Origin of the sequence: Sabulicella glaciei, from assembly GCF_026183895.1 — a bacterium.
Taxonomy (GTDB): domain Bacteria; phylum Pseudomonadota; class Alphaproteobacteria; order Acetobacterales; family Acetobacteraceae; genus Roseococcus; species Roseococcus glaciei.
Genome location: NZ_JAPFQI010000013.1, coordinates 1 through 111434 on the forward strand (window position 1 = coordinate 1; position 111434 = coordinate 111434).

Annotated in this window: 100 protein-coding genes (1 of these 100 running past the window's edge); 42 read left to right on the plus strand and 58 right to left on the minus strand. The window is 72.8% G+C overall.

Going from position 1 to position 111434, the window contains the following annotated elements:
* From OF850_RS15275 to OF850_RS15285, 3 genes are all read right to left on the minus strand, one after another.
* On the minus strand, nt 1–2343 hold a 2343-nt coding region (locus OF850_RS15275), incomplete at its 3' end, for an AAA family ATPase (RefSeq protein WP_301591141.1).
* Nucleotides 2340–2939: a DsbA family protein gene (locus OF850_RS15280; protein ID WP_301591142.1), complete on the minus strand. Its 600-nt coding sequence runs from the start codon at nt 2937–2939 to the stop codon at nt 2340–2342. The genes OF850_RS15280 and OF850_RS15275, both read right to left, overlap by 4 nt.
* 56 nt (nt 2940–2995) lie before the next feature.
* Nucleotides 2996–3550: a DUF721 domain-containing protein gene (locus OF850_RS15285; RefSeq protein ID WP_301591143.1), complete on the minus strand. Its 555-nt coding sequence runs from the start codon at nt 3548–3550 to the stop codon at nt 2996–2998.
* Between OF850_RS15285 and OF850_RS15290 the strand changes: the two genes are divergently transcribed.
* Nucleotides 3549–4568: an A/G-specific adenine glycosylase gene (locus tag OF850_RS15290; RefSeq protein ID WP_301591144.1), complete on the plus strand. Its 1020-nt coding sequence runs from the start codon at nt 3549–3551 to the stop codon at nt 4566–4568. The genes OF850_RS15285 and OF850_RS15290 overlap by 2 nt on opposite strands.
* Before the next feature lie 3 nt (nt 4569–4571).
* Here OF850_RS15290 and OF850_RS15295 read toward each other — a convergent pair whose 3' ends face one another.
* On the minus strand, nt 4572–4946 hold the full coding sequence (locus tag OF850_RS15295) for a hypothetical protein (RefSeq protein ID WP_301591146.1): 375 nt from the start codon (nt 4944–4946) through the stop codon (nt 4572–4574).
* 24 nt (nt 4947–4970) lie between these two features.
* The gene (locus OF850_RS15300) at nt 4971–5501 is read right to left on the minus strand and encodes a gamma-glutamylcyclotransferase (protein ID WP_301591147.1); all 531 of its coding nucleotides are present in this window, start codon (nt 5499–5501) and stop codon (nt 4971–4973) included.
* Nucleotides 5502–5544: 43 nt separating this feature from the next.
* Between OF850_RS15300 and OF850_RS15305 the strand changes: the two genes are divergently transcribed.
* The 5 genes from OF850_RS15305 (at nt 5545) to OF850_RS15325 (ending at nt 13600) form a co-directional block, all read left to right on the plus strand.
* Nucleotides 5545–6456, plus strand: coding sequence for a DUF2125 domain-containing protein (locus OF850_RS15305; RefSeq protein WP_301591148.1), 912 nt, complete (start codon nt 5545–5547; stop codon nt 6454–6456).
* 97 nt (nt 6457–6553) lie between these two features.
* On the plus strand, nt 6554–7504 hold the full coding sequence (locus tag OF850_RS15310; protein ID WP_301591149.1) for a tripartite tricarboxylate transporter substrate binding protein: 951 nt from the start codon (nt 6554–6556) through the stop codon (nt 7502–7504).
* The gene (locus OF850_RS15315) at nt 7504–8301 is read left to right on the plus strand and encodes an SDR family NAD(P)-dependent oxidoreductase (RefSeq protein WP_301591150.1); all 798 of its coding nucleotides are present in this window, start codon (nt 7504–7506) and stop codon (nt 8299–8301) included. The genes OF850_RS15310 and OF850_RS15315 overlap by 1 nt, the downstream gene beginning before the upstream one ends.
* A 31-nt stretch (nt 8302–8332) precedes the next feature.
* Nucleotides 8333–10885, plus strand: a complete 2553-nt coding sequence (locus OF850_RS23725) for a glycosyltransferase family 4 protein (RefSeq protein WP_301591151.1) — start codon at nt 8333–8335, stop codon at nt 10883–10885.
* A 3-nt stretch (nt 10886–10888) separates the two neighbouring features.
* The gene (locus tag OF850_RS15325) at nt 10889–13600 is read left to right on the plus strand and encodes a glycosyltransferase (RefSeq protein ID WP_301591152.1); all 2712 of its coding nucleotides are present in this window, start codon (nt 10889–10891) and stop codon (nt 13598–13600) included.
* Here OF850_RS15325 and OF850_RS15330 read toward each other — a convergent pair.
* Nucleotides 13575–18614, minus strand: a complete 5040-nt coding sequence (locus OF850_RS15330) for an alpha-2-macroglobulin family protein (protein ID WP_301591153.1) — start codon at nt 18612–18614, stop codon at nt 13575–13577. The two genes, OF850_RS15325 and OF850_RS15330, sit on opposite strands and share 26 nt — an antisense overlap.
* Before the next feature lie 199 nt (nt 18615–18813).
* Here OF850_RS15330 and OF850_RS15335 point away from each other — a divergent pair, with 199 nt between their 5' ends.
* Both OF850_RS15335 and OF850_RS15340 read left to right on the plus strand, forming a co-directional pair.
* A complete protein-coding gene (locus OF850_RS15335; protein ID WP_301591154.1) occupies nt 18814–19926 on the plus strand; it encodes an efflux RND transporter periplasmic adaptor subunit in 1113 nt (370 codons plus the stop codon).
* 4 nt (nt 19927–19930) lie between these two features.
* Entirely contained in the window at nt 19931–23032 is a 3102-nt protein-coding gene (locus tag OF850_RS15340) for an efflux RND transporter permease subunit (RefSeq protein ID WP_301591155.1), read from the plus strand.
* A 4-nt stretch (nt 23033–23036) separates the two neighbouring features.
* Here the strand turns inward: OF850_RS15340 and OF850_RS15345 are convergent, their stop codons facing one another.
* Nucleotides 23037–24422, minus strand: coding sequence for an MDR family MFS transporter (locus OF850_RS15345; RefSeq protein WP_301591156.1), 1386 nt, complete (start codon nt 24420–24422; stop codon nt 23037–23039).
* A gap of 56 nt (nt 24423–24478) precedes the next feature.
* Between OF850_RS15345 and OF850_RS15350 the strand changes: the two genes are divergently transcribed.
* The 6 genes from OF850_RS15350 to OF850_RS15375 all read left to right on the plus strand — a co-directional run bounded on the left by OF850_RS15350 (nt 24479) and on the right by OF850_RS15375 (nt 30380).
* On the plus strand, nt 24479–25582 hold the full coding sequence (locus OF850_RS15350) for a 2-aminoethylphosphonate--pyruvate transaminase (protein WP_301591157.1): 1104 nt from the start codon (nt 24479–24481) through the stop codon (nt 25580–25582).
* 74 nt (nt 25583–25656) lie between these two features.
* Nucleotides 25657–27285 (plus strand): long-chain-fatty-acid--CoA ligase, encoded by a 1629-nt coding sequence (locus OF850_RS15355; protein ID WP_301591158.1) that lies wholly within the window; start codon nt 25657–25659, stop codon nt 27283–27285.
* A 68-nt stretch (nt 27286–27353) separates the two neighbouring features.
* Nucleotides 27354–28955, plus strand: coding sequence for an ABC transporter substrate-binding protein (locus tag OF850_RS15360; RefSeq protein ID WP_301591159.1), 1602 nt, complete (start codon nt 27354–27356; stop codon nt 28953–28955).
* Nucleotides 28956–28996: 41 nt separating this feature from the next.
* Entirely contained in the window at nt 28997–29329 is a 333-nt protein-coding gene (locus tag OF850_RS15365; protein ID WP_301591160.1) for an NIPSNAP family protein, read from the plus strand.
* Nucleotides 29326–29664 (plus strand): CidA/LrgA family protein, encoded by a 339-nt coding sequence (locus OF850_RS15370; protein ID WP_301591161.1) that lies wholly within the window; start codon nt 29326–29328, stop codon nt 29662–29664. The genes OF850_RS15365 and OF850_RS15370 overlap by 4 nt, the downstream gene beginning before the upstream one ends.
* Complete coding sequence (locus OF850_RS15375) at nt 29661–30380, plus strand: LrgB family protein (RefSeq protein WP_301591162.1); 720 nt, start codon at nt 29661–29663, stop codon at nt 30378–30380. Before OF850_RS15370 ends, OF850_RS15375 begins: the two co-directional genes overlap by 4 nt.
* On the opposite strand, the gene OF850_RS15380 is transcribed toward OF850_RS15375, so the two are convergent.
* A complete protein-coding gene (locus OF850_RS15380) occupies nt 30322–30693 on the minus strand; it encodes a DUF6525 family protein (protein ID WP_301591163.1) in 372 nt (123 codons plus the stop codon). The genes OF850_RS15375 and OF850_RS15380 overlap by 59 nt on opposite strands.
* A 74-nt stretch (nt 30694–30767) precedes the next feature.
* A complete protein-coding gene (locus tag OF850_RS15385) occupies nt 30768–31529 on the minus strand; it encodes a superoxide dismutase (protein ID WP_301591164.1) in 762 nt (253 codons plus the stop codon).
* 93 nt (nt 31530–31622) lie between these two features.
* Between OF850_RS15385 and OF850_RS15390 the strand changes: the two genes are divergently transcribed.
* A complete protein-coding gene (locus tag OF850_RS15390; RefSeq protein ID WP_301591165.1) occupies nt 31623–32633 on the plus strand; it encodes an enoyl-CoA hydratase/isomerase family protein in 1011 nt (336 codons plus the stop codon).
* Here OF850_RS15390 and OF850_RS23730 read toward each other — a convergent pair.
* From OF850_RS23730 to OF850_RS15405, 3 genes are read right to left on the minus strand one after another with little or no spacing between them, the layout of a single operon-like run.
* A complete protein-coding gene (locus OF850_RS23730) occupies nt 32630–33967 on the minus strand; it encodes a sensor histidine kinase (RefSeq protein WP_301591166.1) in 1338 nt (445 codons plus the stop codon). The genes OF850_RS15390 and OF850_RS23730 overlap by 4 nt on opposite strands.
* Nucleotides 33964–34629 carry a response regulator transcription factor gene (locus OF850_RS15400; RefSeq protein ID WP_301591167.1) on the minus strand — a complete coding sequence of 222 codons (666 nt, stop codon included), beginning with the start codon at nt 34627–34629 and terminating at the stop codon, nt 33964–33966. Before OF850_RS15400 ends, OF850_RS23730 begins: the two co-directional genes overlap by 4 nt.
* Nucleotides 34629–34919 (minus strand): PepSY domain-containing protein, encoded by a 291-nt coding sequence (locus tag OF850_RS15405; protein ID WP_301591168.1) that lies wholly within the window; start codon nt 34917–34919, stop codon nt 34629–34631. The genes OF850_RS15400 and OF850_RS15405 overlap by 1 nt, the downstream gene beginning before the upstream one ends.
* A 124-nt stretch (nt 34920–35043) precedes the next feature.
* Between OF850_RS15405 and OF850_RS15410 the strand changes: the two genes are divergently transcribed.
* The gene (locus OF850_RS15410) at nt 35044–35367 is read left to right on the plus strand and encodes a PepSY domain-containing protein (protein ID WP_301591169.1); all 324 of its coding nucleotides are present in this window, start codon (nt 35044–35046) and stop codon (nt 35365–35367) included.
* Nucleotides 35368–35507: 140 nt separating this feature from the next.
* On the opposite strand, the gene OF850_RS15415 is transcribed toward OF850_RS15410, so the two are convergent.
* The 5 genes from OF850_RS15415 to metZ form a co-directional block, all read right to left on the minus strand.
* Nucleotides 35508–36422 carry an EamA family transporter gene (locus tag OF850_RS15415; protein WP_301591170.1) on the minus strand — a complete coding sequence of 305 codons (915 nt, stop codon included), beginning with the start codon at nt 36420–36422 and terminating at the stop codon, nt 35508–35510.
* Nucleotides 36423–36489: 67 nt separating this feature from the next.
* Nucleotides 36490–37470 carry a Bug family tripartite tricarboxylate transporter substrate binding protein gene (locus tag OF850_RS15420; RefSeq protein WP_301591171.1) on the minus strand — a complete coding sequence of 327 codons (981 nt, stop codon included), beginning with the start codon at nt 37468–37470 and terminating at the stop codon, nt 36490–36492.
* 55 nt (nt 37471–37525) lie between these two features.
* Nucleotides 37526–37930 carry a Co2+/Mg2+ efflux protein ApaG gene (gene apaG, locus OF850_RS15425; RefSeq protein WP_301591172.1) on the minus strand — a complete coding sequence of 135 codons (405 nt, stop codon included), beginning with the start codon at nt 37928–37930 and terminating at the stop codon, nt 37526–37528.
* On the minus strand, nt 37927–38076 hold the full coding sequence (locus OF850_RS15430) for a hypothetical protein (protein WP_301591173.1): 150 nt from the start codon (nt 38074–38076) through the stop codon (nt 37927–37929). Before OF850_RS15430 ends, apaG begins: the two co-directional genes overlap by 4 nt.
* A 20-nt stretch (nt 38077–38096) precedes the next feature.
* Complete coding sequence (gene metZ, locus OF850_RS15435) at nt 38097–39308, minus strand: O-succinylhomoserine sulfhydrylase (protein ID WP_301591174.1); 1212 nt, start codon at nt 39306–39308, stop codon at nt 38097–38099.
* A gap of 296 nt (nt 39309–39604) precedes the next feature.
* On the opposite strand from metZ, the gene ahcY reads away from it, so the two are divergent.
* A complete protein-coding gene (ahcY, locus tag OF850_RS15440) occupies nt 39605–41008 on the plus strand; it encodes an adenosylhomocysteinase (protein ID WP_301591175.1) in 1404 nt (467 codons plus the stop codon).
* On the opposite strand, the gene OF850_RS15445 is transcribed toward ahcY, so the two are convergent.
* On the minus strand, nt 41002–41664 hold the full coding sequence (locus OF850_RS15445) for a glycosyltransferase (protein ID WP_301591176.1): 663 nt from the start codon (nt 41662–41664) through the stop codon (nt 41002–41004). The two genes, ahcY and OF850_RS15445, sit on opposite strands and share 7 nt — an antisense overlap.
* Before the next feature lie 65 nt (nt 41665–41729).
* Here OF850_RS15445 and OF850_RS15450 point away from each other — a divergent pair, with 65 nt between their 5' ends.
* Genes OF850_RS15450 through OF850_RS15460 form a run of 3 tightly spaced genes read left to right on the plus strand, consistent with a single transcriptional unit; the run spans nt 41730 to nt 44566 of the window.
* Complete coding sequence (locus tag OF850_RS15450) at nt 41730–42827, plus strand: PA0069 family radical SAM protein (RefSeq protein WP_301591177.1); 1098 nt, start codon at nt 41730–41732, stop codon at nt 42825–42827.
* A 9-nt stretch (nt 42828–42836) separates the two neighbouring features.
* On the plus strand, nt 42837–43469 hold the full coding sequence (locus tag OF850_RS15455) for a ribonuclease HII (protein WP_301591178.1): 633 nt from the start codon (nt 42837–42839) through the stop codon (nt 43467–43469).
* Nucleotides 43470–43480: 11 nt separating this feature from the next.
* The gene (locus OF850_RS15460) at nt 43481–44566 is read left to right on the plus strand and encodes a site-specific DNA-methyltransferase (RefSeq protein ID WP_301591179.1); all 1086 of its coding nucleotides are present in this window, start codon (nt 43481–43483) and stop codon (nt 44564–44566) included.
* 55 nt (nt 44567–44621) lie between these two features.
* On the opposite strand, the gene OF850_RS15465 is transcribed toward OF850_RS15460, so the two are convergent.
* Genes OF850_RS15465 through dapB form a run of 3 tightly spaced genes read right to left on the minus strand, consistent with a single transcriptional unit; the run spans nt 44622 to nt 46383 of the window.
* Entirely contained in the window at nt 44622–45062 is a 441-nt protein-coding gene (locus tag OF850_RS15465) for a GNAT family N-acetyltransferase (protein ID WP_301591180.1), read from the minus strand.
* On the minus strand, nt 45059–45652 hold the full coding sequence (locus tag OF850_RS15470; protein WP_301591181.1) for a DUF7002 family protein: 594 nt from the start codon (nt 45650–45652) through the stop codon (nt 45059–45061). Before OF850_RS15470 ends, OF850_RS15465 begins: the two co-directional genes overlap by 4 nt.
* Nucleotides 45649–46383 (minus strand): 4-hydroxy-tetrahydrodipicolinate reductase, encoded by a 735-nt coding sequence (gene dapB, locus OF850_RS15475; protein ID WP_301591182.1) that lies wholly within the window; start codon nt 46381–46383, stop codon nt 45649–45651. The genes OF850_RS15470 and dapB overlap by 4 nt, the downstream gene beginning before the upstream one ends.
* A gap of 75 nt (nt 46384–46458) precedes the next feature.
* On the opposite strand from dapB, the gene OF850_RS15480 reads away from it, so the two are divergent.
* Complete coding sequence (locus tag OF850_RS15480) at nt 46459–46833, plus strand: PRC-barrel domain-containing protein (RefSeq protein WP_301591183.1); 375 nt, start codon at nt 46459–46461, stop codon at nt 46831–46833.
* A 7-nt stretch (nt 46834–46840) separates the two neighbouring features.
* On the opposite strand, the gene dnaJ is transcribed toward OF850_RS15480, so the two are convergent.
* Nucleotides 46841–47986: a molecular chaperone DnaJ gene (gene dnaJ, locus OF850_RS15485; RefSeq protein ID WP_301591184.1), complete on the minus strand. Its 1146-nt coding sequence runs from the start codon at nt 47984–47986 to the stop codon at nt 46841–46843.
* Between the two features lie 110 nt (nt 47987–48096).
* On the minus strand, nt 48097–50019 hold the full coding sequence (gene dnaK / locus OF850_RS15490) for a molecular chaperone DnaK (protein WP_301591185.1): 1923 nt from the start codon (nt 50017–50019) through the stop codon (nt 48097–48099).
* A gap of 320 nt (nt 50020–50339) precedes the next feature.
* Between dnaK and OF850_RS15495 the strand changes: the two genes are divergently transcribed.
* On the plus strand, nt 50340–51365 hold the full coding sequence (locus OF850_RS15495) for a class I SAM-dependent methyltransferase (RefSeq protein ID WP_301591186.1): 1026 nt from the start codon (nt 50340–50342) through the stop codon (nt 51363–51365).
* A 41-nt stretch (nt 51366–51406) separates the two neighbouring features.
* On the opposite strand, the gene OF850_RS15500 is transcribed toward OF850_RS15495, so the two are convergent.
* Both OF850_RS15500 and OF850_RS15505 read right to left on the minus strand, forming a co-directional pair.
* On the minus strand, nt 51407–52387 hold the full coding sequence (locus OF850_RS15500; RefSeq protein ID WP_301591187.1) for a tripartite tricarboxylate transporter substrate-binding protein: 981 nt from the start codon (nt 52385–52387) through the stop codon (nt 51407–51409).
* A gap of 66 nt (nt 52388–52453) precedes the next feature.
* On the minus strand, nt 52454–53407 hold the full coding sequence (locus tag OF850_RS15505) for a Bug family tripartite tricarboxylate transporter substrate binding protein (protein ID WP_301591188.1): 954 nt from the start codon (nt 53405–53407) through the stop codon (nt 52454–52456).
* Between the two features lie 137 nt (nt 53408–53544).
* On the opposite strand from OF850_RS15505, the gene OF850_RS15510 reads away from it, so the two are divergent.
* Nucleotides 53545–56217 carry a PAS domain-containing sensor histidine kinase gene (locus tag OF850_RS15510; protein ID WP_301591189.1) on the plus strand — a complete coding sequence of 891 codons (2673 nt, stop codon included), beginning with the start codon at nt 53545–53547 and terminating at the stop codon, nt 56215–56217.
* 6 nt (nt 56218–56223) lie between these two features.
* Here the strand turns inward: OF850_RS15510 and OF850_RS15515 are convergent, their stop codons facing one another.
* Genes OF850_RS15515 through OF850_RS15530 form a run of 4 tightly spaced genes read right to left on the minus strand, consistent with a single transcriptional unit; the run spans nt 56224 to nt 58788 of the window.
* Entirely contained in the window at nt 56224–56703 is a 480-nt protein-coding gene (locus OF850_RS15515; protein ID WP_301591190.1) for a hypothetical protein, read from the minus strand.
* Nucleotides 56700–57224 (minus strand): NUDIX hydrolase, encoded by a 525-nt coding sequence (locus tag OF850_RS15520; RefSeq protein WP_301591191.1) that lies wholly within the window; start codon nt 57222–57224, stop codon nt 56700–56702. The genes OF850_RS15515 and OF850_RS15520 overlap by 4 nt, the downstream gene beginning before the upstream one ends.
* A gap of 58 nt (nt 57225–57282) precedes the next feature.
* A complete protein-coding gene (locus tag OF850_RS15525) occupies nt 57283–57471 on the minus strand; it encodes a twin transmembrane helix small protein (RefSeq protein WP_301591192.1) in 189 nt (62 codons plus the stop codon).
* Between the two features lie 39 nt (nt 57472–57510).
* Entirely contained in the window at nt 57511–58788 is a 1278-nt protein-coding gene (locus OF850_RS15530) for an MFS transporter (protein WP_301591193.1), read from the minus strand.
* Here OF850_RS15530 and OF850_RS15535 point away from each other — a divergent pair.
* Nucleotides 58787–61102, plus strand: coding sequence for a mechanosensitive ion channel domain-containing protein (locus OF850_RS15535; RefSeq protein ID WP_301591194.1), 2316 nt, complete (start codon nt 58787–58789; stop codon nt 61100–61102). The genes OF850_RS15530 and OF850_RS15535 overlap by 2 nt on opposite strands.
* Here OF850_RS15535 and OF850_RS15540 read toward each other — a convergent pair.
* Genes OF850_RS15540 through OF850_RS15555 form a run of 4 tightly spaced genes read right to left on the minus strand, consistent with a single transcriptional unit; the run spans nt 61011 to nt 63018 of the window.
* Nucleotides 61011–61313 (minus strand): AzlD family protein, encoded by a 303-nt coding sequence (locus tag OF850_RS15540; RefSeq protein WP_301591195.1) that lies wholly within the window; start codon nt 61311–61313, stop codon nt 61011–61013. The two genes, OF850_RS15535 and OF850_RS15540, sit on opposite strands and share 92 nt — an antisense overlap.
* On the minus strand, nt 61310–62011 hold the full coding sequence (locus tag OF850_RS15545) for an AzlC family ABC transporter permease (RefSeq protein ID WP_301591196.1): 702 nt from the start codon (nt 62009–62011) through the stop codon (nt 61310–61312). Before OF850_RS15545 ends, OF850_RS15540 begins: the two co-directional genes overlap by 4 nt.
* Nucleotides 62008–62562 (minus strand): RecX family transcriptional regulator, encoded by a 555-nt coding sequence (locus tag OF850_RS15550; RefSeq protein WP_301591197.1) that lies wholly within the window; start codon nt 62560–62562, stop codon nt 62008–62010. The genes OF850_RS15545 and OF850_RS15550 overlap by 4 nt, the downstream gene beginning before the upstream one ends.
* Nucleotides 62563–62571: 9 nt before the next feature.
* The gene (locus tag OF850_RS15555) at nt 62572–63018 is read right to left on the minus strand and encodes an RrF2 family transcriptional regulator (protein WP_301591198.1); all 447 of its coding nucleotides are present in this window, start codon (nt 63016–63018) and stop codon (nt 62572–62574) included.
* 91 nt (nt 63019–63109) lie between these two features.
* Between OF850_RS15555 and cysK the strand changes: the two genes are divergently transcribed.
* Together cysK and OF850_RS15565 are read left to right on the plus strand one after the other, a co-directional pair.
* Nucleotides 63110–64063, plus strand: a complete 954-nt coding sequence (gene cysK, locus OF850_RS15560; protein WP_301591199.1) for a cysteine synthase A — start codon at nt 63110–63112, stop codon at nt 64061–64063.
* A 94-nt stretch (nt 64064–64157) separates the two neighbouring features.
* Complete coding sequence (locus OF850_RS15565; protein WP_408906476.1) at nt 64158–66566, plus strand: FtsK/SpoIIIE family DNA translocase; 2409 nt, start codon at nt 64158–64160, stop codon at nt 66564–66566.
* A 118-nt stretch (nt 66567–66684) separates the two neighbouring features.
* Here OF850_RS15565 and OF850_RS15570 read toward each other — a convergent pair whose 3' ends face one another.
* The 11 genes from OF850_RS15570 to OF850_RS15620 form a co-directional block, all read right to left on the minus strand.
* Entirely contained in the window at nt 66685–67851 is a 1167-nt protein-coding gene (locus tag OF850_RS15570) for a benzoate/H(+) symporter BenE family transporter (protein ID WP_301591201.1), read from the minus strand.
* Nucleotides 67852–67939: 88 nt separating this feature from the next.
* Nucleotides 67940–71578 carry a translocation/assembly module TamB domain-containing protein gene (locus OF850_RS15575; protein ID WP_301591202.1) on the minus strand — a complete coding sequence of 1213 codons (3639 nt, stop codon included), beginning with the start codon at nt 71576–71578 and terminating at the stop codon, nt 67940–67942.
* Nucleotides 71578–73422: an autotransporter assembly complex protein TamA gene (locus tag OF850_RS15580; protein ID WP_301591203.1), complete on the minus strand. Its 1845-nt coding sequence runs from the start codon at nt 73420–73422 to the stop codon at nt 71578–71580. The genes OF850_RS15575 and OF850_RS15580 overlap by 1 nt, the downstream gene beginning before the upstream one ends.
* Before the next feature lie 91 nt (nt 73423–73513).
* Nucleotides 73514–73981, minus strand: a complete 468-nt coding sequence (locus tag OF850_RS15585) for a GlcG/HbpS family heme-binding protein (protein WP_301591204.1) — start codon at nt 73979–73981, stop codon at nt 73514–73516.
* A 49-nt stretch (nt 73982–74030) separates the two neighbouring features.
* Nucleotides 74031–74825 (minus strand): c-type cytochrome biogenesis protein CcmI, encoded by a 795-nt coding sequence (gene ccmI, locus OF850_RS15590; protein WP_301591205.1) that lies wholly within the window; start codon nt 74823–74825, stop codon nt 74031–74033.
* Complete coding sequence (locus OF850_RS15595; RefSeq protein WP_301591206.1) at nt 74822–75289, minus strand: cytochrome c-type biogenesis protein; 468 nt, start codon at nt 75287–75289, stop codon at nt 74822–74824. Before OF850_RS15595 ends, ccmI begins: the two co-directional genes overlap by 4 nt.
* Nucleotides 75286–75846: a DsbE family thiol:disulfide interchange protein gene (locus OF850_RS15600; protein WP_301591207.1), complete on the minus strand. Its 561-nt coding sequence runs from the start codon at nt 75844–75846 to the stop codon at nt 75286–75288. The genes OF850_RS15595 and OF850_RS15600 overlap by 4 nt, the downstream gene beginning before the upstream one ends.
* Nucleotides 75843–77825, minus strand: a complete 1983-nt coding sequence (locus tag OF850_RS15605) for a heme lyase CcmF/NrfE family subunit (RefSeq protein ID WP_301591208.1) — start codon at nt 77823–77825, stop codon at nt 75843–75845. The genes OF850_RS15600 and OF850_RS15605 overlap by 4 nt, the downstream gene beginning before the upstream one ends.
* Entirely contained in the window at nt 77822–78319 is a 498-nt protein-coding gene (gene ccmE / locus OF850_RS15610; protein ID WP_301591209.1) for a cytochrome c maturation protein CcmE, read from the minus strand. The genes OF850_RS15605 and ccmE overlap by 4 nt, the downstream gene beginning before the upstream one ends.
* Nucleotides 78316–78450 (minus strand): hypothetical protein, encoded by a 135-nt coding sequence (locus OF850_RS15615; protein WP_301591210.1) that lies wholly within the window; start codon nt 78448–78450, stop codon nt 78316–78318. Before OF850_RS15615 ends, ccmE begins: the two co-directional genes overlap by 4 nt.
* Nucleotides 78447–79235, minus strand: a complete 789-nt coding sequence (locus OF850_RS15620) for a heme ABC transporter permease (RefSeq protein WP_301591211.1) — start codon at nt 79233–79235, stop codon at nt 78447–78449. The genes OF850_RS15615 and OF850_RS15620 overlap by 4 nt, the downstream gene beginning before the upstream one ends.
* Before the next feature lie 120 nt (nt 79236–79355).
* On the opposite strand from OF850_RS15620, the gene OF850_RS15625 reads away from it, so the two are divergent.
* Both OF850_RS15625 and OF850_RS15630 read left to right on the plus strand, forming a co-directional pair.
* Complete coding sequence (locus OF850_RS15625; RefSeq protein WP_301591212.1) at nt 79356–79784, plus strand: EVE domain-containing protein; 429 nt, start codon at nt 79356–79358, stop codon at nt 79782–79784.
* Nucleotides 79781–80119, plus strand: coding sequence for a Rieske (2Fe-2S) protein (locus OF850_RS15630; RefSeq protein WP_301591213.1), 339 nt, complete (start codon nt 79781–79783; stop codon nt 80117–80119). The genes OF850_RS15625 and OF850_RS15630 overlap by 4 nt, the downstream gene beginning before the upstream one ends.
* Before the next feature lie 15 nt (nt 80120–80134).
* Here OF850_RS15630 and OF850_RS15635 read toward each other — a convergent pair whose 3' ends face one another.
* Complete coding sequence (locus tag OF850_RS15635; RefSeq protein ID WP_301591214.1) at nt 80135–81220, minus strand: TRAP transporter substrate-binding protein; 1086 nt, start codon at nt 81218–81220, stop codon at nt 80135–80137.
* A 166-nt stretch (nt 81221–81386) separates the two neighbouring features.
* Nucleotides 81387–82505 carry a PQQ-dependent sugar dehydrogenase gene (locus tag OF850_RS15640; protein ID WP_301591215.1) on the minus strand — a complete coding sequence of 373 codons (1119 nt, stop codon included), beginning with the start codon at nt 82503–82505 and terminating at the stop codon, nt 81387–81389.
* Nucleotides 82506–82596: 91 nt separating this feature from the next.
* Between OF850_RS15640 and OF850_RS23735 the strand changes: the two genes are divergently transcribed.
* The 4 genes from OF850_RS23735 (at nt 82597) to OF850_RS15660 (ending at nt 87761) form a co-directional block, all read left to right on the plus strand.
* A complete protein-coding gene (locus tag OF850_RS23735) occupies nt 82597–83829 on the plus strand; it encodes a TonB family protein (RefSeq protein WP_301591216.1) in 1233 nt (410 codons plus the stop codon).
* A gap of 57 nt (nt 83830–83886) precedes the next feature.
* Nucleotides 83887–85425 (plus strand): UxaA family hydrolase, encoded by a 1539-nt coding sequence (locus OF850_RS15650; protein ID WP_301591217.1) that lies wholly within the window; start codon nt 83887–83889, stop codon nt 85423–85425.
* An 86-nt stretch (nt 85426–85511) separates the two neighbouring features.
* Nucleotides 85512–86747 (plus strand): MFS transporter, encoded by a 1236-nt coding sequence (locus OF850_RS15655; RefSeq protein WP_301591218.1) that lies wholly within the window; start codon nt 85512–85514, stop codon nt 86745–86747.
* Between the two features lie 9 nt (nt 86748–86756).
* Nucleotides 86757–87761, plus strand: coding sequence for a C-terminal binding protein (locus OF850_RS15660; protein ID WP_301591219.1), 1005 nt, complete (start codon nt 86757–86759; stop codon nt 87759–87761).
* On the opposite strand, the gene OF850_RS15665 is transcribed toward OF850_RS15660, so the two are convergent.
* Nucleotides 87739–88458 carry an aspartate/glutamate racemase family protein gene (locus OF850_RS15665; protein ID WP_301591220.1) on the minus strand — a complete coding sequence of 240 codons (720 nt, stop codon included), beginning with the start codon at nt 88456–88458 and terminating at the stop codon, nt 87739–87741. The two genes, OF850_RS15660 and OF850_RS15665, sit on opposite strands and share 23 nt — an antisense overlap.
* A 127-nt stretch (nt 88459–88585) precedes the next feature.
* Here OF850_RS15665 and OF850_RS15670 point away from each other — a divergent pair, with 127 nt between their 5' ends.
* The 5 genes from OF850_RS15670 to OF850_RS15690 all read left to right on the plus strand — a co-directional run bounded on the left by OF850_RS15670 (nt 88586) and on the right by OF850_RS15690 (nt 93509).
* Nucleotides 88586–90199: an ABC transporter substrate-binding protein gene (locus tag OF850_RS15670; RefSeq protein WP_301591221.1), complete on the plus strand. Its 1614-nt coding sequence runs from the start codon at nt 88586–88588 to the stop codon at nt 90197–90199.
* Between the two features lie 171 nt (nt 90200–90370).
* Complete coding sequence (locus OF850_RS15675) at nt 90371–91324, plus strand: ABC transporter permease (protein WP_301591222.1); 954 nt, start codon at nt 90371–90373, stop codon at nt 91322–91324.
* Nucleotides 91321–92223 carry an ABC transporter permease gene (locus OF850_RS15680; protein ID WP_301591223.1) on the plus strand — a complete coding sequence of 301 codons (903 nt, stop codon included), beginning with the start codon at nt 91321–91323 and terminating at the stop codon, nt 92221–92223. The genes OF850_RS15675 and OF850_RS15680 overlap by 4 nt, the downstream gene beginning before the upstream one ends.
* Before the next feature lie 123 nt (nt 92224–92346).
* Nucleotides 92347–92850, plus strand: a complete 504-nt coding sequence (locus OF850_RS15685; RefSeq protein WP_301591224.1) for a lipid-binding SYLF domain-containing protein — start codon at nt 92347–92349, stop codon at nt 92848–92850.
* A gap of 89 nt (nt 92851–92939) precedes the next feature.
* The gene (locus tag OF850_RS15690; RefSeq protein WP_301591225.1) at nt 92940–93509 is read left to right on the plus strand and encodes a lipid-binding SYLF domain-containing protein; all 570 of its coding nucleotides are present in this window, start codon (nt 92940–92942) and stop codon (nt 93507–93509) included.
* A 16-nt stretch (nt 93510–93525) separates the two neighbouring features.
* On the opposite strand, the gene OF850_RS15695 is transcribed toward OF850_RS15690, so the two are convergent.
* Together OF850_RS15695 and OF850_RS15700 are read right to left on the minus strand one after the other, a co-directional pair.
* A complete protein-coding gene (locus OF850_RS15695; RefSeq protein ID WP_301591226.1) occupies nt 93526–94164 on the minus strand; it encodes a glutathione S-transferase family protein in 639 nt (212 codons plus the stop codon).
* On the minus strand, nt 94161–95561 hold the full coding sequence (locus OF850_RS15700; protein WP_301591227.1) for a helix-turn-helix domain-containing protein: 1401 nt from the start codon (nt 95559–95561) through the stop codon (nt 94161–94163). Before OF850_RS15700 ends, OF850_RS15695 begins: the two co-directional genes overlap by 4 nt.
* A 156-nt stretch (nt 95562–95717) precedes the next feature.
* Between OF850_RS15700 and aceA the strand changes: the two genes are divergently transcribed.
* A complete protein-coding gene (gene aceA / locus OF850_RS15705; RefSeq protein ID WP_301591228.1) occupies nt 95718–97049 on the plus strand; it encodes an isocitrate lyase in 1332 nt (443 codons plus the stop codon).
* Nucleotides 97050–97101: 52 nt separating this feature from the next.
* Nucleotides 97102–97293, plus strand: coding sequence for a hypothetical protein (locus OF850_RS15710; protein WP_301591229.1), 192 nt, complete (start codon nt 97102–97104; stop codon nt 97291–97293).
* Between the two features lie 8 nt (nt 97294–97301).
* On the opposite strand, the gene OF850_RS15715 is transcribed toward OF850_RS15710, so the two are convergent.
* From OF850_RS15715 to OF850_RS15755, 9 genes are all read right to left on the minus strand, one after another.
* Nucleotides 97302–98219: an ADP-ribosylglycohydrolase family protein gene (locus OF850_RS15715; RefSeq protein WP_301591230.1), complete on the minus strand. Its 918-nt coding sequence runs from the start codon at nt 98217–98219 to the stop codon at nt 97302–97304.
* Between the two features lie 178 nt (nt 98220–98397).
* Nucleotides 98398–101433, minus strand: coding sequence for a double-strand break repair protein AddB (addB, locus tag OF850_RS15720; RefSeq protein ID WP_301591231.1), 3036 nt, complete (start codon nt 101431–101433; stop codon nt 98398–98400).
* A gap of 48 nt (nt 101434–101481) precedes the next feature.
* Nucleotides 101482–102366 carry a hemolysin family protein gene (locus OF850_RS15725; RefSeq protein ID WP_301591232.1) on the minus strand — a complete coding sequence of 295 codons (885 nt, stop codon included), beginning with the start codon at nt 102364–102366 and terminating at the stop codon, nt 101482–101484.
* Complete coding sequence (gene ybeY / locus OF850_RS15730) at nt 102366–102797, minus strand: rRNA maturation RNase YbeY (RefSeq protein ID WP_301591233.1); 432 nt, start codon at nt 102795–102797, stop codon at nt 102366–102368. The genes OF850_RS15725 and ybeY overlap by 1 nt, the downstream gene beginning before the upstream one ends.
* Before the next feature lie 43 nt (nt 102798–102840).
* The gene (locus OF850_RS15735; RefSeq protein ID WP_301591234.1) at nt 102841–103869 is read right to left on the minus strand and encodes a PhoH family protein; all 1029 of its coding nucleotides are present in this window, start codon (nt 103867–103869) and stop codon (nt 102841–102843) included.
* Nucleotides 103866–105200 (minus strand): tRNA (N6-isopentenyl adenosine(37)-C2)-methylthiotransferase MiaB, encoded by a 1335-nt coding sequence (gene miaB / locus OF850_RS15740; protein WP_301591235.1) that lies wholly within the window; start codon nt 105198–105200, stop codon nt 103866–103868. Before miaB ends, OF850_RS15735 begins: the two co-directional genes overlap by 4 nt.
* 137 nt (nt 105201–105337) lie before the next feature.
* A complete protein-coding gene (locus OF850_RS15745; protein ID WP_301591237.1) occupies nt 105338–106261 on the minus strand; it encodes a lysophospholipid acyltransferase family protein in 924 nt (307 codons plus the stop codon).
* 206 nt (nt 106262–106467) lie between these two features.
* Nucleotides 106468–107070: a DedA family protein gene (locus tag OF850_RS15750; RefSeq protein WP_301591238.1), complete on the minus strand. Its 603-nt coding sequence runs from the start codon at nt 107068–107070 to the stop codon at nt 106468–106470.
* A gap of 9 nt (nt 107071–107079) precedes the next feature.
* Nucleotides 107080–108750, minus strand: a complete 1671-nt coding sequence (locus OF850_RS15755; RefSeq protein WP_301591239.1) for an ArnT family glycosyltransferase — start codon at nt 108748–108750, stop codon at nt 107080–107082.
* A 51-nt stretch (nt 108751–108801) separates the two neighbouring features.
* Between OF850_RS15755 and OF850_RS15760 the strand changes: the two genes are divergently transcribed.
* The 3 genes in view from OF850_RS15760 to OF850_RS15770 are tightly spaced (at most 38 nt apart) and all read left to right on the plus strand, a layout consistent with a single transcriptional unit that may run on beyond the window.
* Nucleotides 108802–110001 carry an RsmB/NOP family class I SAM-dependent RNA methyltransferase gene (locus OF850_RS15760; RefSeq protein WP_301591240.1) on the plus strand — a complete coding sequence of 400 codons (1200 nt, stop codon included), beginning with the start codon at nt 108802–108804 and terminating at the stop codon, nt 109999–110001.
* Nucleotides 109998–111002 (plus strand): hypothetical protein, encoded by a 1005-nt coding sequence (locus OF850_RS15765; RefSeq protein ID WP_301591242.1) that lies wholly within the window; start codon nt 109998–110000, stop codon nt 111000–111002. Before OF850_RS15760 ends, OF850_RS15765 begins: the two co-directional genes overlap by 4 nt.
* A 38-nt stretch (nt 111003–111040) precedes the next feature.
* Nucleotides 111041–111434: the beginning of an alpha/beta fold hydrolase gene (locus tag OF850_RS15770; RefSeq protein WP_301591243.1), read on the plus strand. It continues 488 nt past the right edge of the window; only the first 394 of its 882 coding nucleotides appear in the window; it begins with the start codon at nt 111041–111043; the stop codon falls past the right edge of the window.

The following is a 111434-nucleotide window of genomic DNA, read 5'->3' on the forward strand; positions in this document are numbered from 1 at the left end:
ATCGGCCTCGCGCAGCGCCTCGGCCTCGCGGGACGCCGCCTCAGCGCGGCGGGATTCGGCCCCCTCAGCCTCGGGCGCGGCGGCCGCGCGGCGGGCTTCGGCCTGGCGCAGACGGGTCAGGGCCTGGAGCCGCGCGGCGCCGGAGGCCGCGGCGCCCGGCGCCAACACGAACCCGTCCCAGCGCCACAGCGCCCCGTCGCGCGACACTAGTGCCTGTCCCGGGCGCAGCGCGGCCTGCGTGGCGGCCCCGTCCTCCACCAGTCCGATCTGGCCCAGGGCGCGCGACAATTCCGGCGGGGCTTCCACCAGCGCCGCCAAGGGCTGTGCGCCCGGCGGCAAGGGCGGCGCGTCCTCCAGCGGCGGCAGGGCGCGCCAGAAGCGGTTGCCCTGACCCCGCCCGCCTTCCAGCCCCTCGCCCAGCGCCGCGCCCAGGGCAGCTTCCAGCCCCGCAGGGACCGAAAGGGTGCGGGCGATCGGCTCGGCCTCGCTGCCGCCCTGCGTGGCGGCGCGCAGCCCCTCGCACTCGGCGGCGAGGCGCGACAGGACGGCGCGGGCGGCCTCCGCCGCTTCCCGCGCCGCGCGCGATTCCCTGGCCGCCGCATCCCTTGCCGCCTCGGCGGCGGCGAGGCGGGCTTCCGCTTCCGCCCTCGCCTCGGCCGCCAGCGCGGCGTCGCGCTCGGCGGGTTCGGGCGGCTCGGCGACGGGCAGGCGCGCAGCCTCGGCCTCCAGAGCGCGGGCACGGGCTTCCAGGGCGGAGCGGCGCTGCGTGGCGGCTGCACGGGCACGCTCGGCGGCGCCGCGCTCCGTCTCGGCGGCGCGGGCAAGGCGAAGGGCCTCGGCGGCGCGTTCCCCGGCCTCGGCGCGGCGGCGCTCCGCGGCTTCCAGCGCGGCGCGGCAGCGGGCGAGGGTTTCCTCTGCGGTGGCGGTGGCGGTGCTGGCCTCCTCCAGCGCCGCCTCGGGCACCGCATCGGCCTCGGCGCGCGACAGCGCAGCCTCGGCCTCCGCGCGGCGGGTCCGGGCGCGGGCGGCGCGGCTTTCGGCCAGACCCAGCTCTGCCGCGAGCGCATTGGCCTGGGCCGCGAGGGCGGCGGCGGCTTCCGTGCGTTCGTGCAGCCGCCCTTCGGCGGTGGCACTCGCCTCGGCGAGGCGCGCGGCCTCCGCTTCGGCCGCTTCCAGCCGCGCCGGCAGGGTGGCGAGGGCGCCGGCCAGTCCGGCCTCCTCGCGCTGCGCCCGCGTTCCGGCGGCGGCGGCATCCTGCTCCAGACGCGTCGCGTCGGCGGCATCCTCGCGCAGCGCGAGGAGGGCAACTTCCGCCTCCTCCAGCGCAAGGCGCGCGCGTTCCGCCTCGGCAGCCAAGCCCTCCGCCTCGACGCGGCGGCGTTCCAGCAGGGCGCGGGCCAAGCCTTCCTCCGCGCGCGGGTCGTGCAGCGCCGCCTCGGCCCGTTCGGCGGCGACGATGGCGGCGGCGGCTTCGATTTCCGCGCGGCGCAGGGTCGCTTCCCGCTCCGCCAGCGTAGTGCGGGCGGATTCCAGTGCCGCCTCGGCGCGTGCGACCAGCAGGGCGAACCACTCCGCTTCCGCGTTGCGGACCAAGTCGTTCAGGTTGCGGTAGCGCGCGGCCTGCCGCGCCTGCTTGCGCAGCGAATCCCCCTGCTGCGCCAGCTGCGCCAGCAGGTCCTCCGAACGGCCCAGATTCGCCTCGGCCTGGCGCAGCTTCAGCTCCGCCTCGTGGCGGCGGGCGCGCAGCCCGGCGATGCCGGCCGCTTCCTCCAGCACGCTGCGCCGCTCCTCGGGCTTGGCGCCGATCAGCGCCGCGACGCGGCCCTGCGACACCATGCCGGAGGAGCGGGGACCGGAGGCGAGATCCGCGAACATGGTCAGGACATCACGCGCCCGCACCTCCCGCCCATTGACCCGGTAGGCGGAGCCGGAGCCGCGCTCGATGCGGCGGATCACCTCCAGCTGCGGCGCCTTGTCGTGCGGGGCCGGGCCGACGCCCTCCGCATCCTCCAGGCTCAGCGTCACCTCGGCGAGGTTGCGCGCCGGGCGGGTGGCGGTGCCGGCGAAGATGACGTCGTCCATCTCGCCGCCGCGGAGCGACCGGGCGCTGCTCTCGCCCATGGCCCAGCGCAGCGCCTCGACCACGTTGCTCTTGCCGCAGCCATTGGGACCGACCACCCCCGTCAGCCCCGGCAGCACCGGCACCTGCACAGGCTCCGCGAAGGACTTGAAGCCGGCGATGCGCAGTCCGGTGAGGGTGGCGGAAAGACGGCGGCGCTCGGCCTCCGCCTCCGTTTCGCCCTCCTCCGGAACCGGCGCGGGGTGGACCGTTCCTTCGGTCACGCGCGCGGGGCGTCCTGCACGGCCTGCTGGAAGCGGGCGAAGTCGAGCCCACCGGTATGTAGGCGCGAGTTGAACAGGAAGGACGGCGTGGCGGTGATGTTGTGGCGGCGCACCGCCTCCTGCCGCCCCTCGAACACCGCGCGGCGCAGCGCCTCGTCCCCCACGGCCTTGTCGAAATCGGGGCGCGACATCCCGGCCATGGCGGCGAGGCGCGCCAGTTCCTCCAGCTGCCGCCCCTCGGCATAGGCCCAGCGGTTCTGGATCTGGAACAGGATAGTGATGAAGCCCTCGTAGCGCTCCGCCGGCAGGGAACGGGCGACGCAGGCGGCGGCGAGGGCGACGCCGTCCAGCGGGAAGTCGCGCCAGACGAGGCGCACGCGGCCCGTCTCGACCAGCTTGCTCTTCACCTCGGGCCAGACGGTGTTGTGGAAGGTCGCGCAGTGGCCGCAGGTCAAGGAGAAGAATTCCTGCACCACCACGGGGGCATCGGCGCGCCCCGCCTCACGGACGGCGAGGCGCGGGTCCCCCTGGGCGAAAGCGGGGGCGGCCGGGACGGCAAGGGCCAGGGCGGCAAGGGAACGGCGGGTGAGGGTCATCGGGGGCCTCCAATTCGGCGGAACATCTGGCGCAGGGGGCAGGGGCTGTCCAGCGATCAGGGGCGGCGGGCCAGGACGCCGCGCGCCAAGCGGGCCAGCGCCGCCTGGAGATCGCCTTCCGGAAGGTCGCGCACCGCCTGCGGAACCGGCCCGGGCTCGGGCCGCGCCGGTCGGGCGGGCGGGACGAGGCGCGGGGCGCGCTGCACGAAGGCCAGCTTGCGGATGGCGGAGCGGCCGAGGGCGGCGTTCAGCCGCTCCACGAGGACCGGGGCCATCAGCCCGATCTCCATTGCCGCCGGGCCGGTGCAAGCCAGGGTGAGCGTGCCGGCGGAAAGCCGCACCGGCTCGGCCATCGCGGCCAGGGCGGGGCCAGCCAGCTTCGGCCAGTCGGCTAGGATCTGCGCGGATTCCGGGGAGCGCTTGCGGAAGCTGGGCCGGGTGAGGCGCGGGATCAGCGCGCCCAGCTCTAGCGTGCGGAAGCTCCGCTCGGGAATGGGCGGCGCGAGGGGGATGCTGGCCCGCGCCGGGCGCACCGGCGCGCCGAGCGGCTTGAGGTCCTTGCTGAACACCCCCCTGGACGGGGCCGCGTCTTCCGTGTTGTCCCCAGCCATGGCGCGCGCCGAATCCCTCCTTCACTGGTATGACCGGCATCGCCGACGCCTGCCCTGGCGCGACGCGCCCGCCCCCGATCCATACCGCATATGGGTCAGCGAGGTCATGCTTCAGCAGACCACGGTGGCAGCGGTGGGGCCACGCTACGCCCGCTTCCTGGCGCGCTTCCCCGATGTGGGGAGGCTCGCGGCCGCAGATTGGGCCGAACTGGCGGAGGAATGGGCCGGGCTTGGCTACTATGCGCGGGCGCGCAACCTCCACGCCGCCGCCAAGGAGGTCGCCGCGAAGGGCTGGCCGGGCGACGCCGCCGGGTGGCGCGCCTTGCCGGGGGTGGGCGCCTACACCGCCGCCGCCGTTGCCGCCATCGCCCTGAATGAGGCGGTGGTGCCGGTAGATGGCAACGTGGAGCGGGTGCTGTCCCGCGTCTTCGCCATCGAGACCCCCCTGCCCCGCTCGCGGCCCGAGATCGGCCGGCACGCCGCGTCCTTCATGGAACAGGAGGCGGCGCGGGCGCGACCGGGCGACTTCGCCCAGGCGCTGTTCGACCTGGGCGCGACGATCTGCACCCCGCGCCGCCCCGCCTGCGCCCTGTGCCCCTGGCGGGAGGAGTGCGAGGCGTTCCGCCGGGGCATCCAGGACACGCTGCCGGTGAAGCCGCCCAAGGCGGCGCGCGGCGCGATCTTCGGCGTGCATTTCGCCCTTTTTGACCGCGAAGGGCGGGTCGGCCTGCTGCGGCGCCCCGAGGGCGGGCTGCTTGGCGGGATGCCCGCCCTGCCCGGCACGCCCTGGCGCGCCGAACCGTGGGAGGATGCGGAGGCTCTGCCCCACGCCCCCGCCCCGGCGCCCTGGCGCCCCTGCCCGGGCGAGGCGCGGCACGGCTTCACCCATCGCGACCTGTCCATGCGCCTGTTCCGCGCCGAGGCCGACTCGATGCCCGAGGGGCTGGAAGCGGTCTCGCTCGACCGCGCGGGGGCCATCCTGCCGGGGGCGATGCGGAAGCTGCTCGACCTGCTGTGACGGTCAGCCCGCCACGCGCCGCTCCACCCGGCGCAGCACGGCGCAAAGGCGGGAGAAGCCGAGCCAGAACGGGCCGTGTCCCGGCACCTGGTCGGCGTCGCGTCCCGCCAGAAGCGGCTCGCCCCGCCGCAGCAGGGTGAGGCGCGCTTCCATCCGGCCGCGCATGTTCTCCAGAAAGGCGTCGGAGGCGGAGAGATACTGCTGCAGCAGCTCGGCCACCGTTTCCGTCTCGGCGGAGGAACGGCCGGCGGCGGTGAAGCGCTTCAATCCGCGCGCCTCCGCGGCCATGGCGAGATGCAGCCGGTGCAGCTCGCCGAGGAGGCGGGCGCAGCGGGCGCGCGCCTCGCGGATTTCCTCGGGGTTCGGGGCGGCGTCCATGCCGCGAGGATGCGCCCCGCTATGTTAACCGGGACTTGCCGCCAGCCTTCTCGCGATGCCCTCCAGCCCCGCGTCGCGCAGCCCGAGGGCGCGCAGCTGTTCCAGCGTGTTCAGCAGGTAGTCGCGGTTGGAGCCGGCCTGCCCCATCCCGGCGCCGATCACCCGCGCCGCCGTGTCGGGGCAGGGGCGTGCATAGGCGGGGTGGGCGCGGTCGGCCACGTAGGTCACGGCGCGCAGCGTCGCGCCGGAGGCGAGGCGCACGGGCAGGAGGCGGCGGTGATACACCGTCTCGCCATGGGGGTTCTCCCGCTCGTCGAGATAGGCGAGCGTCGCGTCCGCGTGCTCCGGGGCGACGCGGAACACGACGCCGTGGCAGGAGCCGCCGCGGTCGAGCCCAAGCACGAGGCCCGGCCGTTCCGGCGTGCCGCGATACAGGCGCGACCACAGGCAGAAGCGGCGATGGAAGCCGCGCAGCAGCCCTGGCTCGCGCGAAACGAAGGGAAAGCCGGGCCGCCAGATCAGCGAGCCATAGGCGAAGACGTGCAATGGGGACATGCGGCGCTTTGCGAGGAAACCACGACGGTCTAACCCCAACCCCATGTCGAGAAAATGGCCGTTCCTGCTCCTCCTGTTCATCCTCCTGGGGGGCGGTGGGGCCTTTGCCTGGCAGGCGATGCTGGGCCGGATGGAGCGCGCGCTGGAAGCGTGGGCCGAGGCGCGCCGCGCCGAGGGCTGGCGCGTCGTCCATGATGCGCCGCGTCGCGGCCCCCTGCCCTGGCGGCCGGAAGTGACCCTGCCGGATTTCGAGGCCGCCTCGCCGCTCGGGCTGGGCGTTCGCGCCGAGCGGCTTTCCATTGCCGTGCTGCCCTGGGAGCCGCGGACCGCGCTGCTTTCGCCCGGCGGCGATGTGGCGCTTCGCGCGGGGGGCGACTGGTTCCCGCTGCGCACCGCCGATCTGGAAGGCCGCGCCGCGCTGGACGGCTCCGACCTGCTTTGGCTGGGGGAGGACGTGGCGCTGGGCACGGTGGAGGCGCGGCGCATCGCCCTGCGCTGGCGTGACCGCCACCTCACCGCGACCGCGGAGGGGGCGCGGAGCGGGCCGGTCCAGCTTGACCTCGTTTCCGCGCTGCTGCGCTCCGACGCGCCGCTTTCCTCGCCCGAGGCGTTTCGCGCCGCTGGCGGCCAGGTGCAGATCGTCCGGCTGGAAGCGCGGCGCGCCGAGGCCGCGCTCGAGGCGACGGGGAGCATCGCGCTGGACGCGGCCTTGCAGCCCGAAGGACGTGGCGGCCTCGTCCTGCTGAACCCGGCGGACGGCGTGCGCGTGCTGCGCGATGCCGGGATGCTGCCGCCGGCCGCCGCCGCCTCGCTCGCCATCGTGGCGCAGATCGGCGCGCGGGTGCCGGAGGGCGGCGGGGCGCCGCGCCTCGACCTGCCCTGGGAATTGCGCGGCGGGCGGCTTTCGGCGGCGCGCTTTCCTGTCGCCAGCGTCCCGCCGGTTTCCTGGCGCTGACACCCACCCCATGACAGGCGCCGCGCACGGTGCCTAAGCTGCCCTCCCAAAGGCGCCGGGTCGTGAAGCGCCGGCATCGCACAGGGAGGATCCATCCATGACAACCACGCGACGCGCCCTGCTGGCCCTGCCGCTCCTCGCGGCCCCGGCCCTCGCCCAGGGCTGGCGGCCCGAACGCCCGATCGAGATCGTGGTGGGCTTCGTCGCGGGCGGCGCGACCGACCTCGACGCCCGCCTCCTGGCGCGCTTCCTGGAGCCGCGGCTGGGCGTGCCCGTGGTGGTGCAGAACCGCCCCGGCGCGGGCGGCGAGGTGGCGCTGGCCGCCGTCGCGCGGGCGCGCCCGGACGGGCACGTCATCGGCACCACCAACATGCCCGGCCTGCTCACCATCCCGATCGAGCGGCAGGCGCAGTTCAAGCTGGACGATTTCGCGCCGGTGGCGAACGTGATCACCGACCCCTCCGCCGTGTCCGTCCCGACCGCGAGCCCGGTGCGCGACTTCGCCGGGCTTCTGGAACGGGCGCGGCGGGAGCCTGAATCCGTGTCCTTCGGCACGCCCGGCATCGGCACGGACGACCACCTGCTGATGTTCCTGCTGCAACGCGCGGCGGGGCTGCGCTTCAACCACGTGGGCTTCGCGGGCGACCCGCAGATCCGCACCGCGATGATGGCGGGGCAGATCCAGGCCTCGGGCCTCAACCTCGGCTACCTGCTGGCCAATCCTGAGGGGGTGCGGCTTCTCGCCCAGGCCGGGCCGCGCCGGTCCCGCTTCGCGCCTGACCTGCCGACCCTGCGCGAGCAGGGCCTGGCGGTCGAGATGGCGAGCGAGCGCGGCCTCGTCATGCCCGCCGCCACCCCGGCCCCGGCCCTGGCCCGCATCCGTGACGCGGTGGCCGAAACCATGGCCGATCCCGAATTCGCCCGCGCCGTCGAGCAGCGCTTCTGCGAGGTGAAGAACGAGGTGGGCGAGCCCTGGTTCGCGCGGCTGCGCGAGGAGGAGCGCGGCTGGCGGCGCTTCTGGTCCGAGACGCCGTGGAGGCAGGGCTGATGGGGCGTCTCGCGGGCAAGCGCGTCCTCATCCTCGGCGCCGGATCGGTGGGCGAGGGGATCGGCAACGGGCGCGCCATGGCGCTGCTCTTCGCGCGCGAAGGGGCGCAATGCGCCTGCGTGGACCTGCGCATCGAGGCGGCGGAGGAAACCACCGCGCTGATCGCGAAGGAGGGCGGGCAGGCCTTGGCGCTGTCCGCCGACGTCACGAAGGAGGAGGAGGTGCAGCGCGTCGTGGACGCGACGGTCGCCGCCTTCGGGCGCATCGACATCCTGGTGAACAACGTGGGCGGCTCCGTCCCCGGCGGGCCGGAGGAACTGACGCCCGAGGCGTGGCACGCGCAGTTCCACCACAACCTCCACTACGTCCACCTCTCGACGCGCGCCGTGCTGCCGCTGATGCGCGCGCAGGGCGGCGGCGCGATCGTGAACCTGTCCTCCGTCGCGGCGCTGCGGCACATCGGCACCGACCTGATGGCCTATGCCGCGTCCAAGTCCGGCGTGATGGCGCTGTCGCGCATGATCGCGGTGCGCTACGCGCCGCACGGAATCCGCTGCAACGTGGTGGTGCCAGGGCTGATGCACACGCCGCTGGTGGAGGCGCGCCTCGCCGGTCAGCGCACGGGCGGCGACGTGGCCGCCATCGTGGCGAAGCGCAACGCCCAGCCCGCCATGGGCCGCATGGGCGATGCGTGGGACGTGGCCTACGCCGCGCTGTTCCTCGCCTCCGACGAGGCGAAATACGTGACGGGAGCGGAGATCGTGGTGGATGGCGGGCTGACGCTGATGACGCGTTGAGACGGGGCGCCACCCGGCCTAGAACGGGCCGGTGATCCGCCTCCTCCAGAAACTCCTTGCCCCCCGGCGTGCGGCGCCAGCCGAGGCCCCATCGCCGGAGGAGACGCCCCAGACTCCTCCGCGCGACCTGGGCGACGCGGCGCGCGACCGGCGCGACTGGGCGGAGGCGGCGCGGCATTACCACGCGCATCTGGAGCGGGAGCCGAAGGATGCCGGCATCCTGGTCCAGCTCGGCCACATGCTGAAGGAAGACGGCGACCTGCTGGGCGCGGAATCCGTCTATCGCCGCGCCATGGCGATGCGCCCCGAGGACCACGACATCCCGCTGCAGCTCGGCCACGCGCTGAAGCTGCAGGGCCGGCTCGACGAGGCGCGCGAGGCCTATGGGCTGTCGGACGCGCTGGCTCCGGTGAACCATGCGGCGGTGGAACTGGAACGGATGGGCGAGCGCCCCGCCCGCCCCGTGCGGCGCGCCGGCCCGCGTCCCCTGCCTGGCCCAGACCTCGCGGCGCTGGAGGCGGAGTTCGCCGGCTCGCCGACCCGCCGCCGCTGGCACAGGCTGTGCGAGGCCGGGCGCATCGCCGAGGCGGAGGGCGAGCCCGGCCCGCCGCACCTGCTCGACGTGACGGACCTCCTGAACATGCTGCGCGCCACGGGCCGCGCGACGGGCATCCAGCGCGTGCAGATCGGCATCTGCGCCCACCTCCTGGCGGAGGAGCCGGAACGCTGGCGCTTCGTGGCGCTGGAGGCCCCGCTCGGCCCGATCTGGACCCTGGCGCCGGACGACCTCCGCGCCCTGCTGCGCTACGCGACCGCCGAGCCGCACGATCCCGGCCGCGCCCGCGCCCTGGTGGAAGCGGCGCTGGATGGCGGGCGCGCGACGCATCTCGCCTCCGCGCGCTCCTTCCTGACGCTGGGCGCCTTCTGGTTCCTCGCCGGGGCGACCGCGCTGCTGGACGGGCTGCGCACGCGCGGGCTGCGGCTCGGCATGATGGCCTATGACCTGATCCCGCTTTCCCATCCCGAGCACACGGATGCAGGGACGGTGGCCGGGTTCCGCCAGGCGCTGGACGAAGGCGCGCCGCGCTGGGATTTCGCGCTGGCGATTTCGGAGCATACGGCGGCGGGGATGCGCCGGGCCCTGGCCGAGCGCGGCGTGCCCGACGTGCCGGTCCGCGCCGTCCCGCTCGCGCATCGCTTCAGCGACGCGGCGGCGGAAGGCTGGCCCGCCGCCCTGGCCGATCTGCGCGAGAAGCCCTTCGTGCTCTGCGTGGGCACGATCGAAAGCCGCAAGAACCACCTGGCCCTGTTCCAGGCCTGGAAGCTCCTTCTGGAGGAAGGGATGGAACCGCCGCCCCTGGTTTGCGTCGGCCGTCCCGGCTGGCGCGTGGGCGACCTTCTGGCGCAGCTGGAGGCGACGGGGTTCCTCGGCGGGCGCATCCGGCTGCTGCACGGCATTTCCGATCCGGAACTGGCTTCGCTGTACCGCTCGGCCGCCTTTTCCGTTTTTCCTTCCTTCACCGAGGGCTGGGGCCTGCCGGTGGGCGAGTCGCTGGCACTGGGCACGCCCTGCCTCGCCAGCCACGAGGGCGCGACACCCGAGGCCGCTTCCGGCTTCGCCCCGCCGCTCGACCCCTACTCGCCGCGCGCCATCGCGGCTGCCGTGCGGTGCTGGACCGAAGACCCGGAGGAGCTGGCGCGGGAGCGGACGCGCATCGCCGAAGGCTTCCGCCCGCGCGACTGGGACGATGTGGGGCGCGACTTCCGCCGCGCCTTCGAGGAATGCTTGAACGAGGCTCCGCCCGGCACCCCGGCCGCTGCGCCCGCGCTGGCGGAAGGGGCTGATCTCGGCTTTCCCGCCCTGGCCGCCCTGCTCGGCCCCGGCTTCGAGCCGCCCTCCGGCGACGTGGCCTGGGTGGCGGGGCGCGCGGCGGCGCTGCGGATCTCGGCCCCGCCAGGACGCCTGGTGCTGAGCCTCGCGGCGCGGCCCTGGGCAGGGGACAACCGCGTGGCGCTGGACGACGCTCCTTCCCTGCCGCTTTCCGACGGGATGGCGCTGTCGCTCGACTGGCCGGGCGGCGAAGGCACCGTGCGGCTGCGCCTGTCCGGCCCGCTGGATGCCGCGCCCGACTCCGAAGATGCGCGTCCGGTCCGGATGGGGCTGCGCCGCCTCGCCCTGCTGCCGGAAGGGGCGCCGCGCCTCGCGCGCGGCCGGGCGGTGGCCCCGGGCGACGCGACGCTCTGGGCGGCCCTAGCGCCGGGGCGCGACACGCTGACCTTCCGTCCCGAGGCGCCGGTGGGCGAGCGCATCCACCTCCTGCTCGGCGTGGCGGGGGAGGAGGCGCCGCGCCGCCATTTCCTCCTGCCCGGGGAGGACGGGGTGGTGCGCCTGCCGCTCGATGGCGCGCGGCCCGTCTTCCTGGCCTGGGCGGCGGAATCCGACCTCGCCGGGCGCCTCGCGCTGCTGGAGGCGCATCCCGCCGCCCTGCCCCTCGCCGAGCGCATTGCCGCGCTGGAAGGGGCGGAGGACGCGCCCCTGCCGCCGGGCGAGGCCGGGCGCTGGGCACGCCGCCTCGCGGGCTGAGCGATGCGGTTGCTTCTTGATCTGCAAGGGGCGCAGGGCGCCTCGCGCCATGCCGGGCTGGGGCGCTACTCGCTGGAGCTGGCGCGGGCGATGGTTCGCGCCCCGCGCGGGCATGAGGTGCGCCTGCTGCTGAACACCGCCCTCGCCGAAAGCGCCGCCGCCCTGGCCGAGGAATTCGCCCCCACCCTGGGGCCGGGCAACATCCTGCGCTGGCGCGCGCCACGCGGCGCGGCGGCGGGACGTGACCCGCACCACCCGCTGCGTCGCGCCGCCGAGGCGCTGCGGGCCGAGGCCGTCCTCGGCGCGCGATGCGAGGTGCTGCATATCTCCTCCATCTTCGAGGGCTGGGACCGCGACGCGGTTTCGACTTGGCCAGCGGAATGGGAGCGTCCCGCAACCGCCGCCACGCTCTTTGACCTGATCCCGCTTTCCTTGCGCCCCCTCTACCTGGATGGCGCGTGGCGCGAGGCCGGTCTGCGCCCCTGGTACGCGCGCTGCGTGCAGGAAGCGTCGCGCTGCGACCGGCTGCTCTGCATCAGCGAGGCGACGCGCGAGGAGGCGCGGCGCTTCCTGCCGCAGGCGCCCGAGGCGCTGCCGGTGATCGGCGGCGGCGTTTCCCCCGGCTTCCGCCCGCCGGAGCGCCACGACCCTGGCCTGCCCGCGCGCTTCGGGCTGCGCCCCGGCTTCCTGCTGTTCATGGGCGCGGGGGACCTGCGCAAGAATGAACGCCTGCTGATCGGGGCCTATGCCGCCCTGCCCGAGGCGCTGCGGGCGCGCCACATGCTGGCGATCGGCCACACCAACCATGCGCATCTGCGCGCCCTCTTTGCCGAGGCGAGGCTGGGCGCGGGCGAGGCCGTCGCCCTGCCCTTCGTGCCGGACGAGGACCTGCCCGGCCTCTACGCCGCCTGCGCGCTTCTGGTCTTTCCCTCTCTCGCCGAGGGGTTCGGCCTGCCGGTGCTGGAGGCGATGGCCTGCGGCGCGCCCGTCATCGCCAGCCGCGCCGGCGCGCTGCCGGAGGTGATCACCCGCGCCGACGCGCTGTTCGACCCGCATGACGCAGCCGCGCTCACGGAAAGGCTACGCTTCTGGCTGGAGGACGATGCGACGCGCGCCGACCTCGCTTCTTATGGGCGCCGGCGCGCGGCCGAGTTTTCCTGGCACGGCGTGGCCGAACGCGCCTGGGACGCGCTGGAGGGGGTGGCGGCGCGCCCCGCGCCGAAGCGCCGCCGCTCCCTCGCACTGGTCTCGCCCTTCCCGCCCGCCGCCTCCGGCGTCGCGGACCACGCCGCCGAACTGGCCGAGGCGCTCTCCGCCCACTACGCCGTGACGCTGGTGGGCGCAGAGCCGCCGGACGACGCGCTGGAAGGCCGCTTCCCATTCGTGCCCGAAGCACGCCTGGCCGAGGAGACGCGGCGCTTCGACCGGGTGCTGGTGCAGATGGGCAACAACCCGCTCCACGCCGGGGCGCTGCTGCACGTGCTGCCGCGCGTGCCGGCGGTGGTGACGCTGCACGATCCCGCGCTACCGGACCTCCAGGCCTGGATCGGCGGCACGGCGCGGCGCGTGGAGGCGGAAGGCTACCCCGCCCTGTTCGAGGAAGGCACCGGCGCGCTACCGGTGCTAGAACAGGCGCTGCGCGTCGTCGTCCATTCCGATCACGCCGCCCGGCTGCTGCGCGCCGCGCACGGCCGCGCGGCCACCTCCACCTTGCGGCGCATCCCACATCTGCGCGCGCGCTTCGACCCACCGGGGCGCGAGGCGGCGCGGGCGGCGCTGGGCCTCCCCGGATCGGACACGCTGGTGGTGAGCTTCGGCCTGGTGACGCGGCGCAAGCTTCCCGGGCTGCTGACCGAGGCGGTGTCGGGCATCCCTGGCGCGCGCCTCGTCTTCGCAGGCGAGGCGCTGCCCGGCGAGGCGCCTCCCGGCGCGGAGGTGACGGGCCGCCTGAGCCGCGAAGCATACCTGCTTTGGCTCGGCGCTGCCGACGTGGCGGTGCAGCTGCGCGGCGACAGCCGGGGGGAAACCTCCGGCGCGGCGATGGATGCGCTGATGGCCGGGCTGCCGCTTGTGGTGAACAGCGTCGGCTCCTTTGCCGAGTTGCCGCCCGAGGTGGCACTGATCCTGCCCGACCCGCCGGAGGCGGAGGTGCTGCGCGAGGCGATCCTACGCGCGCAAAGGGAGCCCGAACGGGGCCAGCGCGGGCGCGAATGGGCGCTGGAGGAACTCGCCCCCGCGCGCATCGCCGCGCTCTACGAGGCGGTGATCGAGGAGGCCTATGCCCGGCCCGGTCCGGAGGCGGCGCTGCGCCACATCCCGCTGCCGCGTCGCGTCGCCGGGGCGGCGGGCGAGGCGCTGGCCCTCGCCGCGCTGCGCACCGCCCCCGCCCCGCCGCGCCAGCCGCGGCTCTGGCTCGACATCGCCTTGCAGCCACGCGGCGAGTTGCTGGAGGCTTTGCGGCGCGGCGCGCCCGGCCGCCTGCCCGAGCCGTGCCGGCTGGAAGGTGGGCGCATCGTGTCCGCCCATCGCTGGGCCTTCGAAGCGCTGGGAATCGACGCGCCGCCGCCGGAGGAGGCCGAGGCCGTCCTCGGCCCCGGCGATGCGCTGATGAGCGCCGACCCCGCCCTGCGCCGCCTCGCCCTGGCGGAGGGCGTGGCGACGCCGGACTGGCCGGGAAGCGCCGCCCAACTCAGGGCGATGGCGCCCCCACCGTGATCCGCCCCACCGCCCCGCGCGCGAAGATCGCCGGGCGGTACATGTCGAACACCTCCGCCCCCGGCAGCTCGAAGCGCCCCGCCGTCGTCGCGCGCATCCGCACGGCCATGCGGAACTCGCGGCGATCGGGGGTGAAGGTGAAGGCGGCGGCGGCGCGGTCGTCCAGCGCGGGGACCGCGTCGGGTTCGGGCAGGTCGCCCAGGCTGGGAACGGGGCCCGGGCCCAGCCGCGCCACGATCTCCCACCCCGCCGGCAGCCCCTGCTGCAGCAGCGCGAGGTGGCGCTGCCCCGTCTCCGCCCGCGCCTCCAGCACCAGGAGAAAATCCTGGCCGCGCCGCAGCGTGTCCAGGTTCAGGGTCGTCGTGCCGTCGAGCGCGAGGAAGCGCCGCCGCACCGTGAAGCCGGCCCGTCCCGCCGGCAGCGGGTCGGCCGGGATGCCGCCCGTGGAGACCAGCACCGGCAGGGGCGCCTCGCCTGCGTTGCGAAGCTCGGCGGGGCCGGCCAGTTCCACGCGCCGCCCGGCCGGGGCGCCGTCCAGCGTCGCGCGGATCGGGCGCGCGTCGCGGCCCAGCGCGGCGGCCGCCAGCACCGCCCAGGCCGCTTCCTGGGTGGAGGCGAGCTCGGGCGTCAGTTCCGGACCCGGCAGCCGGTCCCGCGCGGCCGGCAGGTCCATCCCCGCCTCGCGCACCAGCACCAGCACAGCCAGGGCATCGCGCGCGGCGGAGCCGTAATCGTAGAGCCAGTCGCGCCGCGCGGGGGCGGCCAGGGCGGCGGCGAAGGCGCGTTCTGCCCGCTCGCGGTCCCCGGCGCGGGCGAAGGCGGCGCCCAGCTGCGCGCGGGCGATCGGCGTGGGCAGCCGGTCCAGCGCCTCCATCAGCCGCCGCGCCGCACCAAGGCGCGGCCGCCCGGCGAGGGACAGGGCGTGGAGCCGCGCCGCCTGCGCCGCGAACTCCTCCGGCGAGTCGGCGCTGGTTTCCTCCAGCAGGGTGGAGAGCGCATCCAGCGCCCCGTTCAGCGCCGCCTCGGGCACCGCCGCCCCGGCGGCGCGGGCGCGCAGCAGCGCTTCCGTCGCATAGGCGCCGGTCCAGTATTCCGGCTCGCCCTGGGCCGACCAGAGGCCGAAACTCCCGTCATAGCGCTGGCGCGACAGCACTGCCTCAACCGCGCCCTGCAAGGCAGGCTGCGGCGCCCCTTCCTGCGTCGCCGCCGCAAGGGCGAGGGCGCGCGAGGCCGATTGCTCCAGGCAGGCGAGAGGATAGGTGCTGAGGAAGCGCAGCATCCCCGCTGCGTCGAAGCGCACCGGCGTGCCGAGGAGCGCCCCGGCGCGCCAGGAGCCGGGAACGAAGCGCGCCACGGCTGGGGCGATGCGTCGCGTCTCGCCGGGCGCGACCTCCAGCGCGGCGACTTCCGTCACCGCGGCACGGGAGGAGCGCAGGGTGATCCGCGCCTCGCGCTCCGCCTGGAATCCGCCCGGCCCGCTGACGGCGAGGCGCAACACACCTTCCCCCGCCCCGGTGGCGCGCAGCGTGACGCCCGGCAGGGCACGCGCGCCCACGGCGAGGCGCGCCGAAAGCCGCGTGTCTCCGGCAAGGGCGAGCGGCCCTTCCGTTGTCACCTCCGCCACCACCTCGCCCTCCGGGCCTTCCAGGTTGTGCAGCAGCACCGGCACGGTCGCTTCGTCGCCCGGGGCCAGGAAGCGCGGCAGCACCGCCTCGGCCAGGATCGGGTCGCGCACGGTCATGGCGCGGCTGTCGGCGCCCAGCTTCGGGCCGGCCCAGGCCACGGCCATCAGCCGCAACTCCCCGGCGAAATCGGGCAGGTCGAGCGGGATGCGAACGACGCCGTCTGGTCCCGCCTCCACCACGCCGGAAAACAGCGCCACGGTGCGCTGCGGCACCTGGAGCGCACCGGGCGGGCCGAACTCGTCGCCGCCCTGGCGCAGCGCCGCCGCCTCGCCCTCCGGGGGCGCGATCAGCCGGCCGTAATCGTCGCGGATGTCGGTGCCCAGGGCCCGGCGCGCGGTGAAATGCGCCAGCGGGTCGGGCGAGCGGAAGCGCGTCAGCCGCAGGATGCCCTCATCCACGGCCGCGAGGGTAAGGCGCACCGGCCCCTCCGCGCCGGAAACGCGCACCGGAACCTCGATGCGCGTGCGCGGCCGGGCGCGCTCCGGCGCTTCCACCGCCACCTCCAGCCGCCGCGCTGCCGGGTCCAGCTGCAGCCATGCCAGGCCCAGGGCACGGGCGGGCGCGCCATTCGCGGCCGTGCCGGGGCGGAACACCGTCACCGCCACATGCGCCCCGGCGCCCCAGGCGGCGTCCACGGGGATCTCCACCTCCGCGCCGCCCGCCGTCACCTCCACCTCGCGCACGGAGACGAGGCGGTCGGTCAGCACGGCGACGGAGGCGATGCCGGCGAAGGGCGCCTCCAGGCGCAGCCGCGCCGTCGCGCCGGGCGCGTAGGCGGGGCGGTCGGCGGAAACATCCACCTTGTCCGGGACCTCGGCGCTTTCGCTCGCCACCCAGCCGGCGCGGAAGCGGAAGGAGGCGATGGCGAGGCCGCCACGGTCCCGCGCCTCCAGCCGGTAGCGGCCGAAGGGGAGGCGCCGGCTGAAGCGCGCCGGCTCCGCGGTCGAGACGCGCAGCGTGGCGGAATCCACGGCCTCGTCGGTCCAGACCGTCTCGTAGCGGGGCGTGCCGCCGCGCAGCACGATGCGCCAATCCGGGCGTTCCCGCACCAGCCGGACGGCCAGCTCGCCCGCGACCGGCGTGCCGGCGGCATCGGTGAGGAGGAGGGAGAAGCCCGCCTCTGCATCCGCGTCCACCGCGCGCGGCCCCGCAATGCCGACGAGGCGCGCGGGCGCCGCCACCGGGATTTCCAGCGGCGCGGCCTGGCTGGCGCGGCCGCCCGGTTCCTCGAGCAGCACGGACAGGGTGGCGGAAAGCGGGCGGGTGGTGTCGGGCGCGCGGGGCAACGCGATCCCCACCGTCGCGCGGCCCTCCGCATCCGTCTCGCCGAGCTCCGGGGTCACGAGGTCGGGGGCGAATTCCTCCTCTTCCAGCCCGAAGGCGAAGCCCGGATGCCGGGCGAGGTCGCGCCGGGTCTGGAGGCGCAGCTCGGCCGAGCCCGGCAGGCCGGAGCCGGGCGCGCCATACAGGAAGCGCGCGGAAAGCGGCACGGCGAGCACCTGGCCGGGCACGAGCGGGCCGGGCGCCGGCCCCACTTCCACCGCCAGCCGCTCGGGCACGAAGGCATCCACGCGGAACGACACTTCGCCGACCGGTGGTAGGGCGGGGTCCGTCAGCGCCTCCAGCCGCCACTGGCCGGCGGGAGCGGCGTTGGGGATGGGGATGTCCCAGGCGGCGCCGTCCTGGACCACCTGCTCCGCCGCCACCTGCCCGTTGGGTCGGCGCAGCCGGAGGCGCAGCGGCAGGGCGGCGGGGGCGCCGGAGGCCTCGCGCAGCAGCGCCACGGCATGGACCGTTTCGCCGGGCCGGTAGATGCCGCGATCGGTGTAAAGGAAGGCGTCCAGCGGGCCGGGATGCGGCCGCCCCTCCGCGCCGCGGTCGGACAGGTCGAAGGCGGCGGCCGACAGGTCCAGCGGGACGAGTTCCTCCGCCGTTTCGGCATGAAGGGCCACGGGTGCCGTCCCGCCCTCGCCACGCAGCAACGGCGCGGCAAAGCGCGCGACGCCTTCCGCATCGGTGCGCGCCTCGGCCAGCACCTCGTTGGAACGCGCGAGCAGGGCGATGCGCACCCCCGGCTCGGCCCGCGCGCTGGACAGGCGCCGCGCCTGAACGGCCAGCCCCCCGGCGCCGCGCCACGCCGTCAGGCCGAGATCGGTGACGATCACCGCCTGCGCCGCCGTCACCGGCCGCGTGCCATCCGCCGAACGGGCCAGCAGGATGTAGAGGCCGGGCGCGTCCATGCCCTGGGGGAGCGGCAGGGCCAGGCGCTGCAGCTGGTTGGCCGGGCCGCGCGGGATCTCCACCGCGCCGGACCAGATCTCGCGGCCCCAATTCTCGGCCACGTTCTCGGCGGTCCAGGATTGCAGCTCCTGGCCCAGCTGCCAGTCGCGGCCCAGCGGCACCAGGGAGCGCTCGGTGACGCGCAGCACCTGCAGCCGCGCGGCGGAGACATTCATCACGCCCAGCGGCACCCGCGCCGCCTGCCCGCGCGGGAGCAGGAAGGCGCGGCTGTCAAAGGCGAGGCGCGGCAGGCGGTCCGGCATGCGGATCGTCACCGGCGTGTCGCGCAGGAGGCGCAGATCGTCCTCCCCCGGCAGGCCGGCGCGCAGGACGAGGCGGGTGGCCTGACCATGCGGCAGCCCGACGGCGCAGATCTGGTCTCCCTCGCGCGTCACGGCGAGGCCGGGCAGTGGCGGCTCGGCCCGCACCCAGTCGGCAGGGTTCCAGTCGGCACGGCGCGCGGGCGGGACGGTGAAGCCCAGGCAGGCTCGCGCCGGCTCGGCCTCCGGCTCCGTGTTCAGCCGGGTGACGAGGAGGCCAGCGGCGCGGCGCGCCTCGCGCAGCGCCTCGGCGTATTGGGGCATGCCGGGGGCGCGCTGCACGACGGCCTCCAGTGTTGCGATTCGCTGGATGTGGCGGTCCAGCCGCCCCAGCGCCTCGGCGATGACGAGCAGGGAGGGAATCTCCGCCTCCCCGGTCGGCACGGCGTGGAAGTTCTGCCAGGCAGCCAAAAGGGCACGCTCCGCCTCGGGCGGGCTGCGGCGAAGCTGGGCCCGTGCCAGGGCGAGCCATTGCGCGGGGGTCGCCTCGCCCAGCGCCACGCGCTCCTCCAGGACCGTGGCCAGGGCGGCGGGGTCGTTGCGGCGCTCGGCGGCGGCGATGCGCGACTCGGCCGCAGCGCGGGCCTGGGGCGTCCCCCCGGCGGGAAAGCGCCGTTCCAGCCCGCTGCGATAGGCCGCGCTGTCGCGGAACAGGCCCGGCAGGTCGAAGGCTCCGGCCGCGAGCGGCCAGAACAGGAGCAGCGCCAGCCACCACCGGAACAACCGCATCGCCTTTGTCCTCCCGCCCAATGGACAGAGCCTAGACTGGCGCGAGGCGGCGCGGGAGCATGTCTCGACGGCCGTGACGAAGAGTAACGTGGACGCCTTGTCATTTGGCAGGGCGGTGCTCAGAGTCTGGTATGCTCCCAGATGGGAGATGGCGTGCGAAGCCGCGCGCGCCCTTGGCTAGACCCATGCCGGAGAAACAATGCGCCGCCTTCTCATCGCTCTCGCGCTGCTGCTGAACCTGCCCGTGAGTCTGCCCGCCTGGGCACAGCAGGCGATCCCCGTGACCACCGAGCCCGCTCGCGTGGGCAACATGCCGGTGGAGGTGCTGGCGAACGGGTTGGTCGTTCCGGAATCGGTGGTGACGATCCGCACGCGCGTGGACGGCCAGATCACCGAGGTCCATGTCAGCGAAGGGCAGATGGTGCAGCGCGGCCAGCCGCTCTTCACCCTCGACAGCCGCTTCTATCGCGCGCAGCTCCAGCAGCAGGAAGCCCAGCTCACGGCGCTGCGGGCCCAGGCGGCGCGCACCCAGGCCGACGCGGTGCGCTACCAGTCGCTGCGCGGCGAGGGCTTCGCGGCGGTGCAGCGCTTCGAGCTGGCCCAGGCGGAGGCGGCGGCGGCGGCGGCCAACGCCCGCGCCACCGAGGCGCTGATGCAGCAGACCCGGCTCAACATCGAATACGCGCAGATTGTGGCCGAGGCCGATGGCAAGCTGGGCGCCCTGCCCACGCGCGTCGGCAATTTCGTCCGCCAGGCGGAAAGCACCGCCCTCGGCACCATTACGCAGATGGATCCTATCCTGGTGCAGTTCGCGGTGCCGGAGCGCTGGCTGCCGCAGATCCGCGCCGCCCTGGCCCAGCCCGAGGGCATTCCCGTCCAGGCACGCCCGGCGGCGGAGGGGCAGGACCCCTCGACCGGGCGCCTCGTCTTCGTGGACAGCGCGGTGGACACCCAGACCGGCACGATCCAGCTGCGCGCCCGGTTCAGCAACGCCGACGGCGCGCTCTGGCCCGGCCAGTATGTCCGCGTCAGCCTGACTCCGGCCGAGGATGAGGGTGCGGTGAGCGTCCCCTCCGCCGCAGTGCAGACCGGCCAGCAGGGGCGCTTCGTCTTCGTGCTGACGCCCGAGGGCGTCGCGCGACGCCGCCCGGTGGAGCTGATCCGCAGCCAGCGCGACCGCGCCATCGTGCGCGGCGAGATCGCGGATGGCGAGAAGGTGATCGTGGACGGGGCGCAGCGCGTCACGGACGGCGCCCGCGCCAACGAGCGCAACCCCCAGCCGACGCCGCAGCGCGTCTCACAGGCGGGCTGACCCCATGCACATCTCCGAGCTTTGCATCCGCCGCCCGGTCATGACGCTGCTGCTGTCGCTGGCGGCGATCGTCGCCGGCGCGGTGGCCTATACGCGCCTGCCCGTGGCCGCGGTGCCGCGCGTGGACTTCCCGGTGATCTCCGTCTTCGCGAGCTTCCCCGGAGCCAGCCCGGAGACCATGGCCACCTCCGTCGCGCTGCCGCTGGAGCGCGAATTCTCCACCATCGCCGGGCTGGAGAGCATGAACTCCACCTCCGGCCAGGACACGCTGAACCTCACGCTGCAGTTCCAGCTGGGCCGCAACATCGACAGCGCGGCGCAGGACGTGCAGGCCGCGCTGACGCGCGCGCAGCGGCGCCTGCCCATCGAGATGACCATCCCGCCCTCCTACCGGAAGGTGAACCCGGCCGACGCGCCGGTGCTGCTGCTCACCCTCTCGGGCGGCGACGTGCCGATGTACCGGCTGAACGACGTCGCCTCGACCATCATCGCCCCCGCCCTGTCGCGCGTGCAGGGCGTGGCGCAGGTCGTCACCTATGGCGAGCAGCTCTTTTCCGTGCGCGTGCGGCTCGACGCCGACCGCGTGGCGGCGATGGGCATGGCCTTCGACACGGTGCAGCAGGCGATCCAGCAGGCCAACAGCAACGCGCCCGTGGGGCTGCTGACCGGCGAGCGGCAGCAATTGACGCTGCGCGCCAACGACCAGCCGCAGAACGCGGAGCAGTTCTCCCACCTCGTCGTTTCCGGCCGCGCCAGCGCCCCCGTGCGACTGGGCGAGATCGCGGAGGTGGTGGACGGGGTACAGAACCAGCGCGTCGCCTCCTGGCGCGATGGGCAGCGGGCCCTCGTCCTCGCGGTGCAGCGCCAGCCCGACGCCAATACGGTGGAGGTGGTGGACGGGGTGCTGAAGAGCGTCGAGGCCCTGCAGTCCGCCCTCCCCCCCGGCGCGCGGCTCGGCGTCATGCTCGACCGGTCGAAATCCATCCGCGCCGCGGTCCATGACGTGCAGCATCACCTGATGATTGCCATCGGGCTGGTGACGCTGGTCTGCTTCCTGTTCCTGCGCCGCGTCTCGGCGACGCTGATCCCCTCGGTCGCCGTGCCGATCTCGCTCTGCGTCACCTTCGCGCTGATGTACGCGCTGGGCTACGGCATCGACAACGTGACGCTGCTGGGCCTGACCATCGCCGTCGGCCTCGTGGTGGACGACGCGATCGTGGTGCTGGAAGCGATCATGCGCCACATCGAGGAAGGGATGCGCCCGCTGGAGGCCGCGATCCGCGGCGCGAAGGAGGTTGCCTTCACCGTCCTGTCCATCACCCTGTCGCTGATGGCCGTCTTCCTGCCCATCCTGCTGATGGGCGGCGTGGTGGGTCGCGTCTTCAACGCCTTCGCCGCCACCGTCTCGCTGGCGGTCATCGCCTCGCTCGTCGTCTCGCTCACCCTCACCCCACTCATGGCCTCGCGCCTGCCGGCGCAGCATGGCAAGCCGGGCTGGCTGGACCGGACGCTGGAACGCGGCTTCGTGGCGGTCGAGGGCGCGTATGCCTGGCTGCTCGACCTGTCGCTGCGCTTCCGCCTCGTGGTCTGGGCCATCTTCCTGGGCTCGGTCCTGGCGGCGGGCTGGATGGCGGTGAAGATGCCCAAGGGCTTCTTCCCCATCGAGGACACGGGGCTGCTCACCGTCAACACGGAAGGCCCGCGCGGCGCCTCCATCGAGGCGATGGCCGAGATGCAGGCCCGCATCGCCACCGTGTTCGAGGGCAGCCCGTACGTGACCAGCGTCGTTTCCTCCGTGGGCGCGGTGGGCGGCTCAGCCTCCATCAACCAGGGGCGCCTCTTCGTTGAGCTGAAGGACCGCTCGCAGCGCCCCGAGGTGGGCACGGTGATCCAGGATCTGCGCCGGCAGGCCTCGGGCATCCCAGGGCTGCGCGTCTTCATCCAGCCGATCCAGAACATCTCCTTCGGCGCGCGCCAGTCCCGCACCCTCTACATCTACACCATGCAGGGGCTGCGGCTGGACGAGCTGTATGACTGGGCGCCGCGGCTGGAGCAGGTCCTCGGGCGGCTGCCGCAGCTTCAGGACGTGAACACCGACCTCCAGCTCGACAGCCCGGTCGTGATGGTGAACGTGGACCGCGACCGCGCCACTGCGATGGGCGTCTCCATCGATCAGGTGCGGCAGGCGCTCTACTCCGCCTTCGGCTCGCGCCAGATCACCACCATCTACGGCCAGGCCAATGCCTATCCCGTGATCCTGGAGGCGCTGCCGGAGGACCAGCGGGACGAGAGCGGCCTCGCCAAGCTCTACCTGCGGTCCAATACGGGGCGGCTGGTGCCGCTCTCGGCGCTGGCGACGATCGAGCGGCGCTCCGGCCCGCTGACGGTCGGCCACCAGGGCCAGCTTCCCGCCGTGACCATCGGCTTCAACACCGCGCCCGGCGTGGCGCTGGGCAACGCGGTGGAGGCGATCCGCGCGGCGGAGCGGGAGCTGGGCCTGCCGCCCACCGTCGTCACCGGCTTCTCCGGCTCGGCGCAGGTCTTCCAGCAGGCGCTGGCAGGCCAGGGCTGGCTGGTGCTGGCGGCGGTGCTGATCATGTACGTGGTGCTGGGCGTGCTCTACGAAAGCTTCATCCACCCGCTCACCATCCTGTCCGGACTGCCGGCGGCGGCGCTGGGCGCCTTCGCGACGCTGTGGTGGTTCGACCTGGACCTGTCGGTGATCGCGGTGATCGGCGTGCTGCTGCTGATCGGCCTGGTGAAGAAGAACGCCATCATGGTGGTGGACGTGGCACTGCAGCGGCAGCGCGACGGGGAGTCGGCGCTGGAGGCGGTGCGCCAGGCCTCCATCCTGCGCTTCCGTCCCATCCTGATGACGACGCTGGCCGCCGCGGCCGGCGCCGTGCCCATCGCGGCCGGCTGGGGCGCTGCGGCGGAGCTTCGCCAGCCGCTCGGCCTCGCCGTGGTGGGCGGGCTGGCCGTCTCGCAGGCGCTGACGCTCTTCGTGACGCCGGTGCTCTACCTGGGCTTCGACAGCCTGGCGCGGAAGCTGTCGCGCGGGCGCGGTCGCCCGGTGCCGCACGTGCCGGGCGCCCCGGCGGAGTGACAGGTCACGGGCGGTGGCCGGAAACGGCCGCCCCCGTGTCGCGTGGCAACATCCAGAAGCCCGGCAGGGCGCTCAGCACCACCGCCGCCGCGATGACGAAGGCGGCGGTGAAGTCGGCGGGGACCAGCGCCTCGCCCCCGCGCAGGTGGCGCGCCACCTCCAGGCTCGCCGTCGCCATCACCACGCCGATCGCGCCCGGAAGCTGCTGCGCCGTGCCGTAGAAGCCGGTTCCGGCCGACAGCTTCTCGCGCGGGAGGTCGGCGAAGGCGAGGGTGTTGAGCGAGGTGAAGTGGAGCGAGCGGAACAGCCCGCCCAGCGCCAGCACCGCGAACATGGCCGCGACCGGCCAGGCATCGCTGAACAGCGCCCCCGCCCCCACCCCCAGCGCCGCCAGGGCGGTGTTGGCCACCAGCACGGTGCGGAACCCCCAGCGCCGCAGGATCGGGCGCGCCAGCGGCTTCATGGCGAAGGCGCCGAGCGCGGTGGCGAAGGCAATGAACCCCGCTTCCGTCGCGCCCCAGCCGAAGCCGATCTGCAGCAGCATGGGCACCAGGAAGGGCACCGCCCCCGCTCCGGTGCGGAACAGCGACCCCGCGAGCGTCGCGGCGCGAAAGGACGGGAAGCGCAGCAGCGACAGGTCGAGGGCCGGGCGCTCCACCCGCCGGCAATGCCGCAGCGCCACCCAGCCGATGAGAAGTCCCGCGACAAGCAACGCCTCGGGCAGGAGGCCGGGCAGCACGCCGCGCCCCACCGTTTCCAGCCCCGCCATGGTCCCCGCCAGCGCGGCGCCGACCAGCACCAGCCCCAGCACATCGGGCCGGCCGGACGGGCGGATCTCCGAGCGCGGGATCTTCCAGGCGACCAGGGCGAGGCCCAGCGCCGCGACCGGCAGGTTGATCCAGAAGACCGACCGCCAGCCGAACAGGTCGGTGAGCAGCCCGCCCAGTGGCGGGCCGGAAATCGGGCCCAGCATGGCGGGCATGGTCAGCCAGGTCATCGCGGTCAGCATCTCCTCCTTGCGGATGGAGGAAAGCAGGAGGAGTCGCCCCACCGGCACCATCATTGCGCCGCCCAAGCCCTGCACCACCCGCCACAGCACGAGCTCGCCGAGTGAGTTGGCGAGGCCGCAGGCGGCGGAGGACAGGCCAAACAGCGCGATGGCCAGCAGGAAGACCCGCTTCGCCCCGAAGCGGTCGGCGATGGTGCCGGAAACCGGGATGAACACGGTCAGCGCGACGAGGTAGGCGGTGACGGCCACGCCCAGCCGTGCCGGATCCTCGCCCAGGTCGCGCGCCATGGAGGGCAGCGCCGTCGCCACCGCCGAGGAGTCCAGGTTCTGCATGAACAGGGCCGAGGCCACGATGGCGGCGGTGACGCGCGTGTCGGCCATGGGAGGCGGGGATTCCACGAGTTGCCTGCCCCGAAGTTTCGAGGCATGGGCCGCCGATGATCCTGCTGACTCCCGGCCCCGTCCAGACCCACCCCACCGTGCGCGCCGCGATGAACGAGGATGTCGCGCCCTGGAACGCGGCTTTCCGCCCGGTCTACGAGGAGGTGCGCCACCGGCTGCGTGCCCTGGCCGGCGGGGTCGAAGGCGTCCACGCCACCCTGCCCCTGCAGGGGGCGGGACACATGCTGATGGAAGCCGCGATCCGCAGCTTCGTGGCGCCGGGCGCGGCGCTGCTGGTCCCGATGAACGGCGAGTACGCCCGTCGCATGGCCCGGCTGGCGCGCGAGGCGGGACGGGTGGTGATCGAGCTTCCCCTGCCCGACACGCGCGGCGCCCGCGCCGAGGAGGTGGCCGAGGCCCTGTCCCGCCATCCCGAGGCCACCCACGTCGCGGTGGTGCAGAGCGAGACGGGCAGCGGCATCGTCAACGACCCGGCCGCGATCGGCGCGGCGGTGCGCACGGCGGGGCGGCGCATGATCCTCGATGCCGTCTCGGCCTTCGGCGCGCTGCCGCTCGACCTCGCTTCGCAGCCGGAGGTCGATGCGGCCTGCTTCACCTCCAACAAGTGCCTGGAAGGCGTGCCCGGCTTCGGCTTCGCCGTGGCGCGGGTGGACCGGGTGGAGGAATGCGCCGGCCAAGCCGGGTCCTGGTCGCTGGACCTCGCCGACGTGTGGAAGAACACGCAGGTGAATGGCTGGGGCTCCATGCGCTTCACCGGCCCGGTGCAGGCCATCCTCGCCATGCGCGTCGCCCTCGACCGACTGGACGCGGAAGGCGGGCGGGAAGTGCGGCTGGCGCGCTACCGCGCCAATGCCCGCGCCCTGCACGAGGGCTTCGCGGCGCTTGGCCTGCGCCCCTACCTGTCTGTGGAGAACCAGGGTCCGATCGTCGTGACGGTGCACCAGCCGGAAGGGCTGGACTTCCCGCGCTTCATCGCGGCGCTGGAGCGCAATGGTGTCACGATCAGCGCCTATTTCACCACGGAGGCGCCGAGCTTCCGCGTCGGCGCCATCGGCGACGTGGGCCTGCTGGAGATGCGCCGCGCGGTGGAGGCGGTGCGCGACTCCCTGGCCGAATTGGGCCTTCCGCGCGCCGCCTGATCGCGTAACCTCCCCGTCAAAGCACCGGGCGCACCATGGCCCGGCCGACGCGACCACAGGGAGGTCCAACGACGATGCTGCGCGGCCTGATGCAGGAGCATCCGCTCCTTGTTTCCTCCATCCTGACGCATGCGGCGAAGCATCATCGCGGCGCCCGGCTGGTCGGTGTGGACCCCGAGGGAGGTCGGCACCGTTCCTCCTGGCCGGATCTGGAGCTTCAGGCGAAGCGCATCGCCGCCGCGCTGCGCCGCCGAGGCGTCCAGCAGGGCGAGCGCATCGCCACCCTCGGCTGGAACGGGTTGGAACACCTGGCGGTGTACTACGCCGCCTCCGGCATGGGGGCGGTGCTGCACACGGTGAATCCCCGCCTCTTCGCCGACCAGATCGCCTTTATCCTGGAGGATGCGGGCGACACGCATCTCTTCCTCGACCCCACGGTCGCGCCGGCGCTGACCGCCATCGCCGACCGCCTGCCGAAGGCGCTCCGCACCGTCATCCTGCTGCGCGACGCCCCGCACCCCGACCTGCCCTGCGAGGTGGTGACGCTGGAGGAGTTCATCTCCGCCGAGACAGGCGACTACGAATGGCCGCAGCTGGATGAGCGCGCGGCTTCCTCGCTCTGCTACACCTCCGGCACCACGGGCATGCCGAAGGGCGTGCTGTATTCTCACCGCTCCACCGTGCTGCACGCCATGGCGGCGGTGCAGCCCGATGTCTTCGCGCTGTCCGCGATGGACGTGGCGATGCCGGTGGTGCCGATGTTCCACGTCAATGGCTGGGGCATCCCCTATGCCGCGCCCATGGTCGGCGCCTCCATGGTGCTGCCGGGGCCGCGCCTCGACCCCGCCTCGCTCTTCTCGCTCTTCGAGGAGGAGCGCGTCTCCTTCTCCGCCGGCGTGCCGACCATCTGGACGCTCCTGCTGCAATGGCTGCGGCAGGATCCGTCGCGCCGCTTCGCGAAGCCGCCGCGCCTCGTCGTCGGGGGCACGGCGCTGCCGGTGGCGATCACCGAGGGATTCTTGAAGGAATACGACGTGCCCATCCTGCATGCCTGGGGCATGACGGAAATCTCGCCCCTCGGCTCGGTCAATGCGCGCAAGGCGGAGAACGCGGATTGGGACGAGGCGCGCTTCCTCGACTATTCGCGCAAGCAGGGGCGGCCCGAGTTCGGCGTGGATTTCCGCGTGCTGGGCGCGGATGGCAACCCCATCCCGCAGGACGAGACCGCCTTCGGCGAGCTGGAGGTGCGGGGCCACTGGACCGCCAACGGCTACTTCAACCGGGACAAGGACCCGGCGGTGACGGAGGATGGCTGGTTCCGCACCGGCGACGTCGTCACCCTCGACGCGCTGGGCGAGATCGAGATCGTGGATCGCGCCAAGGACGTCATCAAGTCGGGCGGCGAATGGATCTCCTCCATCACGCTGGAGAATCTGGCGCTCGCGCATCCCGACGTGCAGATGGCCGCGGCCATCCCGGTGGCCCATCCGAAATGGGACGAGCGCCCGTTGCTGCTGGTCGTGCCGAAGCCCGGCACCTCGCCCACGCCGGAAAGCGTGCTGGCGGTGCTGGAGGGCAAGGTGGCGAAGTGGTGGATGCCCGACCGCGTGGAGTTCGTGGAGACCTTGCCGCTCACCGCCACCGGCAAGCTGTGGAAGGCGGAGTTGAAACGGCAGTGGAAGGATTTCTCCCTGCCCGGCTGAGGCGACGATTCCACCTTGCGCGTCGCCACGGGCTTTGGTCGCATCACGTGTCCATCGGGAGAGGCTTCATGCGGATACGGATTCTGGCCCTCGGCCTGGCAGCGGCGATGGCAGCCGCGCCAGCCATCGCGCAGCAAGCGCGGGAGAAGGTGCTGCGCATCGCGATGACGGCGGCGGATGTGCCCACCACCAGCGGCCTGCCGAACAACGGCTTCGAGGGGATGCGCTTCCTCGGCTACCCGGCCTTCGAGGGGCTGGTGCTGTGGGACCTGTCGGCCACCGACCGGCCGGCGGGGCTGCGCCCGGGCCTCGCGGAGTCCTGGCGGCAGGCGGAGGGCGACCCGCAGGAATGGATCTTCACCCTGCGCGAGGGGGTGCGCTTCCATGACGGTACGCCCTTCAATGCCGATGCGGTGATCTGGAATCTGGACCGCTTCTTCAACAACCAGTCGCCGCAATTCGACCCCCAGGGCGGCGCCATCACCCGCGCCCGCGTCACCATCCTGGAAAGCTACCGCAAGGTGGACGACCGCACGGTGGCGCTGCGCACCAACCGCCCCGCCTCCTACTTCCCCTACATGGCGGTCTATATCCTGTTCACCTCGCCGCAGAGCTTCGAGGCGGGCGGGCGCGACTGGGCGCGCGTCGCGGCTCTGCCGCCGGCGGGAACCGGCCCCTTCCGCCTGTCGCGCTTCGTCCCGCGCCAGTCGGCCGAGCTGACCAAGAACGCGGAATACTGGGACCGCGCCCGCGTGCCGTTGCTGGACCGCATCGTGCTGCTGCCCATGCCGGAGGCGACGACGCGCCTCGCCGCGCTGCGTTCGGGCCAAGTGGACTGGATCGAGGTGCCGCCGCCCGATGCCATCCCGGCGCTGCGCAGCGCGGGCTTTACCATCTCCACCGGCTCCTATCCGCATGTCTGGCCTTGGTTCTTCCAGACGGCGCAGCCGCCCTTCAACGACGTGCGCGTGCGACAGGCGCTGAACTACTGCGTGGACCGGGATTCGCTGGTCCAGTTCCTGAACGGCACGGCGGAGCCTTCCGTCGGCTGGCTGAAGCCCAACGACCCCAATTTCGGCCAGCCCGAGCACCGCTACCGCTTCGACGCGGCGCGCGGCCGGCGGATGCTGGAGGAGGCAGGCTACAACGCGCAGCGCCCGCTTTCCTTCAAGGTGATGATCTCCACCTCCGGCTCCGGCCAGATGCAGCCGATGCCGATGAACGAGTTCCTGCAGCAGAACCTGCGCGAGGCCTGCGGCGTGAACGTCACCTTCGAGGTGACGGAGTGGAACACGCTGCTCCAGGCCACGCGCTCTGCGCCCGGCGCTCCGGTGCTGGCCGGGTCGCAGGCGCTCAACCCGTCCTCGCCCTCCTCCGACGCGTCGGTGATGACGCGCTACTTCTCCCAGGCCTTCGTGCCACCCAACGGCTTCAACTGGCCGCAGTTCAACGACCCTCAGTATGAGGAAGCTTTCTCCGCACTGGAGCGGGCGACCAACGAGGCGGATTTCAACGCCGCCTACGCCCGCGCCCATGCGCGCATCGTGGACGGCGCGCCCTGGCTGTTCGTCGTGCATGACCTGAACCCGCGCGCGATGAGCCGCCGCGTGCGCGGCTTCACCCCGGCGCAGTCCTGGTTCCAGGACCTCGTGCGGGTGGACATCCAGTAGCGCCCCGGCATCATGGGCGGCGGACGAGGAGGACGCCGCCCATGATCGTGGATCTGCGCATCTACACCTGCCTGCCGCAAAGGCTGGCCGATTTCGTGAAGCTCTACGAGGAGAAGGCCTGGCCGCTCCAGCTCAAGTACCTGGAGAACTGCCTGGGCTGGTACACGACGATCGAGGGCGAGCTGAACACGGTCGTCCACCTCTGGGGCTACAAGGACCAGGCGGATCGCGAGGCGCGGCGCAACGCCATGGCCGCCGACCCGGCCTGGGGCGTCTACCTCAAGGGCGTGGCCGAGGGCGGGATGCTGATCCGCATGGAGAACCGCATCCTGAAGCCCGCCGCCCATTTCGAGGCGCTGCGGAAAGGCGGGTGATCGGCGGGCTCGCGGCGCTGCTGCTCTGCCAGCTGGCGGGGGAGCTGTTGGCGCGGGCGCTGCATCTCCCCGTGCCGGGCCCGGTCCTCGGCATGGGGCTGCTCCTGGCCGCGCTGCTGCTCGGCGGCCGCGTGCCCGAAGCGGTGGGCACGGCGGCGGACGGGCTGCTCGCGCATCTCGGCCTGCTGTTCATCCCGGCCGGGGTCGGGGTCGTGCTGCATCTCGACCTGCTGGCGGCGGGGGCCTGGCCCATCGGCCTCGCCATCCTGGGCGGGACGCTGCTGGCGCTGGGGCTGACCGGGCTGGTGGCGCAGCGCCTGCTGGGGCGGCGGTGAACCCGCTCGGCGAGTTGTGGGTCTACCTGTCGCGGGAGCCGCTGGCGGCGCTGACCGCGACGCTCTGCGCGTGGTGGGTGGCGCTGCGGGTGCAGCGCTGGTGCGGGGGCCATCCCCTCGCCAACCCGGTGCTGCTGGCGGTCGCGCTGCTGGCTGGGGCACTGCTCCTCGCGGGCATCGCCTATCGGGACTACTTCGCCGGCGCGCAGTTCGTGCATTTCCTGCTCGGCCCGGCGACGGTGGCGCTGGCCGTGCCGCTGGCACGGCAATGGGCGGCGGTGCGGGCGCGGCCCCTGGCGATCCTGGCCGCGGTGGGGACGGGCAGCCTCGCCGCGATCCTGTCCGGCCTTGCGCTGGGTTGGGGCTTCGGCGGCGGCGCAGGGCTGATGGCGAGCCTAGCGCCGCGCGCCACCACCGCCCCCGTGGCCATGGGCGTCAGCGAGGCGTTGGGCGGCCTGCCCAGCCTGACCGCCGTCATCGTGATCTGCTGCGGGGTGGTGGGGGCGGCGCTCGGCCCCTTGCTGCTCACGCTGCTCGGCGTGCGGGACATGCGGGCGCGCGGCCTGGCTCTGGGCACGGCCAGCCACGGCATCGGCACGGCCCGCGCCCTGTCCGTGGACGCGGAGGCCGGGGCGTTCAGCGCCCTGGCAATGGGGCTCAACGCGCTGGGGACGGCCCTGCTGCTGCCCCTGCTCTGGCGCTGGCTGGCCGGCTAGCCCAGCGCATCACGGTCGCGCCCGCGGCCTCGTGCGGCAGAGGGGCGCCCTGGCGGGCGGCGAAGGCGCTGCGCTCCTCCCGCTCGCATTCCTCGATCCAGCGCATGAGGCGGCGTTCGGCCCGAAGCGGGCCAAGGCTCCGGCGGAAGCTGCGCCACAGCGCCAGGGCGTTCACCGCCCAGGCGTCATAGGCATGCTCGGCGAGGCGGCGGCGGATGCTGGCCGGGAGGGCGTCGAAGGCGGCCCAGTCATCGCCGGGCAGGCGGCGCCAGATCTCCGGCCGGGGCGAGACATCGTTGTGCGCGAGAGACATAGATATGTTATAGTATAACTACCCCCGGCGCGGAAAGGGCCACCGGGTCCCGTCCCGGCAGCCCAACTCCCGCCTCAGACGCGCAGGCGGCCTTCCGTCGCGGCGGTGAAGCGCTCGCCGATCTTTTCCCAGTTCAGCACGTTCCACCAGTTGTTCACGTATTCCTGCCGCCGGTTCTGGTAGCGCAGGTAATAGGCGTGCTCCCACACGTCGTTGCCCATCAGGGCACGCTGCCCGTCCATCAGCGGCGTGTCCTGGTTGGGCTTGGTGGCGATGGCCAGCTGGCCGGACTGCGCCACGGTCACGAAGCCCCAGCCCGAGCCGAACACGCTCATGCATGCTTGGTTGAAGCGGTTGCGGAACTCGCCCATGCCGCCGAGGTCGCGGTTGACCGCCTCCAGCAGCCGTCCCGTCGGCTCGCCACCGCGCCCGCCCATGATCTCCCAGAACATGGTGTGGTTGGCGTGGCCGCCGCCATTGTTGCGGATCGCGGTGCGCACGTTCTCCGGCACGCGGGACAGGTTCATCATGAGTTCGTCGAGCGGCATGCGGCCGAAGGCCTCGTGCTCACGCAGCGCGTTGTTCAGGTTGTTCACATAGGTCGCGTGGTGGAAGCGGTGGTGCAGTTCCATCGTGCGCGCATCGATCGCCGCCTCGTTGGCGTCCAGCCCATAAGGCAGGTCGGGCAAGCTGTGCGGACCGGGCGCGATCTGCGGCGGGGAAGGCTGTTGCCCCTGCGACGGCTGTTGTTGCTGCTGCTGCGCGAAACCGACGCGGGCGGAAAGCAGGGCGGCGCCGGCACCGAGCAGGGCCGAGCGGCGGGACAGGATCAACATAGGCTTCTCCTCCTGAGGACATGGGGAAGCTTGGCGCCTTGCCGGCCTCCGCAACCCCGTTAAACACGATGGCTCAACGCAGGGATGAACCGGATGTCCGAACCCAACCTCGTCATGGCCCGGGAGGGCCGTGCGGGCACGCTGCTGATGAACCGCCCGAAGGCGCTGAATGCGCTCGACCTCGGAATGATCCAGGACTTCCAGAAGGCGATCGACGCTTGGCGCGACGACGCTTCGGTGGCGCTGGTCATCCTGGAAGGCGCAGGCGGCCGCGCTTTCTGCGCGGGTGGCGACGTGCGCGCGGTGCGCGAGGCGGCGGTGGCGGGCAATCGTGCCCCAGTGCGCGCCTTCTTCTCCGAGGAATACGCGGTGAACGAGGGCATCGCGACCTTTCCCAAGCCCTGGGTGTCCATCATCGACGGCGTGTGCATGGGCGGCGGCATCGGCCTCGCCATCCACAACGGGCCGCGCGTGGCGTCCGAGCACGCGCTGCTCGCCATGCCCGAAACCGCGATCGCCCTGTTCCCCGACGTGGGGACCAGCCACATCCTGCCGCGCCTGGCCGGCGCGCTGGGCAATTGGCTGGCACTGACCGGCGCGCGCGTCACGGGTGCCGACAACGTCCATTGCGGGTTCGCCACGCACTACGTCCTGCGCGAGAACCTCCCTGCCCTGCGCGCCGCGCTGGTGGAGACGGGCGATGCGGGCGTCATCGAGCGCTTCACTGCCCCCCTGCCCGAGGCCAGCTTCGCCCCGCATCGCGAGGTGATCGACCGCTGCTTCTCCAAGCCGACCGTGCTGGAGATCATCCAGGCGCTGGAAGCGGAAGGGACGGAATGGGCCGCGCAGCAGGTGAAGACGCTGCGCCGCATGTCCCCCACCAGCCTCTGCGTCTCGCTGGAGCTGCTGCGGCGCGGCGCCGCGCTGGACCTGCGCGGCTGCCTGGAGGAGGAGCTGCACCTCACCGAGGGCGTGGTGCACGAGCACCCGGATTTCCGCGAGGGCGTGCGCTCCGTGCTGGTGGACAAGGACGGTTCGCCGAAATGGTCGCCGCCGACGCTGGAGGAGGTGGACCCAAAGGCGATCCGGGGGCTGTTCCGCTAAGCCGCAGGCAGCACCAACGAGACGGTCATGCGCCCCGGGCCGGTCGGGCCAAGGCGCAACGAACCGCCCGCCCCTTCGGCGATCTCCCGCGCGATGGCGAGGCCGAGCCCAGTCCCGCCCTCGTCCAGCCGCCCCCCGCGGCGTAGCGCCTCCGCATGGTCCGCCTCGGCGATGCCAGGGCCGTCATCCCGCACCGCGACGATGACCTGGCCCGCCTCGGGCGTCGCGGAGAGCGTGACCGCGCTCGCGGCGAAGCGGGCGGCATTCTCCGCCAGCGTGCCGAGCGCCTCGGCCAGGTCGTCCTCGTGCAAGGCAACGCGCAGCCCCTCGGGGATGTCGAGGTGCCACGCGACCCGCGCGCCATCCTCCGTGCGCGACAGCACGCGCAGCAGGCGCTCCGCGACGTACCGCACGGCCGCGCTGGTGCCGGGGCCACGGGCGGCGCGGCGGGCGCGCCCCAATTCGCGCTCCACGTGGCGGCGCATCGCCTCCGCCGCCTCGCCCACGCTTTCCGCCGCCGCTTCCGCCCCGGCATCGCGCAGCATCGCCGCCTCGCCGAGCAGGACCTGGAGCGGCGTCTTGAGCCCGTGCGCGAGGTCGGCGGCGCGGGCGCGGGCGGCGGCGATGTCGCGCTCGCGCTGGTCCAGCAGCGCGTCCAGTTCCCGCGCCAGGGGCTGGATCTCCGAGGGAAAGCCATCGCCCAGCCGCGCCGCCTCGCCGCTGCGGATCGCGCCCAGCCGCCGCCGCACCGCGACCAACGGCCGCAGCCCCACGGAAAGCTGCGCGAAGGAGCCCAGCAGCAGCACCGCGCCGATCAGCCCGAGATAGGGCAGGAGGTTGCGGCGGAACCCGGCCGCCGCCGCCGCGATCTCCGTCGCGTCGCGCGCCACGGCGATGCGCAGCGTCGCCCCGCCCATGCGCGACGGCATCACCACGTCGCGCGCCAGCACCAGCAGCGTTTCCCGCTCCGGCCCTGCCGAAGGCATCCGATACGGCTCCGGCCCCGCCGCCGGTACGGCCAGTTCCGCATCCCAAAGCGAGCGGGAGCGCAGCAGCACCGCGCCGCCCGGCTGGCCGACCTGCCAGTAGAAGCCGGAAAGTGGCCGGTCGTAGCGCGGGTCCACAGGCTGCGAGGCCAGCGCCCAGCCGCCGCCTGGGCCGCGCTCCAGCCGCGCCACCAACCCTTCCGCCACCGCCTGCAACTCGCCTGCCACCTGGCGTTCCGCGTGGCGCTCGAACAGCAGGGCGAGGCCGAAGGTGGCGGCCCCGAGAGCGAGAAGGATGGAAGCCAGCCCGGCCAGCAGCAGCCGCAGCCGCAGCGAGCGGAAGCTCACTCCGGGCCGCCGGGCAGAGCGTAGCCGAAGCCGCGCCGTGTCTCGATCACCTCCGGCCCCAGCTTGCGGCGGAGCCGCATCACCAGCGCCTCCACGGCGTTGGCGTCGCGCGCGTCGTCGTCGCCGTAGAGGTGCTCGATCAGCTCGGCGGACGAAACGACGCGGCCGCGATGGTGCGCGAGAAAGGACAGAAGCCGGTATTCCAGCGCCGAGAGCGCGAGGGGCACGCCGTCCAGCGACACCTCCTTGCGGCGCGGGTCCACGGTGATGCGCCCGGCCTCGATCACCGCCGCGCCGATCCCCGCCGAGCGGCGCAAGAGTGCGCGCACCCGGGCCAGAAGCTCCTCCACCCGGAAGGGCTTGGGCAGGTAGTCGTCGGCCCCGGCGTCGATGCCCTCCACCCGCTCCGACCAGGCGCCGCGCGCGGTGAGCACCAGCACCGGCATGTTGCGGCCGGCGGCGCGCCAGCGCTTCAGCACGGCAAGCCCGTCCATGCGCGGCAGCCCGAGGTCGAGCACGACCAGGGCGTAGTCTTCCGTGTCGCCGCGGAACCAGCCTTCCTCGCCATCCGCTGCCTGGTCCACCACGTAGCCAGCCCCCGCGAGGGCGGCGCTAACATGGGCGGCGATGCGCGGCTCGTCCTCGACCAGCAGGAGGCGCATCAGTCGTCGATCTCCAGGATCTCGCCGGTGGCGGCATCCACCTCCACCTCGCGGACGCGGCCGCGCGGGGTCATCACCTTGAACTCATACACGAAGCGCCCGTCCTCCTCGTCCAGCTCCACCTCGATCACCCTTCCGCCGAGGCGCGGCTGCACGATGGCGAGGATCTCCGAAAGAGACCGGATGCGCCCCTCGCGCAAGGCGCGGCGCGCGCGCTCCTGGTCGCTGCTCGCCCAGGCGGGCGTGGCGGCGAGAAGGAGGAGGGCGAGGGCACGGCGGGAAAGGGCCATGGGCCGGACCCTACGCCCCTTCCGCTGACAGGACGCTGACACGGGCCGTCGGGCGGGTGTCAGCGCCCCCCCGGTATGAGGGTGCCAACGCCGCTCCTGGCCGATCGCGAAGGATCCTCACCCGATGCTCACCCGGCAGAACCTTTCCATTGCCCTCGTCGCCGCCGCGGGCTTCGCCGCACTCGCCCTCGCCCAGCGGGTGGATGACAGCTTCGCCGCCACAGATCCGCTGCGCGTCGTACCGATGGAGGCTCCTGCCCCCACCGCCCCGCTCGGCTTCGCCGAGGTCGCGCGGCGCATCGAGAACCAGGGGCTGCAGATCTGGGAGATGGAGGAGGAGGACGGACGGATCGAGGTGGAGGCGACCGACCGGAACGGCCGCCGCATCAAGCTGCTGATGGATGCGCACACGGGGGCGGAGATCCGCCGCCAGGAAAACGGCCGCTGAGCGAAAAGGAACACACATCATGATCTTCGGAACCGACCCCGCCTTCGCCCTGCTCGCCGCCTTCCTGCTCGCGCTGGGTTGGATCCCCGCCTTCCTGGCGCTGCGCCACCCGGCGCCGCGCCGCCAGCGCTAGAAAGGCCTCAAAGGCTGCCGAGCAGCACCAGCACCACGCCCGACACCACCAGCAACGCACCCAGCACGTCGCTCCCCTTCATCCGCTCGCCCAGGAAGAAGCGGCTGAAGGCCAGGGTGAACAGGATCTCGACCTGCCCCACCGCGCGCACCAGCGCGACGGGGGCCAGGGCGAAGCCGATGAACCAGCAGGCCGAGCCGCAGGCCGAAAGCGCCCCCACCTGGGCGGAGGAGCGCCAGGTGCGGAACACGCTGAACACCGCCTGCCGTTCCTTCACGAAAAGCCAGCCGCCCTGCATCAGCGTCTGCATCGCATTCATCAGCACCACGGTGAACAGCGCCTTCAGGATGGGATCGGAGGCTGGAAGCCCCGGATAGGCGGCGCGGGCGCAGATCGCCGTCATGGCGAAGCAGAACCCCGCCCCCATGCCGCGCAGCGCGGCGGGCTGCACCGTGGCGCGCAGCACCTCCCCCGCCGTGAGGCCGCGCCCCGCGAGGGATAGATACATTACTCCGGCCGCGCTGATGATGATGCCCTTCCAGGCCAGCGGGCTCAGCGCCTCGCCCAGCAGGATGACGGCGATCAGGCTGGCCTGGATGGCCTCGGTCTTGGAATAGGCCGTCCCCACCGCGAAGCCGCGCGGCCCGAAGGAGGAGATGAGGAGGTTGGTGCCGAAGATCTGCAGCAGCCCCGCGAGGGCGACGAGCAGCAGGTAGGTCACGCCCGGCGTGCCGAGTGTGCCGTCCGTCGCCAGCCAGTAGAGGGCGAGGATCACCAGCCCCACCGGCACGCCGTAGAGGTAGCGCACCACTGCCGCCGCGTTCAGGGAAAGCTGGCCGCGCAGCCGCTGCTGCAGGGCGGTCCGCCAGGTCTGGAACAGCGCCGCCGTGCCGGTGGCCGCGACCCAGAGAGGAATCAGCATGGGCGCATGGCAGCACGGCACCGGCCGCGCCGGAAGGGACGTTGCGGCCGGCGCGGCACGGGACGGCTCAAGTGGCGTCCATCTGTAAGCCCTCGCGGCGGATCACCGCGGCCCATTTCTCCGTCTCGGCGCGCACGAAGGCGCCGAAATCGTCTGGGGTGCCGGGCATGGGCACGCCGCCCATCTGGGCGAAGCGCGCCTGGGTCTCGGGCATGGCGAGCAGGGCGTTGATCTCGGCATTGATCGCCTGGATCGGGGGGGCCGGGGTGTTTGCCGGGGCAAACATGCCGAACCAGGTGTTCACCTCGTAGGGCGCGAGTTCCGGCATGGTTTCGCGGATCGCGGGCACGTCGGGAAGCTGCGGGTTGCGCTCGGCGCTCGTCACGCCGAGGGCGCGCACCCGGCCCGCGCGAACCTGCTGGATGCCGGTGGTGAGGTTGTCGAACATGTACTGGATGTTGCCCGCCACCAGTTCCACCGCCGCCGGGCCAGCGCCGCGGAACGGGACGTGGGTGCCCTCCGTGCCGGTCAACTGGTGGAACCACACCCCCGAAAGGTGCGGCGACTGGCCGACCCCTGGCGATCCATACGAGAGCTTGCCGGGATTGGCGCGCAGATGCGCCACGAACTCGGGCACGGTGCGCGCGGGCACGGAGGGATGCACCACCAGCACGTTCGGCCCGCGGATCATGTTGCCCACCGGCACGAGGCTCTCGGGCCGGTACTGGAGGTTGCGGAACAGCGAATAGCCGATGGCCTGCGGACCGATATTGCCGGAAAGCAGCGTGTGGCCGTCCGCCGGGGCGCGCACCACCTCCAGCGTGCCGATGGTGCCGCCACCGCCCGAGCGGTTCTCCGCCACCACCGTCCCGCCCCAGCGCTGCCCGAGATGCGCGGCGAGGAGGCGGGCCATGATGTCCGTCGTGCCGCCCGGGGCGGCCGGGACGACGATCCGCATCCCCTGGCTGGGCCGCCAGCCCGACTGGGCGCGGGCCAGGGCGGGGATGGCCAGGGGAAGCGCCAGCGCGGCCCTGCGGAAAATCGTCACGACTCGTTTCTCCCGGTTCGTTTCGCCTGAAGGATGGCGCGCCGAGGGCCGGGCATCAATTCACCTGCTGCGGCGCGTCCGGGCTGTCGAGCGAGAAGGGCGGGACCACCACGTCGAAGGGTTCGCCCGTTGCGGTCGCGACCATGTGGTACAGGCCGCGCATGATGCCCGAGGGCGTGGAGAGCGGCGTGCCGGAGGTGTAGGTGAAGGCCTCGCCCGGCTCCAGCACCGGCTGCTCCCCCACCACACCTTCGCCATGGACGCGCTGCGTGCGCCCCCCGGCGTCGGTGATCAGCCAGGTGCGCTTGAGCAACTGGACCGTGACGGTGGAAAGGTTTGCGATCTCCACCCGGTAGGCCCAGACCCAGCGACCGGCTTCCGGCTTCGACTGGTCCTCCAGGTGGATCGCCTGCACGGAGACGCGGATGCCGCGCGTCGTCGCGGTGTAGGCGCCGCTCACCGCTTGAGCGCCAGGGCGACGAGCGGCAGCGCGTGCCGACGCCCGGCGCCCAGTGACTGCCCGATCACCAGGAGGATGGTCGGGCCTGGAATGGCCAGCATGATCGCCGTTGCGGCCAGGAAGGCCAGCCAGGTTTCGAGGCTCATGCCCCCTGTATAACGCGGGGCTACTCCGCCGCGCGAGCCTCCTGCGACGGCGCGGCGGCATCCAGGGCCTGGGCAAGGTCCTCGATCAGGTCGGCCACGTCCTCCAGCCCCACGGAAAGCCGCACCGTGCCCTCCGCGATGCCGAGGCGCGCGCGCTCTTCCTCGCCGATGCGCATGTGGGTGGTGGTGGCGGGATGCGTCACCAGTGACTTGGAATCGCCCAGGTTGTTGGAGACGTCCACGAGACGCAGCGCGTCCAGGAAGCGGAAGCAGGCTTCCTTGCCGCCCTTCACGTCGAAGGTGACGAGGGTGCCGCCGCCCGTCATCTGCCGCATGGCCAAGGCCTGCTGCGGATGGTCGGGGCGGAAGGGATAGAGGACGCGCGACACCTCGACGCGCTCCGCCAGCAAGTCGGCGATCGCAGCTGCGTTGCGGCACATCTGGTCCACGCGCAGCTTCAGCGTCTCGAGCCCCTTGAGGATGACCCAGGCGTTGAAAGGGCTGAGGGAGGGACCGGTGTTGCGGATAAAGGGCTGCAGCACCTCGTCCACCCATTTCCGGCGGCCGAGCACGGCGCCGCCCAGTACGCGGCCCTGCCCGTCCATGTGCTTGGTGCAGGAATACACCACCACGTCGGCACCGAGTTCGAAGGGCTTCTGCAGCAGCGGCGTGGCGAAGACGTTGTCCACCACCACCAGCGCGCCGGCCTCGTGCGCCAGCTTCGACACGGCGGCAATGTCCACCATCTCCAGCATGGGGTTGGAGGGGCTTTCCAGCAGCACCATCGCCGCCGGGCGCGACAGCGCCTCCTGCCATTGCGCGAGATCGGCGCCGTCCACGAAGACGCTCTCGATGCCGTAGCGCGGCAGGAGGGTGGAGACGATCCAGTGGCAGGAGCCGAACAGGGCGCGCGAGGCCACGACGCGGTCGCCGGTCTTGAGGTGGGACAGCATCGCGGCATGGACGGCGGCCATGCCCGTCGCGGTGACGCGGCAGGCCTCGGCGCCCTCCAGCGTGGCAAGGCGGGCCTCCAGCATGGAGACGGTCGGGTTGCCGAAGCGGCTGTACTGGTAGTGGGAGATCTCGCCCTTGAAGGTGGCCTCGGCCTGGGCCGCGTCGTCATAGACGAAGCCGGAGGTGAGGAAGAGCGCCTCGGCCGTCTCGGCATGGTTGGTGCGGTCGAGGCCGCCGCGCACGAGCAGAGTGGCGGGGCGGTAGCTGGGACGGGTCATGGGTTCGTCACCTCATGCGGAACAAAGGCGTCCGGCACCGTGGGACGGCGGGCCGTTTAGCGCGCTTGTTTTCCGCCTTCCCATGCGGAGGAGGGGCGACCTGACTTCCAGGACCTCGCCGCAAGCTGGCCGGACAAATCGCGAGGGCCCGGGAGGAGTAGCCCCGCCGGATGCGGGGCGTCAATCGCGCCGGGGGTCGGAAGGCCGGGACATAAAGACATGTTTATGCCTCTAGGCAGACCCGGCCAGGGCTGGTAAAGCCGCCGCGATCCCGCATCGCTGAAGGATGAACGCCCATGCCGGTGGCTGCCGATTACGTCGTGAAGGACCTCTCCCTGGCCGATTGGGGCCGCAAGGAGATCAACATGGCCGAGGACGAGATGCCCGGCCTGATGGCGACCCGCGCCGAGTACGGCAAGCAGCAGCCGCTAAAGGGCGCGCGCGTCGCCGGCTGCCTGCACATGACCATCCAGACCGCCGTGCTGATCGAGACGCTGGTGGCGCTCGGCGCCGAGGTGCGCTGGTCGTCGTGCAACATCTTCTCCACCCAGGACCACGCGGCCGCCGCCATCGCCGCCGCGGGCATTCCCGTCTTCGCCAAGAAGGGAGAGACGCTGGAGGAGTACTGGGAGTACGTCCGCAAGACGCTCGAGTGGGGTGACGGCGGCACGCCGAACATGCTGCTGGACGATGGCGGCGACATGACGCTGTTCGTCCATTACGGGCTGCGCGCCGAGAACGGCGACACCGCCTTCCTCGACAAGGCGACCAACGAGGAGGAGACGGTGTTCTTCGCCCTCATCAAGCGCACCCTGTCCGAGAAGAAGGGCTGGTTCGCGGAGCTGGCGAAGAACATCAAGGGCGTCTCCGAGGAGACGACGACGGGTGTGCACCGCCTGTACTCGATGGCCAAGGAGGGCAAGCTGCTCTTCCCCGCCATCAACGTGAATGACAGCGTCACCAAGTCGAAGTTCGACAACCTGTATGGCTGCCGCGAGTCGCTGGTGGACGCGATCCGCCGCGGCACCGACGTCATGATGGCCGGCAAGATCGCCATGGTCTGCGGCTTCGGCGACGTGGGCAAGGGCAGCGCCGCCAGCCTCCGCAATGCCGGCTGCCGCGTCATGGTGAGCGAGGTGGACCCGATCTGCGCGCTCCAGGCCGCGATGGAGGGCTACGAGGTCATCACCATGGAGCAGGCCGCGCCGCGCGCCGACATCTTCGTGACGGCGACGGGCAACGTGGACGTGATCACGGCCGACCACATGCGCGCGATGAAGCACCGCGCCATCGTCTGCAACATCGGCCACTTCGACAGCGAGATTCAGGTCGCGGCGCTGCGCAACTACAAGTGGGACAACGTGAAGCCACAGGTGGACGAGATCGAGTTCCCCGACGGCAAGCGCATCATCCTGCTTTCCGAGGGCCGTCTGGTGAACCTGGGCAACGCGACGGGGCACCCCTCCTTCGTGATGTCCGCCTCCTTCACCAACCAAACGCTGGCGCAGATCGAGCTTTGGACGCGCACGTCGCAGTACGACAAGAAGGTCTACGTGCTGCCCAAGCACCTGGACGAGAAGGTGGCGAGCCTGCACCTCGAGAAGGTGGGCGCGAGCCTGACCAAGCTGCGTCCCGACCAGGCGAGCTACATCGGCGTTTCGCCGCAGGGCCCGTTCAAGGCCGAGGCCTACCGCTACTGAGGCGGTACGGAGGGGGCGCCCGCGCCCCCTCCCCTTTCATAGAAGCGGCGCAGGCGTTCCTCGCCCACCCCCGCAAACCACAGCCCCAGCACCACCAGGTTGCGCGAGGAGCGACGCAGGTAGCCGTCGCGCCGCCAGCGCGCGGCGCTGGTGACGGCCTCCGCATCCAGGGCGCGCAGCCGGGCGCGGCCCAGGCGCCGGACGAGATCCACATCCTCCATCAAGGGCAGCGGGCGGAACCCGCCCACGGCGTCGTAGAGCGCGCGCGGGATGAGCAGCCCCTGGTCGCCATAGGGCAGGGCCAGGACGCGGCAGCGCCATGCCACCGCGCGCGCCAGTCGCCGCGCGGCAGGTGCGTCGTCGTCCAGGGCGAAGCGGAAGTAGCCGGCCGCCTCCTCATCCCGCAGCGCGGCTTCCGCGGCGCGGCGCCAGTTGGGCGCGAGCCGCGTGTCGGCATGCAGGAACAGCAGCCAGTCGCCGCGCGCCGCCTCGGCCCCCGTCCGAAGCTGTAGACCGCGCCCGCGCGGCGCATGGACGCTGCGCCAGCGCGGATGCGGCGCGGCGCCATGCGGCAAGGCCAGCACCACCTCCTCGACCTCCTTGGGGGGCGTGACGGAAGCGGCATTCAAGCAAGGGATGACGGCGCTGATGTTCATCTTTTGTTCTTGACCGTCCCGGGTCGGACCCTCATGCTCCGCATGGATTCTTCGGAGAACAACGCATGCCCGATGGTGGCGGGTTTTCCCGGGCGGCGAAAGCGGCGGCCAAGGGGCGCGGCGCCCTGTCCAACCCGGACAACCGCTTCGAGGCGAAGGGTCGCGAAGCCTTCGACGATGGCTGGGGCAGCCTGACGGAGGACATGCCGGCGCTGCGGACCACGCTGACGCGCGAGGCATCGCGCACGGCCATGACCTTCAACGACAGCCCCGACCTCGGCTTCGACCGCTCGCTCAACCCGTATCGCGGCTGCGAGCATGGCTGCGTCTACTGCTTCGCTCGCCCCTCCCACGCCTATCTCGGCCTGTCGCCGGGCCTCGATTTCGAGAGCAGGCTGCTGTTCAAGCCCGACATGCCGCGCCTCCTGGAGAAGGAACTGTCGCGGCCCGGCTACGTGCCGCGCACCGTCACGCTGGGCGCCAACACCGACCCCTACCAGCCGGCGGAACGCAAGATGGCGCTCGCGCGCGAGGTGCTGGAGGTGCTGGAGCGCTTCGGCCATCCGGTCGGCATCGTCACCAAGTCGGCCGGGGTGCTGCGCGACCTCGACATCCTGTCGCGGCTGGCGAAGCGCAACCTCGTGCGGGTGTATCTTTCGGTCACCACGCTGGATGCGCGCCTCGCGCGCGCCATGGAGCCGCGCGCGGCCAGCCCGGTGCGGCGCCTCCAGGCCCTGCGCGCCCTGTCCGCGGCCGGGGTGCCGACCGCCGTGCTCGCCGCGCCGATGATCCCCGGGCTGAACGATGCGGAGCTGGAGCGCATCCTGGAAGCCGCGCGCGACGCCGGGGCCCGCAGCGCCGGCTACGTGCTGTTGCGCCTGCCGCACGAGCTGCGGCAGATCTTCGAGGAATGGCTCGCCGAGCATTACCCCGACCGCGCATCGCGCGTGCTGGCTCTGGTGCGGCAGACGCGCGGCGGCGCGCTGTACGATTCGCGCTGGGGCCAGCGCCAGACCGGCACCGGCCCCTATGCCGACCTGCTTCGGCAGCGCTTCCACGTGGCGGCCTCCCGGCTCGGCCTGCTGCCGCGCGAAAGCCACGCGCCGCTGGATTGCGGCGCCTTCAACGGCCGCGCGATGGAGCGGCAGGGCGTTCTCCTGTAATTCCGGTTCATGCCGGATTTTTCCCTGGAAGCGGAGGCGGGCGGGCTGGTGGCCGGGGTGGACGAGGCCGGGCGCGGCCCCCTGGCCGGGCCGGTGGTGGCCGCCGCCGTGCTGTTCCTCGAACCCTGCCCGCCGGAATTGGCCGCGCTTCTGGACGATTCCAAGAAGCTGTCCGCCCCGGCGCGCGAACGCGCCTTCGCGGCGATCCGCGTCTGCGCCGGGCTGCGCTGGGCGGTGGGCGCCGCCTCGTCCAAGGAGATCGGGGCGGTGAACATCCTGCGCGCCACCCACCTCGCCATGGCGCGGGCGGTGCGGCGGCTGGGGATGGTGCCCGACCTCGTACTGGTGGACGGCAACCAGCCTCCGCCCCTTTCCTGCCCGGTGCGCTGCGTGGTGAAGGGGGATGGGCGCTCGCTCTCCATCGCCGCCGCCTCCATCCTCGCCAAGGTGACGCGCGACGCGGCCATGGCGCGGCTGGACCGGCGCCACCCCGGCTACGGCTTCGCGCGGCACCAGGGCTATCCGACCGCGCCGCACCGCGCGGCGCTCATGGCGCTCGGCCCCTGCGCGCATCACCGGAAGGGGTTCGGCCCGGTTGACGCGGCTCGGGCCGCGCCGTCATTGTCGGCCTCGATTCGTTGAGGGGACGGGGCTTGGGGGCAGGGCTCGATTTGCCGCTGGACAAGGTGCTGGTGGGCGACTGCATCGAGACCCTGCGGGCCTTGCCGCCCGCCTCGGTCCATGCCGTCTTCGCGGACCCGCCCTACAACCTCCAGCTTCGCGGAGAATTGCTGCGCCCGGACCACTCCAAGGTGGACGCGGTGGACGATGACTGGGACCGGTTCGACGACTTCGCCGCCTATGACGCCTTCACCCGCGAATGGCTGGCGGAATGCCGGCGCGTCCTGCGCAAGGACGGCACGATCTGGGTGATCGGCTCCTACCACAACGTCTTCCGCCTCGGCACGGCGCTGCAGGACCTGAACTTCTGGATCCTGAACGACGTGGTCTGGCGCAAGGCCAACCCGATGCCGAATTTCCGCGGCCGTCGCTTCACCAACGCGCATGAGACGCTGATCTGGGCGGCGCGCGGGCAGGAGGCGAAGTACCGCTTCAACTACACCGCCATGAAGGCGCTGAACGACGACGTGCAGATGCGCTCCGACTGGCACATCCCGCTCTGCACCGGCAACGAGCGGCTGCGCGACGCGTCGGGCAACAAGCTGCACCCGACCCAGAAGCCGGAGGCGTTGCTGCACCGGGTCATCCTGTCCTGCACGCAGCGCGGCGACGTGGTGCTGGACCCGTTCCTGGGCAGCGGCACCACCGCCGCCGTCGCCCGGCGCCTGGGCCGACGCTTCGTCGGCATCGAGCGCGACCCGTCCTACGCCGAGGCCGCGATGGCGCGCGTCGCCGCGGTGGAGCCGCTGGCCGACGACATGCTCGCCCCCACCCCCAGCAAGCGCGAGCAGCCGCGCATCCCCTTCGGCACGCTGGTGGAGCGTGGCCTGGTCGCGGCCGGCGAGGCGCTGTGCGACCGGCACCGGCGCTGGACCGCCACGGTACTGCCCGACGGGCGCATCCAGTGCGGCACGGCGCGCGGCTCCATCCACGCCGTCGGCGCGGCGGTGCAGGAGGCGCCGTCCTGCAATGGCTGGACCTTCTGGCACCTCCTGCGCCGCGACGGCACGCTCAAGCTGCTCGACGAGTTCCGGCAGGAGATGCTGGCGGGGAGCTAGCATTTTCAAGCGGAGCGGCGTCGCTCCGCGGCTCGGAAAATGCGCCCGGCAAGGGTCACAGCGCCTTGTCGTAGGTGATCCACCCCGTGCGCGTCGCCACGCGGTCATAGACGCCGCGGCCGCGATAGTTGTCGTCCGCCGTGATCCAGCGGATGACGTTCCAGCCCTTCTCCCGCCCGATCGCCGCCAGGTGCTCGATCAGCGCATCGGCGACGCGGCCGCCGCGATGCGTGGGATCCACGAAGAGGTCGTCCAGGAAGCCGCCATACAGGGCGCGCAGCGGCCGCGCGAAGGGGCGGTAATGCGCGAGGCCGATCGCGCGCCCCGTCTCGTCCTCCGCCACCACGGCCTTCACCTCGTGCGCCGGGTCGTGGATCCAGTTCCAGACGGTGGCGCGCATCTCCGGCGTCTGCTCCACCTTGTAGAAGGCGGCGTAGCCGGCATAGAGCCGCTCCCAGTCGTCGCGGTGGCGGGATTCGGGCGGGATGATCCTCATGGCGGCAGCGAACCGCCCCGCAGCGCCGCGCGCAAGAGGGTGGGCGGGACGGCGCCACGGATTGCGAGTTCGGCCGCTTCCCCGCCCGTCCAGGCGGAGACGGGCTGGTAGAGCGCCTCGTCCCGGAGGACGCGGCCCGCGCCCATCACCATGGAGCCGCTGTTCACGCGCGAGAAGAAGGCGGCATCGCCCACCCCTTCCAGCAAGGCCGCGGTGTCGAACTCCAGGATTTCAAGCTCGGGCGCGCCCGGCTCGGCCTTGCGGCGCTCGCGGATCGCGGCGGCGCGGAATCCGTCGCGCCGCCGTTCCGAGAGCCAGAAGAACACGTGCGAGTCCACATGCGCGCGCCAGGCGGCCGGGTCGCCCGCGAAACGCCCGCGGAGGACGCGGGACAGGCGGTCGTCGCGCATCTGCTGGAAGCGCAGCACCGCGCCCTCCAGCGCCACGAAGCCGTCGCGGTTCGCGTGCGACACCCGGCCGGCGCGGCGCATGATCTCGGCCGCGGGCAGCAGCCCCTCGCGTGCCACGCGCGGCAGGCCCTCTGCCTCCACGACGTGCCAGCAGCTTGGGTGCCGCGCCGCGAAGCTCACGCGAGGCCGAGCACGTCCTTCATGCCGTAGAGCCCGGGCGGCCGTCCCTGCGCCCACAGGGCGGCGCGCACCGCCCCCGTCGCATAGGCGCGCCGGTCGAAGGAGCGGTGGGTGAGGCTGATCTGCTCCGAGGCAGCAGCAAAGAGCAGCGTGTGCTCGCCCACCACCTGCCCGCCGCGCAGCGCAGCGAAGCCGATCGTGCCGGTGCCGCGCGGGCCGGTATGGCCGTCGCGGCCGGACTCGCGCCCCGCCTCCTCCAGCGTGGTGCCGCGCCCCTTCGCCACGGCGCGTCCCATCGCGACCGCCGTGCCGCTGGGCGCGTCCACCTTCTGGCGGTGGTGCATCTCCACGATCTCGGCGTCGTATTGCGCGGCGGGCAGCGCGGCGCCCAGCTTCTCGGCGATGGCGAGGACGAGGTTCACGCCCGTCGCGAAGTTCGCCGCGTAGACGATGGCGACGCGCTTCGACGCCTCGGCCACCGCCACTTCCTGCTCGGGGTCGAGGCCGGAGGAGCCGAGGATCAGCGGCACGCCCGTCTCCGCCGCCAGGGCCGCGTGGCCGGCGGCGCTGGCGGCATGGGTGAAGTCGATCACCGCATCGCTGCCGGCGAACAGGGCGCGCGGGTCGTCGCCGCGCCGCGTGCCGGCGGCGAGCGCCGCGCCGGCCGCCGCGACCTCCTCCTGGAGGAGGAGGCCCATTCGCCCGCCGATCCCCGCGATGCCGATCCTCATCCGACCCTCCCCTGCGCTGTCCCTGCGTCATGCACCGCGGCGCAACCCCTGCCAAGCGCAGGCCGTTTCCCGCCCATGGAAGCGAAACCCACCACCGAGGACATGACCGAGGGCACGGAAGGCCCGATGATCGCGGCGGCCAAGGTGGCCGGCACGCTGGTCTACGGGCCGGATGGCGAGGAGATCGGCCGCGTCGTGGACGTGATGATCCGCAAGCGCTCGGGCCAGGTCGCCTATGCGGTGATCGAGTTCGGCGGCTTCCTGGGTATCGGGACGCGGCAATACGCCCTGCCCTGGCATGCCATGACCTACGACACGCGGCTGGAAGGCTACGTGGTGCCCAACCTCACGCGGAACCGGCTGGAAAGCGCGCCGGTCCATGACCCGATGGACCGGCGCTCCTACGCGGATGCGGACGTGTTCTGGGGTGGCGGCGCGATCCCGTCCTAAGACGGGATCAGCTCTTCCAGAAGTCCCGCACCTTGGCGAAGAAGCCCTCGCTTTCGGGCGAGGACTTGTCCTCCTTGGCCGATTCCGCCTCGAACTCCTCGAGCAGCTCGCGCTGGCGCGTCGTGAGGTTCTGCGGCGTTTCCACCGCGACCTGCACGTACATGTCGCCGCGCGCGGCGGAGCGCAGCACGGAGAAGCCCTTGCCGCGCAGGCGGAAGCTGTCGCCCGTCTGCGTGCCCGGCGGGATCTTCACGGCCGAGCGCCCGCCCTCGATGGAGGGCACCTCGACCGAGGCGCCCAGCGCGGCCTGCGCCATGCGGATGGGCACGCGCACCATGATGTTGGGCCCCTCCCGCTGGAAGATCGGGTGCGGCGCGATGCCCACGTCCACGTAGAGGTCGCCGGCCGGCGCGCCGCGCAGCCCCGCCTCGCCCTCGCCGGACAGGCGGATGCGCGTGCCGTCCTCCACCCCCGCAGGGATGGAGACGTTGAGGGTGCGGTCGCGCTGCACGCGCCCGGCGCCGTGGCAGATCTTGCACGGGTTCTTGATGGTGCGCCCGGTGCCCGAGCAGGTGGGGCAGGTGCGCTCGATTAGGAAGAAGCCCTGCTGCGCGCGGACCTTGCCGGCGCCGCGGCAGGTGCCGCAGGTCTGGACGTTGGCGGAGCCGCCCTCCGCGCCCGAGCCCGAGCAGGCCTCGCAGGCCACGCTGGACGGGACGCGGACCGTCTTCTTCACGCCCGCGAAGGCTTCCTCCAGCGTGATCTGCACTTCCTGCCCGAGGTCGGCGCCGCGGCCGGCATTGGCGCGCGCCCCGCCGCCCCGGCCGCCGCCGAAGCGGCCGAACATCTCCTCGAAGATGTCCTCGAAGCCGCCCGCGCCGAAGGGACCGGCCCCGCCGCCGAAGCCGCCCGGCCCGCCACCGCCAGCCTCGAAGGCAGCGTGGCCAAAGCGATCATAGGCGGCGCGCTTCTCGGCATCCTTCAGCGTGTCGTACGCCTCGTTCAGTTCCTTGAACTTACCTTCCGCCTCGGCATTCCCCTGGTTGCGGTCGGGGTGCCACTTCATGGCGAGCTTGCGGTAGGCCTTCTTGAGGTCGTCTTCGGAGGCGTCGCGCGCGACGCCCAGGACCTCGTAATAGTCGCGCTTGGCCATGGTTCAGCCTTTGATCGGGCGGCGCAGGGCCGTCCCACGAAACCCTGGAAGAAGCAACGCCCGGGTCATTGCTGACCCGGGCGCCTCGGTCGCGTTGCGCTCGCGCGCCCTCACGACTTGTTCTGCTTCTTGGGGTCCACCTCCTCGAAGTCGGCGTCCACCACCTTGTCGCCGCCCGGGGCACCGCCCGCCTGGGACTGCGCGCCGGCCTCGGGCTGCGGCGAAGCCTGCTCGGCCTTGTACATGGCCTCGCCCATCTTCATCGCGGCCTGGGAGAGCTTCTCGGCCGCGGCGTTGATCGCCTCGGCATCGCCGCCCTCCATGGCGGTGCGCGCTTCGCGGATCGCGGCCTCGGCCGCCTCCTTCTCGGGGCCGGGCACCTTGCCCTCGTTGTCGCGGATGGTCTTCTCCGTGGAGTGGACCAGCGCGTCCAGGCCGTTCCGGGCCTCGACCGCCTCGCGGCGCTTCTTGTCCGCCTCGGCATTCGCCTCGGCCTCGCGCACCATCTTCTCGATGTCGGCGTCGCTCAGGCCGGACTTGGCCTGGATGCGGATCTGCTGCTCCTTGCCCGTGGCCTTGTCCTTCGCCGAGACGGACACGATGCCGTTCGCGTCGATGTCGAAGGTCACCTCGATCTGCGGCACGCCGCGCGGGGCGCCCGGGATGCCGGTCAGGTCGAAATTGCCGAGCAGCTTGTTGTCCGACGCCATCTCCCGCTCGCCCTGGAAGACCTTGATGGTCACGGCGGTCTGGTTGTCGTCCGCCGTGGAGAAGGTCTGGGATTTCTTGGTCGGGATGGTGGTGTTGCGGTCGATCAGGCGCGTGAACACGCCGCCCAGCGTCTCGATGCCGAGCGAGAGCGGCGTCACGTCCAGCAGCAGCACGTCCTTGACGTCGCCCTTCAGCACGCCGCCCTGGATCGCCGCGCCGATGGCCACGACCTCGTCGGGGTTGACGTTGCGGGCCGGCTCCTTGCCGAAGAAGCCCTTCACCGTCTCGACCACCTTGGGCATGCGGGTCATGCCGCCGACCAGGATGACCTCGTCGATCTCGCCGGCCGCGAGGCCCGCATCCTTCAACGCCTGGCGGCAGGGCTCCAGCGTGCGCTGCACCAGGTCGTCCACCAGCGCTTCCAGCTTGGCGCGGGTGAGCTGCATGACGAGGTGCTTCGGCCCGGAGGCGTCGGCCGTGATGAAGGGCAGGTTGATCTCGGTCTGCTTGCTCGACGACAGCTCGATCTTGGCCTTCTCGCCGGCTTCCTTCAGGCGCTGCAGCGCCAGCTTGTCGCCGCGCAGGTCGATGCCGTTCTCGCGCTTGAACTCGTCGGCCAGGTAGTCGATCACGCGCTGGTCGAAATCCTCGCCGCCCAGGAAGGTGTCGCCGTTGGTGGACTTCACCTCGAAGACGCCGTCGCCGATCTCGAGGATGGACACGTCGAAGGTGCCGCCGCCGAGATCATAGACCGCGATGGTGCCGGTGGCCTTCTTGTCCATGCCGTAGGCGAGCGCCGCCGCCGTCGGCTCGTTGATGATGCGCAGCACCTCGAGGCCCGCGATGGCGCCGGCCTCCTTGGTCGCCTGGCGCTGGGCGTCGTTGAAGTAGGCGGGGACGGTGATGACGGCCTGCGTCACCTTCTCGCCGAGATAGGCCTCGGCCGTCTCCTTCATCTTGGTGAGCACGTTCGCGCTGATCTGCTGCGGCGCGTACTTCTTGCCCTCGACCTCGACCCAGGCGTCGCCGTTGTCGGCCTTGGTGATGGCGAAGGGGGCGAGGCCCTTCTCCTTCTGCACCATCGCGTCGTCGTACTTGCGGCCGATCAGGCGCTTGACGGCGTAGAGGGTATTGGTCGGGTTGGTGACGGCCTGGCGCTTGGCGCTCTGGCCCACCAGACGCTCGCCATTCTTGGCGAAGGCGACCATGGAGGGCGTGGTGCGCGCGCCTTCCGCGTTCTCCAGCACCTTCACCTCGCCGCCTTCCATGATGGCGACGCAGGAATTGGTGGTGCCGAGGTCGATGCCGATGACTTTGCTCATCCGTGTGTCTCCTATGCGGCGGCCTGGGAAGCGGCCCTTGCGAGGCACCGCGTCCCGCCCCTCGCGGATGGGGTGTGGACGACAGGGGAGATATTGAGCCGGGCGTGGCGCGGCAAGGGGTGGAGTGTGGGATTTCCGCAACAGGGGCTGCGGCTTGACTTCCCGCACCCTCCATCGCACTCACGGCTTCACGGTCTTCACCTTCTTCTCCGACGCGGTGCCGGCATCCTGCTTCCCGCCTACCCTGCCGAGCCGCTGATCTAACGGCTCCTCGCCTAATGCTTTGACCCTAATCCCCCAGCAGAAGGGAGGGCATCACGATGCATGACACCGCCATCGCCGCCGGAAAGGCCTTCTTCGACGCTTACATGCCCGAAGGCGGCAAGCGCGTCCTCGAGATCGGATCGCTCGACGTCAATGGCAGCCTGCGCGACGTAGCTCCGCTGGGCACGGATTACGTGGGCGCGGATCTCGGTCCGGGCCGGGGCGTCGACATCGTGGTTCCAGCCGGCGAGGACCTTCCTTTCCCTTCAGATAGCTTCGACGCCTGCGTCAGCATCTCCTGCTTCGAGCACGACAGCGTGTTCTGGGAAACAATTTGCCGCATCGCCCGCGTCATCCGGCCGGGCGGGCTGATCTATCTGGACGTCCCGTCCAACGGCCCCTACCACGCCTATCCACGCGACATTTGGCGCTTCTATCCCGATGCTGGGCTGGCGCTCGCGGAATGGGCACGCAAAGAGGGCTTTCCGCTAACGCTGGTAGAGAGCGGCACACTGCGGCGCCGCGCCGACTTAGTGGGATGGAACGACTTCGTGGCCGTACTGCAAAAAGCCCCGGTGACGCCGCCCCGCCGCTTCATGCTGGAAGCCTTCCCGGACGCCATGAACGTCCGCCGCCTCGGCGTCGAAGGGCTGCTGAACCCGGAGCCCAAGACTGAGGACCAACGCCTGCTGGACGAGGTGCGGCACGAGGCCGGGCGCAGGGGGGAGGAAGCGGCGCGGCTGAGTGCGACGTTGGGCGAGCGAGAGGCGCAGATCGAGGCGTGCGGGGCGGAAGTAAAGGCCCTGCGGGACCGCGCTACGGCTCTAACCGCCACACTGAGCGATCGCGACGCGGAGATCCGCTCGCTTGGCCAGACCTTGAGCCGGCGCGCGGAGGAGACGGACTCGCTGCGCCGGACGATGGAAGCGCGCGAGAGGGACCTGGCGGTCCTGAAGGACCGCCTCGCCGCGCTGGAAGCCGCGCTCGCCGATGCGCAGAAGCAACTGGCGGAAATGTCGGCCTCAACCAGCTGGCGCGTCACAGCGCCGCTGCGGGCGGTGAGCCGGCGCCTGAAGGGCTGAGAGGCGGAGGGTGCACCGGGCCCCCTCCCCCGTGGCCCGGTTCAGTCCGCGTACTGGCCGGCGGCCTGGATGATCGGCCGCCAGCGGGCGATGTCCGCCTGCCAGAAGGCGCGGTGCGCCTCGGACGTCGCCTTGTCCTGGGCCACCGGCTCCGTGCCCAGGTCGTTGAAGCGGCGGATCAGGTTCTGGTCGCTCAGCGCGGCCTGCAGGGCGGTGGACAGGCGGCTCACGATCTCGCGCGGGGTGTTCCGCGGCGCGTAGAGCCCGTGCCACACGCTGACCTCGAAATTCGGCAGCCCGGCCTCGCGCGCCGTCGGCACGTCCGGCAGGGCGCTGACGCGGTTCTCCGTGGTGAGGGCAAAGGCGCGGATCGTCCCGGCGCGGATCTGCTCCGTCGTGTTGGTGGTCTGGTCGCACATCAGGTCCACCGTGCCGGCGACGAGGTCGTTCATGGCCGGGGCGGTGCCGCGATAGGGCACCGTGGTCAGCGGCACCTGCAGCGCCGACTGGAACAGGAGGCCGCACAGGTGGGAGGCGGCGCCGACGCCGGCATTGGCCAGGTTGATCCGGTCGCGCTGGCGGCGCACCAGGGCAATCAGCTCCTGGAGGTTGTTCGCCTCGATGTTGCGCTTCGCCACCAGGGTCATCGGCACCTCGGTGATGAGGCCGACGGGCTCGAAGCCATTCACCGGGTCATAGGCGAGGCGGCGATACAGGGTCGGGATGGTCGCCATGCCGATGTGATGCACGAGGACCGTGTAGCCATCCGGGCGGGCCTGCGCCGTGCGCTGCGCGCCCAGCGTGCCGCCAGCCCCGCCCACATTCTCCACCACCACCGTGCCGCCCAGGCTGCGGCCCATGCCCTCGGCCACCAGCCGCGCCACGGTGTCGGTCGGCCCGCCCGCCGCGAAGGGAACGATCACCGTGATGGTGCGGTCGGGGTAGCGGGGCTGGGCCAGGGCCGGGAGGGCGAGGCCGGAAACTGCAACAGCGGGAAGGGCGCGCCGGGAAAGGCGGGACATAGGATTCACTCCGTGCGAGGCGAAAGGCGGCGGTTATGTCGCCTCGCACGGGGGTGAGCGCAAGGTTCAGTTCTGCGGAACTTCCAGCCTTGACAGGACGGGACGCCAGCGCTGCGCCTCGCTGGCAAGGAAGGCGCCGAACTCGGCCGGGGTGCCGCCCTTCAGGAACTGCGCCTCGTTGGTCAGGCGCTCTCGGACGCGCGGCTCGCGCAGCGCCTCGTTGGCGGCGGCGTTCAGCCGCTCCACCGTGGCGGGCGGCGTGCGGGCCGGGGCCAGCAGCCCGAACCAGGATTCCGCGACGAGGCCCGGATAGCTCTCGGCGAAGGTGGGCACGTCGGGGGTGGAGGGCACGCGCTCCGCGCTGGTCCAGCCGAGGATGCGACCCTGGTTGTTGCGGAACACCGGCAGGGCGGTGGAGCCCGCGACCACCAGCAGGTCGATGTCTTTGGCGAGGAAGGCGGCGAGCGACTGGGAATCGCCGCGATAGGTGACGTCCTGCATCGTCACGCCCATGCGCTCCAGCACCAGGAGCATGGCGACGTTGGTCAGGGTGGTGGGCCCGTTGGTGCCATAGGTGATGCGGCCCGGCCGCTCCCGCGCCGCGGCGGCCAGGGCGGCGATGTCGGCCGGCCCGTCATGGCGCGCGATCACCGCGAAGGGAAAGGTGGAGACGAGCATCACCGGCGCGAAATCCTCCACCTTGTAGGACAGGTTGCGGTGGATCGCCGGGTTAATGGTGAGCGTTGTGCCGGCCGCCATCAACGTGGTGCTGCCGTCGGGCGCGGCGCGGGCCACCGCCTCGGCGCCGACGATGGTGTTGCCGCCCGGCCGGTTCTCCACGACCACGTTCTGGCCGAGCACGGCGGACATGCGCTCCGCCATCAGGCGGGACACGGTGTCGGTCGAGCCGCCGGGCGCGAAGGGGACGACGATCGTCACGGGGCGGGACTGGGCCAGGGCGGGCGTCGCAAGGGCAAGCGGCGCCAGGGCCAGTGCGGCCCGGCGTGTGGTGCTCGGCATGGGTTCCTCCGGTCTCTTGGGCAGCTTCGCTACCGTGATGCACCGTATCAGCTTCTTTCTGGCCATGGCCACCCGGCGCGGTTATGTTCGCGGGCATGGTGTACGGGTTGCCAGAAGCCCTCCTGGCGCCCGTCGGGATGGGACAGATATTCGACGAAACGGATTGGTCTGCCACCGCGCTGGGCCCTCGGGCGCGCTGGCCGCTGGCCCTGCGCCTGGCCGTGGACCTCATCCTGGCCTCGCGCTTTCCCATGAGCGTGGCGTGGGGGGAGGAGCGCATCCTCCTCTACAACGATGCCTATGCCGAGATCCTGGGCGCGCGGCACCCGGAGGCGCTGGGCCGGCCGATGCAGGAAGTCTGGCCGGAGGCATGGCCGGAACTCGGCCCCCTTGTCGCGCGGAGCTTCGGGGGCGAGGCAGTGTGGCGCGAGGACATGCTGCTCACGCTGGAGCGGCACGGCTATCCGGAGCCGGCCTGGTTCACCTTCTCCTTCTCGCCGCTGCGCGACGGCCTGGGCGCGGTGTGCGGCATGCTGAACACCGTGGTGGAAACCACGGGGCGGCAGAGGCTGGAAGCCTCGCTGCGGCACAGCGAGGCGCGGCACCGCGCCCTGCTGGAAAGCATCGGCGACGGGTTCTTCGTGCTCGACCGCCATTGGCGCTTCTCCTACGTCAACCCGCAGGGCGCGCGCATCCTCGGCCGCCCGGTGGAGGAGATGCTGGGGGCGGTCATCTGGGACGCCTTCCCAGGTCTCGTCGCCTCCCGCTTCGAGGCGGTGTACCGCCGCGTCGCCGAAACCCGCGCGATGGGGACGGAGCGCGCCTTCTACCCCGATCAGGGCCGCTGGTACGAGGTGCGGGCCTTTCCCGCGGAGCCGGGCGGGATCTCCGTCTTCGTGCGCGACGTGTCGGAGGAGGTGCGCAAGGACGAAGCGCTGCGGCGCTCGGAAACCCGCTACCGCTCCCTGTCCGAGGCGTCCTCGCAGCTGGTCTGGACGCTGGACGGGGCGCAGCGCATGGGCGGCGGCCAGCCCGGCTGGGAAGCCTTCACCGGCCAGGACAAGGCGGCGCGCAGCGGGATGGGATGGCTGGAGGCCGTGCACCCGGACCACCGGGGCCGCTTGCTCCACCTCGCCCGCGCGGCGGTGGAGGAGGGCCAGGCCTACGAGGCCGAATTTGTCCTGCGCCGGCATGATGGCGCCTGGCGCACCCTGCGCGCGCGTGGCGTGCCGGTCCGCGATGCCGAGGGCGCGGTCGTGGAATGGGTGGGCAGCGGCGCCGACGTCACGGAGCAGCGCCTGACCGAGGGACGCCTCGCCCTCGCGATGGAGGGAACGAGCGACGGGCTGTGGGATTGGAACATCGTTTCCGGCGAAAGCTTCCACTCGCCCCGCATTGCCGCGATGCTCGGCCACGCGCCGGAGGAGTGGGACAGCAGCCACGAGAACTGGCTCCGCACCATCCATCCCGAGGACCGGCCGGCGGTCGAGACGCGGCTGCACGAGCATCTGGCAGGCGAGACGGAGGACTACTCCGCCACCTACCGCGTGCGGCACCGCGATGGGCGCTGGCTGTGGATCCTGTCGCGCGCCCGGGCGCTGCGCGACGTGGAGGGCTGCGCCATCCGCCTGGTGGGCGCCCACACCGACATCACCGCCCAGAAGGAAGCCGAGACGGCGCTGGCCGAGCGCGAGGCGCGGCTGCGGGTGATGGCGGATGCCATGCCGCAGATCGTCTGGTGGGCGGACCCGAGCGGGCACACCCTCTGGTACAATCGTCGCTGGCACGAATTCACCGGCATCCCCCGCACCGACGTCGCGCCGCCCCCCGAGGAGCGCCTGCACGTCTACCACCCCGAGGACCTCCCCGTCGCGCAGGAGCGCTGGCGCCACTCGCTCCGCACCGGCGAGCCCTACGAGGTGGAATACCGCTTCCGCGATGCGGCGACGGGACAGTGGCGCTGGCACCTGGGCCGTGCCCTGCCGGCGCGCGACGCGGAGGGCCGGATCACGGCCTGGGTGGGCACCGCCACCGACATCCACGACCAGCGCGACGCGCGCGAGATCCTGACCCGGTCGCATGACGAGCTGGAGCGGCTGGTGGCCGCGCGCACGTCCGAGCTGATGCGCGCCGAGGCGGCGCTGCGCCACAGCGAGCGGCTGCAGGCCATGGGCCAGCTTACCGGTTCCATCGCGCACGACTTCTCCAACGTGCTGCAGGTGGTGGATTCCGGCATCCATCTCCTCGCCAGCGAGGAGCTGTCGGGGGAGGAGCGGCTGGAGGTGGCGGACGGGGTCGGCGCCTCCCTGGAGAATGCGCGGCGGATGACCCGTCAGCTCCTCGCCTTCGCGCGGCAGCAGCCGCTGGAGCCCGCGACGCTGGATCTCAACGCAAGGCTGCGGGCGATGCGGGAGCTGCTGCGCCATTCCCTCGGCCAGCGCATCGCGCTGAAGACGGAGTTCGCGGAGGGGCTGCCCCCGGTGACGCTGGATCCGGCGCAGCTGGAAACGGCGCTGCTGAACCTCGTGATGAATGCGCGCGACGCGATGCCGGAGGGGGGGACGCTCACCCTCTCGACGGCGATGGAGGATGGCCGCGTGGCGCTGACCGTTGCCGACACGGGCGAGGGCATGCCGCCCGAGGTGCTGGAACGGCTCTTCGAGCCCTTCTTCACCACCAAGCCGGCGGGCAAGGGCACCGGGCTCGGCCTCGCCCAGGTGCATGGGTTCCTGGCCCAGTCCGGCGGCGAGGTGCGGGTGGAAAGCACGCCCGGTGCGGGCAGCCGCTTCACCCTGCTCCTGCCTTCCTGATCCTCCCTACCACGCCATCGGCGTGGTGAGGCGCAGCCCGGGTGCCGGGTTCTGGAACAGCCGGTTCTCCCGCGTCGCGTAGGCACCGTCCTGCGCCACGCCCCGTCCGGGCAGGCGCGGGTTGATCAGCGCCGGCTCCAGCCCGGACTCCGCCAGGCTGGACCGGCCGACCCTGGGCCCTTCCAGGTCGAGATTGGGGCGCGGGGCCAGTTCGGGGCGCGGGGCCACGGGCTGCGGCACGCCCGCGAAGCCGCCGAAGCCGTTCGCGCCGGGGGTGCCGCCCGTGCCGGGGACGCCGCCATCCATCCAGGCGCGGTCGCGCGGGTTGCGCGGGCGGGCGCGCCGGGGCGGCGTGCGGCGGGGCGCGGTGGGCTGCGCCGCCTGGGGCGCGGGCGGCGCGACGGCCGGGACCTCGAATTCCTGCGCGCGGGCCGGTGCGGCGCCCAGCGGCACCAGCAGGGCCAGCAGCGGCAGAAGCGGGATCAAAGCCCTGCCATGCCGCGCGAGTCTTCCGACGGGTTCGTTTCCACCCCCGGAAGGTTCCGCCGCCAGGCATGGAGCGCCCAGCGGACGGAGGGAAAGGCGATGCTGTCCCACGGGATCTCCTCCCACGTGAAAAGCGCCACTTCCTGGCTTTCCGGCCCGGCGGCGAAGCCCGGCTCGGCCAGGGAGGCGCGAAAGATCACCTGCACCTGGCCGATGCGGGCGATCGAATACACGGCCAGGACGCTGTCCAGGGAAAGGCGGGCGCACGCCTCTTCCCACGCCTCGCGCCGGGCCCCCTCCTCCACCGTCTCGCCCAGTTCGAGATAACCGGCGGGCAGGGTCCAGAACCCCTTGCGCGGCTCGATGGCGCGGCGGCACAGCAGGATGCGGCCTTCTTCCGACACGACGCTGCCGACCACCACCTTCGGGTTCTCGTAGGCGATGAAGCCGCATTCGCCGCAAACCAGGCGCTCGCGGTCCTCGCCCTCCGGCACGCGCCGGGTGAAGCGGGCAGCATCCATGAAGACAAGGTGAAGATCCGGACAGCCCGGCGCAAGAGGCTTGTGGCTCGGGAAAACCCTACCGCATCAGGAGCATCAGCACCGCAAACAGGAGAAGCGCGAGGCCCTGCAGCAGCACGCGGTAGCGCATGAGCTTCTGCGAGGTCTGGGCGGAACCGCCGCGCGCCATGCCGATCAGGCCGGCGAACAGGACGCCGAGCACCGCCAGCATCGCGGCCCCGACCAGGAAGGTGAGGAAGGTTGTCATTCCCCGCACATAAGGTCGTTCCGGCCGAAGCGGTATGGCTCAGCCGCGCATCCCTTGCAGCCGGCGCACCGCCACGACGCCGACGAGGGCCGCCAGGGCGCAAAGAAGGAAGCCCGGCCCGTAGCCCCCGGTGCCGAGAACCAGCATGGAGAAGCCCGAGGGCGCCACCACCATGGTCGCGGCGAAGACGAAGCCCAGCGCCGCCGTCGCCGCCCCCACCCGCCCCTCGGGGGCGAGGCGCGCCACCTCGCCCAGCAGGACACCGTTCCAGGCCACGGCGCTGGCGCCCATGGCCGCGCCCAGCAGGAGGATCGCCGCCTCGGGCCAGGAGGGACCGGCCAGGGCGAAGCCCGCCGAGGCGAGGGCGATGACCACGCCCAGCGCGACGAGCACGGGCGGCGCCCCGATCCGGTCCGCGACCAGTGCCCAGAGCACGCGGCCCACCATGCCCGCGCATTGAGCCAGGGCCAAGGCGAGCCCCGCCGCCTCCAGCCCCCGCCCCAGCACCTCCACCTGCCAGACCACGAAGAAGCTGGAGAAGCAGAACTGCCCGATGCCGAAGGAGGCAGAGGCGACCGTCAGGGCCCGGATCCGTGGGTCGTCGCGCAGGATGGAAAGCGAGGCACGGGCTTCGGCGAAGGGGCGCAGGGGCGGCGCGTCGGGCTGGCGGTCGGCATCCAGCACGGCGCGCAGCGGCTGCAGCGCCAGGGCGAGCAGGACGGAGAACAGCGCCACCCCCAGGACGCCGCCGCGCCAGCCGAAGATCAGCGCGAGCAGCGGCGCCAGCGCGGCCACCAGCATGGCGCCCATGGGAACGCCGCACTGCTTCAGCCCGAAGATCAGCGAGCGCCGCGCCGGCGGGGTGCGCGGCGCCAGCAGGTGCGAGCCGGCGGGGGTGATCGGCCCATGACCCAGCCCGGACAGCAGGGCCGACAGGACCAGCGCCAGCGGATGCCCGAAGGCGGCCAGGGCAATGCCCAGACCCACGGTGACCAGCGCGCCCTGGCACACCCGCACCCCGCCATGGCGGCGCAGGAGCCCCGCCGACAGCGGCCCGGACAACAGCGCCCCGGCATAGACCAGCGAGGTGTGGAACCCGGCCAACCCGGCCGGCAGCCCCGTCTCGGCGGCGATGGCAGGCGCCAGCACCGGCACCGCCAGGAAGGCCCCCATCCCTGCCAGGTGCGTGCCCATGAGGGCGAGCATGACAGTCCAGACAGAGGGTTCACGTGGCATGGGGTTCCCATGCTGCGATGCGGGGCGGCACCCGTCCACCGGGTTGACCCCGGCCATCGGCGCCGCGAAACCCTCCCGCATGATCCGGCTGCTTCTTGCCCTGCTGCTTCTCGTCGCACCGGCCCAGGCCCAACAGCCGGTCGTGCCCGCGCCCGCGCCGGCAGCCCCCGCCGCCCCGGCGGAACCGGCCCCGGCCGCGCCCGCCGCCTCGCCCGAGGTGGCGGCGCTGCTGGAGGTCCTGCGGGACGAAGCCCGCCGCGCCGAGCTGATCCGCGCCCTTGAGGCAGCCCAGCCCGGCACGCCCGCACCCGCGGCGGGCGAGGCGCCGGCGGCCCCGCCCGCCGCGGAGGCCCCTGCCCTTCCCGCCCCGGCGGAGATCGCCGCCGGCATCGCCGGGCGCCTCGGCAACCTGCTGGGCGATGCGGTGGACGCGCTTTCCGCCGCCACCGACCTGCGCGGCGTCGGGCAATGGCTCGGCGACCTGGCCCAGGATGAGCGGCTGCGGCAGCAGGTGGCCTCGCTGCTGTGGAAGCTCCTTCTGGTGCTGGGCGGCGGCCTCCTCGCCGAATGGCTGGTGACCCGGGCGCTGCGGCGGCCGCGCGCCTGGCTGGAACGCCGCGCCGCCGCCATCGAGGGGCCGCTGCCTGGGCTGCGCCGCCTGCCCTGGATCCTGGGCAACCTCGCCCTCGACCTCCTGCCCATCCTCGCCTTCGGCGTGGTGGCGATCGGCACGGTGGGGTTCCTGGCGACCTGGCCGTCCAACCGCGTCATCATGGAAACCATCGCCACCTCCTACATGGCGGCGCGGGCGGTGATGGCCGTGGGACGCATGGTCTTCGCCCCCTCCTCCACCAAGCTGCGCCTCGTGCGCTGCGACGACGAGACGGCGCACTACGCCACGCTGTGGATCCGCCGCCTCGCGCTCACCGCCGTCACCTTCTACGCTCTGTCGGAACTCGCGCTGTTCTTCGGCCTGCCGCCGGCGGCGCAGGTGGCGATCTGGCGCCTGGGGCTGCTCGGCCTTTCCGTGCTGCTGGCGGTGGTGGTGATGCAGAACCGCACCGCCGTCGCGCGTTTGCTCGCCGCCCCGCCCCTGAAGGAGGGCGACGAGCCGGACGGTGCGCGGCGCTTCCTGCGCGGGGCGCGCGACCGCCTGGCGGAGGCGTGGCACGTCCTCGCCGTGCTTTGGCTCCTGGCCGCCTGGACGGTCTGGGCGCTGCAGATCGACCGCGGCTTCGAGCGGCTGATCACCGCCTCGGTGATGACGGTGGTCATCATCGCCCTCGGCAAGCTGGTGGACGAGATGATGCGACGCGGCCTCGGTCGGCTGATGCGGATCTCGCCGGAGCTGGCGCGCAACTATCCGGGGCTGGAGGCGCGCACGAACCGCTACCTGCCGGCGCTGCGCGGCATCCTGTCCTTCCTGATCCTGCTGGTCACCCTAATCCTGCTGCTGGAAGCCTGGGGGCTGGGAGCGCTGTCCTGGTTCCGCCCCGGGCGGATCGGCGGACGCGCGGTTTCCGCCATCCTCACCATCACCCTGACCGGCGGCCTCGCCCTGGCGATCTGGGAGGCGGCGAATGCCGCCATCCAGCGCCACCTCGCCAGCCTCCCGGCCTCGGGCCAGGCGGCGCAATCGGCGCGGGTGCGGACGCTGCTGCCCATGCTCCGCACCGCGCTGGGCGTGGTGCTGACGGTGGTGTTCGGGCTGACGACGCTCAGCGAGGTGGGGGTGAACGTGGCGCCGCTGCTGGCCGGCGCCGGCGTGGTCGGCCTCGCGGTCGGCTTCGGCTCGCAGACGCTGGTGCGCGACGTCATCACCGGCATCTTCCTGCTGTTCGAGGATGCGGTGGCGGTGGGCGATTCGGTGACGGTTGGCGCGCTGTCCGGCACGGTCGAGCAGCTTTCCATCCGCTCCATCAAGCTGCGGGCGCTGGACGGGGCGATCCACATCATCCCCTTCTCCGCCGTCACCACCGTCACCAACCAGACGCGCGACTTCGGATACGCCGTGGTGGACATCCCCGTGGACTACGCGTCGAACACGGACCAGGCGATCCGCGTCATGCGCTCCGTCGGCGAATCGCTGCGCGAGGACGAGGCCTGGGCGCCGCAATTGCTGGCGCCTCTGGAGGTGATGGGGGTGGACCGCATGGGCGATGGCGGCGTGGTGCTGCGCGCCCGCATCATGACGCCCCCGGCGCGCCGCGTCGCCGTGGGCCGCGAGCTGAACCGCCGCCTCAAGCAGGCCTTCGACGCGGCGGGCATCCGCCTCTGGGCCGCGGGCGCCGGCCGCGAGGGGTTCAAGCCGCCAGAGCCAGAGCCCACAAAGCCCCCACCCCCGCTGCAATCGCCAGGAGGTAGGAGCGGAGTGCGAGCATGGCCCCGACCGTGACCGCCCCGGCGAGCAGGTGCGGCACCCCGCCCTGCAGCAGCGGCGGCGCGACAAAGGCCACGAAGATGCACCCCGGCATGTGGTGCAGCATGGCCTGCACGAAGGGGCCGGGCCGGAAGGCGCGCAGCAGGGCGTAGCCCCCGGCGCGCAGCACATAGGTCGCGATCGCCATGCCGAGGATGGCGAGCAGCACGTCGGGGCGCAGGCTCATCGCCGACCGTCCCGCCAGGCGCCGGCCGCCGCGCCGCACAGCGCCCCGGCCAGCACCGGCCAGGGCGGCCCCAGCCCGGCGAAATGCGCCAGCGCCGCCGCGATTCCCGCGACCAGCCAGGGCACGGCGTCGCCGCGCCCGCGCCAGATCGGCACCATCAGCGCCAGGATGGTGGCGATGCCGGCGAAGAACACCGGATGGCCGGGCGGCAGCCGTATCAGCCCGGCGGCGGCATGTCCCACCCCGGTCATCGTGGTCCAGCCGGCCCACATGGTCAGCCCCATGCCGAGCAGCAGCGCCGCGTCCCGCCCGCCCTGGCGCTGGTCGGCGATGCAGACGGCGAAGGTGTTGTCCACCAGCGTCGCCAGCGTGCCCCAGAGGCGGACCCCACGCAGCCGGTCCAGCCAGGGCGACAGCGCCGCCCCCATCGGCGCGAGGCGCAGGTTGATCACCAGCGCCGCCAGCGTCGCGCCCAGCACCGGCGCCGGCTCGCGCCACAGCTCCAGCGCGACGATCTGCGAGGTGCCGGCGAAGACCAGCGCGCTCATCAGCACCGTTTCCAGGAAGGACAGCCCTTTGCTGTCCGCCACCACGCCGACCACCAGCGCGAAGGGCACCATGGCGGGCAGCAGCCCCACCGCGAGGCGCGCCCCGCGCAGCGCCCCCACGCGGGTGAAGACCACCGGCCCGGGCTTCACCCGAGGCGCTCCACCGCCTCGTCGCGGCTCATGGCGAGGGCGCGCCGCGCCACCTCGCCGCCGAACCCGGCCCGCGCCAGGGTGGCGAGCCATTTGCGGCGCGTGTCCGGATCGGGGGCCGCCGCGGCGAAGGGACCGATGCGGCGGCGGCGGCAGGCGACGAGGCAGGCATGGGTCTCGTCCGGCACCTCCTCTCCTTCCAGCGCGGCGGCGGCGAGGGGCGGGGCGACGCCCTTCTGCAGCAGATGCGCCAGCGTGGCGCGGCCCGAGCGGCCGGAGCCGCGCAGCCGGCGCGCGCGGGAGGCGGCAAAGGCCGCGTCGTCCACCGCCCCCGCCTCGACCAGCCTGCGCGCGATGCGCGCGGCGGCTTCGGTGGCGCGGGCCGCCTCGGCGGCGATCTCCTCCGCGTCGCGCCCCCCCTGCCCCGCCTCGCGCGCCCAGCGGCGGATGCGGTTGGCCAGGACGCGGCGCAGCCCCGCCTCCGTCGCCGAGAAGCGCGCGAGGTGCGCCAGAGCGGCCTCGTGCAGCGCGGCGTCGTCGATGCGGGGCACGGCCCGGCCTCAGATCACGAAGTGCAGCGGCTCCGTCACCGGGCGGCGCAGCCCGGCGGCGGCGGCGCGCTTCAGCAGGTCCTCCACCGAAAGCGCGGCCAGGCGCTCGTCCAGCACCGCATCGAGTTCGGCCCAGAGCGGAACGGTCACCGCGTTGGCGAGGCGCCCGGCAGGCGGCGAGGGCGGCTCGGAGTCCACCACCGCCTCCACCACCTCGGCGAGGCGGACCTCGCGGGGGGCGCGGGCCATGCGGTAGCCGCCGCGCGGGCCGCGCAGGCTGTCCAGGATGCCGGCACGCACCAGGGCCTGGAGCAGCGGCTCGATGCCGCGCCGCGCCGCGCCCAGTCGCTCCGCCACCTCGGCCGCGCCCGTCACCTCGCCGCCGCGCCCGGCGTGGAAGGCGATGTCCAGCACGATGTCGAGGGCAAGAAGCGCCCGGTCCTGGCGCAGCAGCATGGTGAATCCCCTGATTCCGTTCTGTGGATATGCGCTTCCGACTGGACATTCTCCAGTCTCAGGGGCCAGAAATACGCCCATGATTCGTGATATGGCAACTGACATTCCAGCCGGGTTGCGCTCGGGCGTGCTGGACACGATCGGCCGGACGCCGCTGGTGCTGCTGCCCCGCCTGATGGAGCGTGAGGGGCTGCGGGCGCGGCTCGCGCTGAAGCTGGAGTTCATGAATCCCGGCGGCTCGGTGAAGGACCGGATCGGTCTGGCGATGATCCGCGCCGCCGAGGCCGCGGGCGAGATTTCCCCCGGCCGCTCGGTGCTGGTGGAGCCGACCTCGGGCAATACCGGCATCGCGCTGGCCGTGGCGGCGGCGGCGCGCGGCTACCGCCTCATCGTGGTCATGCCGGACGGGGCGAGCATGGAGCGGCGCAAGATGCTGCGCCTGCTGGGCGCGGAGCTGGAGCTGACCCCGGCGCGCAAGGGCATGGGCGGCGCCATCGCCCGCGCGGAGGAGATCGTGGCACGGACGGAGAATGCCTGGATGCCGCGCCAGTTCGACAACGGCGCCAACCCCGCCATCCACGAGCAGACCACGGCCGAGGAGATCTGGGTGGATTCGGAAGGCCGCGTGGACGCGGTGGTGGGCGGCATCGGCACCGGCGGCACGCTGACCGGCATCGCCCGCGCCCTGAAGCCGCGCCGCCCTTCCATGCGCGTCATCGGGGTGGAGCCGGCGGAGTCGGCGGTGCTGAACGGCGACGACCCGGGGCCGCACCGCATCCAGGGCATCGGCGCGGGGTTCCGCCCGGCGGTGCTGGAACTGGAAAGGCTGGACGAGGTGCGCCGCGTCGCCGAGCGCGAATCCTTCGCCGCCGCGCGGCTCTCGGCGCGGGTGGAGGGGCTGGCCATCGGCATCTCCTCCGGCGCCGTGCTGCACGCCATGATGGAACTAGCGCGCGAGAAGGCGATGGAGGGCAAGCTGATCGTCGGCATCGCCGCCAGCTACGCCGAGCGCTACCTTTCGACGGAGCTGTTCGAGGGGCTGTGACGGCGCGCTTGCTGCTAGGAGCGCCGCCCATGCTCTGCTATGAAGCCGGTCCCCCCGGCCGTTTCCACCTTCCCCCCTGAAGGCCATGGCGCGCATGTCGCACACCACCGCGGACGCCGCTCCCCAAGCGGCCGGACGCCTTGCCTCGCCCGCCGTGCGGGCCGCCATTCGCCGCCGGCTGAACGAGCTGGGCGGGGTGGTGCTGGGACTGGGCGGGCTGGTGCTCGGCCTCGCCGTGGGGTCGCACAACCCGGCCGATCCGTCCTTCTCCACCGCCACGGACCGCACCCCCTCCAACCTCGCGGGGCATCTGGGCGCGCAGGTTTCCGACGTGCTGGTGCAGGGCTTCGGCTGGGCCGCCTGGCTGCCCGCGCTGGTTCTGCTGGCCTGGGCGATGCGGATGTTCCTGCAGCGCGGGGTGACGCTGATGCCGCTGCGCATCGCGGCGCTGGCCGCGGCGATGCCGCTTCTGGCCGCCGCGCTGGCCGTGCTGCCCGGGACGGAATCCGGCGCGGCCGGGCCGCTGGTTTCCGCCGCGCTGCTGTTCAACCTGGAGCACCTGCTGGGCCCGATCGGCCGGCTGGGGGCGCAGCTGGCGCTGGGCGGGCTGGCCTTCCTCACCCTCTATGTCGGCTTCGGCCTGTCGCTCGGCGAATGGCGCCGGGCGGCCCGCGTCACCGCCCATGCCGGGATGGGCGCCGCGCGCGTGGGTGCGCAGCGGCGCCACTGGGTCACGCGGCCGCTGGGCTGGATGGGGCGGGCCCTGTGGCGCGCCGTGCCCAAGCCGCGCTTCCGCGCCGAGCCCGCGGCCGACCTGTCCTCCGTGCTGCGCGCCGCCGACGAGGCCGCCGCCGCCCCCGAGGCGCCGCGGCTGCGACCGGCCATCCCGGCGCCCGAGGCGCGCCCCGCCCCCCGCTCCACGCCGCGCGTCGCCGCCGGCGCCAAGCCCAAGCCCGCCCCGGCCGCCCAGCCTGCGCTGGACCTCGCGGCGAGCGGCTGGCGCACCCCGCCGCTGGACGTGCTGGCCCCGCCGCCGGCCCGCATCGCCTCGGGCCCCTCCGCCGACTCGCTCCAGGCCAATGCCCGCATGCTGGAGCAGGTGCTGAGCGACTACGGCGTCAACGGCACGATCAGCGAGATCCGCCCCGGTCCCGTCGTCACCCTGTACGAGCTGGAGCCGGCGCCGGGCACCAAGTCGTCGCGCGTCATCGGCCTCGCCGACGACATCGCGCGCTCCATGTCCGTGGTCGCGGTGCGCATCGCCACCGTGCCGGGGCGCAACGTCATCGGCATCGAGCTGCCGAACATCAAGCGCGAGACGGTCTTCCTGCGCGAGATGCTGGCGAGCGACGATTACGGGCGCCATTCGGGCAAGCTGCCGCTGATCCTGGGCAAGGATATCGGCGGCGCGCCGGTCATCGCCGACCTGGCGCGCATGCCGCATTTGCTGATCGCGGGCACCACCGGCTCGGGCAAGTCGGTCGGGATCAACACCATGATCCTGTCCCTGCTCTACCGCTTCTCCCCCGCCGAGTGCCGCTTCATCATGATCGACCCGAAGATGCTGGAACTGTCGGTCTATGACCGCATCCCGCATCTGCTGGCCCCCGTGGTGACGGAGCCGCCCAAGGCGATCGGCGCGCTGAAGTGGACCGTGCGCGAGATGGAGCGCCGCTACCGCGCGATGAGCCAGATCGGCGTGCGCAACATCGGCGGCTACAACGAGAAGGTCGCCGCCGCGCAGGCGCGCGGCGAGGTGCTGACGCGCCGCGTCCAGGTCGGCTTCGACCCGGAGACGAGCAAGCCCGTCTTCGAGGACCAGCCCCTGGCGCTGGAGAAGCTGCCCATGATCGTCGTCGTCATCGACGAGATGGCGGACCTGATGATCGTCGCCGGCAAGGAGATCGAGGCGGCGGTGCAGCGTCTGGCCCAGATGGCGCGCGCGGCCGGCATCCACGTCATCATGGCGACGCAGCGCCCGTCGGTGGACGTGATCACCGGCACGATCAAGGCGAACTTCCCCACCCGCATCTCCTTCCAGGTGACCAGCAAGATCGACAGCCGCACCATCCTGGGCGAGCAGGGCGCCGAGCAGCTGCTGGGCCAGGGCGACATGCTGTTCATGGCCGGCGGCGGGCGCGTGACGCGCGTCCACGGCCCCTTCGTCGCGGATGGCGAGGTGGAGAAGATCACCGACTGGCTGCGCGAGCAGGCGGAGCCCGACTACATCGAGGAAGTGACCGAGGCCGCCGAGGAGGAGGAAGCCGCGCTCGCCATGTCCGGCATCGCCGGCGCCTCGGATTCGGAGAAGTCGCTCTTCGACCAGGCCGTGGCCGTGGTGACGCGCGAGGGCAAGGCGAGCACCAGCTTCATCCAGCGCCACCTCAACATCGGCTACAACCGCGCCGCCAAGCTGATCGAGCAGATGGAGAAGGAGGGCGTCGTCTCGCCCGCCAACCATGTCGGCAAGCGCGAGGTGCTGGCCCGGCGTACGGAGGATTGACCGCGCTCTGCAAGACCGCTTCGCAGTCTTGCGGGGATCCAGGGGGTCGTAGGCGGTTGGCCTGCTTGGCCGCGGCGCGGGAGCGGCATGTGCCGGTTCCGCGCGGCGCCCCCAGCGCCTAGTTCCGCTTGAGCAGCACGCCCGCGCCCAGCGCGGCGAAGCCCGCCACCAGACCCCAGAAGGCGGAGCCCAGCCCGAAGAGCGAAAGCCCGGAGCCGGTCGCGAGGAAGGTGAGGATCGCCGGGTCGCGATCCTCCTTCGCCGCCAGCATGGCCTCCATGGCGCCGGTCAGCGCCGGAACCAGCGCGAGGCCGGTCAGCACCGCGATCACCCCGGGCGGCAGCGCCAGGAAGAAGCGCACCAGCAGCGGCGAGAAGAGCGCGAGCAGGAGGTAGAGCCCTCCGTAGATCACGCCCACCGTCCACCGCTTCGCGGCCTCGGGATGCGCTTCGCGGTTGGTGCAGATCGCGGCGGTGATGGCGGCGAGGTTGACCGCCGGCGCGCCGAAGGGCGCGGCGAGCAGCGTCGCCAGGCCGGTCCCGCGCAGCAAGGGCCCCGGCTTCGGCGCGTAGCCGGCGGCCCGCAGCACCACCAGCCCAGGCAGGTTCTGCGAAACCAGCGTCACCAGGAACAGCGGCAGCCCCAGACTGATGATCGCCCGCGCGTCGAAGACGGGCGCGACGGGCAGCAGCGTCCCGAAGGTGGCGCCGGGCGGAAGCGGGCCCACGTCGCCGCGCCCCAGCGCCATCGCGACGCCCGCCGCCAGCACGAGCAGCAGCGCATGGAGGGGAACCCGCCGGCGCGCGGCGATGAACACCGCCACCAGCACGGCCACCAGCAGCGGCTCCGACTCGCCGAGGCGGAACAGGTTCAGGCAGAAGGGCAGCAGCACGCCGGCGAGCATCGCCGCGGCGACAGTGGACGGGATGCGCTCCGCCCATCGCCCCAGGGCCGGCACGATGCCGAGCGCGATCATCAGGAGCGCCGCCGCGAGGAACACGCCGATCGCGACGGGCCAGGGCACGCCCTGCGTCGTGGCCGCCAGCAGCGCCGCCCCCGGCGTGGACCAGGCCAGCACGACCGGGATCCGCCAGCGGAGCGAAAGCGCGATCCCGGCGATGCCGATGCCGAGGCACAGCGCCGTGATCGCCGATCCGGTCTGCTCGACCGTGGCGCCCAGCGCGCGCACGGCCTGCACCACCAGCACCACGGTCCCGCCGAACCCCACCAGGGCGGCGATCAGCGCCGAGGACCAGGCGGGCGCGGGCGGCAGGCTGCGGAACATGCGGCGGGGATCTCCACGGACGGATCGTCCCGCCCACGCGCACCCTTCTACGGAGGCGGGCGGAGGCGGGAAACTCCGCCCCCTGCCCTCACCACTCGAACTGGTAGGTGGCCCCGACGCGCCCGCCAGCCGTGCCGGTACTGCCCTCGACCTTCAGCCGCTCCGTCACCTCCGCCTCGATGCCCACGCCGGTCTGCCCGTCTATGCCCTGGCGCAGGCCGAGATACACGCCCGGCAGCAGGTAGCGCCCGGCCTGCGCCCCGCCGCCAGGGCCGCCCACCCCGAGCTGGTCGAGGCCCAGGAAGCGCCGGATGCCCGCCAGCGCCCCTTCCGTGCCGCCGCCGGGCAGCTCCACGCCGGTCAGCTGGGCCAGGGCCTCGCTGATGCGGATGATCTCGAAGGGGGACAGCCGGCTGGTGCCGCGGTCGAAGAGCAGCCGCGCCAGGATCTCGTCCTGCGGTAGGGGCGGTTGGGATTCCAGCACCACCTGCGGCTCGTTCGCCGGGCCGGTGAAGCCGACGCCGACCGTGTAGTTCGCCGTGCGCACGGTCGCCAGCACGTCCAGCGTCGGCAGGAGTCCGCCCTGGTTGAAGCGCAGGATGGCGCGCGTCACCGTTAGGGTGCGCCCCAGCACCGCGAAGGTGCCGCGCCGCCCGCGCAACTCGCCGCGGATCTCGGGGGCGGCCAGCGTGCCGAGCACCTGCAGCCTCCCGACCAGCTCCGTCTCCAGCCCGCGCCCGCGCAGGAAGAGGCGTTCGGGCGCCTCGACGGTGATGTCGAGGGTGAGGTTGAAGGCCGGCTCCGGCTGCTGGGCGGCGGCGGTCCGGCGCGCGGGCGGCGGGCGCTGCGCGGCCCGGCCGGGCGGGGTGCGCCCGGTCTCGCGGAAGGGCACCAGCACGGTGACGGCGCGCGGCAGGCGGTCGGGCACGCGCAACTCGCCGCCCGTGATCAGCAGCCGCCCGCCCAGCCGAGCCCCGCCCTGCACCGCGCCGGTGAGCGAAAGGTCGGCGTTGAAGGTCACGCGCCCGTAATCGGGCGAGGCGAAGGCGGCGCCGCGCGCGGTGACGCGGAGATCCACGGGGATCGTCGCCTCCAGCGGCGCCACGCTGCCGGCGAGGGCGACGGTGCCGCCGCCCGGCGTGCTTCCCGTGACGTTCTGGAACACCAGCCGGTCGTCCTGGAACACGGCGCGGCCGCGCAGATTGTTGATGCGCAGCCCGGTATCCGGGTTGGCGTAGGACAGGCCCAGGAAATCCACCCCGCCCGACAGGTTCGGCGAGGCGAGCGGCCCTTCGGCCTGCGCCCGCAGGGAAACGCGCCCGCGCACCCGGTCCGCCCCGCCGGCGAGGAAGGGCTGCGACAGCACGCCCACATCGGCCTCGCCCGTCACGGTGGCGCTGATGCGCTCGCCCTCGGGCAGGGAGAAGCGCGCTTCCAGCCGCGTCGCCGCCCCGGCGGCCAGGGTGGCGCGCCCCTCCACGGAGGTGCCGCGCAGCCGCGCCTCGGCGGTCAGCGTGGCGGGAGGGAGGCCGCGAAGCTCCGGCGTGTTCACGCCCAGCCCCGTGCCGCGCAGCGTGAGGTCGGCCACCGGGACGGCGACGGTGCCGGAGACGCTCATTTCCCCAGCCAGGGTGCCGCGCAGCGGCGTGTCCGGCAGGGCGGCACGGGCGAGGCCGAGCGGCAATCCGGTGAAGCGCAGCTGGCCGGACAGGTTCTGCTGCTCGCCCCGCACGGCGAGGTTGCCGGTCAGTCGCCCGCCCTGCCCGGTGGCGAGGGCGATGTTCTCCAGCACCGCGTCCTGCCCGTCATAGCGAAGCCGCAAGGGCGCGACGAGGTTCAGGCTCTCCCCCGCCGCCGCCAGGGTGAAGCGGCGCACCTCCGCCTCCAGCGGCAGGGCGAGGCGGGTGGTGCCACCCAGGGTGATGCGGATGGCGGGGCCGCGCGCCTCGAAGCTCACCTCGGCCCGGTCGGCGCGGCCATCCAGGGCGAGGCGGGCATTGCCGCTCTGCCCGGCGAGGGTCAGGGCAGGCGCTTCCAGGACGAGGCGCCACTGCCCGGCGCTGTCCCCCTCGGCGGTGGCGTTGACGCGCCCGGCGAGTTCCTGCCCCGCCAGGGCGGAGAAGGGCCGAAGGTCCGGGACGGAAAGCCGCGCATTCCCCACCCCGCGCGGCGCGGCGGGGTCCAGCAGGCCGGAGGCTTCCAGCACGGCGGGACCGAACTCCACCCGCCCGCGTTCCAGCCGCGCCGCGCCATTCTCCGGCCGCGCGGCGATGTCGAGGCGCAGCGGCAGGTCCAGCACCACCCCGCCGCCCTGGACCGTGCCGGAGGGGGTGGAAAGCGGGTTGGCGATCTCGGCCGAGATGGCGAGGTCGCGCGCCGTGACCCCGGCGACGGCGAGGCGCGGCGCATCCAGGTTCAGGCTCAGCGCGGGGTCGGTGCGCGGGCCTCGCGCGGTGAAGCGCAGCAGCGCCTCCCCTTCCACCCCGCCGGGGATGGCGGAAACGCGGGCCTCGCCGCGCGCGTCGAGCGTTTCCCCGAGGTCGCCCTCCACCAGCGCCGTCAGCGCCGCCCCCGTCAGTTCCACGCGCGTGCCGGCGAGGTCTGGGGTGACTCGGAAGGCCAGGCGCGGCGTGGGGCCGAGCAACGTGTCCGCCGCCTCCACCCCGGTCGCGAGGCCTTGCGGCACGGCCGTCCCCTCGACCAGCGGGCGGGAGGTCGGGCCAGACACGCGCGCATCGGCGGCCAGGCCGGTGAAGGCGATGCCTTCGGGCACGAGGCCGGCGAAGCGGTCCGACCCCGCCAGGGCCACGGACACGGCGAGGTCGAGTTCCGGCAGGGCGCGCCCTTCGACCCGCGCCGTGCCGAAGGCGGCCTCCACCGAGGAGGGGCCGAGGGTCAGCGTGCCCGCATCCTCGTGGCGCAGCCGCAGGTCCAGCCGCGAGCCGGCGACGAGCGGGCGGAGATTCTCCGGCAGGAAGGCGGCACCCTCCACCGGCCCGCGCGCCTCCACCTCCGTCGCCGCCGCTTCGCGCCGCACCGTGCCGGTGAGCGAGGCGGAGGCGGCGTCGTAGCGCGCCTCCAGCGTGAAGGCGGCGCCCTCCACCGACCCGTCGAGGGACAGGCGGGCGGAAGCGGGGGCGCCGGCGAAGCGTCCCTGCGGGTCCTCCGCCTCGATGCGGGCGAGGAGCTGGGTTCCGTCGAAGCGGGCCTCCACGTCCGCGCGCGCCTCGCCTTCCAGTTCGCGGGCCTGGAGAGCGGCGTCCAGCCCGGCATCGTCCAGCTTGGCGCGGCCGGTCAGCGCCAGCGAAGCCTCGGGCAGGATGATGCGCGGCAGCTCGATCTCCTGGATTTCCACCGCGACGGGAAGCTGCGGCAGGGCGAAGCCGCTGGACGGCGCCGCGGGCTGCGTATCGGGGTCGCTGACCGGCCAGCGCTCGACGCGGATCTCGGCCGCGGTGAGGCGCGTGGCGGTGACGCGGCCACGGAACAGGGCGCGGCCGGACAGGTTCAGCTCCGGCCCCTCCACCACCAGCCACACGCCCTGGGAGTCGGCATAGGTGATGCGGGTGGCGGAGATGCGCCGGATGCCTGGGTTCAGCCCCTCGATCGTCAGCCCCGGCAGGGCCAGCCCGGCAAGCCAGGTGGGCAGGCCGGTGCGCAGCGGCGACCAGGCCGCCAGCAGCAGCACCATGGGCAGGGCGAGAAGGAGGACGAGGCGCCGCCGCATCAGAAGGCGTGCCCGATGCCGATGTAGAGCCCGTAGCCCTGCGAGCCCTGCTGCTTGACCAGCGGGATGGCGATGTCGGCGCGGATGGGGCCGAGGGCGGTGTAGTAGCGCACGCCCACGCCGGTCCCGAGGCGCCAGGCCGCGTCGCCGCCCGATCCGCCGCCGACCCGCCCGCCATCCACGAAGACCACGCCGCCCCAGTTGGTGCCGAAGCGCTGGCGGAACTCCACCGAGGCCTCGGCCAGCGAGGTGCCGCCGATGCGCTGCCGCGTGCCCGGGGCGCGGGGGCTGATGCTCTGGAAATCGTAGCCGCGCACCGAGCCGCCGCCGCCGGCGAAGAAGCGCTGCGAGATGGGCACGCTGAGCGCATTGGTGCCGAGCAGCTGCCCATAGGAGGCGCGCAGCGCGAGGATGGAGCGCCCCTGGCCGTCGATGTCGAAATAGGTGGAGGCGGAGGCGCGGACCCGCAGATACGGGTTGGCGTCGCGCACCGAGTAGGAGGGGGTGAGCGTCGCCTCCGCCCGGATGCCGCGGCGCGGGTCCAGCAGGCTGTCCGTGCTGTCCCAGCGCGCGCCGAGCTGCCAGCCCACCACCTGGTTCGGCACCAGCGTCCCGCGCGAGGGGCCGCTCTGCCCGATCTCGAAGACCGGACCGGTGTTGATCGTCAGCCGGTCGCTGAGCTTGCGCTCCGCCAGGAAGGAGCCGACCAGCGCGTCGCGGTCGTAGGATTCCAGCCTTTCCCGCAGCAGGAAGAGCGAGGCGACGAGGGCATAGTCGGTGTTGAACAGGAAGGGGTCGCGGAAGGTGAAGCCCAGCCGCCCGCCGGTGCGGGAGGTGTCCGAGGCGCCGAGCCGCGTCGCTGCCGCCTCCAGCCGCAGCCGCTCCGCATTGCCGAACAGATTGCGGTGCTCGAAGAAGGCGCCCAGCTCGATGCCGAAGCGCGTTTCGTAGGCGGCGTTGAGGCCGATGGCGCGGCGCGCCCGCTCCGACACTGCGACGGAGACGGGCAGCCGCCCATCCGGCCCCAGCGCGTCGCCCGTTTCCAGACGCACGGAATCGAAGACGCCCAGCGCGGTGAGGTCGGCGCGGGCGCGGCTGACGCGGGCCGGATCAAAGGGATAGTTCGTGAGGCGCCGGTCGGTGTAGCGGCGCACGAAGCGCTCATTCACCCGCTGCGTCCCCGACACCTCGGAATTGCCGAAGCGGGCGAAAGGGCCCGGATCGAGGGTGAAGGCGATTTCCATGGCCTGGCGGTCGTGGTCCACCACGACGTCGCGCGCCTCCACCTTCGCGAAGGGGTGGCCGGCGGCCTGGAGGCGCTCCACCAGTGAGGATTGCGCCTCCACCACGTTGGCGCCGCGCGCCGGCTCGCCCACGAGGTCCTGCAAGGGTGCGGCGGCGCGCGCGGCCGTTGCCTCCGCCTCCGTGGCGCGGGTGGTGACGCGGGTGATGGCATAGCGGGGGCCGGGCGTGGTGCTGATCGCGACCGGGATGGGGGTGCCTGCGGGTGGCGGACGGAACTCCACCGTGGTGGGATCCTGACCCGCCACCAGGATGCGGAAGGTGCCCGCGAAGAAGCCCTCGCTGTCCAGGGCGGCCCGCACCCGCTCCGCATCGCCGCGCGCGCGGGCCAGGAGGCCCGGCACGTCGGTCGGAGCACGTTCCTGCAGGGCGACGAGGCGCGAGGCGGCGGCGATGGCGGCGTCCAGCGCGCCATTGCCGGTCGGCTCCACCGTGACCTCGTAGGGGCGCGTATCGGGGTCCGGTTCCTCCGGGGGGTCCTGGGCGAAGCCGGCCCAGGGAAGCAGGAGCAGCAGGAAGGCAAGACGCAACCAGACACGCAAGGCGGGGCCCCTCCCTTCTTTCCTGCCCGCAGGCTTTACCCTTCGGGAAACGCGGCAAGCCGGGAAAGGTCGCGAGCGGGTTAACTCCCCGTTAAGCTGGGTCGCCCGTATCCGCCATCAGCCCCCCCGCCTCGATGCCGGCGATGCAGCACTCCTCGTCCTTCGCGGACACGTCGCCGGAGATGCCGACGGCGCCGAGCAGGACGTTGTTCGCGTCGCGCACCAGCACGCCGCCCTGGGCCGGGACGGCCTTGCCGCCCGTCAGGTCGGACAAGGCGTTGGTGAAGCCCGGCATGGACTGGGCGCGGCGCGCCAGCTCCCGCGTGCCGAAGCCCATGGACAGGGCGCCGAAGGCCTTGCCCGTCGCGATCTCGGGCCGCAGCAGGGAGGCGCCGTCCTCGCGCTTCGCGGATTTCAGGTGCCCACCGGCGTCCAGCACGACGACGCAGAGCGGCAGAAGGCCGAGTTCGCGGCCCTTCCGCAGCGCGGCGTCGGCGATGATCTCCGCCTGGGCGAGGGTGAGGCCGTTCACGGCGGCGGGGTGGGCGGGCTGGGGCATGACGTTCCTCCTCGTTCCCCCGGGCGATGCCCGGCGGAGAGGGGGTGCGTCAAGGCAGGGCGCGCAGCCGCGCTTCCACCAGTTCCCGCCAGGGCGCGTCGGCGGGGGCATCGGCCAGCAGGGCGCGCCAGGTGGCGCGGGCATTCTCGGGCCGCCCGGCGCGAGCCTCCACCATGCCGGACAGGAAGCGCAGCCGCGGGTCGCCGGGCTGGGCGGCCAGCGCCTCGCCCAGCCAGCGCCGCGCCTCCTCCAGCGCGCCGCGCTCGATCTCCACTTCGGCGAGGTCGCCGGCCAGGCCGGGGTCGAAGCGGGCGGACAGGGCGCGGGTCCAGGCCTTGGCGGCCTCGGCGAAGCGGCCGCGGTTGCGCTCGGCATTGCCGACCAGGATCCAGCCCTGGCGCCCCATCTCCGAGTTGATGTCGGCGCGGGCCAGACGCTCGCGCAGCGTGGCGATCAGCGTGTCGTCGCGGCTCACCGCCTCGTTGCGCTGGGCCAGGGTGGCCGAGGGCATGCCCGGCGTGCCGCGCCACAGATAGGTGCCCACGGCGGCGGCGGGGATCAGGGCCAGGGCGAGCAGCAGCGCGGGGGCGGGGCGCAGCGTGGCCTCCGACTCCTCCGGTGCGGGGGCGTTGAGCAGGCGACGCTGCACCTCGACCAGCGCGGCGCGGTGCGCGGCCTCGTCCAGCCGCCCTTCGGCGCGCTGCGTGTCCAGTTCGGCGATCTGCGCGGCATAAAGGGCGCGGTCCGCCTCCGCCCGGCCGCGCGGCCGCGGCGGGCGCAGGGTCGCCAGCAGGACCGGCAGCAGGACCAGCGCGGCGAGAAGAGCAAGGGCAAGCCAGGTCACGGGGGCGGGGGGCCTTCCAGCCGCGCGAGGCGCGCCTTTTCTTCCGCCGAAAGTTCCGCGTCGCCGATCCCCGTGGCGGCGCGGCGGCGGCGCATCAGCAGGATGGCGGCCAGCCCGCCGCCCAGGAACAGGAAAGGCGTCGCCCAGAGCAGGATCGTGTGGACCCCCACGGGCGGGCGCAGCAGGACGAAGTCGCCGTAGCGCTGGTGGACGAAGCGCAGCGTTTCCTCGTCCGTCGCCCCGGCGGCGATCTGCTCGCGCACCAGGATGCGGAGGTCGCGGGCGAGGCTGGCGTCGCTGTCCTCGATGCTCTGGTTCTGGCAGACGAGGCAGCGCAACTCCCGCCCGACGGCGCGGGCGCGGGATTCCAGCGCCGGGTCCTCCAGCCGGTAGGTGGTGTCGCCGACCTGGGCGAGCGCGGGCGCTGCCAGCAGCAGCGCGAGAAGCAGAAGGATGCGTGTCATGCGAGGAGCCGTCGGAGCTCCGGCATCATCTCGGCGGTGATGGGGCCGGCCCAGCGCCACTTCACCAGCCCGTCGCGGCCGATCACGTAGCTTTCCGGCACGCCGTACACGCCCCATTCGATGGCGACGCGCCCGGGCTGATCGGCGCCCAGCCGCGCGAAGGGATTGCCGTGGCGGCCGAGGAAGGTGCGGGCATCGGCCGGGCGGTCCTTGTAGTTCACCCCCAGCACCGGCACGCCCTCGCGATGCAGCGCCATGAGCTGCGGATGCTCGATGATGCAGGGCACGCACCAGGAGGCCCAGAAATTCACCAGCACGGGCCGCCCCGTCCCGCGCAAGTCGCTGGCCGCAAAGGCGGGCAGTCCCGCCCCTTCCACCTCCGGCAGGGCGAAGTCGGGCGGCGCGCGGCCGATCAGCGCCGAGGGGACGCCGCGCGGGTTGAAGGACCCGTCCTGCAGGCCGCGCAGCATGGCCCAGAAGCCCAGCCCCGCCGCCCCGGCGACGGCGAGCGGCGCATAGACCAGGACGCGGCGGCGCGAGGGCGACATCGCGCTCATGCCGGCGCGCCCTGCGCCGCGGCGCGGCGGGCGGGGGCGGCGACGCGCATCCGCCGGTCGGTGAGGGACAGCCCGCCGCCCAGCGCCATGATCAGCGAGCCGATCCACAGGAAGGGGGCCAGCAGGTTGTAGTGCAGGCGCAGCACCGCCTCGCGCCGCCCGTCCGCGCCGTCCCGCTCCTCGCCCAGCACGGCGTAGAGGTCGCGCAGCCCATTGGTGCGGATCGCCGTTTCGGTGGTGGTGGTGCGGCCGATGGGGAAGAAGCGCTTGGAAGGCTCCATCACCTGCACGGTGCGGCCGTCGCGCAGCACGGTGACCGTGGCGCGGCGCGCCGTGTAGTTGGCTCCCTGGAAGTCTCGCACCCCTTCGAGGCGCCACTCATACCCGGCGAACTCGGTGGAGGCGCCGGGGGTGAGGGCGATCAGCTTCTCGGTCGCCATCCCCATCCCGGCTATGCCCAGCACGGTGACGCCGACCCCGGCATGGGCGATGGCGGCGCCCCAGGCGGCGCGCGGCAGGCCCCCCGCCCGGCGCAGCGCGTTGCCGATCCCGGTGCGGCCCAACCCCGAGCGGTCGAGGATGTCGGTCGCCGCCCCCGCGATCAGCCACAGGCCGATGGCGAAGCCCAGCGCGGGCATGACCGGCGCGCCAGCCAGGAACATTGCCAGCAGGAAGGCGAGCAGCGCGAGCGCCGCCGCCCACCACAGGCGCTGGATCACGGGCCAGAGCGCGGCGCGCTTCCAGGCCAGAAGCGGCCCCGCCGCCATGGCCATGGCCAGCGGCAGGGCGAGCGGCAGGGTGGCGAGGTTGAAGAAGGGCGGCCCGACCGAGATCATCCGCCCCGCCAGCAGGTCCAGGAAGAGCGGGTACAGTGTGCCCACCAGCACCACCGCGCAAAGGGAGCAGAGCAGCAGGTTGTTCAGCACGATCCCGCCCTCGCGCGACACCGGCGCGAAGACACCCTGCGGCGCCATGGCCGGCGCGCGGAAGGCGAAGAGGGCGAAGGCCCCGGCGATGTAGATCCCCAGCAGGACGAGGATGAACACGCCGCGCGCGGGGTCGGAGGCGAAGGCATGCACCGAGTTCAGCACGCCCGAGCGCACGAGGAAGGTGCCGAGCAGCGACAGGGCGAAGGCCAGGAGCGCCAGCAGCACGGTCCAGATCTTCAGCGCCTCGCGCTTCTCCACCACGACCGCGGAATGCAGCAGCGCCGTCCCGGCCAGCCAGGGCAGCAGCGAGGCATTCTCCACCGGGTCCCAGAACCAGTAGCCGCCCCAGCCCAGCTCGTAATACGCCCACCAGGAGCCGAGGCCGATGCCCAGCGTCAGGAAGCTCCAGGCCGCGAGGCTCCAGGGCCTGACCCAGCGGCCCCAGGCGGCGTCCACCCGCCCCTCGATCAGCGCCGCCACGGCGAAGGCGAAGGTCACGGCGTAGCCGACATAGCCGAGGTAGAGCAGCGGCGGGTGCAGGGCGAGGCCGATATCCTGCAGCAGCGGGTTCAGCCCCTGCCCGTCGAGCGGCGGCGGCCAGACCCGGTCGAAGGGGTTAGAGGTGGCCAGGATAAACAGCAGGAAGCCGGTCGAGATCATCCCCAGCACCGCGAGCACCCGCGCCCGCAGCGCCGAGGGCAGGTCGCGCCCGAACCCCGCCACGGCGGCGGAGCACAGGGCCAGGACCAGCACCCAGAGCACCATGGACCCCTCGTGGTTCCCCCAGGCGCCGGAGAGCTTGAAGATCATCGGCTTCGCCGAATGGCTGTTCGCCACCACGTTGGACACGGTGGTGTCGTTGGTCACGAAGGCCCAGAGCAGGGCGGCGAAGGCGGCGCCGACAGCCACCATCTGCGCCAGCGCCAGGGGCGGGCCGGATTCCATCAGCCGCGCGTCGCGCGCCTGCGCGCCCCAGAGCGGCAGGACCGACTGCGCCAGGGCCAGCATCAGCGCCAGGATCAGGGCGAAATGCCCGAGTTCGGGGATCATGAGCGCGGCCGGGCCGTGTTCCACTCGGCGGCCGGGGGCGGTGCGCCCTGCGCCGGGTCCCAGTGGCCGGCGCGCTTCAGCGCGTCCGCGACCTCGGGCGGCATGTAGGTCTCGTCGTGGCGGGCCAGCACCTCGCGGGCGCGGAACACCCCGTCCGTGCCGAGGATGCCCTGGGTGACGACGCCCTGCCCCTCGCGGAACAGGTCCGGCAGGACGCCGGTGAAGACCACGGGGACGGTGTGCTGCCCGTCCGTCACGCGGAAGCGGATGGCGGGGCGGCCATCATAGGCGCCGTGGCGCTCGACGCTGCCGGCCTCGACCAGCCCGCCCAGGCGGAAGGCGCGGCCCTCGGGCGGGCGCTCCGCCGCGATGTCGGAGGGGGAGCGGAAGAAGACGAGGTTGTCCTGGAAGGCGGTCAGCGTCAGCGCGGCGGCCGAGCCGATGCCGAGGCCGCACAGCAGCAGGACGTAGAGGCGGCGGCGCTTGCGCGTCATCGGCGCGGCTCCAATCGGGACAGTTGGCGCTTCGCCGCGCGGTGGCGCGCGGCGGCGAGCAGGGCGAGGACCAGGAACGTCCCGAGCGAAAGCCCCCAGGACAGGGCGACGTGCCACCAATGCTGCGTCATGGCGCAACGGCCTCCATGCGGCGTGCGGCGGCCATCTGCAGGGCGCGCACCCGGCGCTCCATCACCGCGGCGCGGGTGCCGGCCAGCACCACGGCGGCGAAGGCCAGGCCGAAGCCGATCGTGCAGGCCAGCAGCGGGAAGAGCATGTCCACGTGCATCCCGGGCGCGGCGGCGCGGGTGACGCTGGCGGGCTGGTGCAGCGTGTTCCACCAATCCACGGAGAACTTCACGACCGGCAGGTTCACCACGCCGACCAGCGCCAGGATCGCGCCCATGCGCGCCCCGCGCTCTATGTCGTCGAAGGCGCGCACCAGCGCGGCATGGCCGAGCCAGAGAAAGAACAGCACCAGGACGGAGGTGAGGCGGGCATCCCAAACCCACCACGTCCCCCACATGGGCTTGCCCCAGAGCGAGCCGGTGGCGAGGCAGAGCGCCGTCACCGCCGCGCCCACGGGCGACAATTCCCGCGCGGCCAAGTCGGCCAACGGGTGGCGCCAGATCAACGACATCACTGAAAGGATGGCAAGGCCGAGATAGCCGCCCATGGCCAGCCAGGCCATCGGCACGTGGACGAACATGATACGCACCGTCTCGCCCTGCTGCCAGTCGGGCGGCGCCAGGAACAGCGCCCAGGCCGCCGCCCCGCCCAGCGTCAGGGCCGCCGCGACGGCAAGCGGCAGCAGCCAGGCATCCGTCAGCCGCAGGAAGCGGCCCGGATTGGCGAAGCGGTGCAGGCGGCCTGGCGCCGGGGGCGCGGCCGCCAGGGTGCGGGGCGAGGTGTCCACAACCGTGAGAATAGGCGCTACCCTGCCTGAAATGAAGCGCGGGACCGTCCGCGCAACGGATGGGGCGCCATGCCGGGCGCACGGACGTGGATTTGCGGCGAATCAATGCAAGGGACGGGGATGCGGTTCTTCCTGTTGAAATCCGAGCCGGACGCCTTCTCCTGGGAGGAGCAGGTGGCACGCGGCGTGGAGCCCTGGACGGGGGTCCGCAACGCACAGGCCGCCGCCGTGCTGCGCGGCATGGAACTGGGCGACCGCGCCTTCTTTTACCACTCCAACATCGGCAAGGAGGTGGTCGGAATCGTCGAGGTGGTCCGCACCGCCTATCCGGACCCCACCGCCACGAAGGGCAACTGGGTCTGCGTGGACGTGCGCGCCGTCTGCCCCCTGCCCCGCCCCGTTACCCTGGCCGCCATCCGGGCGGAAAAGCGGCTGGAGGGCATCCCGCTGGTGCGCCAGTCCCGCCTGTCCTGCATGGCGCTGGAGCCGGCGCACTGGCAGGTGATCTGCGAGATGGGAGGGCTGGTCCCGGCGGAAGCGGCGGCGTGAGCGCACCGATGCGTGCGCTCTGCCGGTTCGAGGAGATCCCGGATGGCGGCGCCAAGGGGTTCAGCGGGCCGCCGGGCTCCTTCATCGGGATGTTCGTGGTGCGGCGGGGGGAGCGCGTCTTCGCCTACGTGAATTCCTGCCCGCATGTGGGCGTGCCGCTCGACCCCGTGCCGGACCGCTTCCTCGACCGCAAGGGCGAGCTGATCGTCTGCTCCGCCCATGGCGCGCGCTTCCGGGTGGAGGATGGCGAGTGCATCTCCGGACCCTGCATGGGCGACGTGCTGGAACCCGTCGCCGTGGAGGTGGTGGAGGGCGAGGTCCGCGCCGCCTTCTGACCCCGCCCCGCCAGGTCAGCGCTGCTGCTGCTGCGCCATGAGGCCGAGGAAGTTTGCCTGCGTGTCCTCCGCGAGGCGGAACCACTGCACCTCCTCCACGCGATACTTGTCCCACTCGGCGTGGATGCGCCGGAACCGCGCGTTGCTGCTGCCGATCTCGGCATACAGATCCTGCGCCGCGCGGTAGCAGGCGGAAAGGATGTCGCGCGAGAAGACGCGAAGCTGCGTCCCCTGCGCCACGAGGCGGCGCAGCGCCTGCGGGTTCAGATGGTCGTAGCGCGCCATCATCCAGTGCCACGCCTCGGTGCAGGCGGCTTCCAGGATCGCCTTGTAGTGGTTGGGCAGGGCCTCGTAGGCGGCGGGATGGATCATCAGGTCGATGGAGGGCGAATACTCCCACCAGCCGGGCGCGTAGTAGAAGCGCGCGACGCGCTGGAAGCCGAGCTTCTCGTCGTCATAGGGGCCGACCCATTCGAGCGCGTCGATCACGCCGCGCTCCAGCGCCGGGTACAGGTCGGGGCCGGGGATCTGCTGCGCCACCACGCCCAGCTTCTGCAGCACCGCGCCGCCATGGCCGGCGATGCGGAACTTCAGCCCGTTCAGGTCGCCCACCGTGTTGATCTCGCGCCGGAACCAGCCGCCCATCTGCGCGCCGGTGTTGCCGGCCGGGATCGCCATGACGCCCTGGTCCCGGTAGACATCGGCCAGCAGCGCCCTTCCGCCGCCTTCCTGCAGCCAGGACCAGAGCTGGCGCGAGGACATGCCGAAGGGCAGGCAGGTGGCGATGGACAGCGCCGGGTCCTTGCCGAGGTAGTAGTAGGCGGAGGTGTAGCCGCACTCCACCGTGCCGGAACCCACCCCGTCCATCACCGAGAGGGCCGGCATCACCTCGCCAGGGCCGAAGGGCAGGATCTGGAAGGCGCCGTCCGTCATCTCGCCGACGCGGCGGCAGATTCGTTCCTGCGTGCCGTAGAGCGTGTCGAGCGACTTGGGAAAGGAGCCCGGCATGCGCCAGCGGATTCGCGGCTGGGCGGAGGCGAGATTGGGCGCGGCAAGCGCGGCTGCGGCCGCCGAGCCGGCGAGCAGGTGACGACGTTCCATTGTTTCCTTGCTTCCTTGGACGCTAGCGAAACGAGCGTGGCGCAGCCTCGCGGCCGGAAGCAAGAGGATCGTGGCGAGGCGCCCTGCCTGCCGGACCCTAGCGCGGCGGCAACCAAGCCCCGCGCGCCGGGTCCTATCCCGCCAGCCAGGCCCTGCGCGCCGGGCCTTAGCCCGGCGTGACGCGCAGGATGCGCCCGCGATTCTCGTCGGTCAGGATCAGCAGCGCGCCGTCGGCAGCGAAGACCACCTGGCGCATCCGCACCTGGTTCCACAGCAGACGCTCCTCCTCGCCCGGCACGTCGCCCTGCATAGGTAGGCGCAGAAGGCCGGAGGGATTCAGGCAGGCCATGAACAGGTCGCCGCGCCAGAACCCATCCCGGGGCGCGAAGGCGATGCCGGAGGGCGAGACGGCCGGCGTCCAGAACCGGATCGGGTCAGTGAAGCCGGGCCCGGCCGTACGTCCGCCCGCGATCTGCCCGCCCCAGTATTCCCGCCCGGTGGTCACGAGCGGCCAGCCGTAATTCCGTCCGGGCTGGATCAGGTTCAGCTCGTCCCCGCCGCGCGGGCCGAACTCGGCCAGGATCAGCGAGCCCGTGGCGGGGTTGAAGGCGAGGCCCTGCGGGTTGCGGTGGCCCAGGCTCCACACCTCGCCGCGCGCGCCCTGCCGGCCGACGAAGGGATTGTCCGCCGGCACGCGCCCGTCCCGCGTCAGCCGCAGCACCTTGCCGGCCAGGTCGCCCGGGCGCTGCGCCCGCTCGCGATCCTGGTTGCGGTCGCCCGTGGTCATGAAGAGATGGGCGTTGTCCGGCGAGACGAGGACGCGGCTCCCGTAATGCTGCCGCCCGCTGGGCTGGGCGGGGGCCGCGTCCAGCACCGGCGTCAGCGCCTCCAGCCCCGCCTGTCCCAGGCGGGCACGCCAGAGCCGGGTCAGTGCGCCGCCCTCGACCAGCGTGGCGGCGGAAAGGAACACCTCGCGCGACCGGGCGAAATCGGGCGGCACCGCCACGTCCAGCAGCCCGCCCTGCCCTTCCGCCACGACGGGCGGTGCCCCCGCCAGCGGCGCCGAGACCCGCCCGTCCGGCGCGACGTAGCGCAGGCGGCCCGGTCGCTCGGTCACCAGCAGCCCGCCATCGGGCAGCAGCGCCGCGCCCCAGGGATGCGACAAGCCGCTGGCCCACTCCGTCACCCGCACCGCGCCGCGCCCGGTGCGCACCGCCGTGGCATCCTGCGCGCGGGCCAGGGCGGGGGCGAGAAGCAGGGGAAGGGAGCGGCGGAGCATCGTCATGCCTCGCCATATGGGCGGCCTGGGTATCCGCGCGAGGTTTCCGCGCCGCGTCATTCTGCGATAAGCCGAGGCTGATGGCCCGGACGCGCGCGTGAACGAGGTTTCGCCCTTCCTCGCCCGGCTCCGGCGCGGGACGGCGCGGCGCGAGCCCCTGGCGCCGACCGCCCTCGCCGCCGATGCCTCCGGCCGCTGGCGCGCCTCGCGCCCGGCCGCCGCCTGGCCCTTCGGCGCCTCGGTCCTCGCCTCGCTGCTGCTCCATGCCGGGCTGGTGGCGGCGCTGCTGCTCTGGCCCGACCCGCGACCGATGAGCGACCCGACCCTGCCGCCACCCTCCTTCGACATGGTGTTCGAGGGCGGCCAGCCGGAACGTTCGGAGGAGGAACCGGCGGAAGGGATGGAGGCCCCGCCCCTGCCGACGGCACCGCCCATGCCGGATTCCGTGCCGCCGCCCCCGGCAGTCCCGGCCCCGCCGCCCGTGCCCGCGCCGATCGAATCGCCCATCGCCGAGGCCCCGCCGCCGGTCCCGGTTCCGGCACCTCCTCCGGCCCTGGCCGAGGCCCCGGTGCCCCGCCCGCCGGCCGCACCGCCACCGCCGGAGCCACCGGAGCGCACCGCGCCGGTCCCCCCGGCCGCCGCACCACCCCCACCGCCCTTGGCAGAAGCACTGCCAGGCCCACCACCGCCGCCACCGGCGCCGGTTCCGCCCCGGCTGGAGCCGCCGCCTCCCCTGTTGGCGCAGCCCCCGCCCGCGGTGGAGTTCGTGCCGCCCACGGCGCTGCAACTGCCCGACCGCTTCGACCTGCCGCTGCCGCCCGTCCAGGCCCCGCCCCCGCCGCGCCAGCAGGCGCAACCGCGTCCCGCGCCCCGCCCGCCCTTGCCCGGCATCACCGTGCCCGACGGATTCCAGCTGGGCGGACGGTCGGCGCCGCCGGCGGGGCGGCCGCGCAGCCGTGGCCTCGACACCTCGTTGGACCCGCGCTTCACCGAGGGCCGCGCGACCACCGACCCGATGGCGCGCGTCAGCGGCGCGCAGGTCGGCGCCGATTGGCGCGCCGCCTTCCGCCGCTGGCTGGAGGAGAACATCCACTACCCCATCGACGCGGCGCAGCGCGGCGAGGACGGGGCGGTGCGCGTCACCATCACCGCAAATCCGGACGGGACGGTGCGCGGGGTACGGATGACGATGCCCTCCACCTCGCCCTCGCTGAACAGCGCCACCTCGCGGCCCTTCAACGGCGCGCGCCTGCCCGCCTTTCCGGCCAATTCCGACCCCACCGTGACGATCGAGCTGACGGTGAACTATGTGCTGATCCGCGGGCGCTGATCCCCCTTCCGCCCTGTGGCCGCCCGGCGCAATCTGGCGGGAAAGGGAGGAACATCCATGGACGCGATCGCCGAGGCGCCGCCTGTCATCCGCCTGCACGCCGAGGACGGGGTGGTCATTGCCCGCCGTGCCCTGCCGCCCGGCACGCCGGTCGCGCCCAACGTGGTCGCCCGCGCGCGCATCCCGGCCGGGCACAAGGTCGCCACGCGCGGCCACGCGCCGGGCGAGGCGATCCGCCGCTACGGCCAGATCATCGGCTTCGCCACGGAAGCCATCGCGCCCGGCGAATGGGTGCACACGCAGAACTGCGCCATGGGCGATTTCAGCCGCGACTACGCCTTCGGCGTGGATGCCCGGCCCACCGCCCCCGCCGAGGTTCCGGCGCATTTCCTGGGCTATCACCGCGCCGACGGGCGCGTGGCGACGCGCAACAGCATCGGCATCATCACCTCGGTCAACTGCTCAGCGCATGTGGCCGACCTCATTGCGCGGCACTTCGCGCGCGACCCGTTCGGCGACCGGCCCGACAAGCTTGCGGCCTTTCCGCACGTGGACGAAGTGGTGGCGCTGACCCACAAGACCGGCTGCGGCATGACGGAGGGCGAGCCGCTGCGCGTGCTGCGCCGCACCCTCGCGGGCTTCGCGCGGCATCCGAACTTTTCCCACGTCATCGCCATCGGGCTGGGCTGCGAGGTGAACCAGCTGGGCGGGCTGTTGGAGGAGCAGCGCCTCGCCGGGCGGCTGCGCACGCTCAACATCCAGGAAAGCGGCGGCACGCGGAAGACCGTGGAAGCCGGCATCGAATTCGTGAAGGAAGTGCTCGCCGAGGCCGACGCGGCGCGGCGAGAGGCAGTGCCGGCGAGCGAGCTTTGCGTGGCGCTGCAGTGCGGCGGCAGCGACGGCTATAGCGGCATCTCGGCCAACGTGGCGCTGGGCTTCGCCTCCGACCTCGTGGTGCGGAATGGCGGCACGGTGATCCTCAGCGAATCCCCCGAAACCTATGGCGCCGAGCACCTCCTGACCCGCCGCGCGACCAGCCGCGCGGTGGGCGAGAAGCTCGTGGACATCATGAAGTGGTGGGAGGAGTACACGGAGCGGGAGGGGGCGGAGATGAACGCCAACCCCTCGCCGGGCAACAAGGCGGGCGGGCTGACCACCATCCTGGAAAAGTCGCTGGGCGCCATGGCCAAGGCGGGCACGACGAACCTCGTGGAGGTAGTGCGCTACGCGGAGCCCGTGACGGCCAAGGGCTTCGTCTTCATGGACACGCCCGGCTACGACCCGGTGGGCGCCACGGGCCAGGTGGCGGGTGGCGCGAACCTGATGTGCTTCACCACCGGACGCGGCAGCGTCTTCGGCATGAAGCCCGCGCCGTCGCTGAAGCTCGCCACCAACACTCCGATGTTCCAGCGCATGGAAGAGGACATGGACATCAATTGCGGCACGGTGCTGGACGGAAGCGAGACGGTGGAGGAGTGCGGCGCGCGCATCTTCCGCCACATGCTGAGCGTGGCGAGCGGCGAGCGCACCAAGAGCGAGGCGCTGGGCTTCGGGGATGCGGAGTTCGCGCCCTGGGTGCTGGGCGCGACGATGTGAGCGAAGCGCCCGCTTCTCCGTAAACCTCCTCTGTTGCGGCCCGTGCGAAGCCGATATCGCGCGGAAAACGCAACCAGGGGTTGAATATGACCACCTCTCATCCGCGCAGCCGCATCATCGCGGCGGGCGTCGTCGGCAACGTGCTCGAATGGTACGACTTCGCGGTGTTCGGCTACTTCGCCGCCGTGCTGGGCCGCCATTTCTTTCCGGCGCAAAACCCCACGGCGCAGATCCTTGCCACCTTCGGCGTCTTTGCCATCGGCTTCCTGATGCGTCCGCTGGGCGGCGCGCTGATCGGCGCCATCGGCGACCGGCACGGGCGGCGCGCGGCGCTCAACCTTTCCATCGTCACCATGGCCGTTCCCACGGTGCTGATCGGCCTGCTGCCCAGCTACGAGACGCTGGGCATCCTCGCCCCCACTCTGCTGGTGCTGCTGCGGATGATGCAGGGCCTGTCCGTGGGCGGGGAGTTCACCGCCTCCATGGTCTTCGTGGCGGAGCACGCGGCGCCCGGCCGCCAGGGCCTGACCATCTCCGCCGTCGCGGCCGGTGCCGGGGGCGGTCTGCTGCTGGGTTCGGGCACCGGCGCCCTGCTGAACGCCGTCATGTCGCCCGAGGCGCTGGCCGATTGGGGCTGGCGCATCCCCTTCCTGTTCGGCGCCGTCGTCGCGCTGGCGGGCTTCCTGCTCCGCCGCCACATGGTGGAGGCGCCTTCGCGCGAAAGCCACGCCGCGCCGCTGCGCGCCGTGCTGCGCACCCAGGGCGGGCTCGTGGCGCGCATGACCGGGCTCGCCGCCTTTGCCGGCGTCGCCTTCTACCTGGTCTTCGTCTACCTCGTGTCCTGGCTGCAGGTGGTGGATGGCATCCCGCCCGCCGCGGCGCTGGAGATCAACACCCTTTCCATGGCGCTGATGCTGCCAATGGTGGTCCTGGGCGGGTGGCTCGCGGATCGCTTCGGCCAGTTCGCGGTGATGCGCGTCGTGCTGGTCGCCGCGCTCATCGCCACCTGGCCGCTCTTCCTGCTGATGCACCATCCCGAGCCGCTGATGATACAGCTCGGCCAGCTGGGCTTCGTCGTGCTGGTGGGGCTGTATCTCGCGCCGCTGCCGGTCGCGCTGATGCGCGCCGCGCCGGCCGACCTGCGCTGCACGACCATGGCGCTGGGGCAGAACTTGGCGCTGGGGGCGCTGGGCGGCTGCGCGCCGCTGGTCGCGGCCTTCCTGATCGCGCGGAGTGGTGATGAGATGATGCCTGCCTTCATCATCATGGCGGCGACGGCGGTCAGCCTCGCCATGGCCTTCAGCTTCCGCGACCAACGATAAGGAAAGTCCTTGCTCACCCTCCTCGAACCCGAATCCCTCTACCCCGACACCGCGCTGGAGCAGCGCGTGCTGGGGGACACGATCCGCGTCCTCCAGGGCAACGCGAAGAAGTCGCTGCTGGAACTGCCGCAGGAACTCTGCGACCAGGCGGATGCGCTGATGACGCTGCGCATGGCCGTGCCGAAGGAAGCGCTGGACCGCTTCCCCAAGCTGCGCGTCGTGCTCCGCATGGGCGTCGGGTACGACCGGGTGGACCGCGCCGAATGCGCGCGGCGCGGCATCACCGTCTGCAACATCCCCGATTACGGGACCGAGGAGGTGGCGGACACCGCCATCGCCATGACGGTGGCGCTGCGGCGCGGCCTGCCGCTGTATCACGACGCGATGCGCGCCGACCCGCCCTGCCCCTGGGGCGTCATCCGCTCGCCGATCGTGCGGCGTTTCCGCGGCCAGGGCTTCGGCGTGCTGGGCCTCGGGCGGATCGGCACGGCGGCGGCGCTGCGGGCCAAGGCGCTGGGCTTCCGGGTGTCCTTCTTCGACCCCTATCTGCCCAACGGCGCAGACCGGGCGCTGGGCCTCACGCGGATGGACAGCCTGGAGGCGCTGATGCGCGAATCCGACGTGCTGTCCATCCATTGCCCGCTGACGCGGGACACGCGCGGCCTGGTCGGCGCGGCGGAACTCGCGGCGCTGCCGGAGGGCGCGGTGGTGGTGAACACGGCGCGCGGCCCCATCCTCGACCTGGACGCGCTGGAGGCCGGGCTGCGCTCCGGCCGCATTGCGGGCGCGGGGCTGGACGTCCTGCCGGTGGAGCCGCCCGTGCCCGAGCCCGCGCTGCTCCAGGCCTATCGGGCGGGGGAGGATTGGCTCCGCGGCCGGCTCCTGATCCTGCCGCACATCGCCTTCCACTCGCCCGAAGCCTGGGACGACATCCGGCTCAAGGCGGCGGAAACCATGCGCGACGTGCTGGTGCGCGGGCGGCGCACCAACGTCATCCCGCCAGAATCCGACTGAGCGGGGCGGAGAGACCCACCGAAGGCGCCGGCTGCATCGGCGCCGTGCCCGGCCGCGCGCCGGGCAGGTCCTCCAGCGTTGCCTCCAGGCAGTCCAGCACCGGCACCGGCACCAGCGGGCGGAGGCGAGGCGCCAGCCCGACAAGGCCGGCGCCGCCCAGCACCAGGCATCCGGCGCCTGCCGCCGCCTCTTCCTGCGCCACCTCGGCCAGCAGGGCCAGGGCGCGGTCGGGCTCGCGGGCGATCATGTCCCCGGTGGGCGGCACGGCGGCGACGCGCACCCGGTCCGGTCCGTGGCCGCGCAGCAGGGCGAATTCGCGCAGCATGGGCACCCAGGCCTCACCGCCCGTCAGCAGCGAGACGGTGGGCGCGACCCGCAGCGCGGCGGAGATGGAGGAATCCGCGAGCCCGAGCACCGGGATGGGCAGCGCCTCCCGCGCCGCCTCCAGCCCCGGATCGCCGAAGCAGGCGATGATCGCGGCGTCGAAGCCTTCCCCGTTGCCGCGCCCCACGCGCTCGGCCAGCGTGTCCAGCACCGCATGGGCGGCGATCGCGGCGGCGGCGCGGGTGGCGATGTAGCGTGCCCCGAAACGCACAGTCGCCGGCACCACCTCGTGCGGGCACAGGGCGCGGGCGGCTCCAGCCAGGCGCTCGGTGATGGCGGGGTCGGTGTTGCCGTTGAGGAGGAGAAGCTTCATCGGCGGGCAGTGATGCCGCCTCCTTGGGCAAAGGCAAGGCCCCAGGTCGCAAACGGGTGAGGCGGAAATGCTTGCGCCGGGAGCGCGGCCCCTTTCCAATCGCCCCCGTCATCAGGGAGACAACAACATGCGCCTGCGCCACGCGCTCCTCGCGGCCTTGCTGCCGGCGGCCTTGCTCGCCGCGCAGCCAGCCGCCGCCCAGGGTACCATCCGCATCGGCATGACGGCGGCGGACATCCCGCTGACGCATGGCCAGCCCGACCAGGGCTTCGAGGGCAACCGCTTCACCGGCATCCCGCTTTATGACGGGCTCACCGCGTGGGACCTGTCGAGCGCGGATCGCGCCTCCACCGTCATTCCTGGCTTGGCGACGGAATGGTCGGTGGACCCGAACGACCGCACGCGCTGGGTGTTCCGCCTGCGGCCGGGCGTGAAGTTCCACGACGGCAGCGACTTCAACGCCGACGCGGTGGTGTGGAACGTTCGCAAGGTGCTGGACCGCGAGGCGCCGCATTTCGATCCGCGCCAGGTGGGCGTGACGGCCAGCCGCATGCCGACGCTGCGCCGCGCCGAGAAGATCGACGACATGACGGTCGCTCTCTTCACCAGCGAGCCGGACTCCCTCCTGCCCATTAACCTCACCAACCTGTTCATGGCGAGCCCGGCGCACTGGGAGCGGCTGCGCGCGCAGCACCCGAATGCCGAGGCGACGTGGAACGCCTTCGCCGCCAATCCGTCCGGCACCGGTCCCTTCCGCCTGACGCGCTTCGTCCCGCGCGAGCGGGCGGAGATGACGCGCTACGACAATTACTGGGGCGAGAAGGCGCGCGCCGAGCGCATCGTGCTGCTGCCGATCCCGGAGGCCAATGCGCGCACCGCCGCGCTGCTCTCCAACCAGGTGGACTGGATCGAGGCGCCAGCGCCCGACGCGGTGCAGCAGCTGCGTTCGCGCAACATGCAGATCGCCTCCAACCCGCAGCCGCATGTCTGGCCCTGGCAGCCCTGCTTCCTGGAGCATTCGCCGCTGCGCGACGTGCGCGTGCGGCGGGCCATCAACCTCGCCATCGATCGCGACGGGCTGCGACAGCTGCTGAGCGGCATGATGCAGCCCGCCGTCAGCACCTACCCGGCGGGGCATCCCTGGTACGGCAACCCGTCCTTCAACATCCGCACCGACAAGGCCGAGGCGCGGCGCCTGCTGGCCGAGGCGGGCTACACCCAGCAGCGGCCGCTGACGCTGCGGGTGCAGATCAGCGCTTCCGGCTCCGGCCAGATGCAGCCGCTGCCGATGAACGAGTTCCTGCAGCAGGACCTGCGGCAGGTGGGCGTGAACGTCGAGTTCGACGTGATCGAGTGGAACGCGCTGTTCACCAACTGGCGCAACGGCTGCGGCCACGCCTCGGCGCGCGGGGCGCATGCCATCAACGTGTCCTTCTCGGCCATGGACCCGTTCTTCGCCCTGGTGCGCTTCTACGACAGCAAGATGGCCGCGCCGACCTCCAACAACTGGGGCATGTTCAACGACCCCCGTTTCGACCGGCTGGTGGCCGAGGCGCGCAACGCCTTCGAGCCGGCGGAGCGCGACGCCGCCCTGGCGCGGCTGCACGCGGCCGGCGTGGACGAGGCGCTGTTCATCTGGATCGCGCATGACGTGGGGCCCCGCGCCATGAGCCCGCGCGTGCGCGGCCACATCCAGCCGCGAAGCTGGTTCGTGGACCTGCGCCTGCCCTACATTCAGTGATCCCCGCGAATCCGCTTCGCCGTTTCGCGGGGTCCCCGTTCGGGCGCCAGTTCCTGGACGGTCCAGCATCCTCCCGCGGCAGAACCGCGGGAGGCCCCCGCAGGGGGCCAGTTTCGGAGGCTCGCCGGTCCTTCACCGGCGGGCCAGGTATCAAGGCGGGGTGACCGGCTGATGTTCCTTTATCTCGTGAAGCGGACGATCTACGCGATTCCCATCGCGCTCGCGGTGGGGTTCGTGTGCTTCATGCTGGTGCAGATCGCTCCCGGCGACCCGATCAACGCCATCGTGCCGCCCGACGCCTCGGAGGAGCTAGTCGAGCAGGTGCGGCGCGACTACGGGCTGGACAAGCCGTTGCCGGTGCAGTTCGGGCTGTGGCTTCTGAAGGTGGTGCAGGGCGATCTCGGCCGTTCGCTCGCCACCGGGCGGCCGGTCTGGGCCGATCTTTCCTCCGCCATCGGCAACACGTTGACGCTGGCCGTCGCGGCCTCCCTGATCGGCTTCGTGCTGGGCTGCGTGCTGGGCGGGCTGGCGGGGACCTTCCGCGGCTCGGTCCTCGACCGCGTGGCGGTGACGACGGCGGTGGCCGGCGTGTCCGTGCCGCATTACTGGCTCGGCATGGTGCTGGTGGTGATCTTCTCCGTCCAGCTCAACTGGCTGCCCGCCATGGGCGCGGGGCCGGGCGGCTCCTCCGACTGGGTCTGGGATTGGGAGCACCTGCAGCACCTCGTCCTGCCGGCCGTGACACTTTCCGTCATCCCCATGGGCATCGTCACCCGCACCGTGCGCGGCATCGTGGCGGAGATCATGAACCAGGAATTCGTCACCGCCCTGCGCGGCAAGGGGCTGACGCGCATGGCGATCTTTCTCCATGTCGTGAAGAACGCCGCGCCCAACGCCCTCGCGGTGATGGGGCTCCAGCTCGGCTACCTGATGGGCGGGTCCATCCTGGTGGAGACGGTGTTCTCCTGGCCCGGCACCGGCCTCCTGCTCAACAGCGCCATCTTTCAGCGCGACCTGCCGGTTCTCCAGGGCACGATCCTGGTGCTGGCCATGTTCTTCGTGGCGCTGAACCTTTGCGTGGACCTCATCCAGACCGCCCTCGACCCCAGGATCAAGCGCGCATGAGCACCACCACCGCCGCCGCTGCCGAGCTTGCCGTCCAGGCGAAGGAAGCCGCGCTCCGCTCCGAGGGCTACTGGGCCGGGGTGTGGAAGCGGCTGCGCCGCGACCCGGTGACCATCGCCTGCGCCTCCGTCCTCCTCCTCATGCTGCTGGTGATCGTCTTCGCGCCCCTGGTCGCGCCGCACGACCCCTACCAGGGCAGCATGATCCGAAGGTTGCGACCCATCGGCACCGACAACCACCTCCTCGGTACGGACGAGCTGGGGCGCGACATGCTGACGCGCCTGATCTTCGGCGGGCGGCTGTCCTGGTTCATGGGCATTGTGCCCGTCTTCCTCGCCTTCCTGATCGGCACGACGCTGGGCGTGCTGGCGGGCTTCGCGGGCGGGCGGGTGAACATGCTGATCATGCGCGTCACCGACGTGTTCTACGCCTTCCCTTCCGTGCTGCTGGCCGTCGCCATCTCCGGCGCGCTGGGGGCGGGGATCGTGAACGCCATCCTGGCGCTGACCCTGGTCTTCGTGCCGCAGATCATCCGCGTGGCGGAAAGCGTGACCACGGGCGTGCGCAACCTGGACTTCGTGGAGGCGGCGCGCGCCTCCGGCGCCTCGGCCTTCACCATCGTGCGGGTGCACGTGCTGGGCAACGTGCTGGGGCCGATCTTCGTCTACGCCACCAGCCTGATCAGCGTGTGCATGATCCTCGCCTCCGGCCTGTCCTTCCTGGGCCTCGGCACGCGCCCGCCGGAGCCGGAATGGGGGCTGATGCTGAACACGCTGCGCACCGCCATCTACGTGCAGCCCTGGGTGGCGGTGCTGCCCGGCGCCTGCATCTTCGTCACCTCCATCTGCTTCAACCTCGTCTCCGACGGGCTGCGGCAGGCGATGGACGTGAAGGGCTGACGCAGCCAGCCTTTCACGTTCAGGCGGGGGCAAGGGGGCGCGCCCTGCGCGCCCATCCGCCTCAAGATCCCAAGTAACCAATGGCGCCCCCACGCGTTGCCCTGGGAAACACCCGGGACTGCCATGTCACCCTTGCCCCGCCGCGCCCTTCCGGTGCTGCTTTCCGCCCTGTGCCTCGCCCCTGTCGCCGCCCGCGCCACCTCGGACGGGGAGGCCTGGGTGCTGCTCGACCGCCTGCGCGAGGGGCCGGCCTCCGGGCTGGCGCGTGAAGCGCATGCGGCCCTGCTCTTCCCCCGCATCACCCGGCGCGGCTTCACCGTCCCCGGCCAGCATGCGGAGGGGACCGGCATCGGCCCCCAGGGTCCGCTGGGGCGCTTCGGCCTCGCCGCGCCCCCCTTCGCCGTGCTGGGCGAGGAAGACAGCGCGGCGCTGGCGGTGCTGTTCATGACGGAAGGGGCGCTGCGGCCCCTGCTCCATGCCGGGCTGTGGCATTTCGGCGCGCCCACCGCCGGTCCCGTGCTGGCGCTGCGGATGACGGAGCGCGACGTCGCCCCGCTTCCGACGCCGGAGGGTGCGCGGCTGTTCCGCCTTTCCCATCCCCGCGCGGACGCCATCTCCGCCATCTGAGCCACGCAGGCGGAACGCTTCGGCGCGCCGGTCAACCTCCCGCACGGGATGGCGTTGCCAGCGCATCCCGATGCCTCGGAGGCTCCGCCATGCCCTGCTTCACTCGCCGCAGCCTCGCGGCGCTGTTTCCCGCCGCCGCGCTGACCGGCGCGGCCCTCGCCCGTCCCGCCCAGGCCCAGGGCTCCTCCCGCGCCGAGATCGACGCCGAGGTGCAGGCCGCACTTCAGCGCCTGCGCGGCATGGAGAACGCGGCACCGCTTTTCCGCCAGGCGCGGGCGGTGCTGGTCTTCCCGCGCATCATCCAGGGCGGCTTCATCGTCGGTGGCCAGTATGGCGAAGGCGCCGCGCTCCAGAACGGCCGCACGGTGGGCTACTACAACATCGCCGGCGCGTCCTTCGGGCTGCTGGCCGGCGCGCAGTCCGCGGGCCTCGCCATGTTCTTCATGACCGAAGATGCGCTCCAGGCGCTGATGGCGGCCGATGGGTGGGAGATCGGCACCGGCCCCTCCGTCGTGGTGCTCGATCGCGGCGTGCAGGCCAACGTCACCGCCACCACCCTGGCGGAGCCGGTCTACGCCATCACCTTCAACCAGCAGGGGCTGATGGCGGCGCTGGCGATCAACGGCACCAAGATCAGCCGGATCGACCCCCGGGGCTGACGCTTCTCGCGCCGCGTCAATGCAGGCGCGGCGCGACCCAGCGCCGGAAGCCCGGCCTTTCGCCGAGCCGCGCGTACCACTCCTCCAGCGCGGGGAAGCGCGGCATGTCCGGCACCCGCACCTCCTCGCCGAACCAGCGCCGGGCGAAGCTGCCCAGCGCGATGTCGGCGAGGGTGAAGCGGTCGCCCTCGATGAAGCGCCGCCCTTCGGCGAGGCGCCGGTCCAGGATCGACCAGCACACGGCGCTGTCCTCCACTGCCTTCTGGACCAGCGCCATGTCGCGCTTGTCCTCCGGCGTGCGCACCATGCCCCAGAACAGGTTGCGCTCGGCGGGGGAGAGGGTGGAAAGCTGCCAGTCCAGCCAGCGATCCACCCCCGCGCGGCGGCCCGGCTCGGCCGGGTAGAGGCCGCGCGCGTCGCCGCCTTCCAGCAGGCAGAGGTAGCGGCAGATCGTGTTGCTTTCCCAAAGCTCGACATCGCCGTGGCGCAGCGAGGGGATGCGGCCATTGGGATTCAGCGCGCGATACTCCGGCGTGTCCACCAGGCCGAAGGCCATGCCGGCATCCACGCGCTCATAGGGCATGTCCAGCTCGTTGAAGGTCCAGAGCGCCTTGATGACGTTGATGCTGTTGGCGCGGCCGTAGAGGGTGATCATCGCGTTTCCCGCTTCTCGAAGCGCCAGGGTGCCGCGCTGTCCTCGTTGGCGTCCAGACGCAGCCGGTGCTCCAGCGGCGGAAAGGCGCGGGAGCGGCAATCGGGCCGCTCGCACAGGCGACAGGAAAGGCCGATGCCGACCTTCGCAGCCTGGAGGTCCAGCCCGTCGCCATAGGCCACCTCCGCCGCGCGGCCGAGGTCGCAGCCCATGGCGACGACCTGCATCGGCGCCGGCTCGCCCCAGCGCGGCGCGACGCCGTGCATGGCGCGGGCGAAGCACAGGAAGGCGGCGCCATCCTCCAGCTCCGCCACCTGCACCCGCACCTGCCCCGGCGAGGCGAAGGCGTGGTGCACCACCCATTTCGGGCAGTTGCCGCCGAAGCGCGCGAAGGGGAAGCCGGCGGCGGAAAAGCGCTTGGTCACGTTGCCCGCGGGGTCGAGGCGCAGGAAGAAGAAGGGCACGCCGCGCGCCCCGTCGCGCTGCAGCGTCGCCATGCGATGCGCCGCCTGCTCGAAGGACACGCCAAAACGCGCGGCCAGCGCGTCCACGTCGTGCCGCAGCATCCGCGCGGCATGCAGGAAGGGCGCATAGGGCATGAGCAGCGCCGCGGCGGCGTAGTTCAGCAGGCCGATGCGGATCAGCGACGCCGCCTCCGCTGTGCTCGGCTCGGCGCCCGTCATCGCGGCCTCCACCGCCTCGCGCGCCTCCAGCAGCATCAGCTGGAAGGCGAGGCGGAAGCCGCGCCCCTCGCGCGGCAGGGATTCGCTCAGCGTCAGGCGGCGCGTCGCGGGGTCGAAGCGGCGATCGGCCTCGGGCATGGGCGCCACCTCGACGCGCACGCCATGGGTGCGGCGCAGGCGCTCGGCGATGGCGTGGTTCATCTCTGCGGGGGCAGCGCCCATCTCGCGCCCCATCGCCTCGGCGGCTTCCTCCAGAGCGGGGAAGTGGTTGTTGCGCTCGCCGAAGAAGTCGCGCGCCTCCTCCGTCGGCAGGAGAAGGCGGCGGCCGGAGGGGAGCGCGATGCCGCTCGCATCCTCGCGCGCCACGCGCCAGGCGCGATACAGCGCCAGCACCCCCCGCGCGGCGTTGGGCGCGGCGGCGGCCATGGCACGGATCTCCTCCTCCGGCAGCGCCTCGATGCCCAGCAGCGGGTCGGACAGCACCTCGCGCAGCCCGGCCTCGATCTGCCGCTCCGCCTGGCCCGACAGCGCGGCGAGATCCACGCCCAGCGCCTCGGTCAGCTTGAACAGGACGGAGGCGGTGACGCCGCGCTGATCGTGCTCGATCAGGTTCAGGTAGGAGGCGGAGATGCCGAGCCGCACGGCCAGGGCCTGCTGCGTCAGCCCGCGATCGCCGCGCAGGCGGCGGATGGTGCGGCCGATCAGGGGTTTCGCCATGGCATCTCCGATTTACAAGCTTCACGGATTTTCGGACCGCGCCGTCAAGCCATTCACAGTCTTGCGCCGCACCATCGACAATGAGGGGCGCTTTTCTGCGTTGCAATGTCAATTCTTCACTCAGCCGGACCGACCGGCACCTTCACGGAGACGGACATGCGCCACGCACCCCAGCCCCACCACGCCCCCGATGGCGGCCACGGCACGCCGCCGGCCGGCCCGGGCCACGACCCCTCGCGCTTCGAGGGCATCCGCCGCGACTACACCCCGGCCGACGTGGCGCGCCTCGCCGGCTCCTTCCGCGTGCAGCACACGCTGGCGGAGAACGGGGCGCGGCGGCTGTGGCACCTGCTGAAGACCGAGCACCACGTCCACACGCTGGGCGCGCTGACCGGGATGCAGGCGCTGCAGCAGGTGAAGGCCGGGCTGAAGGCGATCTACCTGTCGGGCTGGCAGGTGGCGGCGGACGCCAACAGCGCGGCCACCATGTATCCGGACCAGTCGCTCTACCCGGTGGATTCCGTCCCCACCGTGATCCGCCGCATCAACAACGCGCTGCGCCGTGCTGACCAGATCGCGACGCTGGAGCGGCATGACGGGACGGGCGACGACCGCACCCACTACATGGCCCCCGTGATCGCCGATGCCGAGGCCGGATTCGGCGGCGCGCTGAACGCCTATGAGCTGATGCGCGCGATGATCGAGGCCGGCGCGGCGGGCGTGCATTTCGAGGACCAGCTGGCCTCGGAAAAGAAGTGCGGCCACTTGGGCGGCAAGGTGCTGGTGCCGATCTCCCAGCACATCCGCACCCTGAACGCCGCGCGCCTCGCCGCCGACGTGGAGGGGACCTCCACCGTGCTGCTGTGCCGCACCGACGCGGAATCGGCCCAGCTCCTCACCAGCGACGTGGATGAGCGCGACCGTCCCTTCATCAGCGGCGAGCGCACGCCGGAGGGCTTCCACCGCATCACCAAGGGCATGGGGAAGAAATACGCCATCGCGCGCTCCCTCGCCTACGCGCCCTATGCCGACCTGCTCTGGTGGGAAACCTCGGACCCCGACCTGCAGGATGCGCGCGACTTCGCGGAGGCGATCCACCGCGAGTTCCCGGGCAAGATGCTGGCCTATAACTGCTCGCCCTCGTTCAACTGGCAGCGCAAGATGGGCGTCGAGGCGGCGACGAAGTTCCAGCACGAGCTGGGCGCCATGGGCTACAAGTTCCAGTTCGTGACCCTGGCCGGGTTCCACTCGCTGAACCTGTCCATGTTCAACCTCGCCCGCGGCTACGCGGAGCGCGGCATGGGTGCCTACAGCGAGCTGCAGCAGGCCGAGTTCGCGGCGGAAGGCGAGGGCTTCACCGCCGTGCGCCACCAGCGCGAGGTGGGTGTCGGCTATTTCGACGCCGTCGCCAATGCGGCTGCAGGCGGCCAGTCCTCCACCACCGCCATGAAGGACTCCACCGAGACCGCGCAGTTCCACCACGCCTGACCCGATCAACAGGGGCCGGGCAGTCCGGCCCCACCAACCGGAGAACACGACCATGAACCACGACGATCACGACGACGGCCTGGTGCATCCGCATGGCTGGGCGCGCGAGGCTGCCTCCCCCGCCGCGTCGCGCGCGCAGATCGCCGCCGCGATGAACGCGCACCCCGCTCAGATGGAGCACGACGAAGGGCTGGTCCACTCCCACGGCTGGGCCTGCTCGGAGCGGGGCCGGATGGCGGGCTGACGCGCCCCTCAGCCTTCCTCGAGACCCGCATCGTAGAGCGCCCCGGCCAGCTCCAGCAGCCGGGGCGCATCGTGCAGCTGGTCCAGCCAACGGCGCGGAATTCCCGAAAGCCCCCAAAGCGCGCCGGCCAGCTGGCCGGTCACGGCGCCCACCGTGTCCGCGTCGTCGCCCAGGTTCACGGCGCGCAGCACCGCCTCCTCGAAATCCGCCGCGCCGTCCAGCGACCAGAGCGCCGCCTCCAGCGTGTGCACCACGTAGCCGGAGGAGGAGATGGATTGCTCCGGCTGCCCGCGCCACTTGCCGGCGGCGATGGCGCGGATGCGCGGGGGCAGGCCCTTGCGCGGGCGCGGCGCCAGCGCATCCGCCCGCCCGGCTATGAGGTCGCACAGCAATTCGCAGAGCAGGATGCAGGCCGCGAGGGTGACGGGCGTGGCGTGGGTGACGCGCGACTGTCGCTCGGCCACCAGTTCCGCCCGGCCCGAGTCGCGCCAGAAGCGCAGCGCCACGGGGGCGAGGCGCATGATGGAACCATTGCCCGCCGCATCGGGCGAAGGGTCGCCGGCGAACGGATTGCCGCTGCGCTCGAACCGCGCCAGCGCGGCGCGGGTGGCGTTGCCGATGTCGAAGCAGGTGCCGGTGGCGCTGTTCTCGCCCTCGCGCCACCAGCGGCAGAAGCGCTCCATCAGGTCGCGCTCGTCCAGGCGTGGGTGAGCCAGCAGGCTTTCGGCGAGGCAGATCGCCATGCTGGTGTCGTCGGTCCACTGGCCCGGCTCAAGGCGGAACGGGCCGCCGCCGGTCATCTCCGCCACCGGGGCGAAGGTGCCCCGCGCACGGAACTCGACCGTGGTGCCGAGGGCATCACCGACCGCGAGGCCGAGGAAGCAGCCAAGGGCCCGGTCGCGGGCGGGGTCGTCATGCGTGCTCATTCGGTGCGTTCCCGTGAAACGGCGGCGCCGTGCCGGCGCAGCAGTGCATGGGCGCGAGTCAGCTTCTCATGCCGGTCGAGCATGACCCTCCCCAGGCGGATTGTTGCAGTCCCAACCCTATGCTGCGGGAGCTTAACCGGATGTCAACAACAAAGCCACTTGTCGAGGGGGCCGCGCCCTAGCCTGCCGCCCCGGAGGACCATTCGGCGATGCGGGCGAGGTGGGCGTAGTCGCCCCTGGCGGGGCGCGCGGGATGGGGACGCGACAGAAAGGGGGCGCTGCCGAGGAGGAAGCGATCCGCCAGCCCTTCCACGGAACGCCGCGCCTCTTCCAGCAGGGATTCCAGTTCCGCGCCCAGGGGGCGGACCTTGCCCGGCTCCAGCGCGCCGGAAAGCTGCCAGTATTCCAGTTCGCGCACCGGGCCGGGGCGGATGCCCTCGAAGGCCCCGGCCTCGGCCAGCAGCCCTTCCAGGGGAAGCTGCGGTTCCGAACCCTCGCGCACCGCCTTCTGCGAGGGGGGCTGGCCGGTCTTGAAGTCCACGATACGGATGGCGCCGTCCTTCAGCACGTCCAGCCGGTCGGCCCGCGCTTCCAGCGCAACGGCCCCAGCCGGGCGGCGCAGGGTGAGCTTGGCCTCCGCCTCCGCATGCGCCTCGGCAAGGCCGGGGCGCAGCGACGCCTCAAGCCCGCGCACGAAGCCGCCGATCCGCCCCAGCCGCGGGCGCCACAGCGCCTCCACGGCCGGGCGCAGATGGGCGCGCGCGATGGCCTCGTCCTGCGCGGCGTCCCAGAGGCGCCTTGCCGCCGCCTCGCCCGGCCAGGCGGGGGGCAGCGCGTCCAGGAAGCGGTGGATCGCGGAATGGACCAGCGTGCCGTAATCGGCCGAGCCCGGCTCCTGTTCCAGCGGCGCCAGCGCGCGCAGGCGGAGGATGCGCTGGGCGTAGAAGGCGTAGGGATCGGCCAGCAGGGTCCGGACGTCGCTGACCGTGACTCGGCTGGGCCGCGCCTCGGCGGGAGGCGCGATGGCGGGGCGGGTGCAGGGGCGCGGCGGCTCGGCCGAGCGGTCAAGCGCCTCCGCCCAGGCGGGGGCGGCGGAAAGCGGCACGCCGAGCCCCGGACGCTGGCCGCGCAGGAAGGTGGAAAGCCGCGTCAGCCAGCGCGCCGGCACCGTGGGGGAGCCGCCCCGCCGCGCGGCGCGGGACAGCGTCACCTCGCGCCCCGAGCAGGCGACGGACAGGAAATCCGCCGCGACGCGGCCGATGCGAAGCTCGGGCGGCGGCAGGCCGAAATCGCGACGCATCGGGCGGGACATCCAGGGGCCGGGATCGGCGGCGAGTGGCCACACCGTCTCGTCCAGCGCGCCCAGCACCACGCAGTCGAAGTCGAGGAGCCGCGCCTCCAGCAGGCCCAGGATCTCCACATGCGGGTGCGCCTGTTCCCTGCGGCCGCGCGACACGCGGGGGCAGGCGGTGGTGCCGAGCGACAGCGCCGCCTCGAACAGGGCGGGCCACTCGGCGGGCTGCACGGGCGGCATCTCCGCCATGGCCGGACGCAACAGGGTGAGGTGGCGGGCCAGCGCCTCGCCTTCCGCATGGGCGTAGAGGCGCAGGCCGCCGGGGCGCGACGGCGTCTCGGCCAGCCGCTCCGCCGCCGCCAGATGCTCGTCGAACAGGTCCAGGGCGGGGCGCAGCGGCGCGGTGCGCGGCAAGGAGTGGAAGGGGCCGAGCGCCGTCTCCAGCGACGAGACGAGGCGCTCCAGCAGCGCCATCCGGTCCAGGTCGGCGCGGTCGCCGGCAAAAGCAGCGGCGATTCCCGCGCGCAGCCCACGGAAGCCCGGCCCCGGCGAGGGGCCGCGCAGCACCGCCACCTCCAGCCGCCGCACCGCCGCGAGCCAGTCCGGCCTTTCCCAGCCGCAGGCGGCAAGCGGGTGCTTCATCACCGAAAGCAGCGAGACCGGCCCGCATTCCCCGGCGGCGAGATGGGCGACGAGGCGCAGGAAATTGCCGTTGGGCGTGGCGGAAAGGCGCTGCCCGGCGCTGTCCTCCGCCAGGATGCCATGGCGGGGCAACTCGGAGGCGACGCGGCAGGCAAGGTCGCGATCCGGCGTCACCAGCGCGGCCCGGGCGCCCGGCCGTTCCAGCGCGCCGCGCAGCGTCAGGGCGATGGCGGCGGCCTCCGCCTGCGCGTCCGGCGCCTCGATCTGCGTCATCCCCGCCATGGCCTCGCTCCAGCGGCGCGGACGGCGGTCCATCCAGGCGCGCAGCCCCTCGGCGGGCAGCAGCGCGGAGCCGAGCAGTGCCGGACGGTCGGCGCGGGGCGGCTGGTCCGCGGTCCAGTCCCGTGCATCCGCCATCGTCGCACCCATGCGGCGCAGCATGCGGCGCTGCCCGGCGAAGGGATGGGTGCAGCTGTCCAGCAGGTGCTCGTCCGGCACGCGGGCGGTGGCCGGGTCCTCGCCGGCCAGGACCACGAAGCCGCGCGGGAGGCGCGTGGCGACGACGCGCAGCAGGTCGGCGGCGGCGGGGACGGTGCCGCCCAGCCCGATCCCGGCGGCGATCACCGGCGTTTCAGGCGGGTCGTCCTCCCAGGCGGTGCGCTGCGCCTTCAGCGCGAGGACGCGGCGCACGCCGATGTCGAGCAGCCCTTCCGCATCCAGCCAGCCCTGCCACTCCCCCACCACGCCGCGCAGGAAGGTGGTGGTGATCTGCCAGTGCGTCGCCAGCTTCTCCGGCGCCAGATCCTCCAGCCGCGCGAGCCAGGCATCGGTGAGCCGGGCCGGGTCGTCGGGGATCGGCTCCGCCTCCTCCAGCGCGATCTCGTCCAGGAGGCGTGCGAGTTCGCCGGCCAGCTCCCAGGCGTGGCGTGCGGTGGGCGGACCGCCGGCATGGCGCGGCCAGCGCGCCACGAATCGCGCAAGCACCGCCTGGCGGCGCAACGCCTCCACCGCCGGCGGCAGCTCCAGCAGGGCGGGAAGCTGCAGCTCGTCCGCATCCTCCACCGACAGACCGGCGAGGGCGCGAAGCTGCGGCAGCAGCAGCGCCTCCTTTTCCGACGCGTCGAGGAAGGCGCGGTGCGCCGCGCGGGCGGAGCGCTGCGTGGGCAGGAGGATGAGGCTGCGCGGCAGCGCATCCGCCTCGCCACCCAGTCGCTGCATCACGCCCCGCGCCAGAGTGGGCAGGAAGGGCAGGCCGAGCGGGATGCGGAAGAGGCGCATTCGCCACCCTAACGCGGAAGGCGGGGGGTGCCGCTAGCGGGGCTTCCCTTATTCTGCGGCGGCCTTGATCGGGGGCTTGCGGACGCGCAGCCGCCGGATGCGGCGCGCATCGGCATCCAGCACGCGAAATTCGAGCCCGGAGGAGGGGTGGGAAACGATCTCGCCCTTCGCGGGGACGCGCCCCGCCAGGGTGAAGACCAGCCCGCCGACCGTGTCGATGTCCGAGGCGCGCTCCTCCTCCGTCAGCACGGGGCCCAGCCGCGTTTCGAAAGCCTCCACCGGGGTGCGCGCGTCGAGTTCCAGCACGCCCTCGGCGCGCTCGATGATCTGCGGCGCGGCGAGTTCGTCATGCTCGTCGGAGATGTCGCCGACGATGGTCTCGACCAGGTCCTCGATGGTGACGATGCCGTCGATGCCGCCATACTCGTCCACCACGAGGGCGAGGTGGACGCGCTCCATCCGCATCCGCAGCAGGAGGTCCAGCACGGGGACGGAGGGGACCACCAGCAGCGGCTTGCGCAGGATGGCGCGCAGCGAGAAGCCTTCCGAGCGGCCCAGCCGGGCGATCACGTCCTTGATGTGGACCATGCCCTGGATGTCGTCGAGCTCGCGGCCATAGACCGGGTAGCGGCTGTGGCCCTCGCGCTGCACGAAGTCGAGCACCTGCGCGAAGTCCATGTCCACCTGCAGCGCGATGATGTCGGCGCGCGGCAGCATCACGTCATAGGCGGTGGCGCCGCGCAGCTTGAGCACGTTGCGCAGCAGGGCGCGCTCATGCGGGCCCAGCGCCTCGGCCTGCTCGCCTTCCTGCTCGACGCTGGGGGCCTCCTGCTCGGTGAGCAGCGCCTCGACGCTTTCGCGCAGATTGGCCTCCCGCCGCGCGAAGAGCGAGCGGATGCGGCTCAGCAGGAGGGGTGGGGAATCGCTCGGCATCAGGCGGCCACCCGCCAGGGATTGGGGAAGCCGAGGCGACGGAGGATGCGCGCCTCCGCCCGCTCCATCCGCGCCGCCTCGCCCGGGGCGATGTGGTCGTGGCCGAGGAGGTGCAGCGTGCCGTGCACCACGAGATGGGTGAAATGGGCGGGCAGCGAACGTCCCTCCCGCAGGGCCTCCCGCCGCACCGTGCCGAGCGAGACGGCGAGGTCGCCCAGGGTCAGCGCGCCAGGGGGGGCGGGAAAGGACAGGACGTTGGTCGCCTTCTCCTTGCCGCGAAACCCGCCATTGAGGCGCCGGATCTCCGCATCGTCGGTGAGGAGGATGGAAACGTGCCCGTCCTCGCCCCCATCGGCCAGGGCCGCGGCGACCGCGCGGCGGGCAAGGCTTTCCACCCGGGGCAAGGCAGCGCGCCAGCCCGGGGCGTTCATGGTGATGTCGAGCCCGGGAGCGGCGAAACCGTCCCCGGGCGTTCTACTTCCGCAGTCCATCGCGAGTTGTCTGGGCCTCCACCGCGCCATAGGCCGCGACGATGCGCCCCACCAGCGGGTGCCGCACCACGTCGCGTTCGTCGAAACGGATGAAGCCGATCCCGGCGACGCCGTCCAGCACGTTCATCGCCTCGACCAATCCCGATTTCTGCCCGGGCGGCAAGTCCACCTGGGACGGATCGCCCGTGATGGCCATGCGCGACCCCTCCCCCATGCGGGTAAGGAACATCTTCATCTGGGCCGGGGTGGTGTTCTGCGCCTCGTCCAGGATGGCGAAGCAATGCGCCAGGGTGCGGCCGCGCATGAAGGCGAGCGGCGCGATCTCGATCTCCCCGGCGGCGAGGCGGCGCGCCACCTGCTCGGCCGGCAGCATGTCGTGGAGCGCGTCGTAGAGCGGGCGGAGATAGGGGTCCACCTTCTCCTTCATGTCGCCGGGCAGGAAGCCCAGCCGCTCGCCCGCCTCCACGGCGGGACGGGACAGGACGATGCGGTCCACCCGGCCCGACTGGAGCAGCGCCACGCCCTGCGCGACGGCGAGGTAGGTCTTGCCCGTGCCCGCGGGGCCCAGGCCGAACACCATCTCGTGCCGAGCCAACGCGTCCATGTAGGCGGATTGCGCCGGGGTGCGGGGCGCGATGGCCCCGCGCCGGGTGCGGATCTGCGGGATGTCCTGCAGCGGCAGGCGCGGGTCCTGCTCGGCCTCGCCTTCCGCCATGCGGATCGCGCCCTCCACGTCGCTGACGCCGATCGCCGCGCCGCGCTCCAGCCCGCGCCACAGGCCGCGCAGCACCTGCTCGGCCATCAGGGTCTGGGCGGGCGAGCCGCTGATCGTCAGCCGGTTGCCGCGGCTGGCGACCTTCACGCCCAATCGGCCCTCGATGCGCGCCAGGTGCCGGTCGTGCTCGCCATGGAGCAGGGGCAGGAGGGCGTTGTCCTCGAATTGCAGCGTGACGCTGCGCGTCTCGGAATTGGGCGCCGCCTGACGAGGGCGGAGGGCGAGGGCGTTGTTCAAGCGGCGTCTTTCTCCTGCTCGACGATCTCGCCCGAAAGCGAGTTGGGGTGGCCCGCCACGATGCGGACCGGAACGATCCGGCCCACGAGAGTGGAAGAGCCGAAGGCATGGACGGGTTGCAGCCAGGGGGTGCGGCCGGCGATCTGCCCGGCATGACGGCCGGGTCCTGTGACCAGCACGTCGCATATGGTGCCGGCCTTGCCCGCATTGAAGTCCGCCTGCTGCGTCCGCAGCAACTCCTGCACCTCGGCGAGGCGGCGGTCCTTGGTCGCCTCGTCGACATGCGCCGCCGCGGCCGCGGCCGGCGTGCCGGGGCGCGACGAATACTTGAAGGAAAAGGCCTGGGCGAAGCCGATGCGCTCGATCAGCCGCAGCGTCGCCTGGTGGTCCTCCTCCCGCTCGCCCGGATGGCCGGCGATGATGTCGGTGGACAGCGCCAGGTCGGGCCGCGCCGCGCGCAGCCGGTCCACCAAGCGCTCGTACTCCTCCGCCGTGTGGCCGCGATTCATGGCCGCGAGCACGCGGTCCGAGCCGGACTGCACCGGCAGATGAAGGAACGGCATGACCTGCGGGATGTCGCGATGCGCGGCGATCAGCGCCTCGTCCATGTCGCGCGGGTGGGAGGTGGTGTAGCGCAGCCGCTCGACGCCCGGGATGCCGGCCAGGAGGCGCAGGAGGCCGGCCAGCCCCTCCGCTCCCTCGCCGTGCCAGGCATTCACGTTCTGGCCGAGCAGCGTGATCTCGCGCGTGCCCTGGGCCGCCATGCGCCGCGCCTCGGCGAGGATGGCAGCGGCGGGGCGCGAATACTCGGCGCCGCGCGTGTAGGGCACGACGCAGAAGGAGCAGAACTTATCGCAGCCTTCCTGGATGGTCAGGAAGCCGGAAACGCCCTGCGGCGCGGCCTCGGCGGGCAGGTGGTCGAACTTCTCCTCGACCGGGAACTCGGTCTCGATCGCCACCCCGCCGGAACGGCTGATGCGTGCCACCATCTCCGGCAGCTTGTGGTAGCTCTGCGGCCCCATCACGATGTCCACGAAGGGCGCGCGTGCGGTGATCTCCGCCCCTTCTGCCTGGGCGACGCAGCCGGCCACGGCCAGCATCATCCCTGGCTTCTCCTCCTTCAGCTTCCGCAGGCGGCCCAGTTCGGAGAAGAGCTTCTCCGTCGCCTTCTCGCGGATGTGGCAGGTGTTGAGGATGACCATGTCCGCGCCGTCCGGCGCCTCGGCCGGGGCATAGCCCAGGGGCGCCAGCAGGTCCGCCATGCGGCCGCTGTCGTACACGTTCATCTGGCAGCCCCAGCTTCGGATGAAGAGGCGCTTCTTGTTGCTCATGAGGGAAGTTCCCCGGAAATCCAGGGCGGGGACATGCGGGGCGGGGGCCGCACGGTCAAGCAGCGCGGTCCCGGCCGGGGATGCGGAGGGCTGTCCGGCTCATCGGAAGCGAGGCTGGCAAAACCCTTCCGCGCCGGTCAAGCGGCTTCGGCTTCGACCGGACGGTTCTGCCGCAGCGCGGCCGCGGCCTCCGTCACCGTGCGCCCCACCCGGATGGCTAGGTCCTTGCGGTCGGAGGCGACATCCGGGACGAAGCCGGGGTGCAGCACCACCGTCGCCCGCGTTCCGGTGCGGCGGAGGAGGCGCCAGGCATGGGAGGCCGTCTCCATGTCGCCGTACCAGGCGAAGACCGCGCGGTCCTTGCGGCCGACGGGCAGGCCGCCCAGCCGGTCATAGACCACGGTGACGGGCTGCACCGCCCGCGCCGCCGGGGCGATGGCGAAGAAGGAGGAGCGGAAGGGCAGCACCCGCGCCCCGTCGCTGGTCGTTCCTTCGGGGAACAGGATCAGGCTTTCGCCGCCTTCCAGCTTCGCGCGCATCTCCTGCGCCTCGGCGCCGGTGCGGTTGCGGGTGCGGGACACGAAGACCGTGCTGCCCAGCCGCGCCACCGTGCCGATCAGCGGCCAGCCCGCCACGTCCGCCTTGCTGACGAAGCGCGCATCCAGCACCGCACCCAGCACCATGATGTCCAGCCAGGAGGAGTGGTTGGACACGTGCAGCGTCGGCCGCTCCGGCGAGGGCAACCCGATGACGCGCAGCCGCAACCCGATCAGGCGGCACAGCGTGCGGTGGTAGAAGCGGCTGAAGCGGTGCTTCGCATTCCCGGGCAGGCGGATCAGCACCATCTGCACCGGAAACCCGAACAGGACGGTGAAGAGCAGCACGAGCGCGATGCGGCGCACCGCCCGGACCCGTCCGCCTTCCGGGCGGTCGTGGCCCAGCACGTCGGCCCAGGCGCGGCCCGGCAGGCGGGGACGGAAGCGCAGCGGCCGGTCTCGCCGAAGCCGTCGCGCCCCCGCTGGGGCGCTGGATGGCGGGGACGCGGGTTGGAATGCGGCCATGGCATGGGGTTAACCTGCCGGGCAGGTCGCGTCCATGACGCAATGACGACGGATCGGTGAATCCGCGCCGCCTCCGGCGTTGGGTCCCCGTGCCCCAAGGAGATGCGGATGCGACGCCTTTCACCCTTTCAGCGATTCATCCTGGCGCTGGGCGCGCTGGGCCTCCTCGTCGCGGCGGTGGCAGCGCTGGCCGGGCTGCTGGCCGGCTAGTCCTTGCGGCGCCAGGCGCGCCACACCCACCAGACCAGCACCAGCGCCGCCAGGGCGAGGAGCGGCTTGGAAAGCGGGTCGATATAGCCCTCGATCGCCGTGTAGCGCTCCTCCAGCACATAGCCGAGCACGGCGAGGCCGCCGACCCAGATCACCGTCCCCAGCGTGGTGAGGCCGTAGAACAGCGGGCGCGGCATCTCGATCAGCCCGGCGGGGACGGAGATCAGCGTGCGGATGCCGGGCATCATGCGCCCCAGGAACACGGCCAGCGGTCCCCAGCGCCGCAGCGCCGCCTCGCCCTCCCCGATGTCGCGCTCGCGCACGCCAATCCACCCGCCGAAGCGCGCCACCAGGGCACGGGTGCGGTCGGATCCGAAGGCACGCGCCGCCTCGAACCACGCCGCGTTGCCGACGATGGTGCCCAGGATGCCGGCGAGGATCGCGCCGAAGAGCGACATTTCTCCACGCGCCGCCGCGAAGCCGGCCAGCGGCATGATCACTTCGCTCGGGATCGGCGGGAACAGGTTCTCCAGGAACATCAGGGCGAAGACGCCCAGGTAGCCGGCAGCGGCCACCCAGGAGGTGACGAGGTCCATCATGCGGGGCGGTCAGTCCAGGGTGAAGATGTGGAGGGTCAGGGCGCGGCCGCGCGTGTAGTTGAAGCCGTGCACCGCGTCCCGCTCGCGCGGGGCGATGCCGAGGGTGGCGGCCTCGCGCCGGAAATCGTCCAGCGCGCGGTTGCCCACGGCGACGGCGCGGCCTGGCGCCTCGGCCAGGAAGCGGGCGGCGTCCTCGCCGCGTCGGAGGAAGCGCGTCTCCGCGCCGATGCGGAACAGGGTCGAGGGTTCGGCGTGGGAGGTGATACCGAAGCGCGCGGCGGGCAGGCCGGGCGCGACGCGCTCCAGCGCGGCCTGGAGGCGGGGGGCGATCCAGATCGGCTCCACGCGCGGAAGGGTGAACTCCATCACGCTCGCATAGAGCGGAATGGCGGCGAGCACGCCCAGCACCGCCGCCCGCGCCCAGCGCGCCGCCGCCATGGCGCGCCAGGTCAGCACGGCGAGCAGGATGGCGAAGGGCACGGACAGGAAGGCGCCCACGGGCTCGTGCGCGGTGGCGAGCCAGGGGACCAGCAGCGCCACCGCCGAAAGCCCGAGCGCGACCCCGGCCACCAGCACCCGCGCCAGAATCGCCAACCAGCGCGGCGGGGCGAGGCGCAGCGGGTCCATGGCCCAGGCGGCGGCCAGCAGCATCACCGCGGGGTAGGTGGGCAGGGTGTAGTGCGGCAGCTTGGTCGCCACCGCCTCGAAGACCAGCCAGGAGGGCACGATCCAGGCGAGCAGGAAGCGGGTGCGCGGCAGGGCGCGTTCCGCCCACACGCCGCGCGCCGCCAGCAGCGCCAGGATGCCGGCGGGAAAGGCGGCGATGGGGAAGGTCAGCAGGTAGAAGCCCGGCGGGCCCCAATGCTTCTCGTCGCCCGAGCCGACCTTGCCGAGCATGTCGTCGCCCACGGCCTCGGCGAAGAAGCGGCCCTCGGTCGCGATGCCGATGGCGGCCATCCAGGGCAGCACGATCAGGAGCATCAGCGGCACGCCCCAGAGCGGGTGCAGAGCCCGCAGCCAGGGCGCCCTGCCCCGGTCCACGACGGCGAGGGTGATGCCGGCCAGCAGCGCCACCATGGGCGCGATCGGTCCCTTGAGCAGCACGCCGATGCCGAGCGCGATCCAGAACAACGCCGCCTGCCGCGCCGTGAAGCCCGAAGGCTGGAGGTAGGCCGCCCCCATCAGCCCCATCGCCGCGGTGACGGCGGCCAGCAGCGCGGCGTCGGTCTTGGCGATATGCGCCTCGACCATCAGCACCATGGTCCCGGCGAGCATGGCGGCGGCGAGCAGGGCCGGGCGCGGCCCGACCAGCCGCCGCCCCAGGGTGAAGGTGAGCAGCACGGCGGTGATGGCGCCGAGCAGCGAGGGGATGCGGTAGGCCCAGATGTCGCGTCGCGAGCCCAGCCCGGCGGCCTCCACCAGATGCACCGTGGCCGCCTGCGCCCAGTGGATGCCGACGGGCTTCTTGTTGCGCTCCTCCTCGCCGACGCGCAGCCGCACCGGGTCGCCGCTGTCCAGCATCTGCCGCGTCGCCTGGGCGAAGCGGCTTTCATCGCGGTCGCCGGCGGGCAGGCTGAAGAAGCCGGGCAGGAACAGCGCCAGGCACAGCACGACCAGCATCAGCCGCGGGCGGCGCTGGGCGGCGGCCGCGAATGCGTCGGAAGCCGTGGCGGAGGTCATCGGGGCGCGCGTCTAGCACGCGGGATGCCCCGGGGCCATAAACCGGCCTGCATGCCAGCGAACCCAGCCCGCCTTGCCGCCTCCCACCTCCTCGAAGCCGTGCTGGAGCGCGGCCGGTCGCTGGAGGAGGCCCTGGACACCGCCCCCGCGATGGAGGCGCGCGACAAGGCGGCCGGACACCGCATCGCCGCCACGGTGCTGCGCCGCCTGGGCAGCCTGGACGCGGCGCTGGAGCCCTGGCTGCGCCGCCAGCCCCCGGCCCCGGCACTGCGCGCGCTGCGGATCGGCGCGGCGGAGTTGCTGCTGCTCGGCACCCCGGCCCATGCCGCCGTCTCCGCCGCCGTTTCCGTGGTCCCGAAGCCGCTGGCCGGCGTGGTGAACGCCGTGCTGCGCCGGGTGACGGAAGCCGGGCCAGCGGTGCTGGAAGGGCTGGACGCGGAGCGGCTGGACACCCCTTCCTGGCTCTGGGCCTCCTGGCACGCGGCGCATGGGCCGGCGGTGCGCGCCATCGCCCGCGCACACCGCGAGGAAGCGCCGCTGGACCTGTCGCTCAAGCCGGGCGCCACCCCGCCGCCGGGCGGCGAAGCCCTGCCGGGCGGGACGCTGCGCTTTCCCGCCGGAACGCGCATCACGGAACTGCCCGGCTTCGCGGAGGGCGAGTTCTGGGCGCAGGACGAAGCCGCGGCCCTGCCCGCACGCCTCCTGGACGCGAAGCCCGGCGAGCGCGTGGCCGATCTTTGCGCCGCGCCTGGCGGCAAGACCGCGCAGCTGGCCGCCGCCGGGGCCGAGGTGGTGGCGGTGGAGCGCGACGCGAAGCGCCTGCTCCGCCTGCGCGAGAACCTGGAACGGCTGCGCCTGCCCGCCGAACTTGTTCAGGCCGACGCGGCGCGGTGGCAGCCGGAGGGCCGGTTCGACGCCGTGCTGCTGGACGCGCCCTGCACTGCCACCGGAACGATCCGCCGCCATCCGGACGTGCCGCATCTGAAGCGCCCCAAGGACGTGCCGGCCCTGGCGGCGCAGCAGAAGGCCCTGCTGGACGCCGCTGCGCGCCTCGTGAAGCCGGGCGGGCGGCTGGTCTTCTCAACCTGCTCCCTCCAGGCCGAGGAGGGCGAGGCGCATCTGCGCGCCCTGCCGGAGGGCTTCGCGCTGGACCCCGCGCCCGGGGCGCCGGAGGGCTGGCTGCGGACAAGACCGGATCAGGGAATGGACGGATTCTTTATCGCGCGTCTGCGGCGCAAGCTGGCGCCATGACGTATCGGCCGCTCCTCGCCCTTGCCCTGCTGGCGCTTTCCGCCTGCGCCTCCCCGCGCGGCGAGGAAGGCTTCATCCCCTTCTGGAACGCGGCGGAGAATCGCGACCTGTCGCACTCGCCGCAGCTTGGGGTGTCATTTCCGGGCAGCCAGGCGCCGGGAGCCGTCATCCCCTTCACGATGGACACGGGATCGGTGGGTGTCATCGCCTCGGCGGACCATTTCCGGCCGGAGCCGGGCGCGCGATCCCTGGGGCCGGGGCGGCGGGCCTATTCCTCCTCCGGCGTGGTGGAGGTGGGCGAGTGGTTCCTCGCCGAAATCGCGCTGCACGCCCCAAGCGGGCGCGAGGCGGCGCGGGCGCGCGTGCCGGTGCTGCAGGTGCGGCGCATCGAATGCCTGCCCAGCGCGCGGCGCTGCACCCCGCAGGCGGAGGCGCGCCACGTCGCCATGATGGGCGTGGGCTTTGCGCCCGGCCACGGCCCGGCCGCCGACGCGACGCCCGACTACAACCCGCTGCTGAACCTCACGCGGGGCGGGCACGGGCGGCGCGGCTGGGTCATCACGCGGCACGGCCTGCATCCCGGCCTGGGCGAGACGGAAGGCTTCCGCTTCGTGTCCCTGACGCCGCGCACTGCCTCCTCCCTGCCAGGGCGGCCGGACTGGAACGCGGTGCCCGCGCCGATCGGCGTGAACGGCACGACGGCGCCGGGCGGGGTGCTGGTGGACACCGGGATCGGCGAGGCCTTCCTTTCCCCGCCCGACGGCGTGGCGCTACCGCGCGGCCCGGCGCCGGCCGGCACGCGCATCTCCGTGGGACTGCCGGGCGGGGCGGAATGGGTGGCGGTCGCAAGCGAGACGCCTTCGCCGCCCGGGCCGGAATCCGTGCTGGTGGTGCATGACGGCGTGCCCTTCGTGAACACCGGGCGGCGCTTCCTGCTCGGCCACGACATCGCCTTCGATGCCGAGGCGGGGCGCTACGGCTTCCGGCCGGTTTCGCGCTGACCTACCCTCCCGCCCGGAAACGGGCCGGGAGATGGCGCATGTTCTTCGAGGGTTTCGCGCTGGAAGAGCGTGACGTGGCGGGGATGCGCGTGCGCTTCCGGCGGGGCGGATCCGGCCCGCCCTTGCTGCTGCTGCACGGCAACCCGCAGACCCACGCCATGTGGCACAAGGTCGCGCCCGTGCTGGCGCGGCGCTTCACGGTGATCTGCCCCGATATTCGCGGCTATGGCTTCTCCGCCAAGCCGAAGCCCGCGCCCGGCCACGCCGCCTATGCGAAGCGTGAAATGGCGAAGGACGTGCTCGGCCTCATGCGCGAACTCGGCCATGAGCGCTTCTCCGTCGTCAGCCACGACCGCGGCGCGCGCCTCGCGCATCGCCTCGTGCTGGATCACGCGGAGGCGGTGGAGCGGCTTTGCGTCATGGACATCGTGC

Coding starts and splice junctions, on each gene's coding strand:
- OF850_RS15385 (WP_301591164.1), bottom strand. CDS start 31,529: ATGTTGATCCTGTCCCGCCGCTCGGCCCTGCTCGGTGCCGGCGCCGCC.
- ybeY (WP_301591233.1), bottom strand. CDS start 102,797: ATGAACGCCCCGGGCTGGCGCGCTGCCTTGCCCCGGGTGGAAAGCCTT.
- OF850_RS15635 (WP_301591214.1), bottom strand. CDS start 81,220: ATGGAACGTCGTCACCTGCTCGCCGGCTCGGCGGCCGCAGCCGCGCTT.
- OF850_RS15540 (WP_301591195.1), bottom strand. CDS start 61,313: ATGAGCCTGCGCCCCGACGTGCTGCTCGCCATCCTCGGCATGGCGATC.
- OF850_RS15570 (WP_301591201.1), bottom strand. CDS start 67,851: ATGTTCCGCAGCCTGCCGCCCGCGCCCGCCTGGTCCTCGGCGCTGATC.
- OF850_RS15315 (WP_301591150.1), top strand. CDS start 7,504: ATGGGGCGTCTCGCGGGCAAGCGCGTCCTCATCCTCGGCGCCGGATCG.
- OF850_RS15530 (WP_301591193.1), bottom strand. CDS start 58,788: ATGCGGGAGGGTTTCGCGGCGCCGATGGCCGGGGTCAACCCGGTGGAC.
- OF850_RS15380 (WP_301591163.1), bottom strand. CDS start 30,693: ATGTCTCTCGCGCACAACGATGTCTCGCCCCGGCCGGAGATCTGGCGC.
- OF850_RS15465 (WP_301591180.1), bottom strand. CDS start 45,062: ATGAGGATCATCCCGCCCGAATCCCGCCACCGCGACGACTGGGAGCGG.
- metZ (WP_301591174.1), bottom strand. CDS start 39,308: ATGACCCGTCCCAGCTACCGCCCCGCCACTCTGCTCGTGCGCGGCGGC.
- OF850_RS15615 (WP_301591210.1), bottom strand. CDS start 78,450: ATGACGCAGCATTGGTGGCACGTCGCCCTGTCCTGGGGGCTTTCGCTC.
- OF850_RS15280 (WP_301591142.1), bottom strand. CDS start 2,939: ATGACCCTCACCCGCCGTTCCCTTGCCGCCCTGGCCCTTGCCGTCCCG.
- OF850_RS15480 (WP_301591183.1), top strand. CDS start 46,459: ATGGAAGCGAAACCCACCACCGAGGACATGACCGAGGGCACGGAAGGC.
- OF850_RS15700 (WP_301591227.1), bottom strand. CDS start 95,561: ATGGCGAAACCCCTGATCGGCCGCACCATCCGCCGCCTGCGCGGCGAT.
- OF850_RS15745 (WP_301591237.1), bottom strand. CDS start 106,261: ATGGCCGCATTCCAACCCGCGTCCCCGCCATCCAGCGCCCCAGCGGGG.
- OF850_RS15310 (WP_301591149.1), top strand. CDS start 6,554: ATGACAACCACGCGACGCGCCCTGCTGGCCCTGCCGCTCCTCGCGGCC.
- OF850_RS15710 (WP_301591229.1), top strand. CDS start 97,102: ATGAACCACGACGATCACGACGACGGCCTGGTGCATCCGCATGGCTGG.
- OF850_RS15335 (WP_301591154.1), top strand. CDS start 18,814: ATGCGCCGCCTTCTCATCGCTCTCGCGCTGCTGCTGAACCTGCCCGTG.
- OF850_RS15715 (WP_301591230.1), bottom strand. CDS start 98,219: ATGAGCACGCATGACGACCCCGCCCGCGACCGGGCCCTTGGCTGCTTC.
- OF850_RS15390 (WP_301591165.1), top strand. CDS start 31,623: ATGTCCGAACCCAACCTCGTCATGGCCCGGGAGGGCCGTGCGGGCACG.
- OF850_RS15595 (WP_301591206.1), bottom strand. CDS start 75,289: ATGACACGCATCCTTCTGCTTCTCGCGCTGCTGCTGGCAGCGCCCGCG.
- OF850_RS15555 (WP_301591198.1), bottom strand. CDS start 63,018: ATGCTGCTGCGCCAGGACCGGGCGCTTCTTGCCCTCGACATCGTGCTG.
- OF850_RS15750 (WP_301591238.1), bottom strand. CDS start 107,070: ATGATGGACCTCGTCACCTCCTGGGTGGCCGCTGCCGGCTACCTGGGC.
- OF850_RS15605 (WP_301591208.1), bottom strand. CDS start 77,825: ATGATCCCCGAACTCGGGCATTTCGCCCTGATCCTGGCGCTGATGCTG.
- OF850_RS15345 (WP_301591156.1), bottom strand. CDS start 24,422: ATGGCCGACACGCGCGTCACCGCCGCCATCGTGGCCTCGGCCCTGTTC.
- cysK (WP_301591199.1), top strand. CDS start 63,110: ATGGCAACTGACATTCCAGCCGGGTTGCGCTCGGGCGTGCTGGACACG.
- OF850_RS15665 (WP_301591220.1), bottom strand. CDS start 88,458: ATGAAGCTTCTCCTCCTCAACGGCAACACCGACCCCGCCATCACCGAG.
- OF850_RS15650 (WP_301591217.1), top strand. CDS start 83,887: ATGGACGCGATCGCCGAGGCGCCGCCTGTCATCCGCCTGCACGCCGAG.
- OF850_RS15585 (WP_301591204.1), bottom strand. CDS start 73,981: ATGCCCCAGCCCGCCCACCCCGCCGCCGTGAACGGCCTCACCCTCGCC.
- OF850_RS15765 (WP_301591242.1), top strand. CDS start 109,998: ATGACGTATCGGCCGCTCCTCGCCCTTGCCCTGCTGGCGCTTTCCGCC.
- OF850_RS15325 (WP_301591152.1), top strand. CDS start 10,889: ATGCGGTTGCTTCTTGATCTGCAAGGGGCGCAGGGCGCCTCGCGCCAT.
- OF850_RS15400 (WP_301591167.1), bottom strand. CDS start 34,629: ATGCGCCTCCTGCTGGTCGAGGACGAGCCGCGCATCGCCGCCCATGTT.
- OF850_RS15350 (WP_301591157.1), top strand. CDS start 24,479: ATGATCCTGCTGACTCCCGGCCCCGTCCAGACCCACCCCACCGTGCGC.
- OF850_RS15680 (WP_301591223.1), top strand. CDS start 91,321: ATGAGCACCACCACCGCCGCCGCTGCCGAGCTTGCCGTCCAGGCGAAG.
- OF850_RS15685 (WP_301591224.1), top strand. CDS start 92,347: ATGTCACCCTTGCCCCGCCGCGCCCTTCCGGTGCTGCTTTCCGCCCTG.
- OF850_RS15690 (WP_301591225.1), top strand. CDS start 92,940: ATGCCCTGCTTCACTCGCCGCAGCCTCGCGGCGCTGTTTCCCGCCGCC.
- OF850_RS15305 (WP_301591148.1), top strand. CDS start 5,545: ATGTCGAGAAAATGGCCGTTCCTGCTCCTCCTGTTCATCCTCCTGGGG.
- addB (WP_301591231.1), bottom strand. CDS start 101,433: ATGCGCCTCTTCCGCATCCCGCTCGGCCTGCCCTTCCTGCCCACTCTG.
- aceA (WP_301591228.1), top strand. CDS start 95,718: ATGCGCCACGCACCCCAGCCCCACCACGCCCCCGATGGCGGCCACGGC.
- OF850_RS15340 (WP_301591155.1), top strand. CDS start 19,931: ATGCACATCTCCGAGCTTTGCATCCGCCGCCCGGTCATGACGCTGCTG.
- OF850_RS15565 (WP_408906476.1), top strand. CDS start 64,158: ATGTCGCACACCACCGCGGACGCCGCTCCCCAAGCGGCCGGACGCCTT.
- OF850_RS15655 (WP_301591218.1), top strand. CDS start 85,512: ATGACCACCTCTCATCCGCGCAGCCGCATCATCGCGGCGGGCGTCGTC.
- OF850_RS15415 (WP_301591170.1), bottom strand. CDS start 36,422: ATGCTGATTCCTCTCTGGGTCGCGGCCACCGGCACGGCGGCGCTGTTC.
- OF850_RS15290 (WP_301591144.1), top strand. CDS start 3,549: ATGGCGCGCGCCGAATCCCTCCTTCACTGGTATGACCGGCATCGCCGA.
- OF850_RS15410 (WP_301591169.1), top strand. CDS start 35,044: ATGCTCACCCGGCAGAACCTTTCCATTGCCCTCGTCGCCGCCGCGGGC.
- OF850_RS15365 (WP_301591160.1), top strand. CDS start 28,997: ATGATCGTGGATCTGCGCATCTACACCTGCCTGCCGCAAAGGCTGGCC.
- OF850_RS15755 (WP_301591239.1), bottom strand. CDS start 108,750: ATGACCTCCGCCACGGCTTCCGACGCATTCGCGGCCGCCGCCCAGCGC.
- OF850_RS15300 (WP_301591147.1), bottom strand. CDS start 5,501: ATGTCCCCATTGCACGTCTTCGCCTATGGCTCGCTGATCTGGCGGCCC.
- OF850_RS15505 (WP_301591188.1), bottom strand. CDS start 53,407: ATGCCGAGCACCACACGCCGGGCCGCACTGGCCCTGGCGCCGCTTGCC.
- OF850_RS15360 (WP_301591159.1), top strand. CDS start 27,354: ATGCGGATACGGATTCTGGCCCTCGGCCTGGCAGCGGCGATGGCAGCC.
- OF850_RS15575 (WP_301591202.1), bottom strand. CDS start 71,578: ATGCGGCGGCGCCTCGTCCTCCTTCTCGCCCTGCCCATGGTGCTGCTG.
- OF850_RS15675 (WP_301591222.1), top strand. CDS start 90,371: ATGTTCCTTTATCTCGTGAAGCGGACGATCTACGCGATTCCCATCGCG.
- OF850_RS15695 (WP_301591226.1), bottom strand. CDS start 94,164: ATGATCACCCTCTACGGCCGCGCCAACAGCATCAACGTCATCAAGGCG.
- ahcY (WP_301591175.1), top strand. CDS start 39,605: ATGCCGGTGGCTGCCGATTACGTCGTGAAGGACCTCTCCCTGGCCGAT.
- dnaJ (WP_301591184.1), bottom strand. CDS start 47,986: ATGGCCAAGCGCGACTATTACGAGGTCCTGGGCGTCGCGCGCGACGCC.
- OF850_RS15405 (WP_301591168.1), bottom strand. CDS start 34,919: ATGGCCCTTTCCCGCCGTGCCCTCGCCCTCCTCCTTCTCGCCGCCACG.
- miaB (WP_301591235.1), bottom strand. CDS start 105,200: ATGAGCAACAAGAAGCGCCTCTTCATCCGAAGCTGGGGCTGCCAGATG.
- OF850_RS15495 (WP_301591186.1), top strand. CDS start 50,340: ATGCATGACACCGCCATCGCCGCCGGAAAGGCCTTCTTCGACGCTTAC.
- ccmE (WP_301591209.1), bottom strand. CDS start 78,319: ATGACGCGCAAGCGCCGCCGCCTCTACGTCCTGCTGCTGTGCGGCCTC.
- OF850_RS15625 (WP_301591212.1), top strand. CDS start 79,356: ATGCGGTTCTTCCTGTTGAAATCCGAGCCGGACGCCTTCTCCTGGGAG.
- OF850_RS15535 (WP_301591194.1), top strand. CDS start 58,787: ATGATCCGGCTGCTTCTTGCCCTGCTGCTTCTCGTCGCACCGGCCCAG.
- OF850_RS15760 (WP_301591240.1), top strand. CDS start 108,802: ATGCCAGCGAACCCAGCCCGCCTTGCCGCCTCCCACCTCCTCGAAGCC.
- OF850_RS15330 (WP_301591153.1), bottom strand. CDS start 18,614: ATGCGGTTGTTCCGGTGGTGGCTGGCGCTGCTCCTGTTCTGGCCGCTC.
- OF850_RS15510 (WP_301591189.1), top strand. CDS start 53,545: ATGGGACAGATATTCGACGAAACGGATTGGTCTGCCACCGCGCTGGGC.
- OF850_RS15725 (WP_301591232.1), bottom strand. CDS start 102,366: ATGCCGAGCGATTCCCCACCCCTCCTGCTGAGCCGCATCCGCTCGCTC.
- OF850_RS15355 (WP_301591158.1), top strand. CDS start 25,657: ATGCTGCGCGGCCTGATGCAGGAGCATCCGCTCCTTGTTTCCTCCATC.
- OF850_RS15670 (WP_301591221.1), top strand. CDS start 88,586: ATGCGCCTGCGCCACGCGCTCCTCGCGGCCTTGCTGCCGGCGGCCTTG.
- OF850_RS15520 (WP_301591191.1), bottom strand. CDS start 57,224: ATGGATGCTGCCCGCTTCACCCGGCGCGTGCCGGAGGGCGAGGACCGC.
- OF850_RS15455 (WP_301591178.1), top strand. CDS start 42,837: ATGCCGGATTTTTCCCTGGAAGCGGAGGCGGGCGGGCTGGTGGCCGGG.
- OF850_RS15295 (WP_301591146.1), bottom strand. CDS start 4,946: ATGGACGCCGCCCCGAACCCCGAGGAAATCCGCGAGGCGCGCGCCCGC.
- dapB (WP_301591182.1), bottom strand. CDS start 46,383: ATGAGGATCGGCATCGCGGGGATCGGCGGGCGAATGGGCCTCCTCCTC.
- OF850_RS15285 (WP_301591143.1), bottom strand. CDS start 3,550: ATGGCTGGGGACAACACGGAAGACGCGGCCCCGTCCAGGGGGGTGTTC.
- OF850_RS15445 (WP_301591176.1), bottom strand. CDS start 41,664: ATGAACATCAGCGCCGTCATCCCTTGCTTGAATGCCGCTTCCGTCACG.
- OF850_RS15600 (WP_301591207.1), bottom strand. CDS start 75,846: ATGAGCGCGATGTCGCCCTCGCGCCGCCGCGTCCTGGTCTATGCGCCG.
- OF850_RS15500 (WP_301591187.1), bottom strand. CDS start 52,387: ATGTCCCGCCTTTCCCGGCGCGCCCTTCCCGCTGTTGCAGTTTCCGGC.
- OF850_RS15525 (WP_301591192.1), bottom strand. CDS start 57,471: ATGACAACCTTCCTCACCTTCCTGGTCGGGGCCGCGATGCTGGCGGTG.
- OF850_RS15430 (WP_301591173.1), bottom strand. CDS start 38,076: ATGAGCCTCGAAACCTGGCTGGCCTTCCTGGCCGCAACGGCGATCATG.
- dnaK (WP_301591185.1), bottom strand. CDS start 50,019: ATGAGCAAAGTCATCGGCATCGACCTCGGCACCACCAATTCCTGCGTC.
- OF850_RS15450 (WP_301591177.1), top strand. CDS start 41,730: ATGCCCGATGGTGGCGGGTTTTCCCGGGCGGCGAAAGCGGCGGCCAAG.
- OF850_RS15640 (WP_301591215.1), bottom strand. CDS start 82,505: ATGACGATGCTCCGCCGCTCCCTTCCCCTGCTTCTCGCCCCCGCCCTG.